Origin of the sequence: Cecembia rubra (assembly GCF_003014575.1) — a bacterium.
Classification (GTDB): domain Bacteria; phylum Bacteroidota; class Bacteroidia; order Cytophagales; family Cyclobacteriaceae; genus Cecembia_A; species Cecembia_A rubra.
Window position 1 is genome coordinate 1 of sequence record NZ_PYGF01000002.1, and the last position, 115,343, is coordinate 115,343.

General features: G+C 38.8%; 98 protein-coding genes, 1 tRNA gene, 1 pseudogene and 1 riboswitch (1 of these 101 running past the window's edge). Of the genes and pseudogenes, 41 read left to right on the forward strand and 59 right to left on the reverse strand.

Translation table 11 applies throughout. From position 1 onward, the window contains the following. Positions 1-294: 294 nt before the first annotated feature. From CLV48_RS20715 to CLV48_RS04830, 3 genes and pseudogenes are all read right to left on the reverse strand, one after another. Positions 295-477 (reverse strand): annotated as a pseudogene (locus CLV48_RS20715) (IS256 family transposase); the annotation flags it as partial. A gap of 159 nt (positions 478-636) precedes the next feature. Further along, positions 637-3,036, reverse strand: coding sequence for a ribonucleoside-diphosphate reductase subunit alpha (locus CLV48_RS04825; protein WP_106566151.1), 2,400 nt, complete (start codon positions 3,034-3,036; stop codon positions 637-639). Positions 3,037-3,071: 35 nt separating this feature from the next. Next, on the reverse strand, positions 3,072-4,052 hold the full coding sequence (locus tag CLV48_RS04830) for a ribonucleoside-diphosphate reductase small subunit (RefSeq protein WP_106566152.1): 981 nt from the start codon (positions 4,050-4,052) through the stop codon (positions 3,072-3,074). 661 nt (positions 4,053-4,713) lie between these two features. On the opposite strand from CLV48_RS04830, the gene rplU reads away from it, so the two are divergent. The 4 genes from rplU to CLV48_RS04850 all read left to right on the forward strand — a co-directional run bounded on the left by rplU (position 4,714) and on the right by CLV48_RS04850 (position 9,120). After that, positions 4,714-5,025 (forward strand): 50S ribosomal protein L21, encoded by a 312-nt coding sequence (gene rplU / locus CLV48_RS04835; protein WP_106566153.1) that lies wholly within the window; start codon positions 4,714-4,716, stop codon positions 5,023-5,025. A 32-nt stretch (positions 5,026-5,057) separates the two neighbouring features. After that, positions 5,058-5,318: a 50S ribosomal protein L27 gene (rpmA, locus tag CLV48_RS04840; protein ID WP_106566154.1), complete on the forward strand. Its 261-nt coding sequence runs from the start codon at positions 5,058-5,060 to the stop codon at positions 5,316-5,318. 152 nt (positions 5,319-5,470) lie between these two features. Next, positions 5,471-8,539: a WD40/YVTN/BNR-like repeat-containing protein gene (locus CLV48_RS04845; RefSeq protein ID WP_106566155.1), complete on the forward strand. Its 3,069-nt coding sequence runs from the start codon at positions 5,471-5,473 to the stop codon at positions 8,537-8,539. Positions 8,540-8,805: 266 nt separating this feature from the next. Further along, positions 8,806-9,120 carry an HPF/RaiA family ribosome-associated protein gene (locus tag CLV48_RS04850; protein WP_106566156.1) on the forward strand — a complete coding sequence of 105 codons (315 nt, stop codon included), beginning with the start codon at positions 8,806-8,808 and terminating at the stop codon, positions 9,118-9,120. Between the two features lie 37 nt (positions 9,121-9,157). Here CLV48_RS04850 and CLV48_RS04855 read toward each other — a convergent pair whose 3' ends face one another. The 3 genes from CLV48_RS04855 to rnr are packed head-to-tail and all read right to left on the reverse strand — an operon-like array spanning position 9,158 to position 12,953. After that, on the reverse strand, positions 9,158-9,787 hold the full coding sequence (locus CLV48_RS04855) for a rhomboid family intramembrane serine protease (RefSeq protein ID WP_106566157.1): 630 nt from the start codon (positions 9,785-9,787) through the stop codon (positions 9,158-9,160). 9 nt (positions 9,788-9,796) lie between these two features. Continuing rightward, on the reverse strand, positions 9,797-10,786 hold the full coding sequence (locus tag CLV48_RS04860) for a polyprenyl synthetase family protein (protein WP_106566158.1): 990 nt from the start codon (positions 10,784-10,786) through the stop codon (positions 9,797-9,799). Next, complete coding sequence (gene rnr, locus CLV48_RS04865) at positions 10,758-12,953, reverse strand: ribonuclease R (protein WP_106566159.1); 2,196 nt, start codon at positions 12,951-12,953, stop codon at positions 10,758-10,760. Before rnr ends, CLV48_RS04860 begins: the two co-directional genes overlap by 29 nt. A gap of 286 nt (positions 12,954-13,239) precedes the next feature. Here rnr and CLV48_RS04870 point away from each other — a divergent pair, with 286 nt between their 5' ends. Then, positions 13,240-14,013: a hypothetical protein gene (locus tag CLV48_RS04870; protein WP_170068985.1), complete on the forward strand. Its 774-nt coding sequence runs from the start codon at positions 13,240-13,242 to the stop codon at positions 14,011-14,013. 310 nt (positions 14,014-14,323) lie between these two features. On the opposite strand, the gene CLV48_RS04875 is transcribed toward CLV48_RS04870, so the two are convergent. The 3 genes from CLV48_RS04875 to lipB all read right to left on the reverse strand — a co-directional run bounded on the left by CLV48_RS04875 (position 14,324) and on the right by lipB (position 16,472). Continuing rightward, entirely contained in the window at positions 14,324-15,064 is a 741-nt protein-coding gene (locus CLV48_RS04875; RefSeq protein ID WP_106566161.1) for a 3'-5' exonuclease, read from the reverse strand. A gap of 151 nt (positions 15,065-15,215) precedes the next feature. Further along, entirely contained in the window at positions 15,216-15,617 is a 402-nt protein-coding gene (locus CLV48_RS04880) for a hypothetical protein (protein WP_106566162.1), read from the reverse strand. A gap of 138 nt (positions 15,618-15,755) precedes the next feature. Further along, on the reverse strand, positions 15,756-16,472 hold the full coding sequence (gene lipB, locus CLV48_RS04885; RefSeq protein WP_106566163.1) for a lipoyl(octanoyl) transferase LipB: 717 nt from the start codon (positions 16,470-16,472) through the stop codon (positions 15,756-15,758). Positions 16,473-16,584: 112 nt separating this feature from the next. On the opposite strand from lipB, the gene CLV48_RS04890 reads away from it, so the two are divergent. Next, on the forward strand, positions 16,585-16,941 hold the full coding sequence (locus CLV48_RS04890) for a YraN family protein (RefSeq protein ID WP_106566164.1): 357 nt from the start codon (positions 16,585-16,587) through the stop codon (positions 16,939-16,941). 39 nt (positions 16,942-16,980) lie between these two features. Here CLV48_RS04890 and CLV48_RS04895 read toward each other — a convergent pair whose 3' ends face one another. From CLV48_RS04895 to CLV48_RS04915, 5 genes are all read right to left on the reverse strand, one after another. After that, positions 16,981-17,952 (reverse strand): c-type cytochrome, encoded by a 972-nt coding sequence (locus CLV48_RS04895; RefSeq protein ID WP_106566165.1) that lies wholly within the window; start codon positions 17,950-17,952, stop codon positions 16,981-16,983. A 102-nt stretch (positions 17,953-18,054) separates the two neighbouring features. Further along, on the reverse strand, positions 18,055-18,723 hold the full coding sequence (locus CLV48_RS04900) for a response regulator transcription factor (protein WP_245889488.1): 669 nt from the start codon (positions 18,721-18,723) through the stop codon (positions 18,055-18,057). A 160-nt stretch (positions 18,724-18,883) separates the two neighbouring features. Then, positions 18,884-19,885, reverse strand: a complete 1,002-nt coding sequence (locus tag CLV48_RS04905) for an ABC transporter ATP-binding protein (protein WP_106566523.1) — start codon at positions 19,883-19,885, stop codon at positions 18,884-18,886. Next, positions 19,885-20,916, reverse strand: a complete 1,032-nt coding sequence (locus CLV48_RS04910) for an iron ABC transporter permease (protein WP_106566166.1) — start codon at positions 20,914-20,916, stop codon at positions 19,885-19,887. The genes CLV48_RS04905 and CLV48_RS04910 overlap by 1 nt, the downstream gene beginning before the upstream one ends. Further along, positions 20,906-22,060, reverse strand: coding sequence for an ABC transporter substrate-binding protein (locus CLV48_RS04915; RefSeq protein ID WP_106566167.1), 1,155 nt, complete (start codon positions 22,058-22,060; stop codon positions 20,906-20,908). The genes CLV48_RS04910 and CLV48_RS04915 overlap by 11 nt, the downstream gene beginning before the upstream one ends. 99 nt (positions 22,061-22,159) lie before the next feature. Next, a riboswitch (cobalamin riboswitch) is annotated at positions 22,160-22,374 on the forward strand. A 164-nt stretch (positions 22,375-22,538) separates the two neighbouring features. On the opposite strand from CLV48_RS04915, the gene CLV48_RS04920 reads away from it, so the two are divergent. Genes CLV48_RS04920 through CLV48_RS04935 form a run of 4 tightly spaced genes read left to right on the forward strand, consistent with a single transcriptional unit; the run spans position 22,539 to position 27,038 of the window. After that, positions 22,539-24,467 (forward strand): TonB-dependent receptor, encoded by a 1,929-nt coding sequence (locus tag CLV48_RS04920; protein WP_106566168.1) that lies wholly within the window; start codon positions 22,539-22,541, stop codon positions 24,465-24,467. Next, positions 24,464-25,522, forward strand: a complete 1,059-nt coding sequence (locus CLV48_RS04925) for a YncE family protein (RefSeq protein WP_106566169.1) — start codon at positions 24,464-24,466, stop codon at positions 25,520-25,522. The genes CLV48_RS04920 and CLV48_RS04925 overlap by 4 nt, the downstream gene beginning before the upstream one ends. A gap of 13 nt (positions 25,523-25,535) precedes the next feature. Beyond that, positions 25,536-26,249 (forward strand): Dph6-related ATP pyrophosphatase, encoded by a 714-nt coding sequence (locus tag CLV48_RS04930; RefSeq protein WP_106566170.1) that lies wholly within the window; start codon positions 25,536-25,538, stop codon positions 26,247-26,249. A 48-nt stretch (positions 26,250-26,297) separates the two neighbouring features. Then, complete coding sequence (locus tag CLV48_RS04935) at positions 26,298-27,038, forward strand: SDR family NAD(P)-dependent oxidoreductase (protein ID WP_106566171.1); 741 nt, start codon at positions 26,298-26,300, stop codon at positions 27,036-27,038. 22 nt (positions 27,039-27,060) lie between these two features. Here CLV48_RS04935 and CLV48_RS04940 read toward each other — a convergent pair whose 3' ends face one another. After that, complete coding sequence (locus tag CLV48_RS04940) at positions 27,061-27,555, reverse strand: SixA phosphatase family protein (RefSeq protein ID WP_106566172.1); 495 nt, start codon at positions 27,553-27,555, stop codon at positions 27,061-27,063. A gap of 89 nt (positions 27,556-27,644) precedes the next feature. Between CLV48_RS04940 and CLV48_RS04945 the strand changes: the two genes are divergently transcribed. After that, on the forward strand, positions 27,645-27,839 hold the full coding sequence (locus tag CLV48_RS04945) for a cold-shock protein (protein ID WP_106566524.1): 195 nt from the start codon (positions 27,645-27,647) through the stop codon (positions 27,837-27,839). Positions 27,840-27,889: 50 nt separating this feature from the next. Here the strand turns inward: CLV48_RS04945 and CLV48_RS04950 are convergent, their stop codons facing one another. Together CLV48_RS04950 and gndA are read right to left on the reverse strand one after the other, a co-directional pair. Then, positions 27,890-29,269: an amidohydrolase family protein gene (locus CLV48_RS04950; protein ID WP_106566173.1), complete on the reverse strand. Its 1,380-nt coding sequence runs from the start codon at positions 29,267-29,269 to the stop codon at positions 27,890-27,892. Between the two features lie 6 nt (positions 29,270-29,275). After that, positions 29,276-31,195, reverse strand: coding sequence for an NADP-dependent phosphogluconate dehydrogenase (gene gndA / locus CLV48_RS04955; protein ID WP_106566174.1), 1,920 nt, complete (start codon positions 31,193-31,195; stop codon positions 29,276-29,278). A gap of 275 nt (positions 31,196-31,470) precedes the next feature. On the opposite strand from gndA, the gene CLV48_RS04960 reads away from it, so the two are divergent. The 4 genes from CLV48_RS04960 (at position 31,471) to CLV48_RS04975 (ending at position 36,916) form a co-directional block, all read left to right on the forward strand. Continuing rightward, positions 31,471-33,798 carry a PIG-L family deacetylase gene (locus CLV48_RS04960; RefSeq protein WP_106566175.1) on the forward strand — a complete coding sequence of 776 codons (2,328 nt, stop codon included), beginning with the start codon at positions 31,471-31,473 and terminating at the stop codon, positions 33,796-33,798. An 89-nt stretch (positions 33,799-33,887) separates the two neighbouring features. Further along, a complete protein-coding gene (locus CLV48_RS04965; RefSeq protein ID WP_106566176.1) occupies positions 33,888-34,760 on the forward strand; it encodes an ROK family protein in 873 nt (290 codons plus the stop codon). Positions 34,761-34,898: 138 nt separating this feature from the next. Further along, positions 34,899-36,269 (forward strand): cystathionine beta-synthase, encoded by a 1,371-nt coding sequence (locus tag CLV48_RS04970; protein WP_106566177.1) that lies wholly within the window; start codon positions 34,899-34,901, stop codon positions 36,267-36,269. 17 nt (positions 36,270-36,286) lie between these two features. Further along, positions 36,287-36,916: a hypothetical protein gene (locus tag CLV48_RS04975; RefSeq protein ID WP_106566178.1), complete on the forward strand. Its 630-nt coding sequence runs from the start codon at positions 36,287-36,289 to the stop codon at positions 36,914-36,916. Between the two features lies 1 nt (position 36,917). Here the strand turns inward: CLV48_RS04975 and CLV48_RS04980 are convergent, their stop codons facing one another. The 3 genes from CLV48_RS04980 to CLV48_RS04990 are packed head-to-tail and all read right to left on the reverse strand — an operon-like array spanning position 36,918 to position 39,727. Beyond that, the gene (locus CLV48_RS04980; protein ID WP_106566179.1) at positions 36,918-37,964 is read right to left on the reverse strand and encodes a vWA domain-containing protein; all 1,047 of its coding nucleotides are present in this window, start codon (positions 37,962-37,964) and stop codon (positions 36,918-36,920) included. Beyond that, positions 37,951-38,856 (reverse strand): hypothetical protein, encoded by a 906-nt coding sequence (locus CLV48_RS04985; protein WP_245889489.1) that lies wholly within the window; start codon positions 38,854-38,856, stop codon positions 37,951-37,953. The genes CLV48_RS04980 and CLV48_RS04985 overlap by 14 nt, the downstream gene beginning before the upstream one ends. Beyond that, positions 38,849-39,727, reverse strand: a complete 879-nt coding sequence (locus CLV48_RS04990; protein WP_106566180.1) for a DUF58 domain-containing protein — start codon at positions 39,725-39,727, stop codon at positions 38,849-38,851. The genes CLV48_RS04985 and CLV48_RS04990 overlap by 8 nt, the downstream gene beginning before the upstream one ends. Before the next feature lie 173 nt (positions 39,728-39,900). On the opposite strand from CLV48_RS04990, the gene CLV48_RS04995 reads away from it, so the two are divergent. Both CLV48_RS04995 and CLV48_RS05000 read left to right on the forward strand, forming a co-directional pair. Further along, positions 39,901-40,239, forward strand: coding sequence for a DUF4296 domain-containing protein (locus CLV48_RS04995; RefSeq protein WP_106566181.1), 339 nt, complete (start codon positions 39,901-39,903; stop codon positions 40,237-40,239). Between the two features lie 5 nt (positions 40,240-40,244). After that, positions 40,245-42,632 carry an endonuclease MutS2 gene (locus CLV48_RS05000; RefSeq protein ID WP_106566182.1) on the forward strand — a complete coding sequence of 796 codons (2,388 nt, stop codon included), beginning with the start codon at positions 40,245-40,247 and terminating at the stop codon, positions 42,630-42,632. Positions 42,633-42,691: 59 nt separating this feature from the next. Here CLV48_RS05000 and CLV48_RS05005 read toward each other — a convergent pair whose 3' ends face one another. Genes CLV48_RS05005 through CLV48_RS05030 form a run of 6 tightly spaced genes read right to left on the reverse strand, consistent with a single transcriptional unit; the run spans position 42,692 to position 48,345 of the window. Further along, positions 42,692-43,171 carry a hypothetical protein gene (locus CLV48_RS05005; protein WP_106566183.1) on the reverse strand — a complete coding sequence of 160 codons (480 nt, stop codon included), beginning with the start codon at positions 43,169-43,171 and terminating at the stop codon, positions 42,692-42,694. A 49-nt stretch (positions 43,172-43,220) separates the two neighbouring features. Further along, positions 43,221-43,856: an ABC transporter ATP-binding protein gene (locus CLV48_RS05010; protein WP_106566184.1), complete on the reverse strand. Its 636-nt coding sequence runs from the start codon at positions 43,854-43,856 to the stop codon at positions 43,221-43,223. A 2-nt stretch (positions 43,857-43,858) separates the two neighbouring features. Beyond that, positions 43,859-44,638 (reverse strand): acyl-ACP--UDP-N-acetylglucosamine O-acyltransferase, encoded by a 780-nt coding sequence (lpxA, locus tag CLV48_RS05015; protein ID WP_106566185.1) that lies wholly within the window; start codon positions 44,636-44,638, stop codon positions 43,859-43,861. Further along, positions 44,635-46,029 carry a bifunctional UDP-3-O-[3-hydroxymyristoyl] N-acetylglucosamine deacetylase/3-hydroxyacyl-ACP dehydratase gene (locus CLV48_RS05020; RefSeq protein WP_106566186.1) on the reverse strand — a complete coding sequence of 465 codons (1,395 nt, stop codon included), beginning with the start codon at positions 46,027-46,029 and terminating at the stop codon, positions 44,635-44,637. Before CLV48_RS05020 ends, lpxA begins: the two co-directional genes overlap by 4 nt. 36 nt (positions 46,030-46,065) lie before the next feature. Then, on the reverse strand, positions 46,066-47,088 hold the full coding sequence (gene lpxD / locus CLV48_RS05025) for a UDP-3-O-(3-hydroxymyristoyl)glucosamine N-acyltransferase (protein WP_106566187.1): 1,023 nt from the start codon (positions 47,086-47,088) through the stop codon (positions 46,066-46,068). An 18-nt stretch (positions 47,089-47,106) separates the two neighbouring features. Further along, a complete protein-coding gene (locus CLV48_RS05030) occupies positions 47,107-48,345 on the reverse strand; it encodes an HD domain-containing protein (protein ID WP_211299901.1) in 1,239 nt (412 codons plus the stop codon). Positions 48,346-48,396: 51 nt separating this feature from the next. Between CLV48_RS05030 and porX the strand changes: the two genes are divergently transcribed. The 3 genes from porX to CLV48_RS05045 are packed head-to-tail and all read left to right on the forward strand — an operon-like array spanning position 48,397 to position 51,599. Next, positions 48,397-49,956, forward strand: a complete 1,560-nt coding sequence (porX, locus tag CLV48_RS05035) for a T9SS response regulator signal transducer PorX (protein ID WP_106566527.1) — start codon at positions 48,397-48,399, stop codon at positions 49,954-49,956. Positions 49,957-49,960: 4 nt separating this feature from the next. Then, positions 49,961-50,404, forward strand: a complete 444-nt coding sequence (gene tsaE / locus CLV48_RS05040) for a tRNA (adenosine(37)-N6)-threonylcarbamoyltransferase complex ATPase subunit type 1 TsaE (RefSeq protein WP_106566188.1) — start codon at positions 49,961-49,963, stop codon at positions 50,402-50,404. Continuing rightward, entirely contained in the window at positions 50,397-51,599 is a 1,203-nt protein-coding gene (locus CLV48_RS05045; RefSeq protein ID WP_106566189.1) for an alanine dehydrogenase, read from the forward strand. The genes tsaE and CLV48_RS05045 overlap by 8 nt, the downstream gene beginning before the upstream one ends. A 10-nt stretch (positions 51,600-51,609) precedes the next feature. Here CLV48_RS05045 and CLV48_RS05050 read toward each other — a convergent pair whose 3' ends face one another. Then, entirely contained in the window at positions 51,610-52,068 is a 459-nt protein-coding gene (locus CLV48_RS05050; RefSeq protein WP_106566190.1) for a response regulator, read from the reverse strand. Between the two features lie 394 nt (positions 52,069-52,462). Here CLV48_RS05050 and CLV48_RS05055 point away from each other — a divergent pair, with 394 nt between their 5' ends. Together CLV48_RS05055 and CLV48_RS05060 are read left to right on the forward strand one after the other, a co-directional pair. Beyond that, positions 52,463-53,002: an inorganic diphosphatase gene (locus CLV48_RS05055; protein ID WP_106566528.1), complete on the forward strand. Its 540-nt coding sequence runs from the start codon at positions 52,463-52,465 to the stop codon at positions 53,000-53,002. Between the two features lie 52 nt (positions 53,003-53,054). Beyond that, positions 53,055-54,101, forward strand: coding sequence for an outer membrane beta-barrel protein (locus tag CLV48_RS05060; protein ID WP_106566191.1), 1,047 nt, complete (start codon positions 53,055-53,057; stop codon positions 54,099-54,101). Here the strand turns inward: CLV48_RS05060 and CLV48_RS05065 are convergent. Continuing rightward, complete coding sequence (locus CLV48_RS05065) at positions 54,073-54,558, reverse strand: hypothetical protein (protein WP_106566192.1); 486 nt, start codon at positions 54,556-54,558, stop codon at positions 54,073-54,075. The genes CLV48_RS05060 and CLV48_RS05065 overlap by 29 nt on opposite strands. Next, positions 54,555-55,160: an acyl carrier protein phosphodiesterase gene (locus CLV48_RS05070; RefSeq protein ID WP_106566193.1), complete on the reverse strand. Its 606-nt coding sequence runs from the start codon at positions 55,158-55,160 to the stop codon at positions 54,555-54,557. The genes CLV48_RS05065 and CLV48_RS05070 overlap by 4 nt, the downstream gene beginning before the upstream one ends. 65 nt (positions 55,161-55,225) lie before the next feature. Between CLV48_RS05070 and CLV48_RS05075 the strand changes: the two genes are divergently transcribed. Then, a complete protein-coding gene (locus tag CLV48_RS05075) occupies positions 55,226-57,154 on the forward strand; it encodes an AAA domain-containing protein (protein WP_106566194.1) in 1,929 nt (642 codons plus the stop codon). Between the two features lies 1 nt (position 57,155). Here the strand turns inward: CLV48_RS05075 and CLV48_RS05080 are convergent, their stop codons facing one another. Then, entirely contained in the window at positions 57,156-57,698 is a 543-nt protein-coding gene (locus CLV48_RS05080) for a DUF4924 family protein (protein ID WP_106566529.1), read from the reverse strand. 232 nt (positions 57,699-57,930) lie between these two features. Here CLV48_RS05080 and lepA point away from each other — a divergent pair, with 232 nt between their 5' ends. From lepA to CLV48_RS05110, 6 genes are all read left to right on the forward strand, one after another. Beyond that, positions 57,931-59,724, forward strand: a complete 1,794-nt coding sequence (gene lepA / locus CLV48_RS05085; protein ID WP_106566195.1) for a translation elongation factor 4 — start codon at positions 57,931-57,933, stop codon at positions 59,722-59,724. A 305-nt stretch (positions 59,725-60,029) separates the two neighbouring features. Further along, positions 60,030-60,914, forward strand: coding sequence for a bifunctional methylenetetrahydrofolate dehydrogenase/methenyltetrahydrofolate cyclohydrolase FolD (folD, locus tag CLV48_RS05090; protein WP_106566196.1), 885 nt, complete (start codon positions 60,030-60,032; stop codon positions 60,912-60,914). 71 nt (positions 60,915-60,985) lie between these two features. Then, positions 60,986-61,069: transfer RNA gene (locus CLV48_RS05095), tRNA-Leu, on the forward strand. Between the two features lie 87 nt (positions 61,070-61,156). After that, a complete protein-coding gene (locus CLV48_RS05100; RefSeq protein WP_106566197.1) occupies positions 61,157-63,952 on the forward strand; it encodes a carboxypeptidase-like regulatory domain-containing protein in 2,796 nt (931 codons plus the stop codon). A 110-nt stretch (positions 63,953-64,062) separates the two neighbouring features. Further along, positions 64,063-65,445 carry a hypothetical protein gene (locus tag CLV48_RS05105; protein WP_106566198.1) on the forward strand — a complete coding sequence of 461 codons (1,383 nt, stop codon included), beginning with the start codon at positions 64,063-64,065 and terminating at the stop codon, positions 65,443-65,445. 63 nt (positions 65,446-65,508) lie between these two features. Next, the gene (locus tag CLV48_RS05110) at positions 65,509-66,045 is read left to right on the forward strand and encodes a DsrE family protein (protein ID WP_245889491.1); all 537 of its coding nucleotides are present in this window, start codon (positions 65,509-65,511) and stop codon (positions 66,043-66,045) included. On the opposite strand, the gene CLV48_RS05115 is transcribed toward CLV48_RS05110, so the two are convergent. The 4 genes from CLV48_RS05115 to CLV48_RS05130 all read right to left on the reverse strand — a co-directional run bounded on the left by CLV48_RS05115 (position 66,042) and on the right by CLV48_RS05130 (position 71,502). After that, positions 66,042-66,641, reverse strand: a complete 600-nt coding sequence (locus CLV48_RS05115) for a ribonuclease HII (RefSeq protein ID WP_106566200.1) — start codon at positions 66,639-66,641, stop codon at positions 66,042-66,044. The genes CLV48_RS05110 and CLV48_RS05115 overlap by 4 nt on opposite strands. Next, positions 66,616-69,288 carry an MGH1-like glycoside hydrolase domain-containing protein gene (locus tag CLV48_RS05120; protein WP_106566201.1) on the reverse strand — a complete coding sequence of 891 codons (2,673 nt, stop codon included), beginning with the start codon at positions 69,286-69,288 and terminating at the stop codon, positions 66,616-66,618. Before CLV48_RS05120 ends, CLV48_RS05115 begins: the two co-directional genes overlap by 26 nt. A gap of 226 nt (positions 69,289-69,514) precedes the next feature. Then, on the reverse strand, positions 69,515-70,654 hold the full coding sequence (locus CLV48_RS05125; RefSeq protein ID WP_106566202.1) for a glycosyltransferase family protein: 1,140 nt from the start codon (positions 70,652-70,654) through the stop codon (positions 69,515-69,517). Then, a complete protein-coding gene (locus tag CLV48_RS05130; protein ID WP_106566530.1) occupies positions 70,651-71,502 on the reverse strand; it encodes a UDP-2,3-diacylglucosamine diphosphatase in 852 nt (283 codons plus the stop codon). Before CLV48_RS05130 ends, CLV48_RS05125 begins: the two co-directional genes overlap by 4 nt. Positions 71,503-71,770: 268 nt before the next feature. Here CLV48_RS05130 and CLV48_RS05135 point away from each other — a divergent pair, with 268 nt between their 5' ends. After that, positions 71,771-72,238 carry a hypothetical protein gene (locus CLV48_RS05135; RefSeq protein ID WP_106566203.1) on the forward strand — a complete coding sequence of 156 codons (468 nt, stop codon included), beginning with the start codon at positions 71,771-71,773 and terminating at the stop codon, positions 72,236-72,238. 49 nt (positions 72,239-72,287) lie between these two features. Here the strand turns inward: CLV48_RS05135 and CLV48_RS05140 are convergent, their stop codons facing one another. Together CLV48_RS05140 and CLV48_RS05145 are read right to left on the reverse strand one after the other, a co-directional pair. Next, complete coding sequence (locus CLV48_RS05140) at positions 72,288-73,631, reverse strand: sensor histidine kinase (protein ID WP_106566204.1); 1,344 nt, start codon at positions 73,629-73,631, stop codon at positions 72,288-72,290. After that, positions 73,621-75,003 carry a sigma-54-dependent transcriptional regulator gene (locus CLV48_RS05145; RefSeq protein WP_106566531.1) on the reverse strand — a complete coding sequence of 461 codons (1,383 nt, stop codon included), beginning with the start codon at positions 75,001-75,003 and terminating at the stop codon, positions 73,621-73,623. The genes CLV48_RS05140 and CLV48_RS05145 overlap by 11 nt, the downstream gene beginning before the upstream one ends. Positions 75,004-75,212: 209 nt before the next feature. On the opposite strand from CLV48_RS05145, the gene CLV48_RS05150 reads away from it, so the two are divergent. Then, on the forward strand, positions 75,213-75,641 hold the full coding sequence (locus CLV48_RS05150) for an FKBP-type peptidyl-prolyl cis-trans isomerase (RefSeq protein WP_106566532.1): 429 nt from the start codon (positions 75,213-75,215) through the stop codon (positions 75,639-75,641). Positions 75,642-75,693: 52 nt separating this feature from the next. Here CLV48_RS05150 and CLV48_RS05155 read toward each other — a convergent pair whose 3' ends face one another. The 4 genes from CLV48_RS05155 to rsfS all read right to left on the reverse strand — a co-directional run bounded on the left by CLV48_RS05155 (position 75,694) and on the right by rsfS (position 79,903). Beyond that, a complete protein-coding gene (locus CLV48_RS05155; RefSeq protein WP_106566205.1) occupies positions 75,694-76,518 on the reverse strand; it encodes a hypothetical protein in 825 nt (274 codons plus the stop codon). After that, positions 76,515-77,276 (reverse strand): UDP-2,3-diacylglucosamine diphosphatase, encoded by a 762-nt coding sequence (locus CLV48_RS05160; protein ID WP_106566206.1) that lies wholly within the window; start codon positions 77,274-77,276, stop codon positions 76,515-76,517. The genes CLV48_RS05155 and CLV48_RS05160 overlap by 4 nt, the downstream gene beginning before the upstream one ends. 144 nt (positions 77,277-77,420) lie before the next feature. Then, positions 77,421-79,487, reverse strand: coding sequence for an ATP-dependent zinc metalloprotease FtsH (gene ftsH, locus CLV48_RS05165; protein WP_106566207.1), 2,067 nt, complete (start codon positions 79,485-79,487; stop codon positions 77,421-77,423). Between the two features lie 65 nt (positions 79,488-79,552). Then, positions 79,553-79,903 carry a ribosome silencing factor gene (gene rsfS / locus CLV48_RS05170; protein ID WP_106566208.1) on the reverse strand — a complete coding sequence of 117 codons (351 nt, stop codon included), beginning with the start codon at positions 79,901-79,903 and terminating at the stop codon, positions 79,553-79,555. Positions 79,904-79,994: 91 nt separating this feature from the next. Here rsfS and CLV48_RS05175 point away from each other — a divergent pair, with 91 nt between their 5' ends. After that, on the forward strand, positions 79,995-80,750 hold the full coding sequence (locus tag CLV48_RS05175; RefSeq protein WP_106566209.1) for a biotin--[acetyl-CoA-carboxylase] ligase: 756 nt from the start codon (positions 79,995-79,997) through the stop codon (positions 80,748-80,750). A gap of 83 nt (positions 80,751-80,833) precedes the next feature. Continuing rightward, positions 80,834-82,153: an adenosylhomocysteinase gene (gene ahcY, locus CLV48_RS05180; protein WP_106566210.1), complete on the forward strand. Its 1,320-nt coding sequence runs from the start codon at positions 80,834-80,836 to the stop codon at positions 82,151-82,153. A gap of 718 nt (positions 82,154-82,871) precedes the next feature. Here the strand turns inward: ahcY and CLV48_RS05195 are convergent. The 15 genes from CLV48_RS05195 to CLV48_RS05275 form a co-directional block, all read right to left on the reverse strand. Continuing rightward, positions 82,872-84,014 (reverse strand): alpha/beta hydrolase, encoded by a 1,143-nt coding sequence (locus CLV48_RS05195; RefSeq protein ID WP_106566533.1) that lies wholly within the window; start codon positions 84,012-84,014, stop codon positions 82,872-82,874. Positions 84,015-84,139: 125 nt separating this feature from the next. Then, positions 84,140-84,631: a hypothetical protein gene (locus CLV48_RS05200; RefSeq protein ID WP_106566213.1), complete on the reverse strand. Its 492-nt coding sequence runs from the start codon at positions 84,629-84,631 to the stop codon at positions 84,140-84,142. Then, entirely contained in the window at positions 84,628-85,344 is a 717-nt protein-coding gene (locus tag CLV48_RS05205; RefSeq protein ID WP_106566214.1) for a 16S rRNA (uracil(1498)-N(3))-methyltransferase, read from the reverse strand. Before CLV48_RS05205 ends, CLV48_RS05200 begins: the two co-directional genes overlap by 4 nt. A 152-nt stretch (positions 85,345-85,496) precedes the next feature. Next, the gene (locus CLV48_RS05210) at positions 85,497-87,230 is read right to left on the reverse strand and encodes a DEAD/DEAH box helicase (protein WP_106566215.1); all 1,734 of its coding nucleotides are present in this window, start codon (positions 87,228-87,230) and stop codon (positions 85,497-85,499) included. Positions 87,231-87,483: 253 nt separating this feature from the next. Continuing rightward, entirely contained in the window at positions 87,484-87,744 is a 261-nt protein-coding gene (locus CLV48_RS05220) for an acyl-CoA-binding protein (protein WP_106566534.1), read from the reverse strand. A gap of 103 nt (positions 87,745-87,847) precedes the next feature. Continuing rightward, positions 87,848-88,366, reverse strand: coding sequence for a hypothetical protein (locus CLV48_RS05225; RefSeq protein WP_146140067.1), 519 nt, complete (start codon positions 88,364-88,366; stop codon positions 87,848-87,850). Between the two features lie 188 nt (positions 88,367-88,554). After that, positions 88,555-89,844, reverse strand: coding sequence for a citrate synthase (locus CLV48_RS05230; protein WP_106566218.1), 1,290 nt, complete (start codon positions 89,842-89,844; stop codon positions 88,555-88,557). Between the two features lie 302 nt (positions 89,845-90,146). Continuing rightward, a complete protein-coding gene (locus tag CLV48_RS05240; protein ID WP_106566220.1) occupies positions 90,147-90,566 on the reverse strand; it encodes a BrxA/BrxB family bacilliredoxin in 420 nt (139 codons plus the stop codon). Positions 90,567-90,591: 25 nt separating this feature from the next. After that, positions 90,592-90,936, reverse strand: a complete 345-nt coding sequence (locus CLV48_RS05245) for a DUF59 domain-containing protein (protein ID WP_106566535.1) — start codon at positions 90,934-90,936, stop codon at positions 90,592-90,594. 5 nt (positions 90,937-90,941) lie between these two features. Further along, positions 90,942-91,373 carry a SufE family protein gene (locus CLV48_RS05250; protein ID WP_106566221.1) on the reverse strand — a complete coding sequence of 144 codons (432 nt, stop codon included), beginning with the start codon at positions 91,371-91,373 and terminating at the stop codon, positions 90,942-90,944. Continuing rightward, positions 91,370-92,593, reverse strand: coding sequence for an aminotransferase class V-fold PLP-dependent enzyme (locus CLV48_RS05255; RefSeq protein WP_106566222.1), 1,224 nt, complete (start codon positions 92,591-92,593; stop codon positions 91,370-91,372). The genes CLV48_RS05250 and CLV48_RS05255 overlap by 4 nt, the downstream gene beginning before the upstream one ends. A 9-nt stretch (positions 92,594-92,602) precedes the next feature. Continuing rightward, a complete protein-coding gene (gene sufD, locus CLV48_RS05260) occupies positions 92,603-93,880 on the reverse strand; it encodes a Fe-S cluster assembly protein SufD (RefSeq protein ID WP_106566223.1) in 1,278 nt (425 codons plus the stop codon). 32 nt (positions 93,881-93,912) lie between these two features. Beyond that, complete coding sequence (gene sufC / locus CLV48_RS05265) at positions 93,913-94,674, reverse strand: Fe-S cluster assembly ATPase SufC (RefSeq protein WP_106566224.1); 762 nt, start codon at positions 94,672-94,674, stop codon at positions 93,913-93,915. Positions 94,675-94,768: 94 nt separating this feature from the next. Beyond that, on the reverse strand, positions 94,769-96,214 hold the full coding sequence (sufB, locus tag CLV48_RS05270) for a Fe-S cluster assembly protein SufB (RefSeq protein WP_106566225.1): 1,446 nt from the start codon (positions 96,212-96,214) through the stop codon (positions 94,769-94,771). Positions 96,215-96,501: 287 nt separating this feature from the next. Continuing rightward, positions 96,502-96,969: an Lrp/AsnC ligand binding domain-containing protein gene (locus CLV48_RS05275; protein WP_106566226.1), complete on the reverse strand. Its 468-nt coding sequence runs from the start codon at positions 96,967-96,969 to the stop codon at positions 96,502-96,504. 379 nt (positions 96,970-97,348) lie between these two features. On the opposite strand from CLV48_RS05275, the gene CLV48_RS20640 reads away from it, so the two are divergent. The 3 genes from CLV48_RS20640 (at position 97,349) to CLV48_RS05290 (ending at position 102,855) form a co-directional block, all read left to right on the forward strand. Then, on the forward strand, positions 97,349-97,834 hold the full coding sequence (locus CLV48_RS20640) for a hypothetical protein (RefSeq protein ID WP_211299903.1): 486 nt from the start codon (positions 97,349-97,351) through the stop codon (positions 97,832-97,834). A gap of 111 nt (positions 97,835-97,945) precedes the next feature. Further along, positions 97,946-99,868, forward strand: a complete 1,923-nt coding sequence (locus CLV48_RS05285; RefSeq protein ID WP_106566227.1) for a M14 family metallopeptidase — start codon at positions 97,946-97,948, stop codon at positions 99,866-99,868. Between the two features lie 149 nt (positions 99,869-100,017). Further along, entirely contained in the window at positions 100,018-102,855 is a 2,838-nt protein-coding gene (locus CLV48_RS05290) for a S9 family peptidase (RefSeq protein WP_106566228.1), read from the forward strand. Positions 102,856-103,049: 194 nt separating this feature from the next. On the opposite strand, the gene CLV48_RS05295 is transcribed toward CLV48_RS05290, so the two are convergent. Then, on the reverse strand, positions 103,050-103,862 hold the full coding sequence (locus tag CLV48_RS05295; RefSeq protein ID WP_106566229.1) for a copper resistance protein NlpE N-terminal domain-containing protein: 813 nt from the start codon (positions 103,860-103,862) through the stop codon (positions 103,050-103,052). 151 nt (positions 103,863-104,013) lie between these two features. Further along, positions 104,014-105,687, reverse strand: coding sequence for a formate--tetrahydrofolate ligase (locus tag CLV48_RS05300; protein ID WP_106566230.1), 1,674 nt, complete (start codon positions 105,685-105,687; stop codon positions 104,014-104,016). A 156-nt stretch (positions 105,688-105,843) separates the two neighbouring features. Between CLV48_RS05300 and CLV48_RS05305 the strand changes: the two genes are divergently transcribed. Both CLV48_RS05305 and CLV48_RS05310 read left to right on the forward strand, forming a co-directional pair. Then, positions 105,844-106,215 carry a BlaI/MecI/CopY family transcriptional regulator gene (locus tag CLV48_RS05305; protein ID WP_106566231.1) on the forward strand — a complete coding sequence of 124 codons (372 nt, stop codon included), beginning with the start codon at positions 105,844-105,846 and terminating at the stop codon, positions 106,213-106,215. Beyond that, positions 106,212-107,951 (forward strand): M56 family metallopeptidase, encoded by a 1,740-nt coding sequence (locus tag CLV48_RS05310; RefSeq protein ID WP_106566232.1) that lies wholly within the window; start codon positions 106,212-106,214, stop codon positions 107,949-107,951. Before CLV48_RS05305 ends, CLV48_RS05310 begins: the two co-directional genes overlap by 4 nt. A gap of 90 nt (positions 107,952-108,041) precedes the next feature. On the opposite strand, the gene CLV48_RS05315 is transcribed toward CLV48_RS05310, so the two are convergent. Together CLV48_RS05315 and CLV48_RS05320 are read right to left on the reverse strand one after the other, a co-directional pair. After that, a complete protein-coding gene (locus CLV48_RS05315) occupies positions 108,042-109,163 on the reverse strand; it encodes an endo-1,4-beta-xylanase (protein WP_245889492.1) in 1,122 nt (373 codons plus the stop codon). Between the two features lies 1 nt (position 109,164). Further along, the gene (locus CLV48_RS05320; protein ID WP_106566234.1) at positions 109,165-111,306 is read right to left on the reverse strand and encodes an alpha-glucuronidase family glycosyl hydrolase; all 2,142 of its coding nucleotides are present in this window, start codon (positions 111,304-111,306) and stop codon (positions 109,165-109,167) included. Positions 111,307-111,458: 152 nt separating this feature from the next. Here CLV48_RS05320 and CLV48_RS05325 point away from each other — a divergent pair, with 152 nt between their 5' ends. From CLV48_RS05325 to CLV48_RS05335, 3 genes are all read left to right on the forward strand, one after another. Continuing rightward, positions 111,459-113,102, forward strand: a complete 1,644-nt coding sequence (locus CLV48_RS05325; RefSeq protein WP_106566235.1) for a sodium/sugar symporter — start codon at positions 111,459-111,461, stop codon at positions 113,100-113,102. Between the two features lies 1 nt (position 113,103). Beyond that, positions 113,104-114,594, forward strand: a complete 1,491-nt coding sequence (locus CLV48_RS05330) for a xylulokinase (RefSeq protein WP_106566236.1) — start codon at positions 113,104-113,106, stop codon at positions 114,592-114,594. 293 nt (positions 114,595-114,887) lie between these two features. Next, on the forward strand, positions 114,888-115,343 hold the start of the coding sequence (locus CLV48_RS05335) for an ATP-binding protein (RefSeq protein WP_106566237.1). The gene runs 771 nt beyond the window's last position; the window shows 456 of its 1,227 coding nt (coding positions 1-456); it begins with the start codon at positions 114,888-114,890; its stop codon lies beyond the right edge, outside the window.

Below are 115,343 nucleotides of genomic sequence, written 5' to 3' on the forward strand. Positions count from 1 at the left end.
CCTGGGAGCCGGTATGAAGGGGAAAGTGGGGGTAGGATGTAACGTGGGATAAAAAGGTAAAAGGGGGATGTCGAAAGGGGGATTTCGGAAGGATAGGTCAGATGGACTTACTTTTGTTTCCTTTTGTCATTGTTGTGGTTCAAAAAATCATTTTCCTGTATTTTGTTTCAGATCAAGGCGAAAGGTGAGGATAATTGAACGGTGGAAGTTTGGCAATTTCGGAAGTAGGAAGGCGGATTGAAGGATAAGACCCTATCCCGAAAAGTGTGTAAATTTTTAATTATGAATTTATGGTTAGGTTTCAAGAAGCCAGACCCAATCACCAAATATCATCAGGAAACCGATAAGAATAGTGCCCCGGTCTCGAATGGGCATAGTCCATTTTTTCGATGCTACTCTAGCAGCGAGGAAAACAGACTTCATAACCGCATTATCTGTTGGGACAGAAAGCTTGTTTTTAGTGTATTTTCTGATCTTGTTTCAAATTCTATGGGGGAGAAATCATTCAAACTCTTGTTTGGACGGTGATTATTTTAATCATCCATCCAGTCTTTTAAGTGGGGAAAAATTTAACAATAAAAAAAAACGCCTGATATTATCAGACGCTTTTTCCATAAACGAACTCTAAAATAATCTTTAACTGCCGCACATCTCGCAGCCTTCAGGATTATCCAAAGAACAAGCAATGGCATCTTGCTTTTGTGTCTTTGAAATATCAGAAGCAGTGATTGGGGCACTTTTTTCTGTTTCTAGGGCTGATTTATCTACTGTAAATTGGATTGCACTTGCTGCTGCCTGTGACCTGAGATAATACATACCTGTTTTCAATCCTTTTTTCCAAGCATAAAAGTGCATGGATGTCAACTTACCAAAGTTTGGATCCTGCATAAACACGTTCATGCTCTGGGACTGACAAATATAAGCACCTCTGTCCGCAGCCATATCAATAATTACTCTTTGGGAAATTTCCCAAACCGTCTTGTAGATATCCTTGATATTCTGAGGAATAGAAGGGATGTTTTGAACCGATCCATTTGCAGCCACCAACCTATTTTTCATGCTGTCATTCCATAAGCCTAGGTCTATCAGGTCTTTCATCAAGTGCTTGTTTACCACAATAAACTCACCTGAAAGCGTTCTTCTGGTATAAATATTTGAGGTGTAAGGCTCAAAACATTCATTGTTACCCAAAATTTGAGAAGTAGAAGCAGTTGGCATTGGGGCAACCAATAAGGAGTTTCTCATGCCATATTTTTTCACTTTCTCTTTCAACTCGTTCCATGCCCATCTACCGGATTTAGGAGTGACGCCCCACATATCAAATTGTAATATGCCTTTAGAAGCTGGGGAACCTTCATAAGTTTCATATGTCCCCTGCACTTTTGCCAACTCCATGGAAGTTTCAACTGCCGCAAAGTATATGGTTTCGAAGATGTCCTCATTAAGTCCCTTTGCTTCTTCAGACTCGAAAGGCATTCTTAGCATGATAAAGGCATCAGCCAAGCCCTGTACCCCAAGCCCAATTGGTCTATGTCTAAAGTTGGATCTCCTTGCTTCTTCGACTGGATAATAGTTTACATCGATTACCTTGTTGAGATTACGGGTAGCTACCTTGGTTACTTCATATAGCTTTTGATGGTCAAAGTACATCTTGCCATCTACTCCCTTCATTACAAATTTAGGAAGTGCAATTGAAGCAAGATTACAAACCGCCACCTCATCTGGGGCAGTGTATTCAATAATTTCTGTGCAAAGGTTGGAAGATTTGATAGTTCCCAAGTTTTGCTGATTAGACTTCTTATTTGCTGAATCTTTGTAAAGCATATAAGGAGTTCCTGTTTCAATTTGGGATTCTAAAATTTCAAACCATAATTCCTGGGCTTTGACAACCTCTCTTGCTCTACCTTCTCTTTCATATTTTTCATAAAGCTTCTCGAACTCCTCGCTATGGCAATCTGCCAAACCAGGCGCTTCATTTGGACAGAATAAAGACCACTCATCATTTTGCTCCACCCGCTTCATGAACAGATCTGGAATCCACATGGCATAGAAAAGATCCCTAGCTCTCATTTCCTCTTTACCATGGTTTCTTTTCAATTCGAGGAATTCTTTAACATCAGCATGCCAAGGCTCTAAGTAAATCGCAAAGCTCCCCTTTCTTTTTCCGCCACCTTGATCCACATATCTTGCGGTCATATCAAAGTTTCTCAGCATAGGAACAATACCATTGGACATTCCGTTGGTTCCTCTGATATAGCTGCCTTTAGCTCTGATGTTGTGGATCGAAAGTCCTATTCCACCCGCTGATTGGGAAATTTTGGCGCACTGCTTCAAAGTATCATAGATCCCATCAATGCTGTCGTCTTTCATGGTCAAAAGAAAACAGGAGGACAACTGTGGTTTTGGCGTGCCAGCATTGAAAAGGGTAGGAGTGGCATGAGTAAACCACTTTTGTGAAAGCAAGTGATAAGTCTCGATGGCAGCATCAATATCTTCCTTGTGAATACCTACAGCTACCCTCATCAACATATGTTGAGGTCTTTCTACCACTTTCCCGTCCAACTTAATCAGGTAACTTCTTTCCAGCGTTTTGAAACCGAAATAGTCGTAATCGAAATCTCTTTGGTAATCAATTACTTCATCTAACCTTGCTGCATGGTTTTTGATGATCCCATACACATCAGGAGCGATCAAAGCAGCATTTTCACCTGTTTTTGGATTTATGTAGGTATACAGCCTTTTCATGGTATTTGAAAATGACTGGCTTGTTGTTTTATGTAGGTTTGAAATAGCAATTCTCGCCGCTAAAATTGCATAATCAGGATGTTTCACAGTTAACGAAGCACAAACTTCAGCTGCTAAGTTGTCCAACTCTGTGGTGGTAACTCCATCGTAAAGCCCATCAATTACTTTTTTGGCCACTTCTATCGGATGGATATATCTTCCATCCAAACCATTGCAGAGGTTTTCAATCCTCGTTGTAATCTTGTCGAATCTTACCGATTCCCTACGTCCGTCTCTTTTTATTACTAACATGGTGCTCGAAAATTTGGGTTGGTGGTATAAGTATTTTAGAAGTCTTCTTCGATTGAAAACTTAGGTGCATCCGAAATTTCTTTGGATTTCATGACTCCGGCTTTTTGGTAATCACCTACCCTCTTTTCGAAGAAGTTTGTTTTACCTTGTAGGGATATCATGTCCATAAAGTCAAATGGATTGGTACTGTTCCAAACTTTGTCACAACCCAGTTCGACTAAAAGTCTGTCCGCAACAAATTCAATATATTGGCACATCAGGTCAGAATTCATTCCGATTAATTTAACCGGCAATGCATCAGTAACAAATTCTTTTTCTATTGTAACCGCATCTGTAATGATTCTGGTAACCGTTTCTTTAGGAAGTTTATTAACGACGTGTTTGGTGTACAAATGACAAGCGAAATCACAATGCAATCCTTCATCTCTTGAGATCAATTCATTAGAAAAAGATAAACCAGGCATTAGGCCTCTTTTTTTCAACCAAAAGATAGAACAGAATGAACCGGAGAAAAAGATTCCCTCTACAGCGGCAAATGCAATAAGCCTTTCCTGGAAGCTGCCATTATCAATCCAACGTAAGGCCCATTCTGCTTTCCTTTTGACACAATCAATATGCTCAATCGCATTTAATAGACGGTCCCTTTCTACAGGATTCTTAATATATGTATCAATTAACAGGCTGTAAGTCTCAGAGTGAATGTTTTCCATAGCTATCTGAAAACCATAGAAAAATTTAGCTTCCGTATATTGAACCTCAGCAACAAAATGTTCAGCTAAATTCTCGTTTACAATTCCGTCACTCGCCGCAAAAAAAGCCAGTACATGAGAAATAAAATGTCTCTCGCCATCATTCAAATCTTTCCAATCTTTAAGATCTTGACTTAGGTCAATCTCCTCGGCTGTCCAGAAACTAGCTTCTGCCTTTTTATAAAATTGCCAGATATCATCATGCTGGATGGGGAAGAGGACAAATCTGTTACTGTTTTCTTGAAGAATTGGTTCTATCTGTTGCATCGCACTTTTGTTTTTAAGGTTATCTAATCACAAGCCAGGCTTCTCATTTTCAACCATAGACTGGAACAAAAAGGCTGTCTTGGGAACAGCCTTTAAACAAATATGCTAATCATTATTCAAAAATAAAACCGACAAAACCCCTAATCGGATAGTTTTTTGACTATTGGTCAAAGTAATTTAAATTGTTGATTTTCAATAATAAATATTTATTTGATTAAATTTATACTTTAATCATAATCCACCTTTCGTCGGCATGAAACTTTTTTTAAGAAAGTGAAAAAAAATTTTTTGAGTATATTTTAGATATTTTTTGACCAATGGTCAAGTATAAAAATGATTAGATTGCTGCAAAACAAAATTTCCAAAGTGCTGTAATTCTGTATTTTGAACCATTGAATATTTTTCAGTTTTACTATAAAGCTGATGATTCTTAGGTTTTTCAAACAGTTCTGAGCAAATTGGAATGAGAATTAGAATTTGATAAAAATGATTTATTCTAAAGCTTATAATAATTATTGGAAAGGGATTGTAAAGTCATGAACCAAGAGTTGAAACCGGGGGAGAAAAAACTCCTTTTACAAAATATCCTTAAGCCTGTTTTTTTCTATTAATGAATTGTTTATATTTGCACTCCAATTTCCTAAAGCAATAAATATCATTTATGTACGCAATTGTAAACATCGCAGGAAAGCAGTTCAAAGTAACAAAAGATCAGCAGGTCTATGCACCAAAAATGCAGGGCGAAGCTGGCGCTTCCGTGGAATTTGATCAAGTATTGTTGGCAGAAGACAACGGTACAGTATCAATCGGCGCTCCAATCATAGCTGGCGCTAAGGTATCAGGAAAAATTCTTGACCATGTAAAAGGTGATAAAGTAATCGTCTTCAAAAAGAAAAGAAGAAAAGGTTATAAAAAGAAAAACGGTCACAGACAGGATTTCACTAAAATTTTGATTGAAAACATCACATTGTAAGATTTCTCTGGAAATCATAAACGTATAAAATTATGGCTCACAAGAAAGGTGTCGGTAGTTCCAAAAACGGTAGAGAATCCCATAGCAAACGTCTAGGGGTTAAAAAGTTTGGAGGAGAGGCAGTAATTGCCGGAAACATCCTCGTAAGACAAAGAGGTACTAAACATCATGCAGGTTTGAACGTAGGTGTTGGCAAAGACCACACTTTGTTTGCACTCGTTGATGGAAAAGTAGAATTCAAGAAGAAATTTGACGGCAAATCTTATGTCAGCGTAGTTCCTGCTGAAGCTTAAGATTTATCTATAACTCTTCAAAAGCTTCCTCAGTAAGAGGAAGCTTTTTTTTTGCCCAATATTTATATCTTTTTTCTACCAATAGTCATTTTTTCTTCCTCTTTTTTAGGATTTACCCCTAAATTCCCAAACACTAAACTAACCTTCATGCTATGAATAAAATATTACGGATTATTTTGGTCTTTGCACTGCTGTTTTCTTTTGGTCATCAGAACCAAAGTGAGGCACAGACCTTTGACGAAAAACTGTATGATGCTGTACAATGGCGCTTGGTAGGGCCACACAGAGGTGGACGCTCTGCTACCGTGTCAGGAGTGGCATCTGATCGGAACACCTTTTACTTCGGTGCTACCGGAGGAGGGGTCTGGAAAACTACTGATGGAGGAAGGACCTGGGGGAATATTTCTGATGGTTATTTTGGTGGATCCATAGGAGCAGTGAGTGTTGCCCCTTCTGATTCCAATGTAATTTATGTAGGGGGAGGTGAGAAAACTGTTCGGGGAAATGTTTCTTATGGGTATGGATTTTGGAAAAGTTCTGATGCAGGTAAATCCTGGGAGTACCTGGGCATGGAGGAGACCAGGTTTATTTCAAGGATAAAGATTCATCCCAATAACCCAGATGTAGTGTATGCAGCAGTACTGGGTGACATTTTTAAGCCCACAGAAATGCGAGGGGTTTACAAATCAGTAGATGGTGGGAAAACCTGGAGCAGAAAATTATTTGTCAATGCACAGTCTGGAGCAGTAGATTTGATATTAGACCCCACAAATCCTGAAGTGATTTATGCTACAACTTGGGAAGTTAAAAGGACTCCATTTAGTTTGGAAAGCGGAGGCCCAGGATCAAAAATGTTTAAAAGTACAGACGGGGGCGAAAATTGGAAAGAAATTTCCAGGAATAAAGGTCTTCCTTCAGGCATGTTGGGCATAATGGGAATAACCGTTTCCCCTTTGAACTCCAACAGGCTTTGGGCGATTGTTGAAAACCTGGATGGAGGAGTGTTCCGCTCTGATGACGGGGGAGAAACATGGGAAAAAACCAATGATGACAGAAATCTAAGACAAAGAGCTTGGTACTATACAAGGATTTATGCTGATACCCAAGATGAAAATACAGTATATGTTTTAAATGTAAGCTACCATAAGTCTACTGATGGTGGTAAAACCTTTAAAGGCTCAAATGCCCCGCACGGAGATCACCATGACCTTTGGATAGATCCTTCTGATAGCAAGAGGATGGTCATAGCAGACGATGGAGGTGCCCAGGTTTCATATGATGGAGGTGAGAGTTGGTCAACTTATATGAACCAGCCAACAGCCCAGTTTTACAGAGTGACCACAGATAATCATTTTCCTTACCGAATTTATGGAGCCCAGCAGGACAATAGCACGATGAGGATTGCTCACAGAAATGAAGGCTCAGGAATTTCAGAAGAAGACTGGGAGGAAAGCGCAGGATCGGAATCCGGCTGGTTGGCTGTTGACCCGATGGACAATGACGTAGTATATGGAGGAAATTACGGAGGACTTCTCCAATACCTTAACCATAGAACCGGAGCTGCAAGGAATGTCAATGTTTATCCGGACAACCCAATGGGTCATGGTGCAGAAGGAATGAAATACAGGTTCCAGTGGAACTTCCCTATTTTCTTTTCTCCTCATGATCCAAAAGTGTTGTACACCACGTCCAATCATTTTCACCGCTCCACGAATGGAGGCCAATCTTGGGAGACTTTTAGTCCTGATCTGACCAGAAATGCCAAAGAAAAACTTGGCCCTTCTGGAGGTCCTATCACAAAAGACAATACGTCTGTAGAGTATTATTCTACCATTTTTGCGGCAGCTGAATCCCCATTGAAAAAAGGAGTGCTATGGGCGGGTTCTGACGATGGCCTGGTGCATGTGTCAAAGGATAATGGAAAAACTTGGGAGAATGTTACACCAAAAGATTTACCTGAATGGATACAGATCAACAGTATGGAAGGGCATCCTTTCGAAGAAGGAGGTTTGTACTTTGCAGCGACTGCTTATAAAAATGGGGATTTTGCTCCCTATTTGTACAAAACCACCGACTACGGCAAGACTTGGACAAAAATCGTGAATGGTATCGATGCCCAGCATTTCACAAGGGTAGTCAGGGCAGATCCAGTTAAAAAAGGGATACTGTATGCTGGTACAGAAACTGGAATGTATATTTCTTTTAATGATGGCGGTATATGGCAGCCATTCCAATTGAACTTACCAATTGTTCCGATCACTGATCTGGCTATCAAAGAAAATAATCTCATTGCGGCCACACAGGGAAGAAGCTTTTGGATTATTGATGACCTGACTGTACTGCATCAATTGGCCAATGATGTAGCTAATAAACCTTTCTATCTTTTTAAACCACAAGATAGCTATACTTTAGATGGTGTGAGAAGAGAGTCAAAAACTGAAGGGACAAATAGACCCGGAGGTGTATTGGTTTATTTTCACTTAAAAGATGAACCCAAAGAGGAGGTAAGGTTAGAGTTTTATGATAAAAACAAGCAACTCCTCAGGGAATTTTCATCAAAAGGAATTGAAGGTGATACATTGAAATACAAATTGGGTTCCAATGAATTCAACTGGAATCTTAGGGTTTCAAATGCTAAAGGTTTCGAAGGGATGATCATGTGGTCTGGTCCACTTAGAGGTCCTAAGGTGGTCCCGGGTGAATATACTGTTTTATTAATGGTAGATGGCCAGATTCAGGAACAGGGATTTATGGTTTTACCGGATCCGCGTTATCCTTCTTCCCAGGAAGACAGACAGGCTCAGTTTGATTTCTTGCTAAAGGTAAGAGATAAACTCACCGAAACCCATGAGACTATTATCTTGATTAGGAAATACAGAGATGAGCTTAATGCCCTTATGGAGAAGAATCCAAAGCAAAAACGAAGTATTGAGCCGATTATAAAAACAATTTCAGATATTGAAAAGGAACTGTATCAGACTCAGAATAGGAGTGGCCAGGATCCTTTGAACTATCCAATACGCCTGAATAACAAATTGGCCCACCTTAATGTCATTGTCGGTACAGGTGAATGGAGACCTACAGATGGAGCTGAAGAGGTTAGGGCCGAAATTACCCGTCAGATAGATGTGCAATTGGCCAAATTCAGGGAAATTGAACGAATAAGGATTTCCAATATCCTCAATGTAGAAGAACTGAAAACAGAACTAAAGTTAAATTAATTTATTTATTCTGCTTAAAATTGAGAGGCTTTTAATTTAAGCCTCTCAATTCATTCCATTAATAGCAGCAAAATATGGATGTTGGATTTTTAAGCGTTAATTTATTTAGCCCCAAATTTGAATGGGTAGTATAAAAAATTAAATTTTTAATTTTTTTACTTCATTTTGGATAACTACATGGAAAAAAACACGTCCTTATATGATAAAGGTCATATAAATTGGACTATGATCCTTTTAATTTTGATTAACTATTAAACTTTAATCGTATGAACTATACAGAGAATTACAGAGGTATTAAAATTGATGTTCAAGCCCCTCAAGTGGACGTTCCAGAAGGTTTGCAGGCCTCAATAAGAAAAGCCATCGATAAATTATTAAGATTTACCCCGGTAATTAATGCTGTTGACATTTATTTGAATGTTTCTGGACAAGGTAAATCAGCTGAAAGAATTCTGGGGATGCGTGTTGGAATTCCAGGTCCTGATGTGTTTTCGGAAGAAAAAGCTAAGGATAGATGGAATACAATGCTCAGAACAGTAACCGATAAAAATATCCGCCAATTGCAAAAAGGGAAAGGTTAATTTTTGTAATAACACTAAACCCAAAAAAAGCTTCAGGTCAGAAAGGCCTGAAGCTTTTTATTTGCTCTAAGAAGTGAATACCGCTCTGCGGAGACATGATCAGAATAAAGGCTATTCCGAACAATGCCCCATATAGGTGTGCATCGTGATTGATGCCATCGTTCCCTTTTTTGGCCTGCACGATGGTGTAAATCAGGAAAAGAAGTCCAAGGACAAATCCAGGCAAACATATCAGTCCAAAAAGGCAGATATCTGAAAGCGGCATGATGATAATGCTTGCAAAGACAGCAGCTGCCACCCCTCCGGACGCTCCCAAAGCCCTATAATGGTAATTCTCTTTATGCTTTAAGTAAGTCGGTAAATCAGATATTACTATGGCTCCAATGTAAAAGAGGAGAAAAGCAGCCAGTCCTATTGATTTTCCCAAGCGGTACAACAGAAACATTTCCACTACCCTCCCGAAAAAATAAAAGGTGAACATATTGAACAGGAGATGCATTTGGTCTTTGTGGATGAGACCAGATAGGACAAACCTATCCCATTGATTGTGCTTTTTGATCAAAAAGGGAGTAAACATCCATCTGTCGAGCAAGTCTGGTTTTTTCCAAGCCTGATAAGAAGTCAGTGCAGTTATCCCGATCAGAATAACAGTTAAAGATAAATCCATAGTGATTTCTTATTTTTCTCTATTGACCAGATCTTGTGTCAATTTCAATAATACCTGATAGGCATACTGATTAGGTACATTGATGGAAGCATATTGAGCAAAACCTTTGTCAAAATATTCCTTCATTTTGGATTCAGTCAGGTTTTTGATACCAATTTGATCATAAATTTCGGTAACCGCCTGTACCTTTTGCTCTTTATCAAATTCCTTCGCATTGATCCAGTTTTCCAAGGCTGTATTTTGATCACCAGTAGCAAGTTCCTTGGCTTTTAGCAGGAGAAAGGTTTTTTTGTTGGAAATGATGTCTCCTCCAACCTGTTTTCCGAATTTTTCCTTGTCTGCATATACATCCAAAAGATCATCTTTTAATTGAAAGCCAATGCCGATATTCACCCCAAATTCATACAGTTTTTTGGCGTCTGTTGGAGGTGCGCCTGCAAGGATAGCTCCAAACTCAAGGGCAAAACCCAGTAAAACAGCTGTTTTTTGTCGGATCATGTCAATGTAAGCTGCTTCACTTACAGTTCCCATATTTTCGAAGTTCATATCATGCTGCTGCCCCTCACAAACTTCAGCTGCGGTTTGGTTAAAGAGCGCCATGCAGATTGGAAGAAGCTTAGGTTCAATATCCAATAGCATGTCATAGGCCCTTACCAACATCACATCTCCTGACAAAATTGCTGTATTGGCATTCCACTTTTCATGGACAGTGGCTTTACCTCTCCTCAAAGGAGCATTGTCCATGATATCATCATGCATCAAAGTGAAATTATGGAATACTTCCACTGCCATGGCAGGGGTTAAGATTTCCTGATAATCTTCTCTGTACAAAGAGTAAGCAAGTAACGTCAAAAGTGGGCGGATTCTTTTTCCTCCCAAGCTCATGATATAGGAAATGGGTTCGTAAAGTTCTTTGGGTGATGTACCGTAGGAAAAACCTTGGATATGGTTTTCTAAGTCCTCTAAAATCTTATTTACGTCGTTTTTGTATTGGCTCATTATCTGCAAATTCCAGGTCTATGGTTCTTCTGTCTATATCTGTAGCAACTACTCTTACCATCACTTTGTCACCTAAAGTGATGATTTTTTTATTACGGCTACCGATAAGTCGCATGTTGTTTTTGTCAAAATCGTAATAATCATCTTTCATTTCCGACACTTTCACCAAGCCTTCACATTTGGTTTCAGTGATTTCCACATATACCCCCCATTCTGTAACACCTGTAATGATGCCCTCGTAATCTTTTTCCTCAGCTAAGGACATATATTCCACCTGCTTGTATTTGATGGAAGCCCTTTCTGAATCAGCCGCTCTTTTTTCCCTTTCTGAAGAATGAATACATTTTTCTTCCCAAGCTTCCGGATCAGGTGCTTTTCCACCATCCAGGTAATGCTGTAATAGCCTATGCACCATCATATCAGGATACCTTCGGATAGGAGAGGTAAAGTGGGTATAATGTTTAAATGCAAGACCGAAATGTCCTTTTGCTTCGGTAGTATATTTTGCCTTGGCCATACTCCTTATGGCCAATTGTTCCAAAACATTTTGCTCAGGTTTCCCGGCAATTTCATCCATGAGGTTATTCAGGACTTTTGAAATCTTGGTACCTTCTGAGATTTTTATGTCATGTCCGAATTTTTTAGCAAAACTGGAAAATGTTTCCAATTTTTCAATATCAGGAAAGTCGTGAATCCTATATACAAAAGTATCATTCCCTTTGTTTCGATTATAGATAAATTCTGCCACGGTCCTATTGGCCAGCAACATGAATTCTTCGATCAATTTGTGGATGTCTTTCCTCTCTTTGACCATTAAGCCTAGAGGAGTTCCCTTTTCATCCAATTTGAATTTTACCTCCACAGTTTCAAAATTGATTGCTCCTTTGTCAAACCTTCTTTTTCTAAGCTTCTTGGCAAGTTCATTGAGGAAGGTAAGTTCTTGATAGAAATCCCCTGCTTGGTTGTCAATGTTTTCTTGTGCTTCTTCGTAGGCAAACCTTCTATTAGAGTGGGTTATGGTCCTGCCTATCCAATGATTGAGTACATCCGCGTTTTCATCCATTTCGAAGACGCAAGAGAAGGTAAGTTTATCTTCGTTGGGCCTTAGGGAACAAAGTCCGTTACTCAATCTTTCCGGAAGCATAGGTATAGTTCTGTCCACCAGGTAGACAGAAGTGGCCCTCTCATAAGCTTCACGCTCCAATTGGGTCTTAGGCTTTACATAATGAGTCACGTCAGCAATGTGTACGCCGATTTCATAATTGCCATTGTCCAGCTTGCGGTAAGAAATGGCATCATCAAAATCCTTGGCATCGATCGGGTCAATGGTGAAGGTTGGCACATCCCGCATGTCTTTTCTGCTTTTAATTTCCTCATGAGGGATTTGATCTGGGATTTCTTCTGCTTCTTTAACTGCATCTTCCGGGTATTCAAAGGGTAATCCGAATTCTGCCATGATAGAGTGGATTTCCACCTCATGCTCGCCTGCTTTTCCTAGGACACGGACTATCTTTCCTGTAGGGTTTTTGTCTTCCTCCCTCCATTCACTGATCTTAACGACCACCTTTTGGTTGTGCTCTGCTCCTTTGAGGTCCCCTTTGTGGACAAATACATCTTGGTGCATTTTGCGGAAATCTGGCACTACAAATGCAAACCTTGGAGATATTTCAACCCTTCCAACAAATTCATCCCTGATTCTTTTTGTGATTTCCAGAACTTTCCCTTCTAACCTTCCGGTACTGCCCTTAGCTGGATATACCATGACTCTTACTTTATCCCCGTCCAAGGCATGTTTAAGATCTGCTTCTTTGACTAGAATGTCTTCTTCCATTTCATATTTGGCATCGGGACGGATGTAGGCAAATCTAGGGTTTACATAATCCACTTCCCCTTCAATGAATTCAGGTTCTTTTATGGATGCAAAATAATTTCTTGGACTTTTTGATATGGAGCCAGCGGCTGCTAATTTGTGCATGACAGGCTCTACAGCACCTTTGGTGAGAGAGTCCCTGATTTCAAGTTTTTTGATGATCTGTTTGGCATTGAATTCCATGCCATAATTGTTGTCCAAAAAATTGAGGATTTTTCTTGCCAACTGGGCAGAGTCCATGATCTTTCCTCCTTTTTTCTTTCCCTGTTGGCCTCTGTTGTTCGATTTTCTTCCCATAAAAATGGTTATTTGTTTTTTTCTTTTAATATAATGATTGTTTTTGCCTCAAGGGTAAAAAATCCGACTGACTTTTGTAATTCTTGGTGATTATTTGTTTTTGAGTATTCACTTAATTGGGAGCGTCTCGGATTAAACAATCATTCAATTTTTCTATTCACCCCAAAGTTGAAAAACTTTATCCTAAAATCTAAAAGGAAGACAGAAAGAAAATAGTTCCATAAAATTGTGAAAAGTAACTGGTAAACTAATAATCATTATGTATTTTTAGAGAAATGCTGATTTCATGACTCGATTTTTAACCTGTTGTTTGTTTGTTTTTTTTGTCCATTTAGGTTTGGCTCAAAATATTGAAGGAGTTTTTTTCGGTAGCTTAGATGGGAATACCTATGCCCTGAAAATTAGAGAGCAAGGAGAGCTTCTGATGGGAGAGTGGTTTGATGAGTCTCTTTCCCAAAGGGATTTTATTGGGAAAAGGCAGGAAAAAGGCTTTAAAGGTGTTCTTGATATGGATGGAGAGGAACAGGAAGTTGAGGCAACCCTGCATAAGAAAAAATTGCAGATGGTTTTTGTGGAGAGCGGGAAAAGCATCAAAATGGAAAGGATGTCCAAAAGATTGGATTATGATTTTTCAAAAATTTTCCCAGAAGCCCATAAATCATTACGATACCAAATCATAGGTGTATGGATCCTTAAAGAGCGTTTCAGGCTTGAAAATGGAGAGAAAATATTTTCTGAAGAGACTGGAAAAGATTACCTCACAAGCATAAACCCCGACGGAAAATATGTTTTGGATATCAGAGGGTTTAGGGACGTAGATGAGAAAATGGCAAAAGAGTTGAATATTCCGGCCCAACACCGTCTGAAGGCCGCTGACCTTTTTGAGATGTCGCAGATGTTTTCCTGGAAATTGATTGGAAGCAATCTTAAAGTATTTCCAACCCAGCCTATTTCAGGCAGTGATATTGAAATAATAAAAATTATTGAATTTTTAGATGAAAAACTGTTTTTGACTGAGCTTATCAGCGGATGGGTAGAAGTTTACGAAAGAAAAAAATAAATATTGTATCAGAAATAAGTACATGTTTTATGGACTTTAACCAGTTGGAAGTATTTTCCAAAAAAGGGTTTTTTATTTAGTTGTTATACCTTCCTCTTTTAAGAAAATTTGTATTAACCGTCTTGATACCAGTAATCATTAAAAACTCGGCATTTAACCATACTGATATTGATTGATACTGGATCCGCCTCGGCAGACAAGGTATTCATTGATATTGGTTTGAAATCGTAGGTTTATTCTATTGTGATGATTCTATTGGCAAGTAAGCGGACAATCATGTTTTGAAATTTAATCAATTCACTGGTCAATTTTAACCAGAAGTTTCTGCATCCTTATTGATTACCTGCACTTCCATGTCGGGTGGGAGTCCCTGAAAAGCAAGGTAAACCTGGGCAGTTACCCATACGTCCCTGAGGCAGTATTCCCGGATTCCCTGAAGATTACCCTGAAGGTAATAAGCTTCATTGACCTGTGAGCCATCAATACTTTCTTTCGAGGTGGGGATATCAAAAATGGCCGCCAATAGTTCCAGTCTTGTGTAATGCTTATAATCACCAAACTTCCACAACTCCAAAGTATCCAAGTGGCGCAATTCCCATGGTTTTTTGCCTGATATTTGCAAGGGCTCTGGCAGTGGTAAACGATTGACTAAAATTCTTCGGCTTAAATAAGGAAAATCAAATTCTTTGCCATTATGGGCACAGAGAATCCAGGACTTTTTTTCCAGAAGTTGGACAAAACCTTCTAGGGTATCATATTCATTTTCTGCGCAAAAGCTTTTGGTGCGGAATTCCAGTTTTCCACTTTCTTCCATAAAATGAAAGTATCCTACCCCGATGCAGATTACTTTTCCGAATTCGGCATAGATGCCTGCTCTTTGGAAAAACAGCGACCCTGCTTCAATTTCTTCCTCTTTGGGCTTGATATGGATTTCTTTTTTAAGCCACTCAGATTTTAACCGATCGGGAAGTAAAGAGAATTCCGACTCCAAAGAGGCAGTTTCTATATCTAAAAAAAGGATGTTTTCCAGTCCGTTAAAAAAAGCCGACATAATATTGATGTTAGTTAAAAGCTGAATTGACCTTAAGAATCATTTCAATGAATGTTATTCCCAATCGTCTTTTACAGCATTTATTTTCCTCCTTAATATAAGCTCCCTAATCCACAATCTCCAATTTGGGTATGCTTTTTAATCGGATAATTCAGGGATGGATGATGCCTTCCAAACCCAATTCAGGAATGTACTGTATGTTTTTTTGGTTAACAGTGTTGGCTTTGAAGACAAACTTCTTGTCAAAAATCTGATCCAAAATATAGTAACTTAACCAATATTCATTGTTCAATACGAAAAGTTCAGGATCTATGGGTTCAATTTTGGCAATAGATTCAGCACCCAATTCCTTGATCATGTGTCGAAGGACCGAGGTTTTCTTTTCTTCCCCTTCTATAGTCCCATATCCCTTTGAGGTAATCATCACTGTATTGAGTTCAATCAAATTCAGATTGATGATATAAACAGCCCATTCTTCAATGCCATTGACTTCTTCTTTTGCTATGGCCAGTTTGATTCCTGTAACAGGGTGAAAATCTATATCCTTTTTCATGATTTTAGTTACTTGATTCAAGGTGTATGACCCAAGACTTAGGACCCAAGACGCAATATGCGAAATGAAACATCAGCCATTACATCTTGTTATTTTTCAACTTTATTTCGCAAAGCTTATTTCAAAGTAATTCTAACTTCAAATCAGCTCCATTTCAAACAGATCGGCTACATGTTTTTTCACCTTTTCCTTAACTTCCCTTTCATCAATAGGTCTTCCTAGTTCCAAATGCATGGAAGTCACAGCCTTATCTGGAATTCCGCAAGGTACTATGTTGTTGAAGTAATCAATATTGGCATTGATATTAAATGCGAAACCATGCATGGTTACCCACCTACTCGATTTGACCCCCATTGCACAAATTTTTCTTGGATTTTTTTGTTCTTTCGAATCAAGCCAAACACCTGTAAGCCCATCAATTCTTCCTGCTTCAATTCCATATTCTGCCAAAGTAAGAATGATGGCTTCTTCCAAAAGTCTAAGGTATTTATGGATATCTGTAAAAAAATTTTCCAGATCAAGAATTGGATAACCCACCAATTGACCTGGACCATGATAAGTAATATCTCCTCCCCGGTTTATTTTGTAGAAAGTAGCCTGCTTGTCTGCTAAACCTTCCTCATCGAGTAAAAGATGGGACAATTCACCGCTTTTTCCCAAGGTATATACATGAGGATGTTCTACAAAGAGGAGGTAATTTTCAGTTACTATCTGTTCTTCAGCAGAAAGCTTCCTGTTTTGGATTTTTTTATTGACGGTTTGGGCGAAAATTTCCTCCTGAAAATCCCAGGTTTCTTTGTAGTCTTTTGTTCCCAGGTCTAGAAATTTTACTTTTTTATTGATAACTTGATTCACAGTTTTTCCTTGATGTAGTGAAAAAACGCCTTTTTTAGCTATTTGGTTCTATAAGCAGGGAAAGACATCGGGTTCTGATCTTTTGATTTTTCAAAATTAAACAATTATTGTTATGGCAGTGCACAATGAAATAGGAAAGCTGGCTGAGGGACTGGCAAAAGTTTGGTTGATGGGAAGAGGATATGAATTTTTAGAGGCCAATTATCGGTATAGACATGCCGAAATTGACCTTATTTTTAAGCATAAAGGTATTTTGGTGTTTGTGGAAGTAAAGTTCCGGACAGGTACAGGTTATGGCTATGCTGAAGAATTTGTGGATTATAGTAAACGGAAACTAATAGTTAAAGCTGCCGACCAATTCATCCATGAAAAAGATTGGCGCAATGATATCCGTTTTGACATTGTAGGCGTTTACAAAGACAAAAATGGGAATTTCCATTTCAAACAGTTTGAAGATGCTTTTTATTAAATTAAGTTAGGCGGCATTTGTACCGCCTAACTTAATATTTCAGCTCCTGGGCTTGAACTTTTCAACATAATTCTCTACCGGAGGGAGGGATTGAAGATATGCGAATATTGCTTCAAGATCCGCTTCTTTCATTCCGGCATACATCATCCAAGGCATTATAGTCTGGAAATCATTTGGGTTTACTTTCTCAGGGACATAATGTTCTCCGTACATTTTGAACCTCTGTACAAACATTTCAGAAGTCCAATTTCCTAAGCCACTTGCATGGGGTGTAAGGTTAGGTGTTGTAAGTGTACCTCCGGGAAGTTCAAAAGAACGTCCTCCTGCAAAAGGTTCTCCTACAAAACTGCCATTTTCAAAACGGGTATGACAATCAGCGCAAGCAGAAGCATTGGCCATATATTTACCATAAGCGACTTGGTCGGATGGGGAAGGCTTCTTGGTAAAGCTGGCTTCTTTGGGCATGGTTCTAAGAATTAAATTAAAAGGGAAGTCCGGCTTGGATTTAGGATGCGCTGTTTCTACAGGTTCCAGTGTTCTGAGATATGCAATCACATCTTTGACATCTTCGGGATCAATCAACCCATAACTATGATAGGGCATTACTGGAAAAATAGGGGATCCATCTTTCCGAACACCGGTAGTGATCAAACGAAAAATTTCTCCATCAGTCCATTCACCAATTCCAAAGGGAGTAAGGTTAGGCGAAATAAATACCCCAGGAAAACCCATTGTTTGATCAAACCTCTCGCCTCCTGTTGTTTCTGTGCCTGGTACCGGAGGTCCGGAAAATAAGCTGAAATCTCTAACAGAATGGCAATCCACGCACATCATAACATGGTATGCCATGTATTTTCCATGTTCAACTTTTTCCGGAGTAATTTCAACTTTGAGGTCTTCAGACGCTGGACCCACATTGGGAAGTGCAAAATTAATATAGGTAACCGCAATTATGATCAAAACGATTAACCCACTAGCCAAATAGGCCAAAATTTTTAAAAACTTTTTCATATAGTATGTAGGTTTGTTGGTTTTTTATAGAAACAAAGGTCCGTATTTAGGAAATAAAAAAAATCACCTGTTTGGGTGATTTTTTCTGGAACGATCTAATTATCAGAATCTTCTCAATTTATGGATCAGGTCTGTTCTATTTATGGCATTGGTTTTTATAAAAATATTCTTTAAATGGGTTTTTACCGTGTTTTCACTAACAAATAATTTTGAAGCAATTTCATGATTGGTCAATCCTTCTTCCACCAAGGTTACTATTTCACTTTCCCTATTGGTAAGAGGACTAAGAAGTTTGGAGTTGATTTTCTTAAAGTCTAAATCATTGTTTAGAAAAATGGGTTGGCTGTTTTGGAAAGGGCTGATTTCTTTTTTTTGAAGCCGAAAACGGTGAAAGTACAGCATAATGCCCAATAAAGAAAAAAGTAAAATTGTAAATAAGTTAAAAATTAACTTGTCATGAACTATATGTTCATATGGTAATTTAATTTCCTGAAATTGATTAGGATTATCTTTTTCTATTACCTTATGCCCTTTCAGTATTTCACCATAACCTGAACTCAATTGATCGTAATTCAGATTGTCATATTTTAAATCATTTAATTTGGCTCCTAGGTATTCTTGTAATTTTATATTGTTGGTTTTAAATGGGATATCCTTTAAAATTATGGTTAGATTTCGTGTATCTGCCTGTCCAAAACCCAATTGAGAAAATAGGATAATCATAATCAGGACAAGAAAATTCCTTGCACTTAAAGAGTTTAAAATTTTCATTTTCCTAAGTGAATTATCTTTTGTCATAATTATTCACTGAATAATTTTTTTAAAAAAATGAGATGGTTTACAGAAAGAAAAATTCTGTTATCATGGAAATCAAGGAAAATTTAGTGAAAAATTTTCTTTTTATCCAAGGTTTATTCAGATTCTTTGGTTTTTACGTTTTGTGTAATTGTAAAAAATCAACCAAACTTTCGATGTTTTGAAAGGTATTAGTTCCTTCTTTTTCTTTTAGAAAGATGGAAAAAGGTTCCCCTACAACCTCAATTTCCATATTCTGAAGATTCTGTGAAAATCCTTTTTTAGCCAAGGCTGCTTTTACCCATTTGACTTGTATTTGAGGGCCACTTACAGGAATATTACATTTTTTATCCTTTTGGACAATTTTTCCTGAAATTGGATCAAAAACAAGACCTTTACCCGGAATTAAAAGGTCCATTTGTTGATTGATAATTAGATCTTCGGGCATTCCTATTACCAAAGGCATACCGCATTGCATCAGCCAAAAGATGTCTGCAGTTTCAATGGCTACTTCCAGATCATGGGTTGTGATCAGGATAGCCTTATTTTCTGATTCAGCTAATCCCCTTAAAAGGTGCATGATTTCCAATCTATTGACCAAATCAAGATGAGCAGTGGGTTCATCCAGGATAAGAATTTCTCCATCTTGGGCCAAAGCTCTGGCAATCATTGCTTTCTGAAGCTGCCCATCGCTTAATTCATTTAACCTGATTTCGGTAAGGTATTGAATGTTTGTCGCATCAATTGCTTTATCAATAATTTCTAAGTCATATTTGGATAGCCTTCCTAGTAATCCTGTATGTGGGATCCTTCCCAGTTCAACCAACTGCCTTACCGTAAGTATTCCTGTAATAATCTTTTCTGTTAGTACAACAGAGGTTATTTTTGATAATTCTTGAAGATTAAAGCTAGTTAGGGGTTTTTCTTCCAACAAAATATCTCCATGTAGAGTCGGAATTTGTCCCATAATGGTTTTGATCAGGGTCGATTTTCCTACACCATTGGGACCCAAAAGACAGGTAAGTTTACCTTTGGTTAATTGAAAACTTAAGTTTTCTGCAACAACTTTTTTTTTGTTTCCTTTGCGGTAGCCAATGCTGATTTTTTCAGCTTTCAATATAGACTTTGTTTTTTCCATTAAAATTCCCTTGAAAAATTCCGTCTTAATATCAGCCATATGACCATTGGAGCCCCTATCAATGAAGTTACGGCATTAATGGGCAAAGTTTGGGCACTTCCAGGCAATTGACTTACTGCATCACAGAATAGTAATACGATTGCTCCCGCGATTGCAGAACCGGGAAGCAAAATTCTGTGATCGCCTGTTTTAAATACCAATCTAGCCATATGAGGGACTGCAATTCCTATAAATGCAATCGGTCCGCAAATAGCAGTAGTGCCGCCAGCAAGGATTCCTGTACTCAGGATCATCCCCCAACGGAGTCTTTTTATATTTATTCCCATACTTTCAGCATAAGCCTCCCCCAACAGCATGGCATTGTAAGATTTTTGCATGAGAATAACTGGGAAAATCCCCAAAATGGAAGCTGCCAAAAATCCCCATAATTGAAGATAAGAAGTGCCACCTAAGCTTCCCATTGACCAAACGGTAAAAAGTTTCAACTGTTCGGCCCCGGAAAAGTATGACAACACAGCTATTATGGCAGATACTGCTGAGCCAAACATTAGACCTACGATCAACAAGGTCATGCTGTCACGGACTCTCCATGCAGTAAGACTAATGAGCAATAATACTAAAATGGCTCCTAATATTGCTGAGATAATGATGGACCAGACACCAAGTTCTCCGAAATAAATGCCCCATCCGAATGCAGAGCTTGCCATTAGCATAATTGCCACTCCCAAACCTGCCCCTGAACTGATCCCTAGCACATAGGGTCCTGCAAGAGGATTTCGGAAAAATGTCTGCATTTGTAAGCCACTGATAGATAGGTTGATACCGGCTAAAATGGCGGTAATTGCTTTTGGTAATCGGAATTCCATTATGATGGTTTCCCAAGAAGTTTTCAAAAGTGGTTTTCCACTTAATCGTGCCAAAATATCATGGAATGGAATCTCCACTGAACCAATAGATAGATTCAAAATAAACAAGGTCAGGCAAATGATAAACCCAAGGAAAAAAGTGATATATAGGGAGTTATTTCTCATCCAATCGGCTGTAAAAATAAGGGGAATAATCCGGCAATTTTTCAGGATACATAACTTTGATCAGGTCTTGGAGTATCAGGTCAGGTCTCAAATACCCCAATTCAAAATACTCTAATCCACCGGTAGCACCTTTTTTCTTGGTGTAGGTATAAACTTGGCCTTTCTGAAAAGCATTGAAGTGGGTGTATCTTGGATCAAATTTACCCATTTCTTTCAGGTTATTGAAATCTGCTGCTCCAATCCAGTATTCAGCTTCTTGGGCATTTTCGAGTACATATTCATAACTTAGTTGAATACTTCCTGTTCCGGAATGTTCCTTGAAAAGGTAATCCCCACCGGCAGCCAAGATGAGTTTTGCTCCCCAACTGTCTGCTCCTGGAACATACCAAATATCTTTATACATTACTCCGGCCATTATTTTTGGCCGACTTGATTGATCAATAGTACTTGCCAATTCTTCAGCAGATTCATAGGCCATTTTAATGGTTTCAAATTCAGCTTCTGCTTCTTCCCATTTCCCAAGGAGTGCACCTGTGAACTTGATCCACTCTGCTCTACCTAAAGGATGCTCTTCTAAATATTCCCCGTTCAATAGGGCTGGAATACCAGATTTTTGAAAAAGGCCAAGATTTTTTAAATCTTCTCCCAAAGTAGATATCATTATCCAATCAGGTTCCAGGTCAAGCACCATTTCATAATTGGTCTGGGCACTGAGACCCAAATCTGTAACTTTTCCAAGACTTATCCTTTGCCTAACTATTTCTGAGGAAATTAGATCGAGGTTTGGAAACCCAATCAAAGTAGAAGATTCACCCAAATATTCCAAATGGGGGATTTGTGTGGTGGAAGTAAGGATCACTTTGTTCACTGGCAACCTTATTACTGCATCAAATTTACCCTCAGGAAGGATGGCCTGATTTTCATCTAGAACCAAATACCTGAAAGGTTGATGCTTACCTGGATAAGCTTTTAAGACATCAATGATTTTGAATCCTTCACCTTGGTAAACTTTAAAGCCTTCTGCATAATCCATGGTCAAAACCTTGAGGTTGAGATCATTTTTTTCCTGAGAACTTTGACAAGAAATCAGGGCAAGGAAAAGAGGGAAAAAGAAAAATTGGATATTTAAAAAGGCTTGTCTCATCCGAAATGAATTGATTATAGCCCAAATATAAGGTAGTCTTATTGAAAAGCGAGGATGGGAAAAATGAATCATGGAATGCCTATTCAAAAAAAATTAATATGTTTGCAATAGGAAAACGGTTCCCAGACCTATCATTGATCTCGGGATTAAAAGGGAATCCGGTGTGAAACCGGAGCTGTCCCCGCAACTGTAACCCCATCTCGGTCCAATCCGGGATAGAGATTTGCCTCTACAGGGCCATTGTTCGCGGAAGCGAATGAGAAGGCGTGCAAATCCAGGGAAGCCAGGAGACCTGCCATTTTTCTTTATATTCAAAGCTTTCGGGTGAAAGGCTGAGGTAAAATCTTTTGATATGTCATCCTACTTTGAATTATCTTAAGTACAATAAGGATACATATTCACTTCATTCTATCTCAATTATTTACACGGTTTGGCTTTGGATTAAATAGGTGTTTCACTTCATTTAATTCTAAAGGCATTGGTTGTTTGGTTGTTTATTCTTGTTCATGGATTCCTTCCTGATGTTGCTTTGGCAGGAAGAGTTGGCTTAAAGTCCCAAAGTCTTTATCCTTCATTATATATTGAGTTAGAAGGAGATACCCTAAAACTTGAACAAGTAGAGGTTTTTTCCAATCCTCTGAATAAATATACCTTTGGGCAACAGGTAAAAAACATCAATAGGGAACATTTAAGTTTTTTCCAAGGCTTAGGTCTCTCTGAGTTATTGCAGCAACGCACAGGTCTTTTTCTTAGACAATATGGTCCAGGCATGTTGGCATCCTTGACCATGCGTGGTACTTCTGCTGGCCATAATGCAGTTTTTTGGAACGGACTTCCCATCAATAGCCCTTCATTAGGGCAAACTGATTTTTCCATTCTTCCTGTTGGAGCTTTCGATGATGTTCAATTGCATTTTGGAAGTGGAGGTGCGCTTTTTGGGACGGATGCAATTGGTGGTGCTGTTCATTTGAATACCAAACTTAAATTTGGGCAGGGCCACGCTTTCCAATCAGATAGCAATTTGGGAAGTTTTGGGCGGTGGAATCAACAGCTGCAATATGGTTATTCGGACAAATTTGTTTCGGTAAGGACAAGAGTTTACAGAAATATAGCAGAAAATGACTTTCCTTTCCGAAACCTGGCTAAACCTGGCACTCCAATAGAAAGGCAGGAGCATGCAGCCTTCCTACAGGAGGGATTTACCCAAGACTTTGCTTTTCAGATCAAATCAAAACAGCTGATAAGTAGTTCACTTTGGTACAATCAAACAGTAAGAGAAATCCAACCTGTGATTGGTTCCAATACACGGGATTTGCAGCAGGACAGAAATGTACGCTGGGTGCTGGATTATTTCAATTTTGCAGGCAAGAGGATATGGAACATTAAAACCGGTATGGTCAAGGACCAATTGGTATTTAATGCCAGCGAAAACAATACAAGTCAGTTTTTTCTTATTGGCGACTTAGACTGGGATATTAATCCAATCATTTCAAGTAAATCCGGGATACGATATGCACATGTCCAAGGCAAGCTTAGCACCTATTTCGCACAAGAAAATAGAATTGAGCTTTACCAAAGTGCCAACTTTAAATTAAAAGAGGAGGAACTCAATTTTTCATTAAACCTCCGTCAATTTATTTACGATGGGGTCATGGCGCCATTCACACCAAGTGTTGGTGCAGATTGGAGGATTTTTCCTCAAATGAAAAAAGAGATCAAAGTTCATGCAAATGGAGCAAGAAGCTTCAAAGTCCCTACTTTAAATGATAGGTTCTGGGAGCCTGGAGGAAATAGGGAACTATTGCCTGAGTCTTCATGGAGCGGAGAATTGGGGATTTCTTATGAGTACAAATTGGGGGATTTTCTATTAAACCAACAGCTTACCCATTACCGTATGTGGGTGGACGATTGGATCATTTGGTTACCCAAAGGGAACCTTTGGTCCCCAGAAAATATAAGGGAAGTTATGAATAAGGGACTGGAATATTCGTTAGATGCCCATTATCAGAAGGGAAGTTGGGACTTCAAATTTCAAAGCAACTACAATTGGGTGAGAGCAACCAATCTGACCAATATTTCTGAAAATGATAAGAGTTCCGGTATGCAATTACCTTATACACCCATGCATAAATTTCAATCATTTTTTAGTGTAGGACACGGTCAGTTTGAAAGCTATGTCAATTATCATCTCATTGGTTCTAGGTTTGAGACAATAGACAATATTGCTCAACTACCTCCTTATGGGCTTTGGGATTTAGGACTTAAGATAAAAAGATTTAAAGTAGGTGTAGTTAATGCAAGATTGGGATTTCAGGTAAACAATGTCCTGAATACATCCTATCAGGTGCTGCGCCTCAGACCAATGCCAGGAAGAAATTATCAATTAAATATTCAGTTTTCACTATGAAAAAAATTAGCAATCTAGGAACAGCAATTATTTTGTTATTGTCCCTTTTTTCTTGCATGGAAGAAGGGAGTCAGATGCCCGCAGGGGAATTTGAAAGAGGTATTTTGATTTTGAATGAAGGGGCTTTTGGAGCTAATGATGGAGAAGTTTACCATTATGACCCTAACTTGGGTACTATCAAAACCAATATTTTTGAAAGCAAAAATGGAAGGCCTTTTGCCGGATTATTACAGGATTTGGTTGCATCAGAAGGTAGGTTATATCTGATAGCCAATACTGGAAAAGTCGAAGTTGTAGACCCAAAAGATTTTGCAAATAGGGGGGCAGTTACTTCTGGATTGGATATCAGCCGATCTTTGGTAACTGCAAACCAAAAAATATATATCTCAGACTGGGGGCCTTATGATGCCAATTTCAATAGCCCGAATTCTTACATAGCAGTTGTAAACCAATTGGATGGTGGATCCGTCAATAAAAAAATTGCTGTGTCTTCCCGTCCCGAAGGGATGTTTGTGGAAGGAAATCAGCTACTGATAGCTTGTTCGGCCGCCAAGAAGTTGGATGTTGTTTCACTGAACACAGAACAACTGCTTAAATCTGTTGACATACTGGGGAGGCCTAGTCGGTTTTTTGAGTCAGGAGGAAGATTGTATTTATATGCAAGAGATGGGGGGAATGTTTATTTTCATGAAATCAATAGGTCCAGCGGGGATATCGCAAAAACTGTAAAGGTTAATTTACCGCTATCAACTTCAAATTTTGCTCTGACTGATAATGGTGAAGTGCTGATCATAACTTCCACAGGATGGCCTGATTATAACGATGCCGTTGCAAGGGTTGACATAAATGACGGTCAGGTTTTGAATTCCTCTGTTTATACTGGTTCTGGGCTTTATGGTATTGGATTCCATAAAGAGAGGAGTGAAATTTATTTGACGGATAATAACGGTTTTCAGGGGAATGGCACTGTGATTATCCTTGATAGGGAAGGTATTCAGAAAAAAACCTTTGTAGCGGGTAGGGGTCCTTCAGGTTTTAAATTTAATTTAAATTGAAATCATAAGAAATATGATTAAAAAAATCCCCATATCATTGGCTTGGTCAGGAGGGAAAGATTCAGCCTATTCTTTATATGTGCTCAATAAAACATCTGAATTTCAGGTCGTCCGTTTGCATACCACACTTGTTGAAGGGACAAAAAGGGTAGGGCTTCATGGAATTCAGGAGTCGCTGATTCATAAACAGGCAAGTTTGATCGGACTTCCATTGGATACTATATACTATCCGGAGAGCGGGGACAATCAAGCTTATGAAAAAGCCATGACAGGATATTTAAGGCAACTCAAGCAAGAAGGGATTTTTCATGTTGCATATGGAGATATATATCTAGAAGACCTCAAACAATACCGCGAAGCGCAATTGGAAAAAGCTGGAATACAACCTATTTTCCCACTTTGGGGAAGGAATACCAGACAAATAGTAAATAAAATCCTTCACTCTGGGTTTTTGACAGCCATTTGTGCAGCAGATGCTGATAAAATCGACAAATGTTGGCTAGGCAAGGTTTTAAATCAAGAGTTTTTGGATGCTTTAGCGCCTTCAGTAGATCCCTGCGGTGAAAACGGCGAGTTCCATACTTTTTGTTTTGGTGGACCCATATTTTCCGAAAAAATATCCATTCTACTGGGCGAAACTATAGCGAGAAGTTATTCCTATGAAGATAGCCAGGGTGAAGTTCTCAAAAAACAATTTTGGTTTAAAAACATTAAGCTTATAGATTAGTGCTTTATAGTTTCTCTTTCTGACTCTCAAAACCTGGTGGATAATTATATGTCATCAAAATCAGCTTTATACATTGTTACAGGCTCAAGTAAGGGAATTGGCGAGGCTTTGGTGAAGAAGCTCCTTGAAGAACCAAATAATCGGGTCATAGGAATGGCAAGGTCTCAGATGGAGTTATTTCACCCAAACTTCAAATTCATCCAAATTGACCTTTCCAATTTTCAGGAAATATTGGAACACATTGATGACATATTTCCTGAAGAGAGTTTTGCTAAGGTAGTACTCGTTAACAACGCAGGCTGGATTGGTGAGATTGTGCACTTAGGCAATATGACACCTGTTGGTATTTATAAGACTTTTGTCCTGAATACCATAGCGCCCACTGTCCTGATGAATGCCTTTATTAAAAAATACGGAAACCAAATGGAGGTTGAAAGATTGATTGTCAACATCAGTTCTGGAGCTGCCAAAAAAGCTATAGATGGTTGGGCATGTTACTCTGCCTCTAAAGCAGCCATCAATATGCTAAGTGAAGCAGTTGCTATCGAGGCTAGTTTGGATAATACTGGAATACGTGTTTTTTCGGTAGCTCCTGGAGTTGTAGATACCGATATGCAATCTGAAATACGTAAAGCTGAGGTAGAGTCTTTTTCTTCACTCTTAAAATTTGTAGGATTAAAAGAAAACCAACTTCTAAGTACTCCCGATCATGCCGCCAAAAAGCTTTTAGAATTAATCCAAAATCCTGGGAATTTTGAGGAGGTCCTTCAAGATGTAAGGGAATTTTGAAATTCCAACTTAAACAAGGTTTCTAGTCTTCCTTTCGCTTTGGGTAGTCAAAAAACCAGAATTTAGCATTTTTCTTGCTGATTTCCTCCCAGTCAGCTACTTCAAATTTAAATCCAAACAGTCCTGTTGTAGGAAGGTTATCAATATCCTCTCCCATTTTTTCAATAAATTCATTGAAACCTGGGTTATGGCCGAAAACGAAAAGGATTTTGATGTTATTTTTCGTTTTTTTTATTTCGTTGAGAATGGTATTAGAGGAAGCCATATAGAGGGATTCATTGAATTTTACCTTTTCTTTTGGAAAATGCAGGTTTTCAGCAAAAATAAGTGCAGTCGATTTTGCTCTTACAGCATCAGAAGAAATAATGGCGTCAGGATAGATGTCTTTTTTCTTCAATCGCTGCGCCATACGTGGTGCATCCCTGTATCCCCTTTCAGCTAAAGGACGTTCATGGTCATTCAAAAAAGGGTCATCCCAGGATGATTTGGCATGCCTTATAAGTACTAGCTTTTTCATTTTGGTAATTTAGCAAAATTAATTTTTGTTTTTTAACTATGCTTGTTTACATTTATGTTCCATTTAACCACATAATTCTTAAATTTATCATGCTTACCGGAACAGTAAAATTCTACAATGATGCCAAAGGCTTTGGATTTATCATTGATGACGAGTCACAAAGTGATATTTTTGTCCATGCCACAGGCTTGGTAGACAAAGTTGCTCAAAATGACAAAGTTACTTATGATGTTAAAGACGGCAAAAAAGGTCCTAATGCTATAAATGTTAAAAAAGTGCAGTAATAGTATCGGTTAGGTCAAGAAATTGAGAACGCCCTCCTAAGAGGGCGTTTTTATTTTCGAATGTTTTTTTCTTCTATTCTTTTTAGTTCTGAAGTCAGTTTTTCTTGGCTGATCCATTGTCCGCGAAGCATCAAGCCTCTGACTTTTTTTAATTCTCCCAGGTCAGACAAGGGGTTTCCTGAAAGAAGTACAAAATCTGCATCCGCTCCTATAGAAATTTCACCAAACTCACCTTCTCTTTCAAAATATACAGCAACATTTTTAGAACCCGTTTTTAATATATCCAAAGGACTTAGACCAGCTTCATACATGGATTTGATTTCATTATGGATAGAAAAACCGGGGACATTAAAAACTTGAGGGGAGTCAGAACTTAATAGTATTGGAACACCTGCCTCATAAAGGGTCTTTAATAATTTTTGTCTGAATTCCAGGTAAGGTTTGACATTATCTTCTTTTAATACTCCTTGATTCTCCAGTAATTTTTTCTGGTTTACCCATTGCTGAACCTGAATGCCCGGCATATATTTCATTTCATCTTCTAATCTGAATTCATCAGCTGGAATATATCCAAAAAACCTTTCAAACAGTGTTAATGTAGGTGCAATCCAGGCTTTTTTCTCTAAGGTAAGTTGAACCAAAGAAGGCAACTTGCTCATATCCACTTCTTTTACAAGCAGCATGCTGAAAGGTCCAGCTATTTGAGGATCCAGCTTTGACTTATCTTCAATCAAAGCCTCGATATACCCATCCATGTGTTCCACGGACTTGTAACCATTTTGAAGAGAATTTTCCAGGCCAACGTCCAGTGACACATGCCCACCGAATTTTATATCCACTTCTTTGGCTGTTTTAGCAATGGTCAAAAAGCGGGTCATATCAAGACCTGGGTGCAATTTCAAGTGATCAAAACCTGCAGCATGCTGATCTCTAACCATTCTTTCGCCCATTTCAGGGGATTCCACAGAAGCTCCATTGAGGGATTGTCCTGCTGCAAAAATTCTAGGTCCAATGATTTCTCCTTTCTCGATTTTCTTTTTTAGCTCTAAATGGGACGAATGGCCTATCATGCCTCTCACATTAAGGATGCCATTGGCCAAGTAAAGCCACATTACATCTTGGATATATGAGAAATCTCCTGTTTCTGTAATAGGAATATGGGAATGCATTTCTGCTAGTCCCGGAAAAGCAAAAGTACCTTTTCCATCAATTTGTTGGATTCGTTTTAACCCTGATGGAATTCCGGAAACTGGATAAATATTAAAGATTTTCCCATCCTTAACATGGATTGTATGATTGTCCAGGACCTTTTCATTGTTCAATGTCAGAATATGAACATTTTTTACCAGATATTCTTGGGCCATAGCAGGCACATGGGGATATAATATGCCATAAACGGAGATGAGGAAAACTAGAATTAAGGGCTTCATGTTGGGTTATTTTGAATGTTTTTGTTTTAGGGCAATCCAATCAGTATGCCTTGGGATACTATCTGGATCATCTATTCTTAAATAGGTATGAGCGCCGAAGTAATCTCTTTGTGCCTGAATCAGATTGGCAGAGGAGTCATCAGTTATCCGACCTAATAGGTAATTTAAGGAGGCGGACATAACGGGTAAGGCAAAATCATGTTGAAGGCCCATTCCAACTATATATGCCAGGTCAGGTTTCCATTCTTTAATTTTTCCTTTCAGGTTATTGTTATGGAAAATTGAAGGCCCGGATTTAAATAATTCTACTAAATCTTCCATTAGCGTTGATCTGATGATACAGCCATTTGTCCATATTCGAGCTATTTCTGAGAAATTCAGGTTCCAGTTCATGGAATCGGAGACACGTTGCATCAGGTTAAAACCAGTTTCATGATTGATGATACGGGCAAGAGCAAAGGAATTCTTCAGGTGTTCTAAAACAAGCACCTTATCTTCAGCAAATGCCCTGAATCTATGATTGTAAATACTGGAAAGTGCTGTTCTGTCTTTTTTATTGGCAGAAAGTTGACGGGCAGAGACAGCTTCAAATAGTGAGCTGTAAGGACTATTGAAGTTAAGAGCAGTCTGTATAGACCATCCTCCGGTGCCTTTTTGCTCTGCCTGATCGAGGATCTTATCCAGTAAGAAGTCCTGATTTTCTTTAATTTCCAGAATATCAGCTGTAATTTCAAGTAAATAACTTTTCAATCCGCCCCCCATCCAATTTCTAAGCACTTTGGCTGATTCAGGAAGACTTAACTTAAGTCCATGCCGAAGCAAATGAACGGTTTCTGCGATTACCTGCATTTCACCGTATTCGATACTGTTGTGTACCATTTTTATAAAATGGCCAGCACCCTCAGGACCTACATATGTGACACATGCAATTCCCTTTTTATCATTAGCTGCTATTTTTTCTAAATAGGGAGATAGGAGATCGTATGCAGCCGGGCTTCCACTTGGCATAAGGGAGGGACCTTTTCTGGCACCTTCCTCACCTCCAGAGACCCCCATCGGTAAAAAATGGATTCCTCTTTCAGAAAGATATTTACTTCTTCTGTTAGAGTCTTCAAAAAAAGAATTGCCCCCATCTATTAGTACATCGCCCTTTTTGAGTTGGGGAAGTAATTGCTCAATTTGTTGATCAATAGCTGAACCTGCCGGGATCATTAGCAGTATTTTTCGGGGGCTTGCCAGACTGTTGACAAAGGATTCAAGGCTGTCATAGCCTTGAAGCAATGGGAATTGATTGTTCTTGGCAACAAAATCAGTAGCAATATTTTCTTCCTTTCCAGGAACATGTCTATTATAAACAGCCACTGGAATTCCGTTTTCGGCCATATTGAGCGCAAGGCTTTTACCCATTACCCCCATGCCAATTACTCCAATATGAGATTTTGGCCTTTCATCAAGAATGTGCTCCAGGATTTCCTGCACTATTACTTCAGGGGTGTTTTTTATATCCAGGTGAAGACCATATGCAGGCTGCTCCCAAGTATCCAATTGAGATGTCAGTAAACCAGGAGGCATGTAATGGTTTTTCCTGTTTTTTAACCTTTCTTCCAGTAAGAGTCTTTCCCCTTGGAGGTGGATCCAAAAAATATCCGGAACATATTGAAGGATTGACCTGTAAGATTCTTTAAGTGCAGAACAAGCCAAAATAGCTCCACCAGATTTTTCCCAGTCTTGAATTTTCTCAGCTAAATGGTTCAGCCATGGCATTCGGTCCTTATCTGTCAAGGGAATCCCCTGTGACATTTTTTCTACATTGGAGCTGGGATGAAAATCATCTGCATCAAAAAATGGCAGAAAGGATTTTTGGGAAAGAAGGGTGCCGATGGTGGTTTTTCCACTTCCTGAGACACCTGTAACGATACAAATCATGGTACAATTTAAGAAATTTAATTTTAAAGGGAGATTTTTTGAGTAAAGGAAAAACCGTCAATCCACTGCAGATGCAATAGGTTCAATTTTTTTTCAAACTAGGGTATAAAAGGCCATCTTTCCAAGAAATAGGGTTTATTGCCTGAGAAATGGCAATTTTTTCTCTGGATATATTTTAAGTAATCAAAAATACTTTTTTAAAAAATTTATTAAAGTTTGCTATTTTAAGCAAAAGTTTTTTATTTTGTATCATAGTAAACCATAAAACTCGTCATATGCTCAGCAATTATCCGCTTTCAGAAGTAGAAAAGGCCTTCCAGGCTGAGTCTGGAATTACTTCCATCAGAACAAAGATCCCCTACCTCACTGTTGAAAACTTTCCAAAACTTGGATTGATTACGGCATGTAGATTTCTGGAATGGGCTGCCGAAAATCCAGAAGGGGTGATCAGTTTACCAACTGGAAAAACACCAGAGTATTTTATCAAATGGACACAGTACCTTTTGGAGAATTGGGATTCAAAAAAGGGGAAAGAGATTAGGGAAAAGTATAACCTAGGTAAAACAAAGAAGCCGGTTTTGAAGGATTTGACCTTTGTGCAGATTGATGAGTTTTATCCTATTTCTTCAGGACAGAATAATAGTTTTTTTCATTACGTCAACAAATTTTACCTGGAAGGATTTGGTTTGAGTAAGGAAAAGGCCATTTTGATCAATTCAGATGAGATTCCATTGGCACAGGGCAAACATTTTAACGAAGTTTTTCCGGATTTGAAGGTGGATCTTTCCTTAAGATTCAGGGATCCTGCTACTTCACTTGAAAAAATTCAGCAGGAATCCATATACATGATTGATCAATGGTGTGGAGATTATGAGCAAAGAATAAGGGATTTGGGCGGTATTGGCTTCTTTTTGGGAGGAATAGGTCCTGATGGCCACATTGCTTTTAATACCAGAGGTTCTCATTTGTTTTCTCCAACACGATTAACTGAGACTAACTTTGAAACCCAGGCAGTTGCGGCAGGAGATTTAGGTGGTATTGAGGTTTCAGCAAATAGATTGGTAATCACAATCGGATTGGAAACCATCACTTATAATAAGGATGCAGTTGCCATTATAATTGCTGCCGGTGAGGCAAAAGCCCAAATAGTGAAAGATTCACTTGAGAACAGTCTCAACAACAAATTTCCTGCTACAGTACTTCAAAAACTCAAAAACGGTAGATTTTACCTCACCAAAGGTGCTGCTGTTCGCTTAACTGATTCTGTGGACAGTTATTATAGAACAGGGGAATGGACTTGGGAAAAAACAGAAAGGGCTGTCATTGAACTGTGTAAAAAGTTAGGAAAGTACGGGCACAGGTTGAAATTGGAAGATCTTAAAAGTGATAAATATACTTCTTTGATACCAAATCTTTCAGAAGATACTGTAAGCCAGGTTATGAAAAGTACTGTAGAAAAACTAAACCGCGGTACAACTAAAGAAAAGAACCAAGTAATCCTCCATACAGGCCCGCATCATGATGATATTTCTTTAGGGATTTTGCCTCATATCACTAATCAGCTTCAGGAAAACAGTAATGAGGCTCATTTCTCTGTGCTTACTTCAGGCTTTACAGCTGTAACCAACACATTTGTCATTGATACACTTCTTCATACCAGAAAACTTTTGGATGAAGGTCAGATACAAATGGTGAATTATGACGATTTCTTTGAAATTGGATATAAACTGAAAACTGATAAGGATGTCTACCATTACCTGACCAAAGTTGCTGCAGAGGATACTGAGGGACGTATGAGAGGGCTAAGCCATAGGGTGATCAGGGCATTAGTTGAGATTTTTGAAATTAAAAGCAAACATAAACTCAGGGAAACTATCAATGATGTGATCAGTATTTTGAGAAACAGCTATGATGGTGAAAAGAATCCGGTAAAAATCCAGAAGCTTAAAGGAATGATCCGTGAGTTTGAGGAAGAACTTGTTTGGGCCCATTTTGGAGTACAGGTTAAAAATGTACATCACCTCAGGTTAGGTTTTTATACCGGCGATATTTTTACAGAGCAACCTGATAAAAAACGGGATGTAGAACCCATTGTTGAGATGTTCCGTAAGATCAATCCGACAAAAATAAGCTTAACTTTGGATCCTGAAGGTTCAGGACCCGATACCCACTACAAAGTTTTACAGGCTACAGCAGAAGCAGTAAGACAATGGGGGGAAGAGAAGGATTTGAGTGAATTAAGAATTATTGGTTATAGAAATGTCTGGTTTAAATTTGAACCTCACGAGGCCAATATTATTGTGCCTGTTTCATTAGGTGACATGGCAGTCATGGAAGATTCATTTGCCAATTGTTACCTCAGTCAGGTGAATGCATCCTTTCCAAGTTATTCCCATAATGGCAAATTCAGTACAGTTGCCAAAAGAATTTGGGTAAGCCAACTTAATGACATTCAGCTATTACTTGGCAAGAACTACTTCTACCTACATGATACCGCCAAAGTAAGGTCCAGCCATGGTTTGATCTTCTTTAAGGATATGGATGTGGAAGAATTTTTGGCTCATGCCAGAGAATTAGAGAAGTCTATAGAGGGGATGATCTAATTACAAAAAAGAACTTAAAACGAAAGGAAAGGAGTTTGGTTATGCCATTCTTCTTTTTCCTTTTTTAATTCGCTATTAACTCCAGCAATATGTTTAAACACTTTCAGGCTATTCTAGGATTGGATATTGGCGGAACGTCTATCAAAGCAGGTGTGATGGTTCAGGGGAAATTACATGATGTTCGAAGCATCGATACTCCCTACCTTGAAAGCCAAGAAGTTATTTTGGAGGCAATAGCCGATTTCATTAGTACTTATCAGGATTTTGATTTTGCTGCTATTGGGATTGGGATACCTGGATTGATTGATACGGACAATGGAATTGTTCTTAACCTGGGCAATATCCCTTCTTTTACCAAAGTTTATTTAAGGGATTATCTACAACGTAAATTTGAAAAACCGGTTTTCATCAATAATGATGCAAATTGTTTTGCATTAGGTGAATATAAATTTGGTGCTGCCAAAATTTATAGACATGTAGTTGGGATTACCCTTGGGACAGGTGTTGGTACAGGGATTATTGTCAATGGCCATCTTTACTGCGGTTTTAACTGTGCTGCAGGGGAGTGGTGTTCTGCACCTTATCTAGATAAGGATTTCGAATTTTATTGCAGCAGCAAATTTTTCATTTCCAATTATGGAAAGAAGCCAAAATCCTTGTATAAAAAGGCCTTAGAAGGAGATGCTGAAGCATTGAAAGCTTTCAACGAATTTGGATATCATTTAGGAGAACTCATCAAGAATATTTTGTTTGCTTTGGCTCCGGAAGCCATCGTCCTAGGGGGGTCTATCCGTAAGGCTTATCCTTTTTTCAAGGAGAGTATGATGGATAATATTGCAACCTTTAAGTATCCTTCTATAAGTTCCAATCTTAAAATACTTATATCTGAATTAGATGAGACTGCAATTCACGGAGCAGTAGCATTGGTAGACGAGTATGCTGTTTCTGTTGATTCCATCTGATTTATGAAAAGGTTTTACAGAATTATTTGCTCCATTCAAGTATCACCTGAATCAAAATAAAATTTGGATTTAAATTGGTGTCAGTAATCACCTTTGAAATTATTCGTAACTTGCGGTGAAATTGAACGCATAGAAGTTATGATTTATAATTCCATCATTGAGACCATTGGCAATACTCCGCTCCTACGCTTGAATAAGGTCAATAAAGGTATCAAGGGAGAAATTCTGGTAAAAGTTGAGTATTTCAACCCCGGAAATTCCATGAAAGACAGGATGGCTGTCAAAATGGTAGAGGATGCAGAGAAGGCAGGAATATTGAAACCTGGGGGTACCATAATTGAGGGTACGAGTGGTAATACAGGAATGGGGTTGGCACTTGCTGCCATCGCCAAAGGTTATAAGTGTATTTTTACTATGGCTGACAAACAGTCCAAAGAGAAAATTGACATACTTAAGGCTGTTGGTGCTGAAGTCATTGTATGTCCTACTAATGTAGCGCCAGAAGATCCTAGATCCTATTATTCTGTAGCCAAGCGATTGAATCAAGAAATACCAAATTCTTTTTATCCAAACCAATATGATAATCTTTCCAATTCCCTGGCTCATTATGAAACCACGGGGCCAGAAATTTGGAAAGACACTGAAGGAAAAATTACCCACTTTGCTGCCGGGGTAGGTACAGGGGGGTCTATGTGTGGCACGGCCAAGTACCTCAAAGAAATGAATCCTGATATTGTGACTGTTGGTATTGATACCTATGGTTCGGTTTTTAAGAAATACAAGGAGACTGGAGTTTTTGATGAAGATGAGATCTATCCATACCTTACCGAAGGTATTGGAGAAGATATTCTACCCAAAAATGTTGATTTTGACTTAATTGACCATTTCATCAAAGTAACGGATAAGGATGCAGCCGTAATGACTAGGAGGCTTTCTAGAGAAGAGGGGCTATTTGTAGGATGGTCATGTGGATCTGCTGTTCATGGAGCATTGGAATATGCTAAGGAGAATTTGAATGAGGGTGACAGAATGGTTATCATTCTTCCTGACCATGGAACAAGATACCTTGGTAAGATCTATAATGATGATTGGATGCGGAATCATGGTTTTTTGGAAGACAAAACCTTTGGTACTGCCAGGGATATTATAGCTTCAAGAAATGGGTCCTACCGTTTGGTGGTTTCCTACAAGTCAGATAAGGTAAAGGATGCTATTGCTTTGATGAATAGTAAAAGCGTGTCCCAAATTCCAGTAATGGAAGATGGCCAAGTGGTAGGTAGTATCACGGATAACAAACTATTAAGCAAAATTATTGAAAACCCAGAGCTTAAAGATGCATCCGTAGCTGAAGTCATGGAGTCTTCTATTAAGTTTGTGGCGCTTGACAGTACCTTAGATGTACTTTCTTCAATGGTAGATAAGGAAAAAGCTGTTTTGGTTAGGGATGACAATCATCAGATCCATATCATAACCAAGCACGATATTCTGGAAGCCATCACCAAGTCCTAAGGAACAAAACAAAGTAAATGAGTAGAGATAAGTTGTCCCAGCTCAGAGAGCAGGGTTATGATTTTAATATTGAGAATATTCTACAAAGGGGATTTAGAATGTTTATGGCCCAGCCCATATTGAGCATTTCTTACACCCTTTTGATCATTACCCTGCAGCTCTTATTTGCGTTATATTTAAGTGAAGTGACTTTCCTTTATGCTCTTTTTTTAGCTCCGCCCTTATTTTCCGGATTTTACTTTGTTGCCAATAAAATCAGTCTTGGAGAAAGGGTTGTATATTCTGATTTCTTCAAAGGATTTGGGGTGGCATGGGCGGTAATCTCTATATGGCTTATCGGTCAGATCCTTACAGCATTAGGGATATTTGCTCTTGTGATACCAGGTATTTATCTGGCCGTGGCTTATAGTTTTTCTGTTCTAATGTCCATCTTTGGCGGCTTTGACTTTTGGACGGCCTTAGAAGAAAGCAGAAAGTTAATAACAGTTAAATGGTGGAAATTTTTTGCATTTTCGCTGATTTTGCTCGCAATAAATTTAATTGGACTGTTTCCATTAGGCTTATTGCTCCCAGTTAGCATTCCGGTCACTTTTTATTCGACTTATGTTTTGTTTGAGGACCTTACCAGGGATATATTTTCAGAATAAATCAGTCTAATAGGAAGTTATTGAAGAAAGTGCTCTTCAAACCCAACCAGCTTAAGAAAAGTAAGATGCCCCAGAATAAGTAGGAACGGTAATAATCTACTGTTTCTTTATATCGGGATTCAATTATTTCGGCCTTTTCCAGATTGTCGATTTCATCAAAAATTTTCTCCAGGGCGTTGTCATCCGAAGCCCTATAAAATCTACCCCCTCCAATTTCTGCGATTTCACGAAGGGTGCTTTCATCCAAATAGCTTTCTATCATTTGAGGTCTTCCAAAGAAATCAACTCCATAAGGGACCATTCCATCCTTTCCAACTGCTATTGTGTAAATCTTAATATCCAAAGCAGCAGCAAGTTGGGCAGCAAAAATTGGGTCAACATTTCCTGCATTGTTTTCTCCATCACTCAACAAAATCATCACTTTTGATTTGGATTCTGATTCCCGCATCCTGTTGGTACCAGCAGCCAAAGCGCTTCCTATTGCCGTTCCTTTGGCGTCCATCATGTTGAAACTGATGTCTTTAACCAAATCTGTAAGGAGAGCATAGTCCGTGGTCAATGGAGCCAAGGAGTAAGCTTCACCGGAAAAAATCACCATTCCTATCCTATCTCCAAAACGCCCGTTGATAAAATCAATGGCCGTTTCTTTAGCTGCTTCCAATCTATTGGGTTCGAAATCCTGTAAATCCATGGATTCTGAAATGTCCAAGACAATCATTATATCAATACCTTCTGTATATTGTTCTACCCTTTCATTGGTCCTTTGAGGCCTTGCGAGTGCTATAATAAGCATCAAGGTACCCAATAAAAAAAACAAGCCCGGTATCAACCTCAGGTAGGTCCAAGGATTGCTTTGGGATATACTCCCAGGGAGGGAAAGTTCAAGGACTGGGTTTTTTAAAAACTTAATGAACTTCCGTAAAGTGAACAGTAAAGGTACAAACCATAACAAGTGTAATGCCCACAAATTTTCCCATTCAAAGGACCTGAATGTGTCCGGGGAAAACCAATAAAAAGAAAAAAAATCAGCTACATTATTGGCGTTCATCAGTAGTGGTGATTTTTTGTTGGTAAGACTGGGAACAAATGGACCAAAGATTCTGGCAGGCCTGAGGAAGATCTTTTCCCGATTTACCGGCATATATAATCATTTCAATCTCTCTTAAATCTTTAATTATCTCTTTATTTTCAAGGAAATCGGCAATTTCCATCGTAGTCCATTCACGGAATGGCCTGGATTTAAGGTGTTCCATATAAGTCTTCCAAAGTCCTAATAACTCATCTGCATGTTCCATGCTTGGCTCTGAGGTAAATGACGCTTCGGCTTTTTTCCATTTTTGAACAAACCTTTTGTATTTCCTTTTTTCCATCCAGATATCCCATCTCTTTGATATTTGTTTTCCAAAGAAAAAGAATAGAATACTTCCTATTAAAATCAAAGCCAGGATTAATCCAATCATTAGTGGATAATTGAAGCTTGTATCAATGGCTTGGTAAACATTGTTGTCCTTAAAAATCAACTCGTCGGGTATTTCTTCAATGGTCAGTTTCAGTGCCAAAGAGGATTCCAGTGGTTTGTACTTAAGACTGTCATATTTGAATACTTCAAAAACCGGGATTGAAAAATCTACCACGGGCTCCAATGAAAAGTTGGAGATATAGTATATGGCGCTATCCAGGGTATTTCCTTCTGAAGAAGCACTTATAAAGGTTTTCTTTTCCAAAAGGACAAAAGGAGAGAAGTCGAATGTGGAATCTGGAAATACGATATTCTGACCTTTTCCATATTTGGCTTTTAAGACATAGCCCACCCTTTCTCCTAGTTTGGCGGAATCCTGAAGGAAATAGCCTTCAACTTCCACCTGTTGTTGGGCCCATGCACCCATGGAAAAAAAGGGCAAGAAGGTTATTAATGCGATATATTTAATTATTTTATCCACGCTTCATGGTACGGTTTCTACGCTTGAATAGTTCAATCAAAGGAAGTACTATGTCCTCTTTGGTGTTGATGTTCAGGTAATTGATCTGGTTTTTTTTACAGATGTCCTGCAAGTGGATTCTTTCAGAAGTAAAGGTGTTACCGATTTTCTTTGAGAATGATCCAAATGCAGTATTTACCCATGTGGTTTTTCCCTCTTCTTTGTCATAGATGGGAATGATTCCAAGGGAAGGCAGTGCAGATTCTCTTGGGTCAGTTACCTGAATGGCTACAAGGTCATGCTTTTCTGCCAGCGCCTTAAAAGGGCGCTCATATCCTTCATCAATGAAGTCTGAGATTACAATGATAATACTTCTTTTTTTGATATGATTAAGGGCAAAATTGAACATTTCCTTGAGGTTTGTCTTCAAGGATTTGTTCTGATGTTTGAAAATAGCCTGAATGATTTTCACACCTTGTTTTGGTCCTTTTCCTGGCAGGATGATTTTCTCTTTTTGGTCAGAATAAGAAATCAAACCTGCCTGACTTCCTTCAAATATGGCGGCTAAAGTCAAAACTCCTGCGATTTCCTTGCCGAGGTCGATTTTTTTTCTGCCTTTTTCTCCAATGTCTTGGGAACCTGAAATATCCAAAAGGAAAAAAACCGACTGGTCTTTATCCTCTTTAAAGGTTTTCACAAAAGTACCGTGTCCTTTCGCAGATACTTTCCATTCAATGGTCCTTACATCATCTCCATATTGATAAGGACGGAGGTCATCAAATTCAAGACCTGCTCCTTTGAAAATAGAACGGTAGTCCCCCTGAAGATGGTTGTTGGCCACCTTACGGATCATGATTTCATATTTTCTAAGTTTTTTTAGGAGTTGGTTCATGCAGATTGTATTCGGGTGACTAATTTAAGGCTATGTGCTGAATAATAAAAAGTCAAAGTGGAATGCGTGCATTTTCTTTTCAAAAATCGAATTCTATTTAAGATAATTTAAGGTTTGGATTCCCTTCTGACCAACATTATCCAAAATCAATTTTTAAGTCTTATTTTTACAGTGTGAAAAATGTGATCTTACGTGGCGCTTTATTTCTAGTGCTTCTTTCCTGCAATAAAAACAAAATTCCTGAAGGCATTTTGGATGAAGACAAAATGGTGGAATTACTTGTGGAAATTCACTTTGTTGAAGGATTGGTCAGCACCTTTCCTGTCCACTACGATTCTTCCAGAGTGCTTTACCCTTTGTTTGAAAAGGAGATATTTGAAAAACACCAAATCCCGGATTCTGTTTTTAGAAGAAGTTTGGAATATTACATGAGAGATGCCAAAACTATGGATCGCTTGTATGCAAGGACCATAGATTCTTTACATGTAATTGAAAAGTCCGGAAACCAATAATACCCATGTTATATCCGAAAAATCTCGAGGAAAAGATCAACTTTCAAAAGATTAGGGAACTACTCAAAGAGGAGTGTACCAGTATTTTAGGAATGGATTTTGTCGATAAGATGTCCTTTTCTAAAGACCTGAAACTGGTTAACAGACTTTTGGATCAGACTGATGAGTTTAAAAAAATTATAGAATCAGGTGAGTTCTTTCCATCTTCCAATTTCACCAATATTTATCCCTATCTGGAAAGGGCTAAGGTTCCGGGTACTTTTTTGTATGAAGAGGATTTTCATGAAATCAAACTGGCCTTATTTACCCTGAGCAGGTGTATTGAGTTCTTTTTGGATCATGAAGAGGTCTACCCACAGCTTTTTGAACTTCTGGGACTTGTAAATCTCAACAATGATTTATTAAGGGAAATCGAAAGGATAATTGATGAAAAGGGGAAGATAAGAAATAATGCATCCAGAGAGCTATCCTTGATCAGGTCCCAGATTCTCTATGAGGAAAACAGGCTTCGGAAAGTCTTAGAGAGAATTTTTAAAGATGCCAGATCCAAAGGTTACACTCCGGAAGATGCCTCTATTACTATTAGGGGCGGGAGAATGGTCATACCTGTTTTGGCGGAAAATAAGCGCAAAATTAAAGGATTTATCCATGATGAATCTGCCACTGGACAGACTGTCTTTTTGGAGCCTGCAGAGGTATTGGATATCAACAATGAGCTGAAAGACCTTGAATACATGGAGCGAAGGGAAATTCAGAGAATCCTTACCACGCTTACAGATGTCCTTAGACCTTATATTCCCGAACTCAGGAAAGCATTTCATTTTCTTGGTATGGTTGATTTCATTCGAGCCAAGGCTAAGTTTGCGATCAAGACAGCCTCTAATAGGCCTATTCTTGAAAAGACCAGGCATATCAATTGGTCCAATGCCCGGCATCCTTTGTTGGAAATTGCTTTGAAGCAACAAGGGAAGAGTATAGTGCCTTTGAATATTCAACTGGATCATAATAGGAGGTTATTGGTCATTTCAGGCCCCAACGCAGGAGGGAAATCTGTGTCTTTAAAGACAGTGGCAATGATCCAATACATGCTACAGAGCGGGTTATTGGTTCCTTTGGACGGACATTCTGTCTGTTGTCTGTTTGATAATTTTTTCATCGATATCGGTGATGAGCAGAATATTGAAAATGATCTGAGTACCTATAGTTCCCACCTGTTGAGCATGAAGTACTTTGCTCAATTCTCTGATAAAAAGACGATACTTTTTATAGACGAATTTGGTACTGGTACAGAGCCTCAATTTGGAGGGGCAATAGCTGAAGGCATACTTTTGGCTTTGAATAAAACAGGGGCTTATGGGGTTATCACCACCCATTATGGCAACCTGAAGCAAGTGGCTTCCAAAAGTCAGGGTTTGGTAAACGGGGCCATGAGGTATGATGTAGATAAGTTAGAACCCATGTATCAATTGGAAATAGGAAAACCCGGAAGTTCCTTCGCATTGGAGATTGCTTCAAAAATCGGAATATCAAAGGAAATCATTGCCTATGCAAAAGAGCATATAGGGGAAGAAAGGGTGAAATATGACAGGCTTTTGACAAAGTTGGAAAATGAAAAGGTGAAATTTGAGCAGTTGATTTCCGAGACTCAAAAAAAAGAGAGGTTGCTGGAGCAAAGACTGAAAGAATACAATCAGCTTAAGGAAACAATTGAAAACAATAAAAAACAGTACATCCAGGAAGCAAAAGCTGAAGCCAAGGCACTTTTGGATCAGGTAAATAAAAAAATAGAAGCATCCATTAAGGAAATAAAAGAAAGCAGAGCTGATACAGCCATTTCTAAACGGGTAAGGGAGGAGATAGAAACCCTAAAACAGGAAGTGAAGCCTGAAAAACGGATTTCATTAGCTCCAGAAATTAAAGTTATTGGTGGCGAAATTCAGGAAGGGGACTATGTAAGGTTAAAGGATAATGGCGCAATTGCCCAGGTTCTAAGTATAAAGAAAAAGGAAGCCGAAATCAGCATAGGAGACCTTAAATCTACCGTCAAACTCAACCGTTTGGAGAAAATTTCGCATGCTGAAATGAAGAAGGAGAAAAAGTCCTTTATCAAAAAATCAGGTTATGATGCCAATGCCAAGATGATGGAATTTTCACCGAATCTTGATATCAGAGGGAAAAGGGCAGAAGAAATTTTAAGTATGGTGCAAAACTTTGTCGATGATGGATATATGTTAGGATTGAAGGATTTAAGGATAGTTCATGGAAAAGGAGATGGGGTCTTACGTGAAGTTACAAGAAATATTCTTAGGAGTATGAAATCGGTTTCTAAATTGGAAGATGAACATGCTGACCGCGGAGGTGCGGGCGTTACTTTGATTACCTTAAAGTCATAAAATAAACAAAGTCCAACAGTTCATGCTGTTGGACTTTGTTTATCTAAGTTAGAGTACGATTATTGCCTTCTCCTCAAATTGAATACATAACCTCCTGCTACAGCTTCAATACGGGCATTTGGTACTGGGATATTAAACTGGAGCCTCAGATCATTACCGGTTCTGTTAAAAGAAATTTCCTGGCCTGATGCAGGTGCAGTGCCTGATAACCTGATCCTGTCCACCCGACCACTTACAAACTCCCAATTTCCATTAGCTGCGAAAAGGCTATTGTTATTGAAGGTTTGGTAGGTTTTACTGCTGTTGTTTGCTGAAAAGGTGATTTCAAAATTCTGATAAATATTGGTCTCAGACCTTCCGTCCCGTTGAACAGACCCCCCTCCCGATACAGTCCATGTTTGGGATGTGCCTCCCGTGAGGTCTTCGATGGCTAACTCCTCAGGAGTTTTTTGAGGTACGGGATCTGTTTTTTTTTCACCACATGAAGTAGAAAAAACTGTCCAGCTGATAAGGATCAGGCTAAAAAAGATTTTTTTCATTGAAAATTTAATTTTTAATCGTCGTAAAATTATAAAAAAGAATGAAAATTCAAAGATTATGCTTAAGCTTAAAATCTTCCACATGGATTTTATGTTGACAAAAACCGTACTCTTTAGGTTCATTGGAGCAGATTAAAATAGTTTTGTTTTGTCCATATTCACCAATCAGCTCTAAATACCAATGTAAACCTTTTTCATCTAAATTAGAGCTTGGTTCATCCAATAGAATCAATGGGACATCCGAATAAAAACAAAGGCCCAGTTTTAGTCTTTGTTTCATTCCCGAACTGAATTGATTGATAGGTTTATATCTATGCTCGATCAGATACATTTTCTCCATCATTTCTTCATGTTCCATTTGATTGATGGGTTTTTTAAAAGAGAAATGAAAACGGAGGAGCTCTAACAATGTAAATTCCTCCGGTAATTCCATATAAGGGGCTGAAATTGATAAAAAATTAAAAATTTCTGTATCAGAGATGTTTTGACCTTCCGATGTGTATTCTATTTTACCTTCTGTTAACGGGGTTAGCCCGGCAATGCATTTAACTAAGGTTGATTTGCCTGAGCCGTTACTTCCGGTAATTGCACAAAAGGAACCTTTAGGGATTTCTAAACTAAGGTTTTTAAAGATCCAGTCATATTGGAAGCGTTTTCCAATGGAATTTAACCTAATATCCAACATCCTTAACTGATGTATCCTTTCATAACTCCCCTTTCTGAAGATCGGATAAAGTTGACAATTTCATCCCTCTCTTTGGTGGCAGGAAGGTTGATTTCTATTTCTTCAAGTGCCCTGCTGTTATTCAAGCTATTTAGAAAGAGGTACCTATATACTTCCTGAATATGGCTTATGGACTCTGCTGAGAATCCCCTTCTCCTTAATCCAAGGCTATTTACTCCTGCATAGCTTAAAGGTTCTCTAGCTGCTTTTGTATAAGGTGGCACATCTTTTCTTACCAATGATCCTCCTGAAATCATCGAGTGCATTCCAATTTTAACAAATTGATGGATGGCACTGCTGCCTCCGATGATTGCCCAATCATCAATGGTTACATGGCCAGCTACCTGTACGGCGTTAGCGATGATAACATTATTGCCAACAATACAATCGTGGGCGATGTGGACATAAGCCATTAAGAGGCAGTTGCTACCTACTTTAGTGGTCATTTTGTCTAAAGTTCCCCTGCTGATGGTCACACATTCCCTAATGGTCGTATTATCTCCGATTTCTACGGTAGAATCTTCTCCTTGAAATTTAAGATCCTGAGGGACGGCTGCTAAAACTGCACCGGGAAAAATTTTGCAGTTTTTGCCGATTCTGGCTCCTGGGTAAATGGTGACATTTGAACCTATCCATGTACCTTCACCTATTTCTACATTACCATGGATCATGGTAAAGGGATCAATGTGAACACCTTGGCCAATCTTGGCGTCTTGGTCTATATGGGCTAGTTTGCTGATCATGATTCTTTTCTTACAATGCTGGCGGTCATTACGGCTTCACAGACCAAGGTATTTCCAACAAATGCTTCACCTTTCATTTTGGCTATGCCCCTTCTTATGGGAGCCAGTAATTCACATTTGAATACCAAAGTGTCACCTGGTAAAACCATTTTTCTGAATTTACAGCTTTCAATCCCCAGGAAGTATGTCCAGTAGTTTTCTGGGTCTTCAACGGTACTTAATACCAAAATACCACCCGTTTGAGCCATTGCTTCCACCTGCAATACACCAGGCATCACCGGGTTATTTGGAAAGTGGCCCATAAAAAAAGGCTCGTTCATGGTGACATTTTTTACCCCGGCTACTACAGTTTCATCCAAATAGATAACCTTGTCCAATAATTGAAAAGGGTATCTATGGGGAAGAATATTGCTGATTTGGTTAATATCCATTACTGGAGGAAGCTTGGGGTCGTAATATGGAATATGTGTAGGTCCAATTTTTTCCCAAGCTCTTTTTAATTTTTTTGCAAAAGCCACATTAGCCGCATGACCCGGTCTAGCAGCTAATATCTGAGCCTTTAGCGGTCTTCCTACCAGAGCAAGGTCTCCAATAACATCAAGAAGTTTGTGTCGGGCAGGTTCGTTTTTATATCTCAGGTCAACATTGTTAAGGATGCCTTCCTTACGGACTTCTACCTTTTGTTTGTTGAACATTTTGGCCAGGTGGTCCAATTCAGAGTCTTCCACTATCCGGTCTACCACTACAATTGCGTTGTTGAGGTCTCCTCCTTTAATCAGATTTTGATTATATAGCGTCTCTAACTCATGTAAAAAACAAAAAGTCCTGCAAGAAGCAATTTCTGATTTAAATTGAGAAATATTGGTGATTGAGGCATGTTGACTACCCAATACCGGGGAATTATAATCAACCATCACCGTAACCCTGTAGTCATCTAAAGGAAGGGCGGCCAATTCTACCTCTCTGGAAGGCTCCCTGTAAGTGATACTTTCTGGAACTTCAAAAAACCTTCTTAAAGCATTTTGCTCTTCGACCCCGGCTGATTCCAGGATTTCAACAAATTGAATGGAGGATCCGTCCATAATCGGTGGTTCCGGGCCATCAATTTGCATGAGTACGTTGTCTATTTCAAGGCCAACTAAAGCCGCTAAAACGTGTTCTACAGTGAATATTCTAGCTCCACTTTGCTCTAGAGTAGTTCCTCTGGATACATCAACTACATTGTCGACATCTGCATCTATAATAGGCATTCCTTCAAGGTCAATTCTTTGGAACTTGAAACCATGGTTAGGAGGAGCCGGTAAAAATGTCAAATTGGAAATTACTCCAGTGTGAAGCCCAACACCTGATACAGTGACTTGCTTCTTAATAGTATGTTGTTTTACCCTCATCGGATTAAATAGTACTTTGCAAATAAGGCCGTAAAGTTATTGTTTTTTTTCCAGTTCTTTGATTCTATCCTGAAGACTGGGTAGATTTTTGAAAATGGAATAGGATTTCAGGAAGTCTTTGATGTCAAATCCCACGAATCCAAATAGAGTTTTTCCACTTTCATTTATGTTTCTTGAAATACCTGTTTTTGCCCCTATCGTAGTTTTATCTGCTATTTTGATATGTCCAACTATGCCGACCTGGCCTGCAATTACACAGTTGTTTCCAATTTCAGTAGAACCTGAAATGCCTGTTTGAGAGGCAATAACGGTGTTTTCTCCAACAATCACATTGTGGGCAATTTGAACCAAATTATCAATTTTGGCCCCTTTCTTGATCAATGTACTTCCCATTGTAGCACAGTCAATGGTGGCATTGGCGCCAATACTTACATAATCTTCAATTATGACATTGCCAATCTGAGGAATAGTTTTGTAGGAGCCATCCTCTTGAGGGGCAAATCCAAAACCATCAGATCCAATTACTGCGCCTGGATGGATTTCACAGTGACTTCCTATGACTGTATCACTGCAGATTTTGGCGCCCGGATGGATTATCGTATGGTCACCGATTTTGACATTGTCCCCTATATAACTGTGGGCATGGATCTTCACCCCATTTCCAAGTTTACAATTTTTGCCTACGTATGAAAATGCCCCTCTGTAACCTGCATCACCCTGAACACTTGATTCGTCAAAATAGGATGGCTGTTCCACACCTACTTTTCCCATTTTGGTGATATTGGAGTATGCCTCCAAAAGTTGGGAGAAGCCTGTGTAAGCATTTTTTACACGAATCAGATTACATTTGATTGAGCGGGCGGGTTTAAAGTTTTCAGAAACAATCACTGCTGTTGCCTCTGTTTCATAAATAAACTGCTCGTATTTTTCATTGGAAAGGAATGCTATTCCCCCTGGTTTACCTTCCTGAATTTTATCCAAGCGGCTTACCTTAAGGCTTCCATCACCTTCCACTTTGCCGTTAATAAGGGCTGCAATCTGGTCTAAAGTAAATTCCATTTGTAAATTCGAATTTGGCTACAAAATTAAACTTTTGGCTTGGCATACGTAATGCTTCTTGACAATTTTGCTCATGGCTTTGATATTCGGTAGATCAGCTGCCTGTGCCACATCGATAATTTGACCCTTTTTTGTCAAGATGTAAATCCTTTCTTTGGTCAGATAAGCGTAATTGCTGATGGAACCCTGAGTAAAGAAATAATGAAGGTCATTCAATGGTATAGATAGCTTATTCTGGGTTTTCTTTTTCATCGCTGCAAGCTCTTCTTCTCCAAACTCTTCATTTCTTAAGGTTATTTTGAACAACTTTCTCCTTAAAAACATTTCAGAAATATTTCTTAAAATATAATCTGGTTCATTTTTCCACAATTTTACTGCTCCCCAAATATCGTAATCGTCAAGGCCAAGAAATACCTTCAACAATTCCGGAGAATTTTTGAAATCATAAAGCCTAAAATCATTTTCCAGGAAATGTATTAGTTCAGCTGTGGCTTTTAAATTACCCCTGGTTTGTTGAATTTCTTTCGCACGGGTAATCAGATTGATCAGCATTTTCTCAGCTGAAACGGTGGTTTTATGAAGATAAACCTGCCAGTACATTAATCTTCTGGCACTTAGGAAATTCTCTATACTGTACAACCCTTTTTCTTCAACGACCAATTGGTCGTTTTTAATATCCATCATTTTGATGATCCTGTCGGCACCAATTGTGCCTTCAGAAACTCCGGTGAAAAAGCAGTCTCTTTGAAGGTAATCCAATCTGTCAATATCTAGTTGACTTGAAACCAACTGATGAAAGAACTTTCTTTCATATTGACCTTTAAAAATTTTAATCGCAAGATCCAGTTGTCCGCCAAATTCTTTGTTCAACTCCTCAATGACCAAAAGGGAAATGGATTCATGGGGGATGTTTTGTAACAAAGAAAATTCAAGGGCATGGGAAAAAGGCCCATGGCCTATGTCATGTAACAAAATAGCTATCAATGCCCCCTCATATTCCTCATCCGAAATTTCGTTGCCTTTATGGCGTAGATTGTCCAATGTGATGCTCATGAGATGCATGGCACCAATTGCATGGTGGAAGCGTGTATGTAAAGCCCCGGGATAAACGAAATCAGTTAAACCAAGTTGCTTAATCCGACGTAACCTTTGGAAGTAAGGGTGGTCAATAATCGAAAAAATAAGTTCACTTGGGATAGTTATAAATCCGTAAACAGGATCATTCAATATTTTCCGGCTTTTCAAAGTCCCAGACATTTGATTGGTTCCAAAAGTAATTATAATTTTAAAAGAAATAAACGGCATTATATGCAAAAATCTAAAATCCTTTGGGCAGATGATGAAATAGACCTGCTAAAGCCACATATCATCTTTCTCCAGCAAAGGGGATATGATATTATTACAGTCAATAGTGGGGTAGATGCCATTGAAATGGTAGAAGATCAAAATTTCGACGTTATCTTTTTAGATGAAATGATGCCCGGAATGACAGGATTAGAGACTTTGCAGCAGATCAAAATGATTAAGCCGCAGATTCCAGTGGTCATGATTACAAAAAGCGAAGAAGAGCAGATCATGGATGATGCCATTGGTGGGCAAATAGCAGACTATCTGATCAAGCCAATCAATCCAAATCAGATCTTATTATCTGTCAAGAAAATCCTTCAAAACAAACAGCTTATCTCGGAACGGACCAATCTTTCTTATCGACAGGATTTTATGAATATTAGCATGGCCTGTAATGATGCTTCGAGCCATCAGGAATGGACAGATATTTATAAAAGGCTGACCTATTGGGAGCTTGAGATAGATAAAACCGAAAATAAAAGCATGCAGGAGGTTTTGGAAACCCAGAAAACTGAAGCCAATTCCCTTTTTTCCAAATTTATCAAATCCAATTACCTGAATTGGTTGAATGATTCCCGATCTGATGCCCCCATACTTTCTCCCAAACTCATGAAAGAAAAGGTCTTCCCTTTTATAAGTCCCGGAAAACCTTTGTTTTTCGTTGTGATTGATAACCTGAGATTAGACCAATGGGAGGTGCTAAAGCCATTGATTTCAGCTTACTTCAATGTTCATGATGATAGCACTTATTTCAGTATTTTACCTACCACTACCGCTTATGCCAGAAATTCACTTTTCAGCGGATTGATGCCTTCTGAAATGGCAAGATTTCATCCAGAATTGTGGGAAGGAGAGGATTCTGATGAAGGGAAAAATAATAATGAAGATGAATTCCTGGGAGAAAATCTTCATAGAAACAGGCTAAATATTAAATTCAGTTATAACAAAATACTTCAGGCTCATCAGGGTAAACTGATATTGGATCAATTTCAGAACCTGATGAGCAATGACCTGAATGTGTTGGTTTATAATTTTGTGGATATGATGTCCCATGCCCGAACCGATATGAAGATGATAAGGGAACTTGCCCCCAATGAATCTGCTTATAGGTCATTGACCAGAAGTTGGTTTGAACATTCCTCTTTATTTGAACTGTTCAAAAAAATAAATGATGTTGGAGCTGAGGTGATTGTCACTACAGATCATGGTACAAAAAGGGTACACAAACCCTATAAGATTATCGGAGATAAGACCGTCACCACTAACCTGAGGTACAAGCAGGGCAAAAACCTCAATTATGAAAGTGGGAAGGTGTTTGAAATTTTGAAACCAGAAGAAGCCAAGCTTCCAAAATTTAATGTTTCTACCAGTTATGTTTTTGCGGTAGAAGATTATTTCTTTGCATATCCAAACAATTACAATTATTATGTAAATTTCTACAAAGATACTTTCCAGCATGGGGGAGTTTCATTAGAGGAAATGATAATTCCAATAGTTCACCTGGTTCCAAAGAATATATAAAAGATTGAAAATTATCCGTTGTAAAAGCCTGGACGAGTTGGGTACAACAGCTGAACAGGTAATCCAATTCTGTGGGGAGGACAAGATTTGGGTATTTAAAGGGCAGATGGGGGCAGGAAAAACTACTTTGATAAAAGCCATCTCTAAATGGTTTGAAATTGAGGATGTAGTTTCTTCACCTACATTTTCCATTGTGAATGAGTACAGAAATCCAAGAGGTCAAATATTTTATCATTTTGATTTTTATAGGATTGAAGACCCAAATGAAGTGTTGGAAATAGGAATTGATGAGTATTTCTATAGTGGGAATATCTGCTGGTTGGAATGGGCCGAAAAAATACCTGCCTTTATTCCTTCAGATTTTGTATTTATTCAGATTGAAACAGCAGAAAATGGAGAACGGATTATCAGTTTGCAAAAGGTATTAAATGGCGAAATAAATGGTTGATTTAACAGAGGGTATAGGGATTTATCCAAAAGAAGCACCTGCAAAAGTAAAAACTTCGAAAAATTCCTTGGTAATTGGTCTGCCTAAGGAAACAGCCGCTCAGGAAAAAAGGGTAGTGTTGACACCCGAGGCAGTTGCTCTTTTGGTCAATAATGGTCAACAGGTAGTTATTGAGACCAATGCTGGTCTACATGCCAAATTCTCTGATAAAGATTATTCTGATGCTGGTGGCAAGGTGGTCTATTCTGCCAAAGAAGCTTTTGATGCTGAAGTGGTCCTGAAAGTAGAGCCGCCAACCACTGAAGAAATTGAATACATGAAAGCTGGTTCATGTCTGATTTCCGCATTACAATTAGGTAAACAGCACCCTGATTTTATTCATGGGCTAAACAGAAAAAGGATTACAGCTGTTGCCTTTGAGCACTTAGAAGATAAAGTTGGGGGGATGCCTGTGGTCAGGGCAATGAGTGAAATTGCAGGAAGTACGGTCATGCTTATCGCTGCTGAATATTTGAGCAGCGTTCATGAGGGTAAGGGTTTAATATTAGGAGGGATAACTGGAGTACCGCCCACAGAAGTAGTAATTGTGGGTGCCGGGACAGTAGCTGAATATGCGGCCAGGACTGCTTTAGGCTTAGGGGCAAGTATAAAAGTGTTTGATAACCATATCTATAAACTCCGAAGAATCAAGCAGCTATTAGGGCAGCAAGTTTACACATCTACGATAGATAATTATACCCTAGGTCAAGCCCTTAAAGAGGCAGATGTAGTCATAGGTGCTCTTAGAGCCGAAAAAGGAAAAAACAAGATTGTAGTCAGTGAAGAAATGATTTCAGGCATGATGGAGGGAAGTATAATCATCGATGTGAGCATTGACCAAGGTGGCTGTATTGAGACAGCAGAAATGACCTCCCATGAAAATCCGACCTATGTGAAACATGGTGTGATCCATTATTGTGTACCCAATATTGCTTCCAGAGTAGCTAGAACTGCCTCTGCCGCGCTCAGCAATATTTTTACACCTATTTTACTTCAAATGGCAGATCTGAGAGGTGCTGAAGAGATGATTTTTAACTATAAATGGTTCATGAAGGGTGTTTACACTTACAGAGGCAGTCTTACAAATGCCTATTTAGCCAGGAAATTCTCCATGACGCATAAAGAGCTCCAGTTATTGTTAGCTGCAAGGTATTAAAACACAGGGCTTATTTTGAGGGGATTTCAAAGTCCCTTTTTAGATCTAGAATTTCTTTTTGTAGGTTTTTGACTTCTTTCCTCAAACAATAAGTTTCATAGGCATTACGAATGATGTTTTTGAAGTAAGCTTCATCCCAAGGTTTGGTGAGGTAATGGTAAATGACACCTTCTTGAATGGCTTCCTGAACAAGTTGTATGTCCGAATATGCACTTAAAAGCAACCTGATCGGTTCTGGGTATTCATTCATGACCGTAGTCAAAAAGTCAAGGCCCGTTTCTGAGGGCATCCTCTGATCAGAAATGATAATGTCAAATGATTTATTGCTTAATATCTGTAAGGCATCTTTTGAAGAAGCAGCAAGTTGAATTTCGAAATCATGCTTAAAAGTTGTCCTGAATGCCTGAAGATTGATTTCTTCGTCATCTACATACAGGATTTTTATTTTTTCTGCTTTGTTATTTGGCATTGTGGGCAATAAGCTTTTATGTGACTTGGCCGAAAATAAAAACCAAACCTATATAGAACTGCTAGGCTTAGGTTTTCCAAATATCGAAATATTTATGGACTTGTTAATTTTTTTTTAGTTTTTAGTTTTTCAATTTTTTATTCTCTTAATAAAACAGGTGTTTGGTCGGTTGTACCTTTTCAAAATAATTTATTGTTCAAGGATCTGGTTTTAGTCTTTAATGTGGGGATAGTATACTCCATTTAGAATAGATTGAAAGGGCCAAAAGTGATATTTCACAATTTCAACTGGGCTTGTTAATTTGAGCTCAGTACGGAAAAAGGCCATGCGCTCTTTGTTTAAAAGGTATTTGGCAGTAATTTTACATCCCAGATTATATAAAAAGTTTTTCGTTATGATAAATCCATGGCACGATGTGCAAATAGGGGAAGATGCTCCTGAGTATGTAATGGGAGTGATAGAAATTCCAAAAGGTAGCAAAGGGAAGTACGAATTGGATAAAAAAACAGGAATGCTGCTGCTGGACAGGGTTTTGTTTTCTGCTGTTCATTACCCCGCCAACTATGGGTTTATACCCCAGACCTTTTGTGATGATAAGGACCCATTAGATATCCTGATTATTTCTCAGATAGATATACCTTCTATGACTTTGGTGAAGGCCAAAGTGATCGGAGTAATGCGAATGGTAGATGGTGGAGAAGCGGATGATAAAATTATCGCAGTCGCTGCAGATGACCAATCTGTAAATTATATCAGTGATATTGATGAATTACCACCGCACCTGATGAAAGAAGTACATAGGTTTTTTGAAGATTACAAGAAGCTTGAAAATAAAGAAGTTAAGGTAGAGGACTTTTTAGGAAAAGAAGAAGCTTGCCGAATTATCAAAGAAAGCATTGAATTATACGATAAAAACTTCCGTACAAGAAAGTAGCTAAAAGATACCCGGGTAAGTATATCCGGGTTTTTTTCTTTAAATTTCAATTATGAAGTTTTTATTGACCCTCTTTCTTTTTGGTAGCCCGCTGTGGGTATTTTCCCAAAAGGGTAATTCTAAAAATTTATCAATATCGGGTTATTTGGAGTCCTACTATTCCTATGATTTTAACCAGCCTGATGAAAACAAAAGACCGGATTTCTTATACAACTTTGCTAGACATAATGAGTTTAGTTTTAATTTGGCTTTGTTGAAAGTCACCTATGAAGAAGGGAACATCCGGTCCAGTTTTGCATTAATGACAGGAAATTATGCCCAATATAATCTTCAAAATGAACCTACATGGGCGCAATTTGTCAATGAGGCTTCGGTAGGTGTTAGGATTCACAATAAATTATGGTTAGATGTAGGAATAATGCCTTCCCATATTGGATTTGAAAGCTGGTATGGAATGGATTGTTGGCATTTGAGCAGAAGTCTTATGGCAGAAAATTCTCCTTATTTTCTGACAGGTGCCAGACTTTCTTATGAATTTAACCCTAAATTGGACTTGGTTCTTTGGGCGACTAATGGCTGGCAAAATGTCCAAAGGCAGGATAGAAGTAGGGGTATAGGTCTGGGGATAGGGATAAATCACAGACCCGTAGAAGGCTTGGTGGTGAACTATTCCAATTATGTAGGGAATGAAGGTCTGGACCCAATTCCCGCTTGGAGATTCTTCAATAACTTCTATCTCCAATATGAAAAGGCTGATTGGGGGCTTACCCTAGGTACAGATTACGGGATTCAGGAAGTGACTTTTATTGGGGTCAAAGAGTGGTATGGATTGACTGCATCCATCAAAAAAACATTTTGGGAAAAGTTGGTAATTGCAGGAAGAGCTGAATATTATTCCGACCCAAGTGCCATCATATTGAATGAAAGTATGAAAATTTCCGGATTGTCAGCCAATTTGGATTTTCCAGTACGGGATAAGGCGCTGATAAGATTAGAAGCTAGGCAATTTATTAGTCCCAAAGCTGATTTTTCATTGCCTGGTGCAAGATTCAGTAAGGGTAATACAGCAATTACTGCTTCTTTTGCTGTCCGCTTTTGATTTTTTTCATGGCGCTTACCTTTTTCTTTGGGATCTTTTTTTGAAGGTATTGAACAAAATCATCATAATTGACATGCTCATGATTGCTTATCATAAATGAAGTTTTGTCATCAAAAGCTATGGTTAATTGCTTAAACTCTCTTTTGTTGGAAATCATTATTTCTTCATCCCAAATCATCACCTGATTGAGGTCATAGACTGTTGTTCGTTTCCTTAATGGAAATGTCGTTATGATTTTTTCTTTACCCGCCGATATAAATTTAAAAGCGGCCATCATTTTGATCAATAATAGCAGGATTACTAAGGTCAGAATTACTGATGCGATCAGATAAAAAGATAAACCGAATGTTCTTTGAGTGCTGAAGTGATTCAGGATATAAATTAAGCCACTAAATAAAATAAGTAAGACCAAACCTAGGGCTAGATAGGTATTGGTTTTGGGTTTACAGTGTATCATACTGGGCTCAATTCAGACTTGAGTTCAAAAAGTCTGTTTTTCGAATGGCTGACAAGATCCTCAAAGAAATCACCAAAATGAACCCTTAGGAATTCATGATGTTCATCTAGGAAAATATGGGCCGTATCCAGATTAGACTGAAATTTTGTCTTTTTGGCCATACCCGTCATGGCTCGTCTAATACCGTCCAATTCTCCGTATCCACCAAGCCAATTATAGTAGCGCATATAAGCAAAGGTTTTCATGAACTTTTCGGGTACTACAGTTCTGAAGCTATCTATGGTTTCATAAACATCCTGCACAAAATCCTGAAGTGGAAGATGATGGTAATTGTTCCAATACTTGGCAAGAAAGTAATCAAAGTACATGTCTGTAATAACAGTAGAGTATCGGCCATATTCAGGTTTGAGGATTTCCTGGGCTTCTTTTACTACTGGGTGATTGTCTGTAAATTTGTCTATGGACCAATGGAGTTTGACACCTATCACTATTTCTTTTTCGTAGGATTTTTCTATGGATCCTCTAACAAAATCTCCTATAAAATTTCCCACCAAAACCTTTGGCTCTCCAAAAGACAAGTATGCATGTGCTAGATAATTCACGTTTTTCTAAGCAGTGATAAAATGCTTGGTTTTAAATCTTAGATTTGTGCTAAATTTAGCCAAATATGTCAAATATTCAGGAAGAATTAAAAAATTCTTTAAAACTTTTGAAACAGGAATGGGGTGAGGATTTAGAGCAGTTCAAAAAGAAATTTTTATATACCTCAATATCAGACAAAAAAGAAGAAGGGATTTGCTGGTATCCGGTTCAGTTAAAAAAATCCAAAATCGGATTTGGAGAACGCTGGATTGTGGAGCTTGAGAGGTTTGATACCAGCCAAAGCCATATGTTCCAGTCGGGAAAATCTGTTTCCATTTTTTCAAACCATCAAAACCATATTTCTCCTGATTTAAGAATCAATGGAGTCATCAATCAGGTAAAAAAGGATGTGATGACAGTTACTTTGCAGATAGAGGAATTGCCAGAATGGTTAAATAAAGGGAAAATTGGAATCGATCTCTTGTTTGATGAGGCGAGTTACAGAGAGATGGAGGCAGCTATGAAGGCTGTTATTAAGGCAGAAAATAGCCGTTTGGCCGAGCTGAAAAATATTCTCTTGGGAGAAAAAGTGGCTGATTTTGGTGAAATGCAATCCCCCGATATTTCCATGTTGAATGAAAGCCAGTCAGAAGCTTTGGCATTGGTTGCAGCTGCTAAGGATATTGCTATTATCCATGGTCCTCCAGGAACAGGTAAAACCACCACCTTGGTCAAAGCAATCCAAAGAAGCTTGGCTACTTATAAACAGGTTTTAGTCTGTGCCCCAAGTAATGCAGCAGTAGATTTATTGGTGGAAAAGCTTCAGGGCATTGGCGTTTCAACCCTAAGAATAGGCCATCCGGCAAGGGTGGAGGACCATATTCTCTCGCAGACTTTGGATGCTAAAATTGCCCTTCATGACAATTATAAGGAACTGAAAATGCTCAAAAAGAAGGCTGATGAATTTAGGAAATTAGGTCAGAAATATAAAAGAAGCTTTGGGCCAGAAGAAAGATTGCAGCGAAAGAGGCTTTTTGATGAAGTCAATAGGTTGAAGGATGAAGCAGAACATCTGGAAGAATACATTGTATATGATGTATTTCAGCAAACCCAAGTTTTTGCATCTACTTTGGTAGGTGCCTCCAATTCAGCACTAAAGGGAATGAAGTTTCCGATTGTTTTCATAGATGAAGCAGGCCAGGGACTTGAGGCAGCTACCTGGATACCAATTCAAAAGTCAGATAGGGTGGTGATGGCTGGAGATCATTTCCAACTCCCTCCCACTATAAAGTCCTTTGAAGCGGCAAAAAGTGGCTTGAGTGAAACCTTATTTGAAAAGGTGATCAAGAGGCAAGCCCAGGCTTCCAAGATGCTTAAACTTCAATACAGGATGCCCAAATTGATTATGGGGTTTTCTAACGGGTTTTTTTATAAGAATGAATTGAAGGCGGCGGAGAAAGCACAAAGTCATTTTCTATCTGAAGATGAACCAGTATTGGAATTTATAGATACTGCAGGCAGTGGGTTCAGCGAACAAGTGGAGGAGGAATCTTTGAGTACTTGCAATACCGAAGAAGCCAAATTTGCCTTAAAATACCTCGAAGAATTGATCAAAAGGGTGGGCATTGCAAAAATTAAATCCCATCAATGGAATATTGGTTTGGTAGCCCCTTATCGGGCACAGGTGAGGAAATTCAATGAACTGCTTTTTGAATCCTATCAATATCCAAATTTACGTTCTTTTTCAGAATTGTTGACTATCGACTCAATCGATGGTTTTCAGGGGCAGGAGAGAGATATTATGTTCATTTCTTTGGTGAGGTCCAATTCCAAGGGGGAGATTGGCTTTCTTTCGGATACCAGAAGAATGAATGTGGCTTTGACCCGGGCCAAAAGAAAGCTAGTTGTATTAGGGGACAGCGCCACCTTGAGTCACCATTCATTTTATCAGGCATTCCTGGATTATATTGAAGAGAAGGGATGTTATAAAAGTATTTATGAATGGTTGTATTGAATCAGGAGCTTGCTGAATCTTTTAGTTCATCAAAATAAGCAAAGTTCAAATAACTCAGTACTGAGCCGAATACTTCTGTAGCATCCAAAATTTCCTGGGGAATTTCCCTGCCATGAAGTCTTGCAAGTAGCCTGCCATACACTGCATTTAGGAAGAGCTGCACTTCATTTGTAGGGATTTCATTTTTGGCTTCCATTATCAATTGGATAAGATGGGGTTTGGCCTCCTGGTATATTTCAAAATAAGATTTATCTTTTTTAAGTAGCTCCCAGTGGAGCCTTGCTAAAGCATCCACAAAGAATTGGGTCTCTTGTATATGTCCTCCTTTTTCTAAATGCTGAGCAATCATCTTATCGGAGAGGTCTTGGAACCAAGAAATTGTTTCTTGTTTTTCTTTAGCTGAAATTGGATAGTGGCTCACTACATATTGGCCAATATCTTCCAAATTGAACTGATAAGCCCTAAGAAGGTCTTCCATTTGGTACATATAAATGATGTATTCCGCTATGTTCTGCTTTCTTTTCCTATCTGCAACGGCTTTCATATGGTTATGATTTTGGGACAAAGAAAACAATTCTGCCTCAGAAATAGTAGCCAAAAAAAGTGATGAACTTGCTTGTATCTTAATATCTTGTCATTTTATCAGAACAAAATGTTTCCACAATTCCGTTTATGGAGCATCAGGCTTCCTTCAAAAATGTATTATTAAATTTAACTTGATACTGACAGAAGGTATATCAATAATACCCACAATTTTATCTATTTTTGCGGCCAGTATGAATATGCAAAGAATTAGAAATTTCTGTATCATCGCCCATATTGATCATGGGAAGAGTACATTGGCAGACCGCTTGCTGCAGTTTACCAATACGGTAAGTGAGCGCGAGATGCAGGACCAGTTGTTGGACAATATGGATTTGGAGCGTGAAAGAGGGATTACAATCAAGTCCCACGCTATCCAGATGAAATATAATTACAAAGGGGAAGAATATGTCCTCAATCTGATTGATACCCCGGGGCACGTAGATTTTTCCTATGAGGTATCCCGTTCAATCGCCGCTTGTGAAGGGGCATTACTGATTGTGGACGCTTCTCAGGGAATCGAAGCCCAGACCATTTCAAACTTATACCTGGCCATAGGTCATGACCTTGAAATCATTCCTGTCTTGAACAAGATTGACCTTCCAGGAGCTGATCCAGAGGTCGTGGCAGACGAAGTAATCGATCTCATAGGTTGTAAAAGAGAAGATATCATTCTTGCTTCAGGAAAAGAAGGACTCGGTATTGAAGATATTCTGAATGCTGTAGTGGAGAGAATTCCGGCACCTGAAGGTAATCCCGAAGCTCCGCTTCAGGCCATGATTTTTGACTCTGTTTTCAACTCATTCCGTGGTGTAGAAGTTATTTTCCGGATTTTTAATGGAACTATCAATAAAGGGGATAAGATCAAATTCGTCAATACAGGTAGGGAATATGATGCCGATGAAATCGGAATTTTGGGGATAAATCAAATTCCTCAACAAACTTTAGCTGCTGGGAATGTCGGTTATCTGATTTCAGGTATCAAAGTAGCGAAAGAAGTTAAAGTGGGAGATACCATTACCCATGTCAAAAGACCTTGTGAAACTGCTGTAAAAGGTTTTGAGAATGTGAAACCCATGGTATTTGCTGGGATCTACCCTGTGGATACTACGGAGTTTGAAGAACTCAGGGCTTCTATGGAAAAGCTTCAACTTAATGATGCTTCTTTGGTTTGGGAACCTGAAACTTCGGCGGCCCTTGGATTTGGATTCCGTTGCGGATTCTTAGGTATGCTCCATATGGAAATTATCCAGGAGAGATTGGAACGTGAGTTTGACATGACAGTGATTACCACCGTTCCTTCGGTACAATTCAGGGCTTTGATGAACAACAATGAGTACGAGGTCATCAATGCGCCATCTGATATGCCCGATCCCAATAAATTCAAGCATATTGAAGAACCTTTTGTGAAGGCTACTATCATAACTGCCTCCGAATATGTGGGGCCAGTGATACAGCTTTGTATGGAAAAGAGAGGTCAGATCAAAAACCAAGTATATTTGACATCCGATAGGGTAGAGCTGTCTTTTGATATGCCTTTGGCAGAAATTGTTTTTGATTTCTTTGATAAGCTAAAAACCATCTCCAGAGGATACGCTTCTTTGGATTATGAACTGATAGGCTTTAAAGAGTCCCATATGGTAAGATTAGATGTGATGTTGAATGGGGAAGTAGTAGATGCACTATCTGCCATTGTACATAGGGACAAAGCCTACGAATGGGGCAAGAGACTTTGTGAAAAACTGAAGGAGTTGGTTCCAAGACAGATGTTTGAAATTGCAATTCAGGCAGCTATCGGTACCAAAATCATTGCCCGTGAGACCATCAAGGCATTGAGGAAAAACGTTTTGGCCAAGTGTTATGGTGGTGATATCTCCCGTAAGCGTAAACTCCTCGAAAAGCAGAAGAAGGGTAAGAAGAGAATGAGGCAGGTAGGTAATGTGGAAGTGCCACAGGAAGCGTTTATGGCGGTCTTGAAATTGGATTAAAAGGAGAGGCGGGAGACTAGAAGCGATAAATAAGACGGAATTTCGGATTTCGGAAGCTTCTCTAAATTTGTAATTTCGTGAAGTGATGAAGCGGATTTGTAATCCGCAAAACCTTAAATTAAACAAAGATTAAAAGTCTTTAGTATCACTCTTCGGGATTACAAATCCCAAAGAGCCCTGTATCTCAAAATTTGTAATTTCCTGATGCGATATTGCGGATTTATAATCTGATGAACTATTGGTAATTCACAATTAACAGTTAACTAATAACTAATCAACCAATCTCTATTAACCATTCTACCTTTATGCCAATACTTATAGACGGTAAAAAAACCTCGGATCAAATCAAGTCAGAAATTGCTGCAAGGGTAGCAGAGATCAGGGCTGAAGGCGGGAAAATACCGCATTTGGCAGCTGTGCTTGTAGGAAATGACGGGGCTAGTCAAACGTATGTGGGTGCTAAGGTGAAGGCCTGTGAACAGGTAGGCTTTGAGTCAACATTGGTGAGATTGGAAGATGAGGTGTCTGAGGAGGAATTGTTGAAAGTGGTTGAGGATATCAATCAGAATCCTGCTATTGATGGTTTGATTGTACAGCTTCCTTTACCCAAGCATATTTCTGTTGAAAAAGTTACGAATAAAATCAAACCTGAAAAGGATGTGGATGGCTTCACGCCTGCAAATGTGGGACGAATGACCTTGGGATGGCCGGCTTATGTGGCCGCTACGCCTTATGGAATAGTGGAATTGTTGAAGCGATATAAAATAGAAACTTCAGGAAAGCATTGTGTGGTTATTGGAAGGAGTCATATAGTGGGTTCTCCTATGAGTATTCTGATGGCGAGGAATGATTATCCAGGCAATTGCACAGTGACTTTGACGCACAGCCGTACAAAAAATCTTCCAGAAATTACCAAGGCTGCTGATATTCTAATAGTGGCAATAGGAAAACCTGAATTTGTTACTGCCGACATGGTAAAAGAGGGCGCAGTGGTGGTTGATGTAGGGATACACCGAATTGATGATTCTACAAAGAAGTCTGGCTTTAGGTTAATCGGTGACGTGAAGTTTGAAGAAGTGGCTGCAAAAGCTTCAGCAATTACACCTGTTCCAGGTGGGGTTGGGCCGATGACCATAGCCTCTTTATTGTACAATACTTTATTGGCTGCAGAAAGAAAGGTGTTCCAATAAAATTTTACATGAAAGTTGAAGTTTTGACTTGCAACGAACAGCAAAGCTTTCTACTTTTGCAGACCCCAAAAGCGCACGTGGTGAAATTGGTAGACACGCTACTTTGAGGGGGTAGTGCCCGTTCGGGCGTGGAAGTTCGACTCTTCTCGTGCGCACAAAGCCTCGGAAATTCCGGGGCTTTATTTTTTTTTCGAAAAAGAAGTTTTTAAAACTTGATAACTGATTTTTTCGTATTTTCCGGCATGAGGGAAATAAAAATTTCATTTTATCAGAGAAAGGTATTTTTAATTTTCCTGAATTGTCTGGTTTTTTCCTTCTTGACAGGTTCCTTATTTGCCCAGACCATTTCGGGTAAAGTTTTGGATGAACGTTCAGGTGAGCCTTTGCCCTTTTCCAATGTTTTTATCAGCAATACCACCCTAGGTGCTACTACGGATATCAATGGTAATTATTCCATCACCGGCCAGCTTCCCCAAAACTTTGAGCTTGCGGTTTCCTTTATGGGATATTATACAAAATTCAGGAGTATTGCTGTCAATGGCAGAAGTAATATTACTGTTAATTTTGAACTGGAACCAAAGGTCAACCAGCTTGAAGAGGTTCAGCTAAAAGCCAAAAGAGACAAGAAGTGGGAAAGGGATTTAAAAAGATTTGAAAAGGTTTTTTTGGCACTTCCGGATGACCCATTTCTTAAGAATAGCAGGATTATGAATCCATGGGTGCTGGACTTTGAAGAAGAAAGGGAAAACGGTATTAAATATTTTGCGGCAAAAGCTGAAGGGCCCGTCCAAATTGAAAACAATGCATTGGGCTACGATATTGAATATCATTTAGAGAGATTTTTTGAGACCAGGAAGGGATTTCAGTATTATGGTTTGGTAAACTTCAAGGAGCAAGTCAATACCGAAGATCAAAAGATAAAAAGAAATGCTGCCTTCCAAGGTTCATTGAGACATTTGATTCAGCAATTAGTAGAAAATAAATTGGATTATTTGGATTATGACCTGTTTGAAGTCATGCCGGAAAGAATTATGGAGCCAAGGACCAATGACTTTTATTATGAAATTGGCAATTCCATACAACCTATTACCCGTGATTCATTATATATCTGTGAATTGGTTGAGGGCTATAATGTCATCGTTCTTCCAAAGAAATTAGAGGTTCATTTTAAAAGGAAACCATGGCCAAATGATTATTACCAGGATGTTTACCATACCATTTCCTGGCTGGAGGCTCCTTTAGGTTATTTTATAGTGGATAAGTATGGTGTGCTTCCTGACCCCACCCAATTGGTAAGATCAGGCTATATGGGGAGAGAACGGATGGCGAGGTTTCTGCCCCATGATTTCGAACCTGATGAAGAATTGGGGAAGTTGTTGGTGGATTTTGATTCTGCCATTATTCAGAATACCAAATGGAATAACCTCAGGGAAAAACCCCACCTGACCCTGAATAAATCATTTTATTATCCAGGGGAAGCTATTTGGTTCAATGCCACCATGCTTTACCAGAATCCAATTTATTCGGACACTTTGAGCAGGTTGTTGCATGTAGAGCTATATGACAAGAACTTCAAGGTCATTGTTTCTGAAAAATTACCCATTGAGAAAGGAAAAGCCAAAGGGGTTTTGGTGCTGCCAGATCAATTGACGCCCGAAAATTATGTCTTGAGGGCATATACCCAATGGATGCGCAATTATGAGGATGATGGTTTTACCTATCTTCCTATCCCCGTGATCCGGAAAAATCAGCTTGCCCATTTAGCACAAAATGAAGGAGGGGAAAGGGATGAAGAAAGCATTGAGGTGGTCTTAACTCCAAGGTTCGAATCCTCTTCCTGGTCAAAGAAAGTCGAATTAGAGCTTGAAATTCTTGAAGCTGACCTGGATTTTGTGGGAGGGGAATTCAGCGTTTCAGTTTTGGATGCTGACCTTAATCCTGATGCTGGATTTCACCAAAATATTGGAAGGACAATGAATTGGCTTTATGGTCCGGAGAAGTCCATCCGATTTGATGCGCCAAGGTTTCAGATAGAATATGGCAATTCCATATCGGGGTATTTTAAGGACAGGCCAAAAAAACCTTTGAATGTTCCAATTACCATAGTCCAAGGGCAGCTAGAAGATTATGGAGTGGTCCGTTCAGATACCAGTGGATATTTCTGGGTCACCGGTCTGAATTTCAGGGATACGTTAGACATTGCAATTGCAGCCTTAAATGATAAGAGGAAGCGTTTTGGTCAGGTCATACTTTCTTCAATTCAATCTCCGGAAGTGGAAACTTTTTTGCCTCGGGTAAGGTACAATTTAGTAAATGCTCCCAGTGGAGAATTGGAATATGCCTATGCGGATTTGATGTCAGGTGATTACTTTGAATTGGAAGAAGTCACGGTAAGCAATACAGCGCTTCCAAATTGGGAAGAAAGCGATTACGGCTATGGAAAAGGGGATAGAAGCATAGGATCGGCTTTTTTAGAGGCTAGGCCTGACTTGTCATTGGATCAAGTGATAGCCATGAATATGCCACCCGGTGGATTTGGCAGGTATAATTTTGGATTGGATGCAGGAGCACCTGTATTGATTATAGACGGGGCACGGTTTTTTGGAGATGAAGCAGAAGTATGGAGTTACCTAAAAAGCATAATAGCTGCTGAGGTTGAATCTATCGAGATCTTTACTTTCTCAGCGAATATTTTTGGCATACAAGGATTTGGGGGTGCCATTGTAGTAAAGACCAAGAAAGGAAGTAGACAATTGAATAGAGATGTGGTTTTTGATGCTGGTCAGTTTCAATTGTTCAAAGTAAAGGGATATTCCCATGTCCCTAATTTTCCCGTGCTAAAAAACAATGAAGGTGTTATTCCACGTAGGTCAGCGATTTTTTGGAATCCCAGGATTGAATGGTCCAGTGAAATGAATAAGCATAAGCTGGATTTTAACCTATCTCATTTGACCAGCCGGATATGGGTAAGAGTGGAAGGGATGAGCTGGGATGGAGTGCCTTTCCAGCGGGAATTTGAAGTGGAGGTTCCAAAATAGTAGTTCCTTGCATTGGGAATTTTTATTCCATAAGATGCTTATTTCGGCAAAATCAGAGGTTTTTCTAATTCATTTAAAACCTTGTTTGTCAAAACCCGTAGATTTTACTTATGAGGGTGATAGGAAAATACCATCTCGGGATTGTTGCTCGGACTGTTGTTTTGATTCTTTTTTTAGTGTTTGGACATACTGTTATTGCCCAAATTGATTCTGGTTTGTTTTTTACAAGAAGCACCCCTGAAATTTACGGTGTTTTACCAGTGGATAAAAAATTGTTTGTATACAAAGTCCATCAGGCCAAAGGGGAGATAGATTTCAGTGTGAAAAACGAATCATTTGAAAACATTGCCTTCCAATCCCTTCAATTACCACCCAACGTTGAGAAATTAGAAGCAGATATCCATGGTGATCAAGCGTTTATTATATTGGGCTATGGGGAATCTAATAATTACCTTAAAAAACTTTTGATTGTTGATCTTGAAACCGGATTATACAATATCCGAGATGTTCAGTCAAATTTTGATTTCCCTTCTTTTTTTAAGGCTTTTTCGTCAGCCATTTTGATGATTGGCGTATTAGAAGATGGAGATGTCATGGAGATTTATAATTTTGACCAAGATCACCTTTCAACGATTACAGATTTTTTTAGGCCCAATACCAGGATTTGGGATATTAATGTAGTTAATGATCAAGTAGACCTTCTATTGATGTTAGGGGAAAAAAAGCGCAAACACCTGCAAGTTGTATCCTTTGATCAAGAAGGTAACAGGTTATTGGATATACCAGTTGAAATCCCGGAAAAAAAGAATTTTTTTATTAGGAATGCCAAATTTTTGCACGGCCCTTTTGATGAACAAAAAATCGTTGGAATTTACAGTAATAAATATGGGGAGTGGTTTTCTGGGTATTTTAATTTAGAAATCAATGAATTTTTGGAACAACGTTTTCAACTATATCCTTATAAAGAATTGGAAGGGTTTTATGATTATTTGGGGAATAATAAAAAGTCCAAAAAACCAAAAAGGACAAACTTTAACAGGGGAATGATTTTGGTGGATGCAGTAGCAGGGGATGGATTTGTGACAATAGTTTCCCAGCCCATTGGAAAAGTGAGAAAATTCGCCCATTTCATAGCTATTGATCATGAAGGGGAAAAGGTGTTTGATAAATCAGTGAAGCTGTATTATGATTACAAATTAAATGCCTCAGACTTACAGTTGACCAATCAGGATTCCACGATTTATTTTTTGTTTGGAGGAAATCAAAACCTTAGGAATCTTCCAGGTAAAAAAATTTACGAAATCAATAAAGGAGAAAGTGTCCAAATCAACCAAGTTCAGCATCTCTTAACCGATCCAACTATTCTAAATTATTTGCCTTCCCCAAAATTTTTACATTGGTACGAAAATAAATTTGTAATTTTTGGATTGACAATACCACAGGGGGGCAGAGTCAATCAAGCTGAGTTTATTATCCGTAAAATTGAAGTTTGAGTTTGTGCTCCATGCATGAGTGTCAGAAACACCTTAATAATGGACATCTAAACTATCAATACTTTGAAGTATCTACCTATTTTGTTTTTATCGATTTTCGGGTTTTATAAAACTGCATTTTCACAAGAAGTTCAATTTCCAATTGTTAAGGGTTTTGGAGGAATCTATGCAATACCAGAGGCCAAAGAGATGCCTGACCCAAGTGTGGAATTCAAAATAATCATCGATCTGGTTACTGGAGCTGAGGACCCTAAGCAGATTAACCGAATGGTTGATAATATCGCCCGAATGATAAATCTCCACGGGTTAGGGGGAGTACCAATGGAGAACATGAAAATCAAAGTTGCGGTGCACGGGGGTGCTGTATACAGTGTTTTAAATGATATATTTTATGAAAAACTATATGGAGTGAAAAATCCAAATCTGCCTGTGTATAAAGCTTTGAAGGCTTCCGGTGTTGAATTTTATGTGTGTGGGCAATCCCTTGTTGCAAGGGATATGAAAACTTCGGATGTATGGGAAGGTACAGAGATCGCCCTTTCAATGCTGACTACCCTGACCAAGTACGTACCGCAAGGCTATATGTTGATGCGGTTTTAAAAATCCAATTTCATTTGCTTAGGAAGATGCCTGAAAGATTTTCTATGGATCGGTGTCAAGCCTAGCTTGAGGATTCCTTCCCGGTGGGTCTTTGTAGGATAGCCCGCATTTTTCTCCCAACCATAACCAGGATATTCCTTCGCCATTTTTTCCATCAATTCATCACGGTACACTTTTGCCAGGATAGAAGCAGCTGCTATGCTGGCAAATTTGGAATCCCCCTTCACAATACAGGAAAATGGAATTGCCAAAGAAGTTTTGAATCGATTACCATCAATTAACAAATGGTCTGGACTTTTTTTGAGTTTCTCTACAGCCCGCGTCATAGCCAAGAAAGAGGCGTGTAGGATGTTGATCCTATCTATTTCCTCTACACTTGCTTCAGCTATAGACCAAGCAATGGCGGATGATTTGATCTCATCTACAAGTGAGTTTCTGTTGGATTTGCTGAGTTTTTTTGAATCATTGATAAACGCATTGGCGTAATCTGTGGGAAGAATTACTGCAGCCGCTACTACAGGTCCACAAAGACATCCTCTGCCTACTTCGTCACATCCAGCTTCAATCCTATCAGATTCTAAATATGGCCTCAGCATTTTCTTGTGGTTCTTTTTGACTTTTGTAATATTTATGGATCATTTCTGCCACCAATCCAGTCCAGCCTGTCTGATGGGATGCCCCCAAACCTGTTCCATTATCACCATTAAAATACTCGTAAAATAAGATGTAGTCTTTGAAGTGTGGGTCTTCCTGCAGTTTTTTATGCTTTCCATACACAGGTCGGTATCCCTGCTTATCTTTTAAGAAAATCTTGATACATCTGAGCGAAAGTTCTTTTGCGATCAGGTCCATGGTAAGGAAATTTCCTGATCCTGTTGGGTATTCAATGGAAAACTCACCTCCATAGTAGTAATCAAACTTTCTAAGGGATTCAATAATGAGGTGGTTGATAGGAAACCAAATCGGTCCCCTCCAGTTAGAATTTCCTCCAAACATCAAAGAATCAGATTCCCCGGGAGTATATTTTACAGTCAATACATCCCCATTGATTCTTAGGCTGTAGGGGTGTTTTTCATGGTATTTAGAGAGGGATCTGACTCCGTATTCACTCAAGAATTCCTCAGGGTCCAGCATTTTATTCAGGATGCTTTTCATACGGTGACCTCTGAGAAGTGAGAATAACCTTCTTTTTTCAAATCCAGGTTTGATCCAACTTGATACCAAAGCAGCCAATTTTGGCTTTTCCTTTAGGAAAAATTCCATTCGTTTTTTGAAATCAGGCAGGCTATCAAACATGTCAACCCTTATGGACTCTACTGCGAAAAGCGGTATGATACCCACTATGGATTTTACTTTCATGACCTGTGGTTCCTTACCGGGAAGATGAAAAAGGTCGAAGAAGAAATTCTCTTCATCATTCCACAAACTGATACTTTCACCGGAGATGTTGTTCATAGCTCCAGCAATGTAGAGGAAATGCTCAAGGAATTTTCCGGCAGTATATTGATAGCTTTTGTTGAATTCGCATAGGTCAAGGGAAATCCTCAACATGTTCAGGGAGAACATTGCCATCCAAGAGGTGGCATCAGCTTGTTCCAATTTACCCTTGTAATGATGGGCATGACTTCTGTCGATTACAGAAATATTGTCCAGGCCAAGGAATCCACCTTCAAAAATGTTTTTTCCATCACTGTCTTTCTGATTGACCCACCAGGTAAAATTGATCATCAATTTGTGGAAGCATCTTTCCAAGAAAGCTTGGTCACCTATTCCTCCGTTTAATTTTTTGTCGATCTGGTAAACACGGATCACGGCATAAGCATGTACAGGTGGATTTACATCACTGAAATTCCATTCATAAGCTGGAATTTGCCCATTAGGATGCATGTACCAATCATTCAAAAGTAAGATCAATTGGTTTTTGGCAAAGTCAGGATCAATTCTTGCAATGGGAATGCAGTGAAAAGCCAGATCCCAGGCAGCATACCAAGGATATTCCCATTTATCGGGCATGGAGATGATGTCGTAATTGTGTAGATGCCGCCAATTATGGTTTCTTCCCTTTTTTCTTTCTCTTGGTGGAGAATACCTTCCGGGGTCACCCTCCAGCCATCGCTCTACATTGTAGTAGTAAAATTGCTTTCCCCACATCATTCCGGCAAAGGCCTGTCTCTGGACATTTCTCATGTCTGCATCCTTGACCCTTTCCTGAATTTCACTGTAAAATGCATCTGCTTCTTTTTTTCTTTGCTCCAGAATTTCTTCACATGGAGTGATGCAATCTCCAATTATTTGATGGGTCATCCTGAATTTCACTACATGACTTTTTCCAGCGGGAATAGTGATTTTATAGATTGCGGCCATTTTTGTGCCATAATCATCCGGATTGAGATGATGTGAAAATTTATGGACTACATAATCATTGATGGCATCCTTCAGGTATCTTTTTTCATTGGGTATATGATATAGCCTTTCCCGGTTGGTTTCGTTGTCACAGAATTTGAATTCTGGATTTCCATCAAAGGAGAAGAAATAATTTCCACTTTTTGGGCTGTATGCCTTTATGGTTTTGTCGTTCAATTTTGAGAGTTTTGGCAAAAATGGTTCATGGCCGGTAAACCAGACCTTTCTGAACCATATGGTAGGCATTACCCAAATTTCTGCATCCTCTTTTCCTCTATTGTGAATCGTGGCAAAAGCGATAATATCTTCAAAATCATTTTTCGCATATTCAATAAAAATGTCAAAATATGCATCATCATCGAATATACCGGTATCCAAAATCTCAAATTCAGGGTCGTTTTTGGTCCTTCTCCTATTTTCTTCAACGAGTTGCTTATAAGGGAATTCATTTTGAGGATATTTGTACAGCATCTTCATGTAGCTGTGCGTCGGGGTCGAATCTAAGTAATAATATAATTCCTTTACATCCTCCCCATGATTGCCCTGAGGACCGGTAAGTCCAAAAAGTCTCTCTTTGATCATGGGGTCTTTCCCATTCCAAAATGCCCATGAAATACAAAGTTTTTGCTTGTAATCTGAAATTCCTCCAATTCCTTCTTCCCCCCACCTGTAAGCTTTGCTTCTGGCTTCGTCATGAGTCACATTGTCCCAGGCAGCACCATTGGGACTGTAATCTTCCCTTACGGTACCCCACTGTCTCTCTGTCAAATAAGGCCCCCACTTTTTCCAATGCTTCTTCCATTCCCTGTCTTCCTGAAGCCTTTGTTTCTCTATATTCATGAATCTTCTTTCCAAATAAGCAGCCTTGAATTTAGTATTTTTTGAATTGTCCAGGTAATGGAATTTTCAAAAGCATCAAATTTTTTCAAATTTGAATCAAGGAAGGTGCAAATTATCAATTTTCCTCATCCATTTTGCCATAAGGGTATGGCTGGTTGTTGAATGGGTATAAACTGAGTACTAAACCAGATTATTCAGGTATAAGTTTGTTGAATTAAGGAAAAAATCAGGAAGTGCTCATTTGAAGATTTTCCGATCCTGTAAGATTTTCAAAATCTGAAAAAACAGGTTCAGGTTTCAGAATTTTACCAAAGATTATAGGAAAACTGTCAATCCAATCCCTAGCTGAGAAGTTTTGAACTTGATTTTGCTTCAGGTAATCATCAAATAATCTAAAATCAAAGCAATGGTGATATATTCCAGCTCCTGAATTTTCAGTATCGATTGCATTACATGCCTGTTCATACTGGCCCTTCACAGGTACTACCATCACAGGCTTCCCGAAATACATAGCCTCACAAACAGATTCAAATCCAGCAGTACAGGCAAGGCCTTTACAGGTTGCCATTTTTTGCAAAAAAAGCCTGTCATTGACTTGATGGAATGTGATATTAGGTAGAGGGGTATAGACTTTTGGAGCATCTTTTTTATCCCAAAATACTTCAATTTTCAAGTCAGGATGGGAAGCTCCAAAGGCAATGATCTCTTCTCCATAACCTGCATTTACCATGTAAGTGAGGTAAAAATCCCCTTCACCGGTTGGAATTGATCTGATTTCTTCTCTGAGCAAAGGGGGGAGTACTACAAGTTTTTTATCTCTACTTGGCCTCATCGGTCTAAATGACAGGGCCAGTTTTTTGTTGGCATAAAGGCTTGTAATAGAAGTGTTGAATTTAAACAATAGCTTTTGAAGCTTCTGGTTGGGCGAGAATAGAAATTCTGGGTGGTACAAAAGGTATTGATGCCCAATTACCCAAAATTCACTTTGTGGTCTGTATAAAAAATTGTACAAACCGCCTAAGATATCATAGAAGTTAATTATGATTTCGGGCTTAGTCTCTGTGATAATGGTATGTAGGAATTTAAGGCTTCTTCGAAATACTGGGAATAAGCGTAAATTGAGAAAGATGGTTTTACCTAAAAGTATGCCTTTGCCTGTTTTATCCGTAAAAAAGTTGGGACTTTCAAAAGTATGTATCGGGTAATTCAAGGCATTTTTTACAAAATCCGGAATTTCTCTCCTTGAGCTTTTTCCGATACAAATACCGACCACTTCGTGCCCTGATGATTTGAGCAATTGGGAAAGGGAAATGGCTTGAGTCATATGTCCTCTGCCTTCTCCCTGTACAATAAATAGGAACTTCATTTATAGAAGGAACTTTTGGGGGTTAACCCATCAGGCATTGCTTCAAATGCAACGGATTTATGATCCCTGACAGGGAAATAGACAATTTTTTCTTCTGGAGATTTTTTGAATGAAATCTGGTTAAAATAAATCAATTGCCAATTGCCATCGTGGTCCTCACTCAGGGCACTCATTGATTCTACCCAATCTCCTGAATTGAGATATTCTATACCCTCAATGACACGGTTCTCGGCCTTGTGAATGTGGCCACATATAATACCGTCACAGCCCTTGGCTTTGGCCATTTTTGCCAGCTCAATTTCATATTGGTCTATATAGGAAACAGCTGTTTTCACTTTCCCTTTTACATATTGTGAAAGTGAGAAGTAGGGAAGCCCTCTTTTCCTCCTGTGATGGTTGACTAACCTGTTGAGCCAAAGAAGAAAAGTATAACCGATATCTCCCAATTGGGCAATCCATCTGAAATTAGTAGTAACACTGTCAAAAATATCACCATGGGTAACAAAGTACTTTTTACCATTGCTTTCATAAATCATGTCATTGAGGATTGAAAGGTTACCGATTTGGATGGGGAGGATTTGATCCAAAAAATCATCGTGGTTGCCTCTTAAGTAAAATACGTTTGTTTTTTCTTGCTCGATCATTTTTAACACCCTGTTAAAGAACCTGGTATGTTTTCTTTTCCATGATCCGGATTTTTTTAGCTGCCAGCCATCAATAATGTCTCCATTGAGAATTAAATTTTCGCAACTATATAGCTTTAGAAATCTAGCAACTTCTTTAGCCTTTGATCCTTTTGTACCCAGGTGTACATCGGAAATTACTATGGTTTTAAAATGTGTTTTCAACACTATGAGTTTTGCACGCAAGTTAGGTGCGCCACTTCATTTCATGATGAAATAGACATTAAGCTTTCAAGAAGTTTTGAGGGTTCAAATGGTTGTTTGTGAATGGATTGTTATGGCTGTGGTGAGTTTGGTAATTTGATTTTAATAAGTCCTGAAATTTCAATTTGAATTCTTAAATGCTGTAATTCTGCTCAGTTTTAAGTACCTCATGAAAAAAGAACAAACATTGCTTTAAGTAAAGCGTTTTTATACCAGAGTTGATGAGGTTATGAAAAAAATTTTCCTATTTGGTTTTTTATTGTTTTTCGGACTGGCTTCCTGCAATCAGGATGATAAAGAGCCTGAATTTACCATTAATGGGTATTGGAATTTGGTGCAAATGATTCCTGCTTGGCAAATTCCCGAAATGCCAGAAAAACAGATAGATTTTGAGGAGAAGTATATTTTCAACCATGACGGGACGTTTATCAAATTTTCTTACAAACCTAAGGGTATTGGGGATAAGCTCGAGGTACCCACACAGGCTCTTGGAGTTTACTCATTTGAAACTTATGAAGAGAAGAATGAAACCATCCTTTATGTGTTGTACCTGAGATTCGATACCAATATCAACATGGCGGCCAATTGTGGGGAAGGGGCCAGAGAGACATTATATGTCAGGAATGATAGGAGCCTGATCAATAATTCCTGGGCTGCTTGTGATGGACCTTCTTATGTTTATTCAAAAGGGAGATAACTATCAAAAGCATTGTTTCTTATCCAGACTTGAAGGTTAGCTTTCTTGATTAAGCATTAAAGATCAATTTGAAAGTAGTGCCTTCTCCAATTTTGGATTTGACCTGGATGTTACCTTTGTGCCTTCTCATGATTTGCTTTGATAGACTCAAACCAATTCCAGAACCAGTTTTTTTGGTCGTAAAGAAAGGTATGAATATTTTGGCAAGAGCCTCTTCTTCTATCCCTTTTCCACTGTCACTGACTTCAATAATTATTTTGCCAGATTCGTCAATATAGGCTCTCAAAGTGATAATCCGCATGACTGCATCTTCTACTGCGTGGATTGCATTTTGGATCAGATTGATCAGTACCTGTTCGATCAGGTTCTGGTCACCAAAGAGGATAAGTTCGTCTGGTTCTATTTGGGTCCGTAGGATAATCTGATGATTGTCAAATTGATGTTGCAACAAAGTTTCCAGTTGGACAAATAGTTTTTTTAATTGGATGGTCTGGAATTTTGGGATTGGGATATGAGCCAAGCTTCTAAATTCACTCACAAAATTGATCATTCCTTCACTTCGCTTTTCTATGGTACCAATTGCCATTAGGTAATCTTCCAGATCAGATTGGGCCACAGTAATATTCAAGTCCAATTTGTTTTCAATGTCAGATTTGACCGTAGCAGCAAGAGAAGAAATAGGAGCAATACTGTTCATGATTTCATGGGTTAGTACCCGAACCAGATTTTGCCATGCTTCCATTTCTTTTTCTTCAAGTTCGCTTTGGATATTCTGAAGAGATACAAGTTTGAACTTGGTATCACGTAAAATTAACTCAATGACATAGACTGAGAGCTGCATAATGCCATCCGGATGGGCAATTTTGATCAGTTCACTACCGCCAGTTCTGAGGTGATGTATGGCATGATGCAATTCCTTATTGATTTTTTCAACTTCATGGATATTGATCAGATTTTGGATATTGAGCATGCGCTTGGCAGCAGTATTGACAATCTGCACTTTTCCTTCCTCATCAAATGTGATCAAACCAATGCTCAGATGTTGAAAAACTGAGCGGAAGTATTGGTAATTGGCTTCTTTTTCTGCCTGGTCTTCCTGCAGTTTTGCCAAAATGGCATTGAATTCTATGTGAAGGTCATCAGTCTCAGTACCGTCAAATTTTACCGGATATACATTAGTATAATCATCTTGCTTGATATTGTCCAAAAATTGACGCACCTTTTTGAATGAATTTTCTGAGTAGCGAACAAGAAAAATTACCTGTGCCAACACAAGAATAATGAAAAGGGATATCACAAATACCCCTGACCCATTGATAATGAAATAGGATAATAAAAATAGGGAACCGGCCAAAAGAGCGATTCTTCCGAGCAGACCAACTTTATAATCCATATTTTTCTAATCTTCTGTACAAAGAAGCACGGGTCAAACCCAGTTCTTTTGCCGCTTTGGAAATATTTCCCCCATTCTTATCGATTACCCGCTGAATAGTGGTTTTCTCGACTTCGTCCAGGTTAAATGTTGCAGGAGTTGTAATCTTTTCATTGACAGGTTTGGCAGAAAGGAAAAAGAAATCCCTGCTGTCCAATTCTTCACCATCAGCCATGATGATGGCTCTTTCTATGGCATGTTGTAGCTCACGGATGTTTCCGGGCCAATTATACCTTTGGAGCAATTGCATGGCCGAAGGAGTAAATCCCTTGAAAGTTTTGCGGTATTTTTGACTGTATACTTTAAGGAAATGTTCTGATAATAAAGGTATATCGTCTTGTCTTTCCCTCAATGGAGGAAGGAAAATTTCGACCGTGTTGATTCTATAAAGCAAATCCTGCCTGAAGGTGTTGTCCAAAACCATATCATGGACAGGCATATTTGTTGCACAAATTAACCTGATGTCAACAGGAATAGGCTTGTTCGTTCCAATTCTGGTCACTTCTCTTTTTTGAAGTACCGTAAGTAGTTTTGATTGAAGAGGCATGCTCAGGTTTCCGATTTCATCTAGAAATAAGGTGCCGTTATCCGCAATTTCAAATCTTCCTGCCCGGTCTTCTTTGGCGTCAGTAAATGCCCCACGCTTATGCCCGAAGAGTTCGCTTTCAAAAAGCGTCTCTGTAATAGCTCCCATATCCACTCCCACAAAAATCTCATCTTTTCTCAGTGACCTGTCATGAATGGCCCTTGCAATTAATTCTTTTCCTGTTCCGTTTTCCCCAAGGATCAATACATTGGCGTCAGTCTGTGCCACTTTGTCAATTATTGAAAAGATGTTTTTCATGGAAGCACTGTGACCAATGATGTCTATATAGGGCTTTTTTGCATCAGATTGAAGCTGTTTCTGCTTTTTGGAAAGCTTGTCCACTTCATCATAACTTTCTTTCAATCTACTGGCAGCGGTAAGGGTAGCCAGGAGTTTTTCATTTTGCCATGGCTTAAGGATAAAATCTGTGGCTCCTTCTTTCAATGCCTTAACTGCCATTTCCACATCCCCAAAGGCTGTAATTAATATGACCACTGCTTTTGGATCAATCTCTTTGATTTGTTTTAACCAGTGAAACCCTTCTTTTCCAGAAGTGGTGTCCTCCGTGAAATTCATGTCCAATAGAATAACATCATAGCTATTGTTGTTGACCAAAAAAGGAATACGCCGGGGGTCTTTTTCAATGGTAACTTCTTTGGCAAATTTTTTTAAAAGCATTTTTGCCGCAAACAACAAATCTTCGTTGTCATCTATGATCAATATTTTTCCAAGTTGAGGATTTTCCATAGCACTGAATTTTTTATATATCATGACAAAATGATGCCATTTTGAAAAACATCATTTTTTGCCTCTTTTCGTCAAATATAAGAATGAAAGTGTTCAAAAACGAACATTTCTATATAAAAATCGGACAGGGTGATGGGAGATAGCGGACAGGTTTTTTATTGGGCATCAAAAGTGTTACCTTTGCTAATAATCAATTCAAAAAGCAAATTATGGCAGTAGCAAGCAAAGGCGATGCAGTGAAAGTTCACTACACCGGAAGACTGGAAGATGGAACTGTATTTGACAGTTCTACAAACAAAGAACCACTTCAGTTTGTACTTGGTGATGGCAATATGATCAAAGGTTTTGACGCGGCAGTACATGGTATGGAGATAGGTGAGGCGAAAAGTGTGACTATTCCCTGTGTAGAGGCTTATGGTGAAAAAAGAGAAGACATGATGTTGGATATCCCAATGGAGCAGGTTCCTCCTCATATCAATCCTGAAGTAGGCATGGAATTGTCTCTTCAAAATCAGGCGGGTCAGCCGGTACCTGTGAAAGTGACCTATGTTGATGAGGTCAAAATCACTTTGGATGCGAACCATCCTTTGGCAGGAAAAGATTTGATTTTTGATATCACTTTGGTGGAAATTTCTTAATATAGTTAATTAGGTAAAAAATAAATCCCGGTCACTGACCGGGATTTTTATTTTAGTATTCAGCAAGTGGACTATTGGACTTCGAAAAGATAAATACTCTTTTACCATCACTGAAAATCACACTATATTGGTTGACCCAGACCTCTTTGACAGAAAGATTATCAGGAAGAGGGACAGTTTCCACCTTACCAGTCATAAAGTTTTGTAGTATCAGTTTTTTTTCGTTGGAATAAACCAGGAAGTTTTTCCAAAAGGAAAATTTTTGATCCAATTTTATTGGTAAAGTTTTCAGGAGGTTGGCTTGATTGTCCAGGATATAAATGCCTTCATTCCGGATATTCAGAAACAGCATATTTTGGTATTCCCTCATGTCCTGCACATCCAGTGAGGATTGGTTGAGGATTAAGTTCAAGGGCTGATGTTGTTGCACAATTCTGATTCGGAAATCAAATTGCTTAAGAGAAAGGTCTGCTTCGTCAAAAAACCAAATGATATTGTTGTTACCAAGAGTGGCTGATTTAGCCAAATTGATTTGATCCAAAGGTACTCTGTTTTCTGCAACAGGATTGATAAACCTATCCAAAATCCTGTATTCCTGAAGATCAATCGAAAAGGTAAAAATATTGGCTGTCCTTGCTGCTTCCAAGCTGCTCAATGCCCCCTGACGGGCAGGGGAGAAGTTGTTTATTTCCTTTGCTGTGTGGTCAAATTGGTAGATATTCCCTTCAAGGTCTGCTAGGAAGATAAAACCTTGGTTATCTAATGAAATCAATCCAAGCCTTGGGAAATCAATAGTGCTTTCCAGTTTCCAAATATTCTGGGCAAGGGAATTGCTGAAAATTAGGAAGGGCAATATGAGGCCAAGGATCCATTTCATTCTTCAAATTTTTTCACTTCAAATTTTTTGCCATCAAACACACCGTAAGTAAAATAATTGACCCATTCTCCCAGATTGTAGTATCTGGACTTTTCACCTACCGGAAGGTCTAAAGGCAAATGCCTATGTCCAAATACAAAATAATCGAAATGTTTACTTTTAATCAGCTGCTTGCAATAAGCCCAAAGCCATTCATCTTCTCCTTTAAATTCCCCTTCATTTTTGCTCAAATTAGTTATTCTGCTGTTTTTGGACCATTTATGGGCCAATCTGACACCAAGGTCAGGATGGATCCATTTAAAAATCCATTGGCAAAAGGGGTTTGTAAAAATCTTTTTTAAGATTTTGTATGTCTCATCACCTGGTCCTAGTCCATCTCCATGTCCAATTAGGAATTTTTTTCCTTCTATGGTAATTTCTATGGGGTTATGGTAAACAGGCACGCCCAATTCCTTGGTAAAGTAATTATTCATCCAAAGGTCATGGTTCCCTGTAAAGAAAAAAACAGGTATGTTTTTATCGCGTAGGTCAGCTATTTTAGCTATAAACCTGATAAATCCTTTAGGAATTACCTTGTCATATTCAAACCAAAAATCGAAAATATCTCCGACCAAAAAGATGGCTTCTGCCTCCTGCTCAATGCTGTTCAGCCATTTGATAATTTTTCTTTCTCTTTCCTTACTGCTTATGTCATCTGGAGCACCCAAATGGAAATCTGAAGCAAAAAAAACTTTCTTTTCTTTAAGGGAAATATTCATGGTTTCTATGTAGACCCACAAAGATAAGGATTAGGTCTTAAACGGTAAAAGCATAGGTCATTCCAAAGGCCTAAAACAAAAAGGCAGTATCAGGAAAAAAAATAGCCTTCGTTTAGGAAGGCTATTTTGGAATTGAAATTAAGTTTAACCTTTATTTTCTTCCACCTGAGGTTCCTCTTTTGGTTTTGCCCCAATGTTGGTTTCAGTTTTATCTTCTGCCTTAGCTTTCTCTAATTCGGATTTTTCTTTCTCTTCAGATTTTTTTGTAAAGGCTTCATATGTAGTTTCCTTAGCAAAAGGTCTTTTGCCAATCAGTCTTTCCAAGTCGGATTGGAATAGGATTTCCTTTTCCAACAGTTCCTTGGCAAGTGTCTCCAATTCACTTCTCTTGCTGGTCAGAAGTACTTTGGTTCTTTCATATGCAGTCGAAATCAATTTTCTGACTTCTTCATCAATTGTTTCAGCAGTCGTTTCGGAATAAGGCTTCGTCATCCTATAGTCATTGCCTTTGCTATCATAGAAAGACACATTTCCTATTTTGTCATTCATGCCATATACTGATACCATTGAATATGCCACTTTGGTGACTCGCTCAAGATCACTGAGGGCACCGGTTGAAATTTTTCCGAATACGATCTCTTCAGCTGCTCGGCCACCCAGGGTCATGCACATTTCATCCAGTAATTGTTCTGTTTGATATAAGAATTGCTCTTTAGGCAAGTATTGAGCATAGCCCAAAGCTGCGACCCCTCTTGGAACGATACTTACTTTAACCAATGGATCAGCATGCTCCAGGAACCAACCTGCAACAGCGTGACCTGCTTCATGATAGGCTACGATTTGCTTTTCTTCTGGAGAGATGATTTTGTTTTTCTTTTCCAAGCCACCAATCACCCTGTCAATCGCATCCTGGAAATCCTGCATGTCTACTGCAGTTTTATTTCTTCTGGCAGCGATCAAGGCTGCCTCATTACATACATTTGCAATTTCAGCTCCAGCAAAACCAGGGGTCTGGGCTGCCAATTTTTTTGCATCCACATTATCAGTGGTTTTGATAGGGGTAAGGTGTACCTTGAATATGGCCTCACGTCCCAAAATATCTGGTTTATCTACAGATATCTGTCTGTCAAATCGACCTGGCCTTAACAAAGCAGAATCCAGAACATCGGGCCTGTTGGTAGCTGCAAGGACAATTACACCGGAATCTGTTCCGAAGCCGTCCATTTCCACCAATAGGGAGTTTAACGTATTTTCTCTTTCATCATTGGATCCAGGCATTTGTCCTTTGCCCCTGGACCTACCGATGGCATCGATTTCATCGATAAATATGATGCAGGGAGCTTTCTCTTTTGCTTGTTTGAAAAGATCCCTTACCCTGGCAGCACCAACACCTACAAACATTTCCACAAAATCAGAACCTGAGAGGGTAAAGAAGGGTACACCTGCCTCACCTGCAACTGCTTTTGCGAGCAAGGTCTTTCCTGTTCCCGGAGGTCCTACTAATAGAGCACCCTTAGGGATTTTGCCACCAAGTTTGGTGAATTTGGATGGGTTTTTTAAGAACTCTACAATCTCCTGAATTTCTTCCTTGGCTTCATCCAAACCAGCCACATTGTCAAAGGTTATTTTGACCTTGTTTTCTGCATCAAACAGCTGTGCCCTAGATTTCCCGACATTGAAAATCTGACCGCCCGGACCGCTAGGACCTGCCATTCTTCTCATCATGATCCAGAAGAAGAGGAACAAAAGGATGAGGAATCCAAAACTTGAAAACCAATTGGTCCATGATTCCTGGGTTTTGGCAGTGTATCCTATCCTATCGCTGTCAGGTTTAGTGCTTTCCAGCTTTTGAAAATCCTCAATGAATTTATCCACTGAAGCTATTTTGACCTGATAATGGGGGCCACTTGGAGTGAAAAAAGGGCTATTGGCCTCCAGTTCATCCTTGTATTTTTTATTCTGTAAAGATTCAGGTTTAAGGCTGACTTCTACCAGATTTTGGTTGTAAATGACAACCACCTTAGCCACATCATTGGCAAGGTACATGTCCTCAAACTTTTTCAGAGTGATGTCTATAACGGTGTTTCTTTGGTTGAACCAAGTGAGACCGATCAGCACAATTACAGCCGTAATTATCAGCCAAAGCTGAAAATTGGGCCTCTGAGGTGTTTTCGGAATGAAGTTTTTATTACTCTTGTTGTTTTCGCTCATTCTATTTTACTATACTGACTTGAACTCAAATTAAAACGTTTCTGAGGCATGAAAGTTCAAAACTTTCAATGTTCAATTCTGGTGATTTTGGCATCCCCCCAAAGTTCCTCAAGACCATAAAATGTTCTTTTGTCTTTCAGAAAGATATGGGCTACCACATCCACATAATCCATAAGGACCCACTGTTTGTTGTTTTTGCCCTCGCTGCGGAATGGTCTTTCTTTATTGTTTTTGATGACTTCATCTTCAATGGAATCCGAAATCGCTTCGATTTGTGTGTCGGAGTTTCCAGAACAGATTACAAAAAAATCGGTAAAAGCATTTTTTACCCCTCTCAAATCCATCACCACGATATCGGAAGCTTTTTTTTCTTCCATGCCTTTTACAATTACTCTACTCAGCTCTTCTGCTGTCATGCTTATTTATACTAATTTTGCCCTTGGTTTTTATTGAATTTAATTGAAGGCTTAAATATCCTCATTGCCCAACAAATTAACTAATAAAAGAATGCATAAAATCCTTGCCAATACTGTTTTTCTTGGAAAAGATATTCATTTCCTGACAGAGTGTCATTCTACCAATGACCTTGCACTTGAAAAGATCAGGAATAGGGAGGTGGCTGAAGGCAGTATCGTCATCGCGGATTCACAGACCAAGGGCAGGGGACAGCGGGGTAATAGATGGTGGTCAGAACCCAATAAGAACCTTACTTTTTCATTGGTCCTTCAACCTTTTTTTCTGGATCCTTCAGAGCAATTTGAGCTAAATATTGCAGTTTCACTGGCTGTATCCGAAACTTTGTCTGATTATGTGAAAGGGATCAAACTGAAATGGCCCAATGACATTCTTCATGAGGAGAAGGGCAAGATAGGAGGAATTCTGATTGAAAATATCCTTAATCATAAGGGAATTGAGTATTCAGTAGTAGGGATAGGATTGAATATCAATCAGTCCATCTCCGAGATACCTTTTGCTACTTCCTTTTTCAATCTTACTGCGAAAGAATGGGATAGATGGGAAATCTTCAAGTTGCTAATCAGTAAGATGGAGAAATATTATATTTTGCTTAAAAAGGGGGAGAAAAATCAGCTTAGAAGGCGGTATGTAGAAAACCTATACCGAATTAATGAAATTGCCGAATATGATGATGGAGAGGTTTTCGAAGGTGAAATAACTGGAATAGAGCAATCAGGAAAATTGATTATAAAAAAAAGCGATGGATCTTTGAACTACTATGGTTTTAAGGAGGTTAAGTATCTGTAAATTCGAAATTTTATTTTGTGGTCTAAAAGCCTTAAATTTGAACTCTCTAAATTGAAAATCAAATCATTATTAAACTTTACTATATGTCTGAAATTAAGTCTGACAAATTCATCCAATACAAGGTGAAAGACATTTCCCTGGCGGAGTGGGGAAGGAAGGAAATTACATTGGCTGAGGCTGAGATGCCTGGATTGATGGCTTTGAGAGAGGAGTTTGGCCCGTCCCAGCCTTTAAAAGGAGCAAGAATCGCAGGATGTCTTCACATGACCATCCAAACGGCAGTTTTGATAGAGACTTTGGTAGCGTTAGGTGCTGAGGTAACCTGGTCATCCTGTAATATTTTCTCTACACAGGACCATGCAGCTGCAGCCATTGCTGCTGCGGGTATTTCTGTATATGCATGGAAAGGTATGACAGCTGAAGAATTTGATTGGTGTATTGAGCAGACTTTGTTCTTTGGTGAAGATAGAGAACCTCTAAATATGATTTTGGATGACGGTGGTGACCTCACCAATATGGTTTTGGATAATTATCCAGAGCTGGTAGCCGGTATCAAAGGACTTTCAGAAGAGACTACCACTGGGGTACATAGGCTTTATGAAAGAATGAAAAACGGTACTTTACCTATGCCTGCCATCAATGTGAATGACTCAGTGACCAAGTCTAAATTTGATAATAAATATGGTTGCAAGGAGTCTTTGGTGGACGCTATCAGAAGGGCTACAGACGTCATGATGGCCGGAAAAGTGGCTGTAGTGGCAGGATACGGAGATGTGGGCAAAGGGTCTGCTGCTTCACTGAGAGGTGCCGGTGCAAGAGTGATTGTTACTGAAATCGATCCGATCTGTGCCCTTCAGGCAGCTATGGATGGCTATGCTGTGAAGAAAATGGTGGATGCCGTGAAGGAAGCCGATATCGTAGTGACTGCTACAGGAAATAAAGATATCATCACCGAGGAGCATTTCAGGGCGATGAAAGACAAGGCAATTGTTTGCAATATCGGTCACTTTGATAATGAAATCGATATGGCATGGCTCAACAAAAATTATGGCTTTACCAAGGACGTTATCAAGCCTCAGGTGGACCTGTATACCATTGAAGGAAAACAGATCATTGTCTTGGCAGAAGGCAGGTTAGTGAATTTGGGTTGTGCCACTGGCCATCCATCTTTCGTGATGTCCAACTCTTTTACCAATCAGACATTGGCACAGTTGGAGCTATGGACCAATACAGACAAGTATGAGCCTGGTGTATATGTATTGCCTAAACACCTGGATGAAAAAGTTGCGGCACTTCACTTGGCCAAATTAGGAGTAGAACTGGATACTTTGACCCCTGAGCAGGCAGCATATATAGGGGTGACTGTAGAAGGACCGTTCAAACCTGAATATTATAGGTATTGATTAGTTCTTATTATGCAAAAATAGGCTGTCTCATATATGGGGACAGCCTATTTTTTTTATCAAGGAAAGAGGGCTTATCCAAATTTAATCATGGAATTAGATCTTCATCCATTAATTTGATTTTTGTTAATGCTTTTTTTTTATTTGAATATGATAGGTCTACTTTGAGAAAAGTTATTGGTTTCTTGACAGGGAAGGAGTAGTTTTCCAAAAAAAAATGCTTCAAGATGATTTTTGAATTCCTATTCGGGATTGATGAATTTCCTGTCAAGACTGAAAAGAAAATAATCTGCTTCCCTGCAAGGGTAAAAAACAGTAAGTAGTAAAATTGATTTCTTGAACAATGGAAAATTCTACTTTTTTCAAATAAGTTCCGATCACATTAGGCATGCCATGATAAGATTTATTAGGCTGCACCCCAAGTTCCAATTTACCATGAACCGCACTTCCATATCGTTCCAAAAGCTTTTCTATTCTTAGTGAACCATTTTCAAATGCTTTTTTAGTGGGGAACTTATTTTATGCTTTGGCTATCATTGCCCAATTAATTACCATGTCAGGACAAAAAGGAATTCCTTCATTGACATTAATTGGTTTCATCAATTCAGGAAATGGTGAGTCTTTGGAAAAAAATATTTTATACGAGAATTTAATAAAACAATTTCCTTAAAATAAACTGGCTTCCAAGCTTGCTCGAAAGGGTGTTGTGTATTTTAGTTCAAGACTTACCTTCGCGATCAGAGAAAAACAGCCATTCTATTGCTTTTGGAAATTCATCACTCCAGTATGTTTCATTGTGCTTACCTTCCATATTGATACTAAGGTTTACATTCATTTTCTCCCTTATCCCTTCCCTTTTCAGCAGTCGCTTTTTAAATTTTTTGACGTGTTTGACCATTGTTTCACTTTCGTCACCTCCAGCGTAAAGGTAAATTTTGGTCTCCATAGGTTCAAAAAAATCAAGAAATGAAAACTTGATTTTAGGGATTACCCATAAAGAGGGTGAAAATATCATTAGCTTACCATAAACTTCTGGATACATCAGCCCACTGAAAATGCTCACAAGACCGCCCATAGAGCTGCCTCCAATTCCGGTAAATTCCCTTTCAGGTTTTGTTCTGAAATTTTTATCCACAAATGGCTTCAAGGTATCAGTGACAAACCTGATGTATTTTTTGCCCTGACCTTCTCCCAATAGGGTTTTGCCAACATTATACTCCAAAAGCCTTTCCCTCTCAGCATGCTCAATTGCAATGATGATAATTCCCCCAATACCATAATCAGACATTACTGCCAGTTTCTTATCGATCTGCCAATTGCCAAAAGGGGAACTCTCATTAAACAAGTTTTGGGCATCTTGTAGGTAAAGGACAGGGTAATGTTCTTTTGATGTGTCGTAATCATGGGGTAGTAGAGCCCATACTTTCCTTTTTTTATTGAGTTGGGGAATTTCAAATTCTTCTGAAATCAGGTGGACTTTTGGAAGCTGACTGGGCCTGTAAGGAAGCCAGTTTTTTCTCCAACGGGGAACAAATTCCTCTTGAATCCCCTGCTTTTTTTGACAATGTCTGTTAGGAGTTTTATTTCCATATCGGTCAATTTCCACTTCTGACCAGTCCCCTTTGGTAAATTTATATTTGAGTTCATCGGGATAATCAAAAGTTTCAGGGAAAGTAAAACTGTATATTCCTTCTTCTATTTTATGAAGCAAATATCGTTTATCCTGTGTAGCCCAATCATTAAAATTGCCTGATAAGTAAACAGGCCTATGGTCATCTTCATCGGTTTTCAATAGAATGGTCAAACCTTTGGGTGCTTCGGTTTGATTTGTTAAGGTGTCCGTTTTTTCTTCGCAATCCATCTGCATCAATTACCTTTGTTTTTCCTTTTTAGCAAGAATGTAAAAATAGGTGTTTGATAATTTGGGAAAAAGTAATGGCAAAAAATAAAGGGCTTTTTTGATAAAGCCCTTTTCGATTTGAATGATTAAAACCTTACAGGTGAAGTCCTATTGAGCGGAATTTGGATTACCACATAGGATTCTCCTTCCTTCGCATGACATGCGTTGCAGGCAGAAGTCAGCATCTGGAACCCTTTAAGAAATTCTTCTTTGTCTTCCTTTTTAACCAATTCTTCCATGTAAGGAAGTGTTTCCTTCATAAATTCTTCTGAGGAAGCAGTTCGTGCAGGCCGTCTTTTGAGTCCATCTTCCAGGGCTTCAATGATATGTTCGATTTGGTGGTCAGCATAGCCCCAGTTTTCGTCCATTCCTGCCCAATATAATTCAGAGTATCTGTATCCAACTTCTACCATAGTCCTGCTGAAACCTCCGAGCTGATGGGCTACTTCCTCGAGTTTTTCCTCAGTGGTACCCTCTAGCCAGCCATCTAAACCCACAGCTGTAGATTTTTCTTCAGTTGGAGTTTGGCAGGAGATAGTTAAGTAAATTAGAAAGATAAATAATGATGCCTTTTTCATGTGAGTTTGAGATTGTTTTTGAGTTGTAAAGTATGTACTGCTGCCAGACCGGCAGTTTCGCTTCTGAGTCTGCTTTTTCCCAATGAACATGGTAAAAAGTGATGGTCAAAAGCAAGCTGAAGTTCTTGTTGAGAGAAATCTCCTTCAGGTCCAATTAAAATGATATAAGCTCTATCCTGTTCGGCTTTATCGAACAAATGCCTGTCATTGTCCTTGTCCACATAAGCTATAAACCTTTGGTATTGGTCAAAGGTTTTATCCATTACCAACTCAGACATTTGCCTTATGGGATTGAGTTTGGGGAACCTGGTTTTGAGACTTTGTTTGCAGGCAGCGATTATTTTTTTCTCAAGTCGGTCCAACTTGAGGTTGGGTCTTTCAGAATGTTCAGAAACCATAAAGGTAATTTCATCCACACCGATTTCTGTTGCTTTTTCAACCATCCATTCCATCCTTTCCAAGTTTTTGGTTGGACAGATGGCCAAGTGGATGTAGTAATCATTTTGTGGAGCATACTGCCTTTGGCTGACCTGAAGCTTGGCTTTTTTAGGATTGGCATCTATTATGGTACAAGTTAGAAGGCAACCCGTGCCATCGGTAAAATATACCTTATCTCCAATTGTTTTTCTCAGAACCCTGATCAAATGCTTAGATTCATCCTGGTCTAAGTAAAATGTACTTTCAAAAGTTTTTTGGTAATAAAATAGCTGCATTTTTTAAGGTTTAGGCATTTTTTCAAAATTAGCCATTAAGGATCAAAAATAATGGACTTTAGTCCCAATAGAACAAAAAAAGCGCAATCTCTTGGAGACTGCGCTTTAAAACCACTAACCTTTATAAATTAATTTACCAATTATGAAAATTCTTAACCTTTTGAGATTTCCATATTGACAGACTTGCCTTTAATCGTGTTGTTCTTCATCACTTTAATGATGTGGTCGGCATCTTTGGAAGGAACATCCACAAAAGAGAAATTGTCAAATATGTCAATACCTCCGATGCTTCTGCCAGGGACTCCTGTTTCGCCAGCTATCGCGCCAACAATATCATTAGGCCTTACCCTGTCTTTTTTGCCCAAATTGATGAAAAGTCGGGCCATGCCAGGCTCTCTGACACCTTTTTCTCTTGATCCTCTTTTTTCACTCTTGACACCTCTGTCTCGTTCTCTTCCTCTGCCTCTATCTCTATCACGTTCTCTTCCTCTGCCACCATCACGGTCTCTATCTCTGCCAGATCTTTCCCCACGCTCTCTTTCTCTTCCAAGATCCAAGCTGAAATTCTGTTCTTCCATTTCGTGGACAGCTTCGGCCAATTGGATTTTTGTAAGACCTAGGACAATTTGCTCCATTGTCAAGCCTTCGGTAAGCATTTGCCCAATGGTATCTTCATAGAAAGAATTGTCTTCTTCCTTGCTTAATTGCCTGTAAATGTCTTTGACCAGTTGTTGTTTTTTCAACTCAATCAAATCTGTTACAGAAGGAGGAGACATTTTGTTGATGGAAGTTTTGATGAATTTCTCCAGGTCTTTCAACTTGTACATGTCTTTTCTCCCGGTAACAAAACTTATAGCAGTTCCGGATTTGCCTGCACGGCCAGTTCTACCGATCCTGTGTACATAGTTCTCTTCATCCAGAGGCAGATCGAAATTGAATACAGCTTCAACATTGTCCACATCTATACCCCTTGCGGCCACATCAGTAGCTACAAGTACGGACACATGACCTTTTCTGAATTTACCCATAACTTTGGTACGTTGAGCCTGGGAAAGGTCTCCGTGTAATGCTTCTGCCTGAATGCCCCTCGCCATCAATTCTTCGGTTACCTCATCCGTGGTCTTCTTGGTATTACAGAATACTACACTAAGTGCAAACTGGTTCAAATTGATCAACCTGGACATAAGTTCAAGTTTCAATGACGGTTTTACCTCATAGTACACCTGAGAAATATTTTCAACAGTAAGCTCTTTTCTAAGCACTTTTACAATTTCCGGATTGTCCTGGAATTTCTTCGTTAGATCAAGAATTGGCTTTGCCATAGTAGCAGAGAAAAAAACAGTTTGTCTCTGTTCAGGACATTCGCTAAGGATATTTTCAATATCCTCCCTGAATCCCATGTCAAGCATCTCATCAGCCTCGTCCAATACAATGATGCCAACATGGTCAAGTTTCAAAGTGCCCCTATCCATGTGGTCCATGATCCTACCAGGTGTTCCTACTACGATCTGAACTCCTTTTTTAAGACTTTTTATCTGACGATCAATTGATTCACCACCATAAATACAGGTTGAACTCAATCCTCTTTTATATTTTGAAAGTTTGACAATTTCTCCCTCAACCTGAACGGCCAATTCTCTGGTAGGACAAAGGATCAAAGCCTGGGGCTTGTGAAACTCTACGTCTACCTGATCAATGATCGGGATAGCAAAAGACGCAGTCTTACCGGTTCCCGTTTGGGCTTGACCGATAACATCTCTGCCTTGAAGTAATAAAGGGATAGATTGTGCTTGAATTGGTGAAGGATGGGTATAGCCCATATCTTCCACCGCCTTTAGGATTTCGTTAGAAATCCCAAGGTCTGAGAATAATAATTCTTTTTCCATGAAATGTTTCCTTGCTTTTTCTCAACCATGTCTCCTAGAAGTAACCCAAGTCAAGCGACACAAAGGAAACCACGGATAGAAAAATGTTTTTATTTAATACGGGGGCAAAGGTATGAAGTATTATTTGGAAAAACAAGTCTGAGGTATGAGTTTGTGAAATATTTTATACAAAAAAGCGAAGTACAGAAAAAATTATTTCGAATTAAAGGACGTGGCCTAATGGTTTATCTCAACTTGGATGTAAATGTATGAATCAAATATACTTTTCTGCTAAAACATTTACCAATGCTATATAGGCTTGTCCAGCTTCTTCTTTGGACATTCCTTTAAGATTTGCCCAAGCATTATATTTGGCAGCGGCTATAAAATCAAATCCGCCGGGTCGTTCTTCATTGTTGTCTCCTTCCGTGGCCTGCTTATAATAACTATATAGCCTTAATAAGTCTTCATTGCCAGGTTTGCTCGAAAATTTTTTGGTAAGTGCAAAAGCCTCTTCCAGATTGTTAGCTTTCATTGGTAAACTCAAATGATTGTATTCAGTTTCCAAATTTATCAAATAAAATATAATTTCCAATATTCTTAGAATAAACTATTGGTGACGGGAAAAATAAACTGGCTCAAACGTCACTAAAACCGCTTAGGAACATAAAAAACAAAATAATCCCTGAAGCCATGCCAAAGCCAGCAGCCTTCAAATTTTTTCCTTTGGCTTTTTTGTTGAATCCTTCCCTATAATCCCGGGAATTTAAATTTTCAATTCCGACAATATTTGGATCAGGAGTTTTAGCATCTGTCACAGCGACAATGATAAATCCAATTGCCCCACCGAAAAAGCCTGCACAAAAATTACCCAGAAATCTTTTATGATGGATTTTTGCATCTTGAATACCCTTTAAATACATGCTATCCGAAATTTCCAACAACTTTTCATGTGATTCAACAATTACATAATCTACATCTTCTGAGCTGTATATTAAATAATCTGATCTTCCATTGGTCTGAAACGTCAATTCAGTTTGATCAACTGATAATACTTCTCCTTTAATTTTCGTTCCGTCTTTTAGGAATATGATATCTTTTCCAAAACAATAATTGACTGTAAAAAACAAGAAAATAGCTGATAGTATAAATTTCATATCGATATGCTTATGGATTTGATTGATTTATTTGCGATATAATTTAAGTTAAAATGATCATAAAAATAAATTTTGAAAAAAAGAAAACCCGGACAAACAAGGTCTTGTCCGGGTTTTATGAGATAATGAGTTAATTAAGAATGAAAGATGCTTATTAACTATAAAATTTCAGGTCTAATATTAAAGAATCAGCCTCTTCTGTTCATAGATACATAATCCCTCTCATTTTCACCAGTGTAAATTTGACGAGGTCTGCCAATAGGCTCACCATTTTGTCTCATTTCCTTCCACTGAGCGATCCATCCTGGGAGTCTTCCCAGTGCAAATAGGACTGTAAACATCTCTGTAGGGATACCCATGGCTCTGTAAATGATACCAGAATAGAAATCAACATTTGGATAAAGCTTTCTATCCACGAAATACTGGTCGTTCAATGCGGCATATTCAAGTTCTTTGGCAATTTCCAAAACTGGGTCTTTGATTCCAAGTTTGCCCAAAACATCATCTGCTGCTTTTTTGATAATGGTTGCTCTTGGGTCAAAGTTTTTGTAAACCCTGTGACCAAAGCCCATCAATCTGAAAGGATCATCTTTGTCTTTGGCTTTGTTCAGGAATTTCTTGGTGTCGCCTCCATCAGCCTTGATTGCTTCTAGCATTTCGATTACGGCCTGGTTTGCACCACCGTGAAGTGGTCCCCACAAGGCATTGATTCCAGCAGAAATGGAAGCATAGATGCTGGCCTGGGAAGAGCCTACGATCCGGACAGTAGAAGTAGAGCAATTTTGCTCATGGTCAGCGTGAAGAATCAACAATTGGTCAAGAGCTTTTGCGATTACCGGATCTACCTCGTACTTTTCTGCCGGTAGGGCAAACATCATTTTAAGGAAGTTGGAACAATAATCCAAACTGTTGTCAGGATAATTTACAGGATGTCCCACTTCATTTTTATATGCCCAAGCAGCAAAGGTTGGCATTTTGGCAAGCAACCTTACTATGGAAAGGTTTACATCAGCCTCATCTCTGGTTGGATCTAAAGATTCAGGATAAAATGCAGTCAGAGAACAAACAAGAGAAGAAAGTACTCCCATTGGATGGGCATTGGACGGGAACCCATCAAGTATTTTTTTGATGTCTTCATGCACCAAAGTATGGGTGGTAATTTCTCTTGTAAATTTCTCGTACTGTAGTTGGGTTGGAAGTTCACCGTAGATCAAGAGATAGGCGACTTCCAAAAATGAGGATTTTTCAGCCAAATCTTCTATGCGGTAACCTCTATATCTCAGGACGCCCTGCTCGCCATCCAAAAAGGTAATAGAACTGGTGGTAGAACCTGTGTTTTTATAACCAGGATCTAAAGTAATTAATCCGGTTTGGGACCTCAATTTAGCAATGTCAATTGCTTTTTCATTTTCAGTACCCTCAATAATAGGGAGTTCAAAATCCTTTCCTCCGTACGATAACTTAGCGATTTCGGACATAAGTTGTATGTTTTATTTTCCAGTTTATTGTTTAAAATATTTAACTCTTTAAACGCGGCTTAAGTTAGCAAAAACATGTATTTTTTACATGATAATTTATACAAACTACCCCGTTTGAAGTATGATTTTTATCAATGTCTCATTATTAAATCCAATCAAATAAAAGTTGAAACTCTAATAACAGCAATATTTTTTTGCTTCAATGGGATTGGAGTGATTAACGGACCCAAATATTGTTTGGTTTCAGTAATTTTATTCCGCTATATTTTTTTAGCAAGAAAAAAGCCCCGAAGGGCTTAATTTTATTTGCAGAAGTGCTCAAATACTTCAACCAAATGATCTCCGATCATTTTTGCATTTCTTCCTTCAATATGGTGTCTTTCGATAAAATGGACAAGTTCTCCATTTTTAAACATAGCCATGGAAGGGGAAGATGGAGGATAAGGAAGGTGTAACTGTCTCACCTTAGCTACTGCCTCTACATCATTTCCTGCAAATACAGTAGCCAATACATCAGGTTTAGCGCTGCTGTTTTCAAGTGCATACCTCACACCCGGTCTTGCTGCACCGGCTGCACATCCACAAACAGAATTGATTACAATAAATGTAGTTCCCTTATGGTCAGTTAAATGTTCTTCTACTTGTTCTGCAGTCCTAAATTCCTGAAAGCCTACGTTGGTAAGCTCTTCACGCATTGGGGCTATTAAATTCTCTGGATACATATTATTTGTGATTTAATTATTACTACTAAAGAAATCCAAGTTCTAATTTAGCTGCCTCTGACATCATGTCCTGTGAGTAAGGAGGATCAAATGTCAATTCCAGCTCCACGTGGTTAATTCCCTGAATCTGTTGGATTTTATCTTTGATTTCTGAAGGGATAAACTCTGCGGAAGGACAATTTGGAGAAGTCAAGGTCATGAGTATGTAAACATTGTTCACGGGATAAACAGTGATTTCATATATCAGGCCCAATTCATAGACATCAACTGGGATTTCAGGATCATACACCTGTTTGATAGCGTTGATGACCTTTTCCTTGAGTTCTTGTTGTGGTATTTCTGGGGTGTTATTTTCAATTGTTTCTGACATGGTCATCAGGTGTTTTGTTTAGTTTGGTAAGCCAATGCGTACAATTTCATTTGTTTAATCATTGCAGCGAGACCATTAGACCTTTGGGAACCTATGATATTACCCATTCCAATTTTATCAATAAAGAATAGGTCAGCTTCCCATATTTCTTTTGGGGTCCTTCCTGAAAGCACTCTTATCAAAAGGCTTATAAGTCCTTTAGTGATATCGGTATTGGAATCTGCCAAAAACCGGATATTGTATCCTTCTTCCTGGGCTATTAACCATACTTTGGATTGGCAGCCTTTGATAATATTTTCTTCTTTTCTTTCAGCTTCAGGAAAATCTGGTAATTGTTCTCCCAATTCCATGATGTAGAATATAGTAGATTCTTTGTCATCTCCCAGAATGCTGAATTCCTCTATAATTTCATTTTGGATATCTGTAATGCTGCTCATTTATTTTTGATTTTTGCAATTCTGGCAACAGATTCTACCAGTTGGTCTATTTCTGATTTGCTGTTATAAACAGCAAATGAAGCTCTTACTGTTCCCTCAAGTCCAAATCTTTGCATCAGAGGCTGTGTACAATGGTGTCCTGTCCGTACAGCTATACCTTTAGCATCCAACATCATTCCAACATCAAAAGGGTGCATTCCCTGAATATTAAAGGAGATTACGCTGACCTTTTCTTTGGCTGTACCTACAGGGATAAAGCCTTTGATTTCATTTAATCCATTTGCTGCATATTGTAAGAGATCATCCTCATGGGACTTAATGTCGCTTTTTCCGATTTCCTTAATAAAATCCAAGGACTTTTTAAACGCAATTACATCGCCTATATTGGGTGTTCCAGCTTCGAATTTGAAAGGGATTTCGTTGAATGTGGTATTTTCAAAACTGACTTCTTTGATCATTTCTCCACCTCCTTGATAAGGCGGCATGATTTCCAAAACTTCTCTTTTGCCATAAAGCACACCTAGCCCGGTTGGACCGTATAATTTATGCGCCGAAAATGCAAGGAAATCACAATCCAATTCCTGAACGTTGATATCAAGATGGCTGGTGGACTGAGCGCCATCTATCAAAACCTTAGCACCTACTTCATGGGCTTTGGCTACGATATTTTTTATTGGATTAATTGTGCCAAGGGCATTTGAGGCATGAACTATGGATACCAGCTTTGTTTTTTCTGTCAACAGTTGCAAAAAAGATTCCCAAATAATTTCTCCCTCCTCAGTGATTGGAATTACTTTAAGTATAGCCTCTTTTTCTTCACAGAGCATTTGCCAAGGAACAATATTGGAATGGTGTTCCATGGTGGAGATCAAAATTTCATCCCCTTTGTGTATGAACTTTCTACCAAATGTAGCTGCAACCAAATTGATGCTCTCTGTTGTACCTTTGGTAAAAATAATTTCAGCCTCTTCTCTGGCATTGATAAAATCCCTAATTGATTCTCTGGTGTTTTCGAAATACCTAGTGGCCCGATCTGCTAAAGCATGAGCGCCGCGGTGAATATTGGCATTATCAAATTCATAATATCTGGATAATGCATCAATGACGCTTTTTGGCTTTTGGGTAGTAGCAGCATTGTCAAAATAAATCAAAGGTCTTCCATGCACCTCTTGGTGAAGTACAGGAAACATGGACCTGATTTTTTCAATATTTAATGACATATGCCGGATTTATAGGTTTCCTCCAAGTCTTTCCTGAACAATCTCAGTGACAAAGTCTCTAAAGCATTCATCTGAAATTTTTTCAAGTACTTCACCTGCAAATGCATAAAGCAACAATCCTTTTGCTTGGTCTTTACCCAATCCTCTGGCCTTAAGGTAAAACAAAGCCTCTTCATCCAATTGTCCGGTAGTACATCCATGGGAACACTTTACGTCATCAGCCCAAATTTCAAGCTGAGGTTTGGTGTTAACAGTTGCATCTTCAGAAAGAAGGATATTGTTGTTTTGCTGAAATGCATTTGTTTTTTGGGCATCTTGCCTTACAAAGATTTTTCCATTGAAAACAGCCCTTGACTGGTCTGCCAATATACCTTTGTAAAGTTCATTGGATACAGCATGTGCTTTCGTATGGTCCACATTGGTATGGTTATCCACGTGGGTTTTACCATTCAAAAGATAAAGGCCATACATGTTGCCCTCACAGCCAGAGTCCAAAAGGTTAAGGCTGAGGTTATTTCTAACCATATTTCCTGATAAGGAAATTACAGTGGAAGTAAAGGTGGCATCACGATGGATATCTGTTACGAAATTATCCACTACCAAGGCCCTTCTGCTTTCATTTTGTAGCTTGCTGAAATGCACATGAGCATTTTGAGATACTTTGATTTCAGTCACGGAATTGGAGAAATAAGCATCTTCATCCAAGGAAACAGAGTTCTGAAGGAAGGTGACTTCAGCATTGTCTTCCACCTCAATATAAATTCGGGAAGCAATGGATTGACCATTATTTGCCTGATTAAAAAACAAAAAGTAAATAGGCTTTTCGATCTTTTTGTTTTTGCTTATATGCAAATAAATTCCATCCTTAAAGGTTGCGGAGTTTAAAGCAACAAATGGGTCTTTTTCCAATTTTGCAATTCCGGCAAAATCCGAAGGTGTGTTTTGGCTTAAAAGTGCTAATCGGTAGTCCTGATTTGAAGTTTTGGACAATTCACCTGAAAAAACGCCGTTATTAAAAACCAGCACATCACCTTCAAAACCTCCGAAAATATTTTTTTGAACTTCTTCAATGCTCAATTGGACAGGTTTGGACTGGCCAAAATTCTGAATGGATTGTTCAAGATATTTGGTAATGGCAGTATATTTATATTCTTCTTCCTTTGGGGCAGGCAAGCCGTTTTCATTCAAAAAAGCTTTTGCTTTTTCCCTGAGCGGAACGAAATTTTGCAGTGGGCCAAACTCATTAATGATTTGATCTGCAATTTTATTTTTAGTCGATGTTGTCATGGGATGAATTCAATTAAAAGGTTTCCTGAATGTTAGACAGAAGCTGATTCAGCCTCTTCTTTGATCCAATCGTATCCTTTTTCTTCTAGTTCTAGCGCGAGCTCCTTAGAACCTGACTTTACAATTCTTCCTTTATATAATACGTGGACATAATCCGGAACAATGTAATCCAAAAGCCTTTGGTAGTGAGTAACTACGATAGTAGCATTTTCTGGAGATTTTAATTTATTCACACCATTAGAAACAATCCTTAAAGCGTCAATGTCCAAGCCAGAGTCCGTTTCATCCAGAATTGATAATGTCGGTTCCAACATGGCCATTTGGAAGATTTCATTTCTTTTTTTCTCCCCGCCGGAAAAACCTTCATTAAGTGAACGGCTCAAAAGTTTTTGGTCAATCTCTACCAACTTCATTTTCTCTTTCATCACAGAAAGGAATTTTACTGCATCTAAAGGTTCCAATCCACGATATTCTCTTACCTGATTGACTGCTGTCCTAAGGAAATTTGTAGTGCTAACACCAGGAATTTCTACTGGATATTGGAATGCAAGAAAAACCCCTTCTCTGGCACGGTCTTCAGGAGCGAGTTCCAAAAGATCTTTCCCTTTAAAAGTTACCTCTCCTTCCGTTACTTCATATTCTTCCCTTCCTGCCAATACAGATGCTAGGGTAGATTTGCCAGAACCATTTGGTCCCATAATGGCATGTACCTCACCAGGCTTAATTTCCAGATTAATTCCTCTTAGTATTTCATTGCCTTCAATTGAAGCATGTAGATTTTTTATGGATAACATTGTCGTAAATTTTCAAATTGGATAAACAAGTGATGTCAGGTATTATCTTCAAATACCAATACTACTTTTCAAATGATGTACATTTAATGTTTTATCAACCGACAGATCCTTCAAGTGTCAGTGCAAGAAGTTTTTGGGCTTCTACTGCAAATTCCATCGGTAATTGGTTGAGAACTTCCTTGGCATAACCGTTTACAATCAGGGCAACTGCATCTTCTGTGTCAATTCCCCTTTGGTTACAGTAGAAGATTTGATCTTCGCCAATTTTGGAAGTTGTCGCTTCGTGTTCAACCTTTGCGGTAGAATTTTGGATATCTATGTAAGGGAAAGTGTGCGCACCACATTTATCTCCCATTAGAAGAGAGTCACATTGGGAGAAATTTCTTGCATTAACAGCCCTTTTCATTATCTGAACCTGACCTCGGTATGAATTCTGGGAATGACCAGCAGATATACCTTTAGATACGATCCTTGATTTGGTATTTTTACCGATATGGATCATTTTGGTTCCTGTATCTGCTTGCTGATAATTGTTGGTAACAGCTACAGAGTAAAATTCACCCACAGAATAATCTCCTTTCAATATACATGAAGGATATTTCCATGTCACGGCTGAACCTGTTTCCACTTGTGTCCAGGAGATTTTAGAATAGTCACCAGCACAGATTCCTCTTTTGGTAACAAAATTGTAAATACCCCCCTTACCAGATTTGTCGCCTGGGTACCAGTTTTGAACAGTGGAATACTTCACTTCTGCATTTTTCTCTGCATAAATTTCCACAACTGCGGCATGCAACTGGTTTTCATCCCTTTGAGGAGCTGTACAGCCCTCCAGATAAGATACATAAGAAGATTCTTCTGCAACGATCAGGGTCCTTTCAAACTGACCTGTGTTGGCTGCATTGATCCGGAAGTAAGTTGATAATTCCATTGGGCATCTCACACCTTTGGGAATATAACAGAATGAACCGTCAGAGAATACGGCGGAATTCAGAGCTGCATAATAATTGTCTGTGATAGGCACTACAGATCCTAAGTATTTTTTAACCAATTCCGGGTGCTCTTTTACTGCTTCACTGAATGAACAGAATATAATTCCTAGTTTGGAAAGTGTTTCTTTAAAAGTAGTTCCTACTGAAACAGAATCAAGGACTGCGTCAACTGCAATTCCCTGAAGTCTTTTTTGCTCATTGAGGGAAATCCCCAATCTCTCATATATCTGTAGTAACTCAGGATCTACCTCATCAAGGTTTTTTGGTTTGTTTTTCTGTTTAGGCGCAGAATAATATTTGATTGACTGAAAATCAACTTTAGGATATGTTACATTTGCCCATTCAGGTTCTTGCATGTTTTGCCAGATTGCAAAAGCTTTTAACCTCCATTCCAAAAGCCATACAGGCTCTTCTTTTTTAGCAGAGATCCATCTAATGATGTCCTCATTTAATCCAGGAGGAGCTTCTTCGGTTTCGAAATTGACCGACCAGCCATGCTCATATTCTTTAGAGGTAAATTCTTCTAAAATCTGATTGTCCTTGCTCATGAGGTGAGTTATTTAGACTAATTATATTTTACAGTGCGAAGATACAACATTAAAGTAAATTTTATTGTTCACCATCCCAGTAATTTTTGTTTACGATAAAAACGAAACAAGGTTAAAACGCTTAAAAACAGGGAAATGTAAAAATAAAAAGCCGGAGTTCGTAATTCCGGCTTTAACCTGTGGGTGCAATAAATTGTTAGCTAAGTGATAATTTTATTTTATTTAGATTTAATCTGAATAATTTTCTTTCGTAAAAAAATCTGAAATACAATATGATTTTTGTCATGTTATTTATCAAAAAACTGAATGGGTCTGTTAATACTTTCCTCTAGAACAATCAGGGTCTCCGTTCGGTCTATACCTTCGACTTTTTGAATATTATCCAGTACGGTTCTTAGGTGGTTAGTGTCTTTGCAGATAATCTTTGCGAAAATGGAATAATTACCTGTAGTATAATAAGCGTTGATCACTTCTGGAATACCTTTTAATTTTTCAATGACATTGTCATATAAGGAACTCTTCTCCAAATAAATCCCGAGGAATGCAGAGATATCATATCCAAGTTTGGAGAAATCTATATTCAATGTAGCACTTTTCACAATGCCCATATCCTCTAATTTGCGCATTCTTACATGGACTGTACCAGAAGAAACAAACACTTTTTTTGCTATTTCCGTGTAAGGAGTCTTAGCATCATCATTTAACAGGGAAATGATTTTTAGGTCGATATTGTCAATATCTAAAATTTTATCCATTTTTTTTAGGTCGTTTTGAATCTATGTTAATGAAAGCGGGAACAAATTATAAAATACTTAAAAATTACCAAAATAAATTTTTCAATTTGTAAAATTGGTCAAAATACTTTTATTTTGGAGCATGGATTAGATGCATTAATTTTATTCTGCGGAATGAATCAAAGTGGGTATAAAACTTTGCAGAAGGTAAAATTGCATCATAAATTCATAAATTACTGAAGTTGAAACTTTTAATCTCTAAAGTTATATTTGGGTTTATATTCTGAAAAGGGTCTTGCTTATGGCAAGACTTTTTTGTTTTCTTATAAAAATTTAAACTGCAAAAATTTGCATTTAAAAATTATTAATCTGTATATTTGTATCAATCAAATAGACAGCTATGAAAACCATTTTTAATTATTTATCCGTTTTGATTTTGACAGGGATGTTGATCTCAAACAATGTATTGGCTTCTGGTGAATTTACAGAAGTAGTTAAAGGCTCTTCCAATGAGCCTGCAACGGAAGGTAATGCTAAGAGCACTAAAATAAACCCCATAATCTTTAATCTGGATGAGTTGATTGAAGAGTCATCACTTAACTCAATTTCTCCTTGGGTATTTCCGGTGCATGCCTTGGATATGGTAGACAGTTACATGCCTTTTATATTCAGGACCAAAAAGAGTGCAGCTATTGATGAATTGAAGGTGTTAATTAACATAAATGCCAAAGGGAAAATTTCCGGATATGAGATTCTCAATGAAGAGGCAGATAAAGGTTTGATTGAAAGAGTAGGACATGTAATAAGGAAATTGCCTCAAGCCAGTCCTGTTCCAGGTTTTAGTGATTATTCGCCTATCCTTTTTGAGCTGGTGATAAGAAAGTAAGAATTTTTGATTGAATTTTTAAATCCCTGGTCAATCGGTCAGGGATTTTTTTTTGAATGGTAATCAAGGTTTGTATTATCTCGGTTATTTTTAGAAAAATAATGAAAGCTTATGAATAAAAATTTTCTCCTGATCCTAGGGTTTTCTATGCTATTTGCTATACAAGCATTGGCACAGGAAAAATCCCTTGTTTACCAAAAGAAATGGCCTGAACAGGATAAGAATACAAAGTTTTATACTGTTTCAGGAGAGAGACATGGTCAGTCTTTTTTCAAAAAGCACGAATTTCCGGAAGTGGAATACGAACCGAAAAGTAAACTGACTTTTGATATTTACCATACTCCGGATGTGATGTATCATTGGTATAGGCTTTGGGCCGAAAAATATCCGGAAATCACTGAATTGTATGAAGTGGCAAGGTCGTTTGAAGGCAGACCTATTTTGCAGATGACCATTACCAATAAAAAAACGGGAAAGCATACGGATAAGCCGGCTGCTTATTTCGAAGGGGGCAGGCATGGGGGAGAGGTGACGGCATCTGAAGCAGTTTTTTGGCTTACCAATCATTTGCTGGAGAATTATGGTAAAGACCCTGCCATTACAAAATTAATTGACACCAAAACCATATATGTCAGGCCACAGAATAATCCTGATGGTACCAATATGTATCTTTTTTCTGAACAAAGAAACAGAAGTACAGTGAGGCCTCATGATGTGGATAGGGATGGTTTATTTGATGAAGATCCTGAAGAGGACCTTAATGGAGATGGTGTGATTCACATGATGCGTAAGAAGGCATTAAGCCCTGAAGAAAAGGAAAAAGCAAATTATATTATAGATCCAAAAGATCCTAAGGGAAGGCTGATGAAGCGGGTCCTGGATGGTCAGGGTGATTACCTGATGTACACTGAAGGGATTGATAATGATGGAGATGGGAGATTTAATGAAGATGGAATAGGTGGACTTGATCTTCATAGAAATTACCCTGAAAACTGGAGGCCTGACATTGGGGGGGATGCCACAGGAAGAGGATTTACACAATTCGGAGCTGGTGAATACCCATTAAGTGAAATTGAAACCCGATCCACTTTTCTTTGGCTGATGAGCCACCCTAATATTTCTGTGGTCAACTCATTGGATACACGCGTGCCTATGCATTTAAGGCCTCCTTCCACCTCATCCTCTGCAGAATCAATGTTTTTGAAGGACAGATTGTTGTATGAATATTACGACAGTTTGGGAATGACCATAACAGGCTATCCTTGGGCAGGAGATGTATATGAGACTTATAGCACAAGAGGTGGAACCAATAGATTGACAGGAGATCCTCTTAAGCCCAATCCTTTGTTCGGTCATGGGCCTGATTTCGGATATTTTTATTATGGAGCTATTTGGTATGGGGACGAACTTTGGAACAACGGTGCCATGAAAGATTATGATGGAGATGGAGTTTTGGATGATTATGATGGACTTATGTGGGATGATGAAGAAAATGGTTCCAAAGGATTTAAACCTTGGGAAAAATTTGATCATCCCCAGTTGGGGGAAGTTGAAATTGGGGGATTCCATCCCAAGTTTTTTTCTCAAAATGGTCCTCCTTGGCAATTGGAAAGTTGGATAAGAAAGCAATCATTATTTAATCTTGCCATGGCTTTTGATTTACCACAAATTGAAATCAAGGACATCAATATACAAAAGTATGGGGATGAGTATGAGGTTAAAGTTACTTGGGCAAATACCGGCAAACTACCAGTGGCGCTCGATCAAGCCAAAAGGGTTAAAATTGTGGAGGAAGACAGGTTGATCCTCGAATTCGACAAAGAATTGACAAAAGGTTTTGAAAATGCTAAAGTCATCATTACAACTCCTCAAACTTATGATAAAACTATATATGCTGGATATACTGAAGCTGGGGAGAGCAAAGAAGCTTTATTCAAAGTAAAAGTAAATCAAATTGAACCAGTGAAGGCAAAATTGAGGTTGCTTTCTACCAGAGGGGGATATTTGGAAAGGGAAATTACATTGGGTAAATAAATTAAACCTTTTTTAAATATGAGCCGCAGTAAGTTAAACCAATTACTGCGGCTTTTACATTTTATATAATTAATTACCCGCTGGCATAAAAGTGGCCTGTAATAAAAAGAGGCAATCTTTAATTTGTATAAGAACAATAAATTGAATCTATGAGAAGTGAAATTTTAAGATATACTTTGTTGCTGGTATTGTTAATTTTTACCGGTAAACTTGAAGCCCAACAAAAACGATCCCTTACACATGCAGATTATGATTTGTGGGAGACTTTGAATGGTGATAAAATTTCAGGTGATGGAAATTGGGTAGGATTTGAAATAAATCCCCAGGATGGAGACGGTAGGTTGGAGTTGGTAGCCCATGGGAATGCACAACACAGAATCGTCATTCCAAGAGGGAACAGATGGACTTTTTCAAATGACAGTAAATATGGAGTTGGGAGAATTAGTCCCGAGCATGAATCAGTCAGGCATTTAAAACTAAAAAAGACAAAGGCTGATGACATGCCCAAGGATAGCTTATTTGTTGTTCTTTTAGAAAATGGAGCCATTGAAAAATACGCAAGAGTCAAATCTTATGCAATACCAGAAAAATCCGGTAATTGGTTGGCCATTCATTTTGAAAAAGAGCTTCCCGAAAAAGAAACAAAAAAAGGAGAGAGAGACTCAACGGCAGTAGAAGCACCAAAACCTAAGCCTACAAAAACGGATGGAACGAAGTTGATTGTAAGAAGCTTTGATGGGAGCAAACAATTTGAGTATAACAGGGTAAAAGAATATGGGTTTTCAGAAAATGGATCACATCTTTTTTATGTAAAGGCCAGTGAAGACACTTTAAAGAATACTGGAATCTTTTTACTGGACCTGAACACGGGGATTTCCAAGATCATAGATGTACGAAAAACGGAATACATTAATCCTGCATTTTCGGAATCTGCAAAATTTTTGGCTTATCTGAGCACTGAAGATTCAGCAAAGGCGAAAAAACCTTATTATGACTTGTACCTTTATGATATCCTAAAAGAACAAAATCAAAAAATAGCTTCCAAAGGGACACTTGGAGTTCCTGGAATGGTAAGTAAAAATGCAAGGCTTTCTTTTTCACAAGATGACAGCAAATTGTTCTTTGGTACTTCTTCTGATTATCAGAGTTATACCTATGAAGAGGATACGACCATCTTGGATGAGGATAGGGTGAAATTGGATATCTGGGGTTGGCAAGATGCTGAAATACAACCCATGCAGCTAAGGAATAAAAGCAGAGATGAAAAAAAATCCTTCTTGGCCAGTTACCATATGAAAAGTAAGAGGATTATTTCTCTGGCAGATGAAAAGGTTCCTCAGATCAACTTGGACCGAAAGAGAAAACTGAAATATGCATTGGGTTTCGATGATAGTCCTTATAGGAGGAATTATAGTTGGGATATTCAAATTGGAAGAGATGTTTATTTGATTGATTTGGAAACAGGAACACGAACTTTGGTAAGGAAAGATGTGCCTGGAAACCCCCAACTCTCTCCTGCTGGGAAGTATATTTATTGGTATGACGGTAGAGATAGCTCTTGGGTAAGCTATGAAGTTCAGACAAAGGTGACCAAAAATTTAACCAAAGGTCTGGAAGTCAATTTTTATGATGAACTTCATGACTCCCCTTCACTCCCGGGAAGCTATGGATCGGCAGGATGGCTCAAAGATGATACGGCATTTTTGGTTTATGACAAATATGATGTTTGGCGGATAGATCCCACTGGTAAAACAAATCCAATTAATCTGACCCAAGGAGAAGGTAGGAAGCAAAACCTGGTTTACAGGAGAGAGCGATTAGACCCTCAAGAGGAAAGTATTGATCCTTCACAGCCCTTAGTAATTTCAGTGTTTCACGAAGTGGATAAAAAAAGTGGTTATGCAGTTTCAGATTATTTAGGGAAAGTCAAACCAAGGAACTTAGTCTTTACTGACCATCGTTATTTGGGACTATCAAAGGCAGAAAATTCAGATAAGATCATACTTAGAAGATCCACCTATCAGGAATTTCCAGATGTCTATGCCGGAGACTTAGGTATGCAGGATTTCACTAGGCTTTCTATAGCCAATCCTCAACAGAAGGACATTAAATGGGGAGCAGTAGAATTGGTCAATTACCTGGCCAATGATGGAACACCACTCCAAGGATTATTGTTTAAGCCTGAGAATTTTGACCCAAATACCAAATACCCTATGATGGTGTATTTTTATGAAAGGAATTCAGATGGCCTACATTCATATAGGGCCCCTGCTCCAAGTGCTTCAACAATCAACATTCCTTATTTTGTTTCCAATGATTATCTGGTATTTGTTCCGGATATTAAGTATGATCTGGGTTTACCTGGGCCAAGTGCATACAACTGTATAATTCCTGGGGTGCAAGCTTTGGTTGCCAGAGGTTTTGTAGATACAGAGAATATGGCCATTCAAGGACAGAGTTGGGGAGGATATCAGGTTGCCTATCTGATTACCCGGACCAATATGTTTAAAGCTGCAGGTGCAGGCGCACCCGTAGTCAATATGACCTCGGCTTATGGAGGTATCCGCTGGGGTACTGGAATGAGCCGTATGTTCCAATATGAGCAGACCCAATCCCGAATTGGTGGTACGCTTTGGGAAAAGCCTTTGTATTACATTGAAAATTCTCCATTGTTTTTCATGGACAGGGTAAATACACCGGTATTGATCATGCATAATGATGAGGATGGGGCTGTGCCATGGTATCAGGGCATAGAAATGTTTATGGCTTTGAAAAGGTTGAATAAACCTGCTTGGTTGCTTCAATACAATGGTGAGGACCATAATCTCCGGTTAAGGAAAAACCGAAAAGACCTCTCGATTAGGCTGTCTCAATTCTTTGACCATTACCTTAAAGGTGCTCCGGCACCATTATGGATGACAGAAGGCCTGCCTGCTGTGGAAAAAGGAAGAACGCTTAAATACGAGTTGGAAGCCGCTGACAATTGATTATTCATAAAAAAATCCCGGGTTTGCCGGGATTTTTTATTTTTACGTGCAAAACCAATTCTGTTCAAATAAAGAACTATGCTGGAATATAATTTTTTCAAAACTATGGCTGATTTCGGCAAGTACTTTCAATTGAACCTTGGAAAGCTATCATAGCCCTCTCTAAAAGAAATGGATTTCAAATTCTTTATCCATTAATCTACTTTTGCCAGTTCAAACCTAGCTAAAGGAGCCATTTTTGCCCGGTTTAGGCTCAATAGCTCATCGACAACATTGTAATTATCAGCTATCTTCAAAACCTCCATGAATTCTTGCTCCGTAGTCATATCGGGGCAGGCCATAAGTGTGCTGCCGGCCTGTCCAAATTTTATCCTATCTCCTTCCATTAGTTCATATTGTCCAAAGAAATTATTGCAAGTATTTTTACCTGAAAACATACCTGTTTCCATATCAAATTCAATAAAACCTTCACTTTGACCTTCTTTTTTCTCAACAGGTTTTCCCCTAAGTTCGATCAGTACCCATTTTTTATTCTCTAGTCTGAAATCTACCGGATTTTTTTGAAGTCTGTACATATTTGCAAGTTCTCCTGTAATCCGGTTACCTTCCTGGTCTAAATGGAAAATTACATTTTCACCAACCTGATACATCTGGGTTGTTCCTTCTTTGCCCATTAAGGTGACATAGCTTCCGGTTTCATCCCATTCGAAATTTCCTTCATCAAAAAAAGAATTTTCATTCTTCCCAAGATATTTAAGGGATCTTTTGAAAGTACTATTTCTTTTTAGAGTAATGGTAGTTTCGATACCTTCACAATCAGCACAGGGTGTAATCCCTTTGTATACTCCATACCAATCAAGACTGTTTCGGCTGTTGTCGGCTAAGGTCTGGTTGTTTGCAATTGACCCTTCTGTCACTTCCGATTCATGGATCCCTTTCGGCGGGGAACAAGCAAGGATGGCAACTGAAAATAATGTTACCATCAGAATTAACTGTGATTTTTTCATTAGATGGAATTAAAAATATGATTATCAATAAAAGAGCTTTCCAGTTTCAGTTGAAAAGCGTCTTCAAATAATCATAAAATCCCTGAATTTCCTAATTATTTTTTTATTGGATTTGCGAATTAATTGATTGAAATTGAAAGTTATGGTGGCTTTAAAACAGTCCAGTTATATTTCCCTCTGCATCTATGTCAATATTTTCAGCAGCAGGCTTAGCCGGTAATCCAGGCATTCTCATGATAGTTCCCGCAATAGGTACAATAAATCCGGCCCCAGCCGCAATGTCAAATTCCCTGATTTTTATAGTGAAGCCGGAAGGTCTATTGATCAGTGTTGGTTCATCTGAAAGGGAATATTGAGTTTTGGCAATACAAACAGGTATTTTGTCCAGTCCAATTTTTTTAAACAATTTAAGTTGTTGTTTGGCTTTTAAGGAATATTCAATTTCACCTGCACCATATATTTTCCTTGCTATAGTTTCTATTTTTTGTTCTATTCCCCAATCAAAATCATATAATGGTGTATAATTGCTCATTCCAGATTCTGCCGCCTCTTTTACTGTATGGGCAAATTCTATTGCTCCTTCACCACCTTTTTCCCAGGCCTCACAGAGGGCAACTTTGACTCCTAATGAATGGCAAAAAGTTCTGACTGCTTCAATCTCTTGCTCAGAATCCGAAGCAAATTTGTTGATGGCTACAACAGGAACAAGCATGAAATGTTTCATGTTTTCAATGTGCTTTTCCAAATTGGGGAGACCTGCTCTAACAGCCTCTGGATTGGCTATTTTGAGCTCATCAAAAGGAATACCTGCATGGCTTTTCAAAGCTCTGATAGTGGCTACAATTACGGCCACATTAGGCTTGAGTTTTCCATATTGGCATTTGAGGTCAAGGAATTTTTCTCCTCCCAAGTCTGAGGCAAAACCTGCTTCTGTGACTACATAGTCAGCCAATGTGAGTCCCATTTTAGTTGCAATAATGGAGTTGGATCCCTGGGCGATATTGGCGAATGGACCTCCATGAATAATGGCAGGGTTTCCTTCTATCGTCTGAACAAGGTTAGGCATGATGGCGTGTTTGAGTAATGCAGCCATTGCTCCTTGTGCTTTCAATTGATGGGCTCTGACCGGCTCATCCTGAAAAGTAAATCCGACGATTATATTGCCCAGTTTTTCCTTTAAGTCCATTAAGTCTTTGGATAGACAGAGTGCAGCCATAACCTCAGATGCAGCAGTGATATCAAAGCCGGATTCTCTTGGAATACCTTGAGCCGCCCCCCCAAGACCAATCACTACATCCCTCAATGCCCTTTCATTCATATCCATCACTCTTTTCCATACTATTTTTCTCGGGTCTATATTAAGGGTGTTCTTCTGATTATGTATATGATTGTCCAAAAGAGCGGCTAATAAATTATGGGCCTTTTCAATGGCCGCGAAATCACCCGTAAAGTGGAGGTTGATGGATTCCATTGGAAGTACCTGGGCATAGCCTCCTCCAGCGGCACCACCTTTCATGCCAAATACAGGACCTAAGGATGGTTCCCTAATTACTACTGCTGTTTTAACCCCAATTTTGTTCAATCCTTCAGCAAGCCCTATACTTGCCGTGGTCTTGCCTTCCCCAGATTTGGTAGGGGTAATTGCCGTAACTAGTATAAGTTTCTTTCCCTTGATTTTTTCTTCATCGATTAATTTTAAAGGAAGCTTTGCGACATATTTCCCATAGGGTCTTATATCTTCTTCGGAGATGCCAAGTTTTTCAGCTATTTGAGCAATAGGACGCATTTTAGATGCCCTGGCAATTTCTTGATCACTTAGATGCATGTTAGTTTTTTTTGGGTTAGGCGAAAATAGAAAAGAAATCAGCTCCAAAACCTGACTTTTGACAGGGTATTGGATGATTAAGATTTTTTAACTTAAAGTTTTGGTTAGAAAATTATTTATTCTACATTTGTAGAATAAATTCTATAATAGTAGAAAATGAACCTATCAGCAACAGAAGAACAGCTCATGAATTTTATTTGGGAAAAGGAGACTGCATTTATGAAGGATATTTTGGAGGCTTATCCTGAGCCCAAACCTGCTCCGACCACAATTGCCACTTTATTGAAGCGATTGACGGATAAGGGGGCTTTGGGCTTTAAAACATTTGGGAATTCACGGGAGTACTTTCCATTGTATTCCAAATCTGAGTATTTTTCAGGTAAGGTAAACAACTTGATCAAGAACTTTTTTAATGATTCGCCTTCACAGTTTGCTTCTTTTTTTACAAAAGAAACCAATTTGAATCAGGAGCAATTGGAGTCGCTAAAATCCATTATTGAAGATCAAATTAAATCCAAGAAGCCATGATCCTATTTCTTATCAAATCGACACTCGCCTTGGGCTTATTTTATGGAATGTATCACATATTGCTTTCCCGGGAAAGTATATTCAGCTTCAACAGGTTTTACCTATTGACTGCTTTGGGCTTTTCCTTGGCTTTACCCTTTATTCAAATGCCTCAGGTCATTCCTTCGGTGCAGGAAAAATCAAACCAAATTTGGAATCAATGGGAGTTGAAACAACCGGCTGCTGAATTGGAGGAGGTTTTAATACCTTTTGAAGTTAAAGAAGTGCCGGACAAAAGCTTAGCTGTGGTTGAAAGTGGAAAAAATGAGGTAAGCGGTACAAAATTTCCATTGGGTCAGGTCATAATGGGGATTTACTTCTTTGGATTGCTGCTATTTTCTATCAGATTTTTGATGCAGTTGAATGGTATGCGAAAGTTACTGAAAAGCAACTCCCAAATAGATATGGGGAGCTACAGACTGGTATTGCTTAAAGATGATGTACTGCCTTTTACCTTCCTGAATTACCTCTTTGTTTCACGGACTCAATATAATACCTCAGCGATTGAACCCGAAATTTTGGAGCATGAGTTGGCCCATATCCGGCAGAGACATAGTTGGGACATCTTATTGGTTGAAGTTTTGAAATGTGTTTTTTGGTTTAATCCTTTGTTGCTTTTGTTTAAAAAAGCCATTCAGCTCAACCATGAGTTTTTGGCCGATGAGCATGTCTTAAGGGAATTTGAAAACCATGCTTCTTACCAGAACCTCTTGGTGAATAAAGTATCTTCCTTGTTTGGGAACCATCCAATAAGTAGTGCATTTAACTTTCATGTTACAAAAAGAAGATTGATGATGATGGGAAAAGTATCCCATCCCATGAGGTTAACCTTTTTGAAATTAGGTAGCTTCTTCCTTGCTATGCTTTTATTTTTCACCTTAACTTCAAGTAAAGTTGGTGACGACCTAGGGTTTTTCATCTCTGAAGAAACTGAAGGAGTAAAAAAATTTGAAAAATTACTTTCAGAAGGTTTTTCTGAGGAGAAGCCCTTTGTATTGGAACTTCAGAAATTGAACTTGGAAGCTTTACGTCAAGTTTATTTTAGCCTGAATGAAGAAGAACGAAATCAAATATCCCACTTTCCTTTCTTTGACGAGGTCACCTATGAGCAATTGATTTTATTGCAAAAAGAATTCCCAAGAGTGGTGACCAAAATTTCGTATACAACTCCTCCGGATAAAAAAGAAATCAGAGCGGAGATCTTTGATCTTTGGCTAAAAACCAAAAACGCTGAATTGTTCATAGATGATGAGGAGCGACCTTTTGAAGCATTGAATCAATTTGAGCGGTCGGAATTTGCCTTTTTTGAAGTCAGGGAAACTTCGCCTAAGAAGTTCTTAAAGAAGCCGGAGTATTCCATTAAGTTGATGACGCATGATTTTTACCATCAAAAATATTTTGAGTCCCCAAAAACTATTCAGACAATCAGTGCACGATATCCTAATTCTGACCAGGCTGAGGTATTTTATGCTTTACGTTATATCAGGATGGAAAATGGAACAGTAGCGGAGTTTATTCCCAAAAACTTTGAAGCTTCTATTTTTCATCATTTGAGAACTATCGATACCAAGGAGTTGGATTTTGAAAATAGGAGGAGCACTATTAATTATGTGATGGGAGAACAGTTTTCTATTTCCATTTCCAAGGACAATAAAAGTCAAAGTAAGGTTTTTAGTTTTCCAAGTGTGACTTTTTAGATTAGCCGGTTCTTGCTAACTCAGTTTTTTCAAAATGGGCTCCTCTAACAGCTAAAGTCATTGGTGAATTAGGGGAGGATTGGAAAAGCACTAAAATGTAACGTTGGAAATTGATTGGATTACATTTTCTTTCTCTTTAAAATCCCTGTCAAAAAGTAAAGGATAATTGGTCCGTCCCCGTACAGGCCAATTATTCAGCCAGGAAGCACCGTCATGCAGCCCCCAGAAGGTTATGCGACTGATTTTGTCCTGGTGTTTACAGAAGACCGAAAAAATATCCGTGTAGCGTTTCGCAAATTTATCGGCTATACTTTCTGGCAGGCCAGCTGTGTAAGGATTGAATTTTTCATCCAAAGCATAGTTTTTATTGAGGTCCGCTCCCTCACTTGCCCGAGGTCTGGGAAGTACATCCACATCAAGTTCAGTTACCATCACTTTGAAGCCTGCATTTGAAATTGCTATGATGGATGCCTCAATCATTTCCACCGGTGGTGAATCCAACATATAGTGTCCCTGCATACCGATTCCATCTACCCTTAACCCTTTTTCTCTTAACTCTTGAGCTAGTGCTATGGCAGCCTCCCTTTTTTCCGGTTTCCAAAGGTTGTAATCATTGTAATACAGTTCAGCCTCCGGATCCATTTCATGGGCTTTTTGAAATGCTTTGAGGATGTATTCTTTTCCTGTAATCTGATACCATTCAGACTCCCTATAGCTTCCATCATCTTCAAATACCTCATTGACAACATCCCAACCATGCACCTGGCCTTTATAACGTCCTACCAGCGTTTCAATATGCTTTTCCATTCTCTCCAATAGGGCCTCTTTCATCAGTGATTCTCCCATCTCATTTTGATATACCCATTTGGGTGTTTGCTGGTGCCAGACCAAAGTATGTCCGATGACAAAGGCATTCATTTTTTTGCCCAGTGCGACAAATTGATCCGCGGATACAAAGTTGTACTTGTCGGGTTCTGGGTGAATGGGCCCCCATTTCATCATGTTTTCTGAAGTGATACTGTTGAAATGCTTTTCCAATAAAGGCCAGGCTTGCTGCTCATCTCCAGAAGCCTGTCGATAACTGATGGCAGTGCCTACATAAAATGCATCTTTGAACATTTCTTTTAACACCAGACCATTATCTTGGCTGAAAACAGGTTGGTAGATCAAAATGCCTACAAGGATTGAAAATAAGGTGATTGATGTTTTCATTTTAAATTCCAGGGACAAAGTTTCTTTTAAAATTTAGGTAGTAGTTCAAATCATGCTTTGGAGCTTCCACACCTTCAGGGAGTGGCATTTTAGAATACTGTCCAAAATACAAAAGGCAGGCATCTCTCCACCATTCAGCCTCATTCACTTGGATCTTGAGAAAAGAAGCAATATGCTTAAACCTGTCAGGATCTATTAATCCTTCTAATTTATTCCATTCTTGTTGCATCCATCGCGCCCCCTCTACTCCTTTTTGGTATGAAATTGCCAATTCATCCCAAAGGGTGTTTCCAGTGAAAAGTTTTTTGTTCCAGGGCATTCTGTGAAACCAAAGTAAAAACTCCAAAGGAATTGTCTCTGAATCGCCCCATATTTCCTTCCATTCATGGGCATATTGCGCCAATGCATTGCTTCCAGTTTCAGTCCTGTCAAAGCCAATGCTGTCGCTGTTTGCCTTATGATAATAAGTGGCGGTCCAGTCATCCCTGCCCCCACCTGTTACCCAAGGTCCTGGTCCCCAGTGATGGCTTCGGGCCATGATGTGGTGCAGTCCCAGCGGAGTCATGTAATTGACCAGGATTTCATAGGAATTCATCATGATCCCTTTCATGGTCTTGATGACTTCCGGATCATTGCTGAAGGTCATTCTGATCCAGTCCTCAGCAATTATTTCAATGTTTTGATTAGGGTTCCAGGCCAACTGACCAAATGCATACCAATCAGCCTGAGCGGTTTGATGTCCTGTCCAATTCCTGTCAGTGCCAATGTTGGATACCCCGGCAATACCTGTTAGTTTGTAATCATGTAGGCTTCCATCCAATACTTTGCTTACAGTACTACCTGGACCATTTGCATAAGTATCAGATTGAAGTACTTCCTCCCACATCGATGCCAGATTGACCCAGTGGGTATCCTGTCCCAAATACTCTTTCGTTATCTGGAATTCCATCATCAAGGGCGTTTCGGGCATAGCCCCAAAAAGTGGATGAAAAGGTTCCTTAGGCTGAAAATCCAATGGTCCGTTTTTTACCTGAACGATGACATTGTCACTGAATTTTCCATCCAGTGGTTTGAACTCATCATAAGCCTGCCTGATTCTGTCTGTAGGGGTATGTTCATTGTACACAAAAGCCCGCCACATGACAATCCCTCCAAAAGGCTTGACAGCATCAGCCAACATATTGGCTCCATCGGCCTGTGTCCGACCGTAATTATGTGGTCCAGGTTGTCCTTCTGAATCAGCTTTGACCAGGAATCCTCCAAAATCGGGGATATAAGCATAGATCTCTTTGACTTTATCTTTCCACCATTGTTGGACCTCAGGGTTAAGTGGGTCTGCAGTAGGCAGGTTGTCCAGTACCATGGGGGCATTGAATCTTGCAGTTAGATATATTTTGATACCATAAGGCCTAAAAGCATCTGCTAAGGCAGCTGCTTTTTCAAGGTACTCTGAAGTCAGGACCAGTGCATTGGCATTGACATTGGTGATGGAGGTACCATTGATACCAATCGATGCATTAGCCCTTGCATAATCTATGTACTGTTGGTCAATGTGCTGTGGCAACCTATGCCAGTTCCAGATGCTGAATCCTGCATAACCTCTTTCTACAGTTCTATTGAGGTTATCCCAGTGGTTCAAAAGTCTTTTCTGAATTTTGGGGTTACTGATCTCATGCAGATCTTCCAGTTTTTTCCTGGTCTGGATTTTTTTCAGAAAGGCATAAGTGCCATAGAGTAACCCAATGTCTGTTTTAGAACTGACGATTAATTTACCTTTCAAGTAATGTAATAAAAATCCTTCATCATTGAGTGATTGGGCATATTCTGATAAGGCATCTTTAATTTCTTTGGGAAAATCATCCAATTTTCCAATCCACAATAGACCTGAACCTGTGTTGGTCCGTGATATTTTTCCGATTTTTTTATCAAAAAATCCTGAATATGCAAATTCCAATTCTTTGTGAATGACTTCATGGGTAGGGGAGTTGCCAAGGAGAACGATATTGTCCAGATAATCACTATAGTATTCAGTAATAGCCTTATTTTCAAATGGTAAATATTGGAGCCATAACCCGTATCCATCATTGGCAAAAACAAATACGGGAAATATGGAAAGGATAAAAATGAGAAATTTTTTTTTCATTGTTATTTTAGGTTTAAAGAGGTTGCCATAAATATACAAAAACGCTTAGCAGATTAATTGAAAACATTATATTTGGAGATATTTCGATTCATATTAGGGGTAAAATCCGGAAAATTGTTTCGAGCTCAAACCTTTACAATAAACCATATCGTATGCTATTAGAACCACTTGACCTCATTGTCTTTATAGGCTATTGTTGTCTCATTGTAGGCCTTGGCTTGTTTGTTTCCAGGGAGAAAAAAGGCCATGTCAAAGATTCCAAAGATTATTTTTTGGCTTCCAAAGCCCTTCCTTGGTGGGCAGTAGGAGCATCACTGATTGCTTCCAATATTTCAGCAGAGCAGTTTATCGGAATGTCAGGTTCAGGCTTTGCGCTGGGCTTGGCAATTGCGACTTATGAATGGATGGCAGCGGCTACTCTATTGGTAGTGGCTATATTTTTCCTTCCTGTTTATATCAAAAAAGGTATTTATACCATGCCCGGATTTTTGCTGGACCGGTATGATGCACGTGTAAGGACTACCATGGCTGTTTTTTGGCTGTTGCTGTATGTATTGGTAAACCTTACCTCTGTGCTCTATTTGGGGGCATTGAGTTTAAATACCATTTTGGATGTCCCTATGACTTATGGGATTGTCGGATTGGCCTTGTTTGCCATGGTATATTCAATCTATGGAGGATTGAAGGCTGTTGCATGGACGGATGTAGTACAGGTATTTTTCCTGGTAGCTGGCGGTTTGGCGACAACTTATCTTGCTTTGAGTATAGTTGGAGACGGAGATGCCTGGCAGGGTCTTGGGCTCTTGAGAAAGGAAGTTCCCGGCCATTTTTCCATGATTTTGGATAAGGGAGAAATGATCATTCCTGATGGTAAAGGAGGTACCGAAGATGCTTATTCCCTTCTTCCAGGTCTTAGTGTACTTGTAGGAGGCATGTGGATTGTGAATTTGAGTTATTGGGGATTCAACCAATATATTACACAGAGAGCTTTGGCTGCAAAAGACCTTAACGAAGCGCAGTTAGGGGTAATTTTTGCGGGTTTTCTAAAATTATTGATGCCTTTGATTGTAGTTGTTCCGGGAATTGCAGCTTTGGTTATAGTAAATAAAGGAGGCGATTCTTCTTTTATTCAATCTATGACAGATCCGGTTTCAGGTTTGATCAAATCAGACAGGGCCTATCCCACTTTGTTGCAATTACTTCCTGCTGGATTAAAAGGACTGGCATTTGCAGCATTGACAGCAGCTATAGTGTCTTCCTTGGCTTCAATGGCCAATAGCACTTCCACCATCTTTACCATGGATATATACAAACAGTATATGGATAAAGATGCTTCAGAAGTGAAGCAGGTTAGAATAGGTAGAATTGCCGCCTTTGTTGCTTTTTTGGTAGCAGCTTTAGTGGCTCCAGCATTGGGCACCTTAGATCAGGCATTTCAGTTTATTCAGGAGTACACTGGATTTGTGTCTCCTGGTGTTTTTGCCATTTTCTTCTTTGGAGTATTCTGGAAAAAGACTACTTCCAATGCAGCTCTGACTGCTGCTGTACTGACTATTCCTCTTTCCACTGTGCTTAAATTTGGGCTGCCGAATCTTCCCTTTATTGACCGAATGGGGGTAGTTTTCTTGATAATAGCTGCATTGATCATTGCAATCAGCTTGTTTGAAGGAAAAGGTAAGGATCATCCAAATAGCATTGAAGTCACTAAAGAACTGTTTAAGACCAGTATGACTTTCAAAATAGGAGCTATAGTCATAGCCGCCATAATTGCAGCATTATACATCATATTCTGGTAAAATGAGAAGGCTATTATTAGGTTACGATATAGGGAGCTCCTCAGTAAAGGCTACGCTCTTGGATGCGGATTCAGGTAGGGTTGTTGCATCAGAAGGCCTTCCAAAAGTAGAAATGCCCATAGCTTCTCCCCAAAAGGACTGGGCTGAACAGGATCCTGAAATGTGGTGGAAATATATCATTGAAACCACCCATGCTGTTACCAAGCAGGGTAATGTCAAATCTGGTGAATTGAAAGCCATTGGGATTTCTTATCAGATGCATGGCTTGGTATGCGTGGATAAAGATGGGAAAGTATTACGTCCTTCTATCATCTGGTGTGACAGTAGGGCTGTAGCCATTGGAAATAATGCTTTTGAAGTTTTAGGCGAGGACTATTGTCTTCCCAACCTGTTGAACTCTCCAGGAAATTTCACTGCTTCCAAACTCAAGTGGGTGCAGGAAAATGAACCGGAGCTTTACGCAAAAATCCACAAAATTATGCTTCCAGGGGACTATATAGCCATGAAGCTGAGCGGGGAGATCAAAACTTCAGAGACAGGTTTGTCAGAGGGGATTTTTTGGGATTTCAAAGAAAATGGTATTTCCAATAAACTGCTGAATTACTATAAAATTGATTCAAGCCTTATTGCTGAGGTAGTGCCATCATTCAGTCTTCAAGGTACAGTCACTACACAAGCGGCAGGTATCTTAGGGATAGATGCAGGAGTACCTATTACCTATCGGGCAGGGGATCAGCCCAATAATGCTTTTTCCCTGAATGTTCTGGAAGAAGGCGAGCTGGCAACTACTGCCGGTACTTCAGGTACGGTCTATGGGGTCAGCAAGAATCCTGTTTATGATCCGCAATCCAGAGTCAACACCTTTGTCCACGTTAATCATAGCCAGAAAGACCCGAGATACGGTGTATTGCTTTGTATCAATGGAACGGGGATATTGAACAGCTGGGTCAAGAGATTGATAGGAGGGGAGGCCATCACTTATCCTCAAATGAATGAATTGGCCAGTGAAATCTCCATTGGGGCAGATGGATTAAGTTTTATTCCTTTTGGGAATGGGGTGGAAAGAATTATGCAGAACAAGCCAGTTGGTGCCCATATGATGGGATTGAATTTGCTACAACATGATAGAAGACATGTGCTCAGAGCTGTTCAGGAAGGAATTGTATCCTCTTTGAAGTATGGTTTTGATATCATGAAAGATATGGGCTTGAACCTGAATACAGTAAAGGCTGGTAAGGCCAATATGTTTCTAAGCCCGTTGTTCAGAGAAGCATTTGTCAATATGAACCAAGTGAGTTTGGAGCTATACGATACCGATGGTTCACAAGGAGCGGCCAGGGGGGCTGGAATCGGTGCAGGCATTTATGCGGATGCGAAAGAAGCCTTTGCCGGTCTGGAGCGTTTGTCTGTTTTTGAACCGGAGAAAGAGAAGGTAGCGGCTTATGCTGAGGTATATGGGCAGTGGAAAGCTGCTTTATCTAAGGTGATGTAAACTATTGTAAGTGTTTTTTATTGGACCACAACTTGTCCTGATTTTCGGGAAAAGATACAAAAGGAAACAAAAGTTACAGTAAGTTTGAAGGACTGATAATCATTCTTTTGTGACTTTTGGGATTAATTGACTGCAAGTTTTCTGGTTTATAAAATTGGTTTCTGATTTTTTAAATCTCTTTAAAGTCCTATTTCTGACTCATTTGAAAGTTAGCTTTGGTGAAATAATTTATCTTATTTTATCGAAACTTGCATTTTTTGCAAGTTTCGATAATTTATTTCTATCTTTGTCATATGGCTAATTACACAGACCGGAAAGAATATATAGGGAAATTATTATCCTACAAAGATAAGGATCTTATTAAGGTAGTAAGTGGTTTGCGCAGGTCTGGTAAATCTACTTTGTTAGAATTGTATCGCGAGAAACTTCTCAATCTTGGAATAGGGGAAAAACAGATTCATTTCTATAATTTTGAATTACCTGAAAATTTCATAGGGAAAACATGGGATGATATTTATTTTGGTATTAAAGGGAAGTTACTGACGGACAAGCCCAACTACATTTTTTTAGATGAGGTTCAAAATATCCCATTATTTGAAAAATTGGTTGATGGGTTATTTGCCTCAAAAAATGTTGATGTCTACATCACAGGTTCAAATGCGTTTCTTTTAAGTAGCGAATTGGCTACTTTGTTGAGTGGACGCTATATTGATATTTCCATTTTGCCCTTTTCATTCAATGAGTATTTA

Coding starts and splice junctions, on each gene's coding strand:
- CLV48_RS05160 (WP_106566206.1), bottom strand. CDS start 77,276: ATGAATATTTCCCTTAAAGAAAAGAAAGTTTTTTTTGCTTCAGATTTC.
- CLV48_RS05285 (WP_106566227.1), top strand. CDS start 97,946: ATGAATAAAAATTTTCTCCTGATCCTAGGGTTTTCTATGCTATTTGCT.
- CLV48_RS05200 (WP_106566213.1), bottom strand. CDS start 84,631: ATGAAAAAGGCATCATTATTTATCTTTCTAATTTACTTAACTATCTCC.
- CLV48_RS05010 (WP_106566184.1), bottom strand. CDS start 43,856: ATGTTGGATATTAGGTTAAATTCCATTGGAAAACGCTTCCAATATGAC.
- CLV48_RS05135 (WP_106566203.1), top strand. CDS start 71,771: ATGAAAAAAATTTTCCTATTTGGTTTTTTATTGTTTTTCGGACTGGCT.
- CLV48_RS05125 (WP_106566202.1), bottom strand. CDS start 70,654: ATGAAGTTCCTATTTATTGTACAGGGAGAAGGCAGAGGACATATGACT.
- CLV48_RS05295 (WP_106566229.1), bottom strand. CDS start 103,862: ATGAAAAAATCACAGTTAATTCTGATGGTAACATTATTTTCAGTTGCC.
- CLV48_RS05140 (WP_106566204.1), bottom strand. CDS start 73,631: ATGGATTATAAAGTTGGTCTGCTCGGAAGAATCGCTCTTTTGGCCGGT.
- CLV48_RS05150 (WP_106566532.1), top strand. CDS start 75,213: ATGGCAGTAGCAAGCAAAGGCGATGCAGTGAAAGTTCACTACACCGGA.
- CLV48_RS05105 (WP_106566198.1), top strand. CDS start 64,063: ATGAGGGTGATAGGAAAATACCATCTCGGGATTGTTGCTCGGACTGTT.
- lepA (WP_106566195.1), top strand. CDS start 57,931: ATGAATATGCAAAGAATTAGAAATTTCTGTATCATCGCCCATATTGAT.
- CLV48_RS04850 (WP_106566156.1), top strand. CDS start 8,806: ATGAACTATACAGAGAATTACAGAGGTATTAAAATTGATGTTCAAGCC.
- CLV48_RS04880 (WP_106566162.1), bottom strand. CDS start 15,617: ATGAAAAAGGATATAGATTTTCACCCTGTTACAGGAATCAAACTGGCC.
- CLV48_RS05245 (WP_106566535.1), bottom strand. CDS start 90,936: ATGTCAGAAACAATTGAAAATAACACCCCAGAAATACCACAACAAGAA.
- CLV48_RS04925 (WP_106566169.1), top strand. CDS start 24,464: ATGAAAAAAATTAGCAATCTAGGAACAGCAATTATTTTGTTATTGTCC.
- CLV48_RS04910 (WP_106566166.1), bottom strand. CDS start 20,916: ATGAGAAATAACTCCCTATATATCACTTTTTTCCTTGGGTTTATCATT.
- sufC (WP_106566224.1), bottom strand. CDS start 94,674: ATGTTATCCATAAAAAATCTACATGCTTCAATTGAAGGCAATGAAATA.
- CLV48_RS05115 (WP_106566200.1), bottom strand. CDS start 66,641: ATGCTGAGGCCATATTTAGAATCTGATAGGATTGAAGCTGGATGTGAC.
- CLV48_RS04940 (WP_106566172.1), bottom strand. CDS start 27,555: ATGAAAAAGCTAGTACTTATAAGGCATGCCAAATCATCCTGGGATGAC.
- CLV48_RS04830 (WP_106566152.1), bottom strand. CDS start 4,052: ATGCAACAGATAGAACCAATTCTTCAAGAAAACAGTAACAGATTTGTC.
- CLV48_RS05120 (WP_106566201.1), bottom strand. CDS start 69,288: ATGAATATAGAGAAACAAAGGCTTCAGGAAGACAGGGAATGGAAGAAG.
- rsfS (WP_106566208.1), bottom strand. CDS start 79,903: ATGACAGCAGAAGAGCTGAGTAGAGTAATTGTAAAAGGCATGGAAGAA.
- CLV48_RS04935 (WP_106566171.1), top strand. CDS start 26,298: ATGTCATCAAAATCAGCTTTATACATTGTTACAGGCTCAAGTAAGGGA.
- CLV48_RS05195 (WP_106566533.1), bottom strand. CDS start 84,014: ATGGATTGCGAAGAAAAAACGGACACCTTAACAAATCAAACCGAAGCA.
- ahcY (WP_106566210.1), top strand. CDS start 80,834: ATGTCTGAAATTAAGTCTGACAAATTCATCCAATACAAGGTGAAAGAC.
- CLV48_RS04845 (WP_106566155.1), top strand. CDS start 5,471: ATGAATAAAATATTACGGATTATTTTGGTCTTTGCACTGCTGTTTTCT.
- CLV48_RS05325 (WP_106566235.1), top strand. CDS start 111,459: ATGCTATTAGAACCACTTGACCTCATTGTCTTTATAGGCTATTGTTGT.
- CLV48_RS05100 (WP_106566197.1), top strand. CDS start 61,157: ATGAGGGAAATAAAAATTTCATTTTATCAGAGAAAGGTATTTTTAATT.
- CLV48_RS04890 (WP_106566164.1), top strand. CDS start 16,585: ATGGCAGTGCACAATGAAATAGGAAAGCTGGCTGAGGGACTGGCAAAA.
- CLV48_RS04945 (WP_106566524.1), top strand. CDS start 27,645: ATGCTTACCGGAACAGTAAAATTCTACAATGATGCCAAAGGCTTTGGA.
- CLV48_RS05000 (WP_106566182.1), top strand. CDS start 40,245: ATGTTATATCCGAAAAATCTCGAGGAAAAGATCAACTTTCAAAAGATT.
- CLV48_RS05075 (WP_106566194.1), top strand. CDS start 55,226: ATGTCAAATATTCAGGAAGAATTAAAAAATTCTTTAAAACTTTTGAAA.
- CLV48_RS04870 (WP_170068985.1), top strand. CDS start 13,240: ATGACTCGATTTTTAACCTGTTGTTTGTTTGTTTTTTTTGTCCATTTA.
- CLV48_RS05315 (WP_245889492.1), bottom strand. CDS start 109,163: ATGAAAACATCAATCACCTTATTTTCAATCCTTGTAGGCATTTTGATC.
- rnr (WP_106566159.1), bottom strand. CDS start 12,953: ATGGGAAGAAAATCGAACAACAGAGGCCAACAGGGAAAGAAAAAAGGA.
- CLV48_RS05330 (WP_106566236.1), top strand. CDS start 113,104: ATGAGAAGGCTATTATTAGGTTACGATATAGGGAGCTCCTCAGTAAAG.
- CLV48_RS04990 (WP_106566180.1), bottom strand. CDS start 39,727: ATGAACCAACTCCTAAAAAAACTTAGAAAATATGAAATCATGATCCGT.
- CLV48_RS05175 (WP_106566209.1), top strand. CDS start 79,995: ATGCATAAAATCCTTGCCAATACTGTTTTTCTTGGAAAAGATATTCAT.
- CLV48_RS05065 (WP_106566192.1), bottom strand. CDS start 54,558: ATGATACACTGTAAACCCAAAACCAATACCTATCTAGCCCTAGGTTTG.
- CLV48_RS05255 (WP_106566222.1), bottom strand. CDS start 92,593: ATGTCATTAAATATTGAAAAAATCAGGTCCATGTTTCCTGTACTTCAC.
- CLV48_RS04855 (WP_106566157.1), bottom strand. CDS start 9,787: ATGGATTTATCTTTAACTGTTATTCTGATCGGGATAACTGCACTGACT.
- CLV48_RS04965 (WP_106566176.1), top strand. CDS start 33,888: ATGTTTAAACACTTTCAGGCTATTCTAGGATTGGATATTGGCGGAACG.
- CLV48_RS04915 (WP_106566167.1), bottom strand. CDS start 22,060: ATGAGACAAGCCTTTTTAAATATCCAATTTTTCTTTTTCCCTCTTTTC.
- rplU (WP_106566153.1), top strand. CDS start 4,714: ATGTACGCAATTGTAAACATCGCAGGAAAGCAGTTCAAAGTAACAAAA.
- CLV48_RS04960 (WP_106566175.1), top strand. CDS start 31,471: ATGCTCAGCAATTATCCGCTTTCAGAAGTAGAAAAGGCCTTCCAGGCT.
- CLV48_RS05030 (WP_211299901.1), bottom strand. CDS start 48,345: ATGTCTGGGACTTTGAAAAGCCGGAAAATATTGAATGATCCTGTTTAC.
- sufB (WP_106566225.1), bottom strand. CDS start 96,214: ATGAGCAAGGACAATCAGATTTTAGAAGAATTTACCTCTAAAGAATAT.
- CLV48_RS05055 (WP_106566528.1), top strand. CDS start 52,463: ATGATAAATCCATGGCACGATGTGCAAATAGGGGAAGATGCTCCTGAG.
- CLV48_RS04980 (WP_106566179.1), bottom strand. CDS start 37,964: ATGAACGCCAATAATGTAGCTGATTTTTTTTCTTTTTATTGGTTTTCC.
- ftsH (WP_106566207.1), bottom strand. CDS start 79,487: ATGAGCGAAAACAACAAGAGTAATAAAAACTTCATTCCGAAAACACCT.
- CLV48_RS04970 (WP_106566177.1), top strand. CDS start 34,899: ATGATTTATAATTCCATCATTGAGACCATTGGCAATACTCCGCTCCTA.
- CLV48_RS05080 (WP_106566529.1), bottom strand. CDS start 57,698: ATGAAAGCCGTTGCAGATAGGAAAAGAAAGCAGAACATAGCGGAATAC.
- CLV48_RS05250 (WP_106566221.1), bottom strand. CDS start 91,373: ATGAGCAGCATTACAGATATCCAAAATGAAATTATAGAGGAATTCAGC.
- CLV48_RS04825 (WP_106566151.1), bottom strand. CDS start 3,036: ATGTTAGTAATAAAAAGAGACGGACGTAGGGAATCGGTAAGATTCGAC.
- CLV48_RS04950 (WP_106566173.1), bottom strand. CDS start 29,269: ATGAAGCCCTTAATTCTAGTTTTCCTCATCTCCGTTTATGGCATATTA.
- CLV48_RS05240 (WP_106566220.1), bottom strand. CDS start 90,566: ATGTATCCAGAGAATTTAATAGCCCCAATGCGTGAAGAGCTTACCAAC.
- CLV48_RS04975 (WP_106566178.1), top strand. CDS start 36,287: ATGAGTAGAGATAAGTTGTCCCAGCTCAGAGAGCAGGGTTATGATTTT.
- CLV48_RS05045 (WP_106566189.1), top strand. CDS start 50,397: ATGGTTGATTTAACAGAGGGTATAGGGATTTATCCAAAAGAAGCACCT.
- CLV48_RS05050 (WP_106566190.1), bottom strand. CDS start 52,068: ATGCCAAATAACAAAGCAGAAAAAATAAAAATCCTGTATGTAGATGAC.
- lpxD (WP_106566187.1), bottom strand. CDS start 47,088: ATGGAATTTACTTTAGACCAGATTGCAGCCCTTATTAACGGCAAAGTG.
- CLV48_RS04875 (WP_106566161.1), bottom strand. CDS start 15,064: ATGTCGGCTTTTTTTAACGGACTGGAAAACATCCTTTTTTTAGATATA.
- CLV48_RS05300 (WP_106566230.1), bottom strand. CDS start 105,687: ATGCATCTAAGTGATCAAGAAATTGCCAGGGCATCTAAAATGCGTCCT.
- CLV48_RS05320 (WP_106566234.1), bottom strand. CDS start 111,306: ATGAAAAAAAAATTTCTCATTTTTATCCTTTCCATATTTCCCGTATTT.
- CLV48_RS05060 (WP_106566191.1), top strand. CDS start 53,055: ATGAAGTTTTTATTGACCCTCTTTCTTTTTGGTAGCCCGCTGTGGGTA.
- CLV48_RS05305 (WP_106566231.1), top strand. CDS start 105,844: ATGAACCTATCAGCAACAGAAGAACAGCTCATGAATTTTATTTGGGAA.
- sufD (WP_106566223.1), bottom strand. CDS start 93,880: ATGACAACATCGACTAAAAATAAAATTGCAGATCAAATCATTAATGAG.
- CLV48_RS05205 (WP_106566214.1), bottom strand. CDS start 85,344: ATGCAGCTATTTTATTACCAAAAAACTTTTGAAAGTACATTTTACTTA.
- porX (WP_106566527.1), top strand. CDS start 48,397: ATGCAAAAATCTAAAATCCTTTGGGCAGATGATGAAATAGACCTGCTA.
- CLV48_RS05310 (WP_106566232.1), top strand. CDS start 106,212: ATGATCCTATTTCTTATCAAATCGACACTCGCCTTGGGCTTATTTTAT.
- CLV48_RS04895 (WP_106566165.1), bottom strand. CDS start 17,952: ATGAAAAAGTTTTTAAAAATTTTGGCCTATTTGGCTAGTGGGTTAATC.
- CLV48_RS05005 (WP_106566183.1), bottom strand. CDS start 43,171: ATGAAAAAAATCTTTTTTAGCCTGATCCTTATCAGCTGGACAGTTTTT.
- lpxA (WP_106566185.1), bottom strand. CDS start 44,638: ATGATCAGCAAACTAGCCCATATAGACCAAGACGCCAAGATTGGCCAA.
- CLV48_RS05275 (WP_106566226.1), bottom strand. CDS start 96,969: ATGGATAAAATTTTAGATATTGACAATATCGACCTAAAAATCATTTCC.
- CLV48_RS05220 (WP_106566534.1), bottom strand. CDS start 87,744: ATGAAAGCTAACAATCTGGAAGAGGCTTTTGCACTTACCAAAAAATTT.
- folD (WP_106566196.1), top strand. CDS start 60,030: ATGCCAATACTTATAGACGGTAAAAAAACCTCGGATCAAATCAAGTCA.
- CLV48_RS05210 (WP_106566215.1), bottom strand. CDS start 87,230: ATGGAAAAAGAATTATTATTCTCAGACCTTGGGATTTCTAACGAAATC.
- CLV48_RS05145 (WP_106566531.1), bottom strand. CDS start 75,003: ATGGAAAATCCTCAACTTGGAAAAATATTGATCATAGATGACAACGAA.
- CLV48_RS20640 (WP_211299903.1), top strand. CDS start 97,349: ATGAAAACCATTTTTAATTATTTATCCGTTTTGATTTTGACAGGGATG.
- CLV48_RS04860 (WP_106566158.1), bottom strand. CDS start 10,786: ATGAGCCAATACAAAAACGACGTAAATAAGATTTTAGAGGACTTAGAA.
- CLV48_RS05290 (WP_106566228.1), top strand. CDS start 100,018: ATGAGAAGTGAAATTTTAAGATATACTTTGTTGCTGGTATTGTTAATT.
- CLV48_RS05230 (WP_106566218.1), bottom strand. CDS start 89,844: ATGTCCGAAATCGCTAAGTTATCGTACGGAGGAAAGGATTTTGAACTC.
- CLV48_RS05225 (WP_146140067.1), bottom strand. CDS start 88,366: ATGAAATTTATACTATCAGCTATTTTCTTGTTTTTTACAGTCAATTAT.
- gndA (WP_106566174.1), bottom strand. CDS start 31,195: ATGATTTGTATCGTTACAGGTGTCTCAGGAAGTGGAAAAACCACCATC.
- CLV48_RS04930 (WP_106566170.1), top strand. CDS start 25,536: ATGATTAAAAAAATCCCCATATCATTGGCTTGGTCAGGAGGGAAAGAT.
- CLV48_RS05155 (WP_106566205.1), bottom strand. CDS start 76,518: ATGAAATGGATCCTTGGCCTCATATTGCCCTTCCTAATTTTCAGCAAT.
- rpmA (WP_106566154.1), top strand. CDS start 5,058: ATGGCTCACAAGAAAGGTGTCGGTAGTTCCAAAAACGGTAGAGAATCC.
- CLV48_RS05020 (WP_106566186.1), bottom strand. CDS start 46,029: ATGAGGGTAAAACAACATACTATTAAGAAGCAAGTCACTGTATCAGGT.
- CLV48_RS04900 (WP_245889488.1), bottom strand. CDS start 18,723: ATGAAAATTTTAAACTCTTTAAGTGCAAGGAATTTTCTTGTCCTGATT.
- CLV48_RS04905 (WP_106566523.1), bottom strand. CDS start 19,885: ATGGAAAAAACAAAGTCTATATTGAAAGCTGAAAAAATCAGCATTGGC.